The organism is Dyella sp., from assembly GCF_036746095.1.
GTDB lineage: Bacteria > Pseudomonadota > Gammaproteobacteria > Xanthomonadales > Rhodanobacteraceae > Dyella_B.
Genome location: NZ_DAIOEU010000004.1, coordinates 1 through 115,343 on the forward strand (window position 1 = coordinate 1; position 115,343 = coordinate 115,343).

The 115,343-nt window shown below is 61.6% G+C and carries 90 protein-coding genes (1 of these 90 running past the window's edge); 46 read left to right on the forward strand and 44 right to left on the reverse strand.

The window, feature by feature from the left end:
* Nucleotides 1-264 precede the first annotated feature (264 nt).
* The 5 genes from V7M64_RS03200 to hpnI form a co-directional block, all read right to left on the reverse strand.
* Nucleotides 265-1,269: a ferritin-like domain-containing protein gene (locus tag V7M64_RS03200; protein ID WP_333676974.1), complete on the reverse strand. Its 1,005-nt coding sequence runs from the start codon at nt 1,267-1,269 to the stop codon at nt 265-267.
* Nucleotides 1,270-1,272: 3 nt separating this feature from the next.
* On the reverse strand, nt 1,273-2,301 hold the full coding sequence (locus V7M64_RS03205) for a flippase-like domain-containing protein (protein WP_333676975.1): 1,029 nt from the start codon (nt 2,299-2,301) through the stop codon (nt 1,273-1,275).
* Complete coding sequence (gene hpnK / locus V7M64_RS03210; protein ID WP_333676976.1) at nt 2,298-3,203, reverse strand: hopanoid biosynthesis-associated protein HpnK; 906 nt, start codon at nt 3,201-3,203, stop codon at nt 2,298-2,300. The genes V7M64_RS03205 and hpnK overlap by 4 nt, the downstream gene beginning before the upstream one ends.
* 113 nt (nt 3,204-3,316) lie before the next feature.
* Nucleotides 3,317-4,744 (reverse strand): hopanoid biosynthesis associated radical SAM protein HpnJ, encoded by a 1,428-nt coding sequence (gene hpnJ / locus V7M64_RS03215; protein WP_333676978.1) that lies wholly within the window; start codon nt 4,742-4,744, stop codon nt 3,317-3,319.
* A gap of 61 nt (nt 4,745-4,805) precedes the next feature.
* Nucleotides 4,806-5,957: a bacteriohopanetetrol glucosamine biosynthesis glycosyltransferase HpnI gene (gene hpnI, locus V7M64_RS03220; protein ID WP_333676980.1), complete on the reverse strand. Its 1,152-nt coding sequence runs from the start codon at nt 5,955-5,957 to the stop codon at nt 4,806-4,808.
* Nucleotides 5,958-6,039: 82 nt separating this feature from the next.
* On the opposite strand from hpnI, the gene V7M64_RS03225 reads away from it, so the two are divergent.
* The 7 genes from V7M64_RS03225 (at nt 6,040) to V7M64_RS03255 (ending at nt 14,125) form a co-directional block, all read left to right on the forward strand.
* Nucleotides 6,040-6,594 (forward strand): DUF2147 domain-containing protein, encoded by a 555-nt coding sequence (locus tag V7M64_RS03225; protein WP_333676982.1) that lies wholly within the window; start codon nt 6,040-6,042, stop codon nt 6,592-6,594.
* 47 nt (nt 6,595-6,641) lie between these two features.
* Nucleotides 6,642-7,670: a diphosphomevalonate decarboxylase gene (gene mvaD / locus V7M64_RS03230; RefSeq protein ID WP_333676983.1), complete on the forward strand. Its 1,029-nt coding sequence runs from the start codon at nt 6,642-6,644 to the stop codon at nt 7,668-7,670.
* Nucleotides 7,670-8,764, forward strand: a complete 1,095-nt coding sequence (locus tag V7M64_RS03235; RefSeq protein WP_333676984.1) for a hypothetical protein — start codon at nt 7,670-7,672, stop codon at nt 8,762-8,764. The genes mvaD and V7M64_RS03235 overlap by 1 nt, the downstream gene beginning before the upstream one ends.
* Nucleotides 8,765-8,848: 84 nt before the next feature.
* Nucleotides 8,849-11,131 (forward strand): hydroxymethylglutaryl-CoA reductase, degradative, encoded by a 2,283-nt coding sequence (locus V7M64_RS03240; protein WP_333676985.1) that lies wholly within the window; start codon nt 8,849-8,851, stop codon nt 11,129-11,131.
* Nucleotides 11,124-11,738, forward strand: a complete 615-nt coding sequence (idi, locus tag V7M64_RS03245; RefSeq protein WP_333676986.1) for an isopentenyl-diphosphate Delta-isomerase — start codon at nt 11,124-11,126, stop codon at nt 11,736-11,738. The genes V7M64_RS03240 and idi overlap by 8 nt, the downstream gene beginning before the upstream one ends.
* Before the next feature lie 113 nt (nt 11,739-11,851).
* A complete protein-coding gene (gene hpnH / locus V7M64_RS03250; RefSeq protein WP_333676987.1) occupies nt 11,852-12,994 on the forward strand; it encodes an adenosyl-hopene transferase HpnH in 1,143 nt (380 codons plus the stop codon).
* Nucleotides 12,995-13,015: 21 nt separating this feature from the next.
* Nucleotides 13,016-14,125 (forward strand): glycosyltransferase, encoded by a 1,110-nt coding sequence (locus tag V7M64_RS03255; RefSeq protein ID WP_333676988.1) that lies wholly within the window; start codon nt 13,016-13,018, stop codon nt 14,123-14,125.
* Between the two features lie 32 nt (nt 14,126-14,157).
* Here the strand turns inward: V7M64_RS03255 and V7M64_RS03260 are convergent, their stop codons facing one another.
* Together V7M64_RS03260 and V7M64_RS03265 are read right to left on the reverse strand one after the other, a co-directional pair.
* Complete coding sequence (locus V7M64_RS03260) at nt 14,158-15,108, reverse strand: LysR family transcriptional regulator (protein WP_333676989.1); 951 nt, start codon at nt 15,106-15,108, stop codon at nt 14,158-14,160.
* Between the two features lie 215 nt (nt 15,109-15,323).
* Complete coding sequence (locus V7M64_RS03265; RefSeq protein WP_333676990.1) at nt 15,324-16,892, reverse strand: alpha-L-arabinofuranosidase C-terminal domain-containing protein; 1,569 nt, start codon at nt 16,890-16,892, stop codon at nt 15,324-15,326.
* A gap of 259 nt (nt 16,893-17,151) precedes the next feature.
* On the opposite strand from V7M64_RS03265, the gene V7M64_RS03270 reads away from it, so the two are divergent.
* Entirely contained in the window at nt 17,152-18,228 is a 1,077-nt protein-coding gene (locus V7M64_RS03270; protein WP_333676991.1) for an aldose epimerase family protein, read from the forward strand.
* 75 nt (nt 18,229-18,303) lie between these two features.
* Nucleotides 18,304-20,514 carry a peptidyl-dipeptidase Dcp gene (gene dcp / locus V7M64_RS03275; protein ID WP_333676992.1) on the forward strand — a complete coding sequence of 737 codons (2,211 nt, stop codon included), beginning with the start codon at nt 18,304-18,306 and terminating at the stop codon, nt 20,512-20,514.
* Nucleotides 20,515-21,024: 510 nt separating this feature from the next.
* Here dcp and yjjJ read toward each other — a convergent pair.
* From yjjJ to V7M64_RS03320, 9 genes are all read right to left on the reverse strand, one after another.
* The gene (yjjJ, locus tag V7M64_RS03280; RefSeq protein ID WP_333676993.1) at nt 21,025-22,392 is read right to left on the reverse strand and encodes a type II toxin-antitoxin system HipA family toxin YjjJ; all 1,368 of its coding nucleotides are present in this window, start codon (nt 22,390-22,392) and stop codon (nt 21,025-21,027) included.
* A gap of 196 nt (nt 22,393-22,588) precedes the next feature.
* Nucleotides 22,589-24,148, reverse strand: a complete 1,560-nt coding sequence (locus V7M64_RS03285; RefSeq protein ID WP_333676994.1) for an RICIN domain-containing protein — start codon at nt 24,146-24,148, stop codon at nt 22,589-22,591.
* Between the two features lie 409 nt (nt 24,149-24,557).
* Entirely contained in the window at nt 24,558-25,964 is a 1,407-nt protein-coding gene (locus V7M64_RS03290; protein WP_333676995.1) for a sugar porter family MFS transporter, read from the reverse strand.
* A 225-nt stretch (nt 25,965-26,189) separates the two neighbouring features.
* A complete protein-coding gene (locus V7M64_RS03295; protein WP_333676997.1) occupies nt 26,190-27,080 on the reverse strand; it encodes an SMP-30/gluconolactonase/LRE family protein in 891 nt (296 codons plus the stop codon).
* The gene (locus V7M64_RS03300) at nt 27,077-27,835 is read right to left on the reverse strand and encodes an SDR family oxidoreductase (RefSeq protein ID WP_333676998.1); all 759 of its coding nucleotides are present in this window, start codon (nt 27,833-27,835) and stop codon (nt 27,077-27,079) included. Before V7M64_RS03300 ends, V7M64_RS03295 begins: the two co-directional genes overlap by 4 nt.
* Before the next feature lie 23 nt (nt 27,836-27,858).
* Nucleotides 27,859-29,007 carry a galactonate dehydratase gene (dgoD, locus tag V7M64_RS03305; RefSeq protein ID WP_333677000.1) on the reverse strand — a complete coding sequence of 383 codons (1,149 nt, stop codon included), beginning with the start codon at nt 29,005-29,007 and terminating at the stop codon, nt 27,859-27,861.
* Nucleotides 29,004-29,639: a 2-dehydro-3-deoxy-6-phosphogalactonate aldolase gene (locus tag V7M64_RS03310; protein WP_333677001.1), complete on the reverse strand. Its 636-nt coding sequence runs from the start codon at nt 29,637-29,639 to the stop codon at nt 29,004-29,006. Before V7M64_RS03310 ends, dgoD begins: the two co-directional genes overlap by 4 nt.
* Nucleotides 29,636-30,595, reverse strand: a complete 960-nt coding sequence (locus V7M64_RS03315; RefSeq protein WP_333677002.1) for a 2-dehydro-3-deoxygalactonokinase — start codon at nt 30,593-30,595, stop codon at nt 29,636-29,638. The genes V7M64_RS03310 and V7M64_RS03315 overlap by 4 nt, the downstream gene beginning before the upstream one ends.
* Nucleotides 30,592-31,305 (reverse strand): FadR/GntR family transcriptional regulator, encoded by a 714-nt coding sequence (locus V7M64_RS03320; RefSeq protein WP_333677003.1) that lies wholly within the window; start codon nt 31,303-31,305, stop codon nt 30,592-30,594. The genes V7M64_RS03315 and V7M64_RS03320 overlap by 4 nt, the downstream gene beginning before the upstream one ends.
* 332 nt (nt 31,306-31,637) lie before the next feature.
* Here V7M64_RS03320 and V7M64_RS03325 point away from each other — a divergent pair, with 332 nt between their 5' ends.
* The 4 genes from V7M64_RS03325 (at nt 31,638) to V7M64_RS03340 (ending at nt 38,902) form a co-directional block, all read left to right on the forward strand.
* A complete protein-coding gene (locus V7M64_RS03325; protein WP_333677005.1) occupies nt 31,638-32,789 on the forward strand; it encodes an aldose epimerase family protein in 1,152 nt (383 codons plus the stop codon).
* 116 nt (nt 32,790-32,905) lie between these two features.
* Complete coding sequence (locus V7M64_RS03330; protein ID WP_333677007.1) at nt 32,906-34,105, forward strand: 1,4-beta-xylanase; 1,200 nt, start codon at nt 32,906-32,908, stop codon at nt 34,103-34,105.
* Nucleotides 34,106-34,269: 164 nt separating this feature from the next.
* Entirely contained in the window at nt 34,270-37,068 is a 2,799-nt protein-coding gene (locus V7M64_RS03335) for a TonB-dependent receptor (protein WP_333677009.1), read from the forward strand.
* A gap of 268 nt (nt 37,069-37,336) precedes the next feature.
* On the forward strand, nt 37,337-38,902 hold the full coding sequence (locus tag V7M64_RS03340) for an exo-alpha-sialidase (RefSeq protein ID WP_333677010.1): 1,566 nt from the start codon (nt 37,337-37,339) through the stop codon (nt 38,900-38,902).
* 144 nt (nt 38,903-39,046) lie between these two features.
* On the opposite strand, the gene V7M64_RS03345 is transcribed toward V7M64_RS03340, so the two are convergent.
* The 5 genes from V7M64_RS03345 to V7M64_RS03365 form a co-directional block, all read right to left on the reverse strand.
* Entirely contained in the window at nt 39,047-39,829 is a 783-nt protein-coding gene (locus V7M64_RS03345) for a FadR/GntR family transcriptional regulator (RefSeq protein ID WP_333677012.1), read from the reverse strand.
* 177 nt (nt 39,830-40,006) lie between these two features.
* Nucleotides 40,007-40,954, reverse strand: a complete 948-nt coding sequence (locus V7M64_RS03350) for an AraC family transcriptional regulator (RefSeq protein ID WP_333677014.1) — start codon at nt 40,952-40,954, stop codon at nt 40,007-40,009.
* A gap of 76 nt (nt 40,955-41,030) precedes the next feature.
* Nucleotides 41,031-41,819, reverse strand: a complete 789-nt coding sequence (locus V7M64_RS03355; protein ID WP_333677015.1) for a putative DNA-binding domain-containing protein — start codon at nt 41,817-41,819, stop codon at nt 41,031-41,033.
* On the reverse strand, nt 41,816-42,673 hold the full coding sequence (locus tag V7M64_RS03360; protein ID WP_333677016.1) for a DUF692 domain-containing protein: 858 nt from the start codon (nt 42,671-42,673) through the stop codon (nt 41,816-41,818). Before V7M64_RS03360 ends, V7M64_RS03355 begins: the two co-directional genes overlap by 4 nt.
* A gap of 59 nt (nt 42,674-42,732) precedes the next feature.
* On the reverse strand, nt 42,733-43,002 hold the full coding sequence (locus V7M64_RS03365) for a hypothetical protein (RefSeq protein WP_333677017.1): 270 nt from the start codon (nt 43,000-43,002) through the stop codon (nt 42,733-42,735).
* A 243-nt stretch (nt 43,003-43,245) separates the two neighbouring features.
* Between V7M64_RS03365 and V7M64_RS03370 the strand changes: the two genes are divergently transcribed.
* On the forward strand, nt 43,246-43,707 hold the full coding sequence (locus tag V7M64_RS03370) for a DoxX family protein (protein ID WP_324147688.1): 462 nt from the start codon (nt 43,246-43,248) through the stop codon (nt 43,705-43,707).
* Between the two features lie 83 nt (nt 43,708-43,790).
* On the opposite strand, the gene V7M64_RS03375 is transcribed toward V7M64_RS03370, so the two are convergent.
* The 4 genes from V7M64_RS03375 to V7M64_RS03390 all read right to left on the reverse strand — a co-directional run bounded on the left by V7M64_RS03375 (nt 43,791) and on the right by V7M64_RS03390 (nt 48,139).
* Nucleotides 43,791-44,429 (reverse strand): LysE/ArgO family amino acid transporter, encoded by a 639-nt coding sequence (locus V7M64_RS03375; protein WP_333677018.1) that lies wholly within the window; start codon nt 44,427-44,429, stop codon nt 43,791-43,793.
* Nucleotides 44,426-45,793 carry a glutamate--cysteine ligase gene (locus V7M64_RS03380; RefSeq protein WP_333677020.1) on the reverse strand — a complete coding sequence of 456 codons (1,368 nt, stop codon included), beginning with the start codon at nt 45,791-45,793 and terminating at the stop codon, nt 44,426-44,428. Before V7M64_RS03380 ends, V7M64_RS03375 begins: the two co-directional genes overlap by 4 nt.
* 160 nt (nt 45,794-45,953) lie before the next feature.
* Nucleotides 45,954-47,456 carry an ATP-binding protein gene (locus tag V7M64_RS03385; RefSeq protein ID WP_333677021.1) on the reverse strand — a complete coding sequence of 501 codons (1,503 nt, stop codon included), beginning with the start codon at nt 47,454-47,456 and terminating at the stop codon, nt 45,954-45,956.
* 17 nt (nt 47,457-47,473) lie between these two features.
* Nucleotides 47,474-48,139 (reverse strand): response regulator, encoded by a 666-nt coding sequence (locus tag V7M64_RS03390; RefSeq protein ID WP_333677022.1) that lies wholly within the window; start codon nt 48,137-48,139, stop codon nt 47,474-47,476.
* A gap of 133 nt (nt 48,140-48,272) precedes the next feature.
* Between V7M64_RS03390 and V7M64_RS03395 the strand changes: the two genes are divergently transcribed.
* Entirely contained in the window at nt 48,273-48,614 is a 342-nt protein-coding gene (locus V7M64_RS03395; protein ID WP_333677023.1) for a zinc ribbon domain-containing protein YjdM, read from the forward strand.
* Nucleotides 48,615-48,732: 118 nt separating this feature from the next.
* Here V7M64_RS03395 and rho read toward each other — a convergent pair whose 3' ends face one another.
* Nucleotides 48,733-50,487 carry a transcription termination factor Rho gene (rho, locus tag V7M64_RS03400; protein WP_333677025.1) on the reverse strand — a complete coding sequence of 585 codons (1,755 nt, stop codon included), beginning with the start codon at nt 50,485-50,487 and terminating at the stop codon, nt 48,733-48,735.
* Nucleotides 50,488-50,641: 154 nt separating this feature from the next.
* Nucleotides 50,642-50,968 carry a thioredoxin TrxA gene (gene trxA, locus V7M64_RS03405; RefSeq protein WP_333677027.1) on the reverse strand — a complete coding sequence of 109 codons (327 nt, stop codon included), beginning with the start codon at nt 50,966-50,968 and terminating at the stop codon, nt 50,642-50,644.
* Nucleotides 50,969-51,329: 361 nt separating this feature from the next.
* On the opposite strand from trxA, the gene V7M64_RS03410 reads away from it, so the two are divergent.
* The 11 genes from V7M64_RS03410 to V7M64_RS03460 all read left to right on the forward strand — a co-directional run bounded on the left by V7M64_RS03410 (nt 51,330) and on the right by V7M64_RS03460 (nt 66,080).
* Nucleotides 51,330-52,979 (forward strand): DEAD/DEAH box helicase, encoded by a 1,650-nt coding sequence (locus V7M64_RS03410; RefSeq protein ID WP_333677028.1) that lies wholly within the window; start codon nt 51,330-51,332, stop codon nt 52,977-52,979.
* Between the two features lie 162 nt (nt 52,980-53,141).
* Nucleotides 53,142-53,819, forward strand: a complete 678-nt coding sequence (gene ftsE / locus V7M64_RS03415) for a cell division ATP-binding protein FtsE (RefSeq protein WP_324150563.1) — start codon at nt 53,142-53,144, stop codon at nt 53,817-53,819.
* A complete protein-coding gene (gene ftsX / locus V7M64_RS03420; protein WP_333677031.1) occupies nt 53,816-54,781 on the forward strand; it encodes a permease-like cell division protein FtsX in 966 nt (321 codons plus the stop codon). Before ftsE ends, ftsX begins: the two co-directional genes overlap by 4 nt.
* Nucleotides 54,782-54,971: 190 nt before the next feature.
* Complete coding sequence (locus V7M64_RS03425; RefSeq protein ID WP_333677033.1) at nt 54,972-55,811, forward strand: response regulator; 840 nt, start codon at nt 54,972-54,974, stop codon at nt 55,809-55,811.
* A gap of 44 nt (nt 55,812-55,855) precedes the next feature.
* Nucleotides 55,856-56,560, forward strand: coding sequence for a uracil-DNA glycosylase (ung, locus tag V7M64_RS03430; RefSeq protein ID WP_333677035.1), 705 nt, complete (start codon nt 55,856-55,858; stop codon nt 56,558-56,560).
* Between the two features lie 224 nt (nt 56,561-56,784).
* Nucleotides 56,785-57,642 carry an RNA polymerase sigma factor RpoH gene (gene rpoH, locus V7M64_RS03435; RefSeq protein ID WP_333677036.1) on the forward strand — a complete coding sequence of 286 codons (858 nt, stop codon included), beginning with the start codon at nt 56,785-56,787 and terminating at the stop codon, nt 57,640-57,642.
* A gap of 105 nt (nt 57,643-57,747) precedes the next feature.
* Nucleotides 57,748-58,422 carry a response regulator transcription factor gene (locus V7M64_RS03440; protein WP_333677037.1) on the forward strand — a complete coding sequence of 225 codons (675 nt, stop codon included), beginning with the start codon at nt 57,748-57,750 and terminating at the stop codon, nt 58,420-58,422.
* Nucleotides 58,423-58,590: 168 nt separating this feature from the next.
* On the forward strand, nt 58,591-59,979 hold the full coding sequence (locus V7M64_RS03445; RefSeq protein ID WP_333677038.1) for a HAMP domain-containing sensor histidine kinase: 1,389 nt from the start codon (nt 58,591-58,593) through the stop codon (nt 59,977-59,979).
* Nucleotides 59,980-60,201: 222 nt separating this feature from the next.
* Nucleotides 60,202-63,438 (forward strand): efflux RND transporter permease subunit, encoded by a 3,237-nt coding sequence (locus V7M64_RS03450; protein ID WP_333677039.1) that lies wholly within the window; start codon nt 60,202-60,204, stop codon nt 63,436-63,438.
* Nucleotides 63,428-64,639 (forward strand): efflux RND transporter periplasmic adaptor subunit, encoded by a 1,212-nt coding sequence (locus tag V7M64_RS03455; protein ID WP_333677041.1) that lies wholly within the window; start codon nt 63,428-63,430, stop codon nt 64,637-64,639. The genes V7M64_RS03450 and V7M64_RS03455 overlap by 11 nt, the downstream gene beginning before the upstream one ends.
* A 10-nt stretch (nt 64,640-64,649) precedes the next feature.
* A complete protein-coding gene (locus tag V7M64_RS03460; protein WP_333677043.1) occupies nt 64,650-66,080 on the forward strand; it encodes an efflux transporter outer membrane subunit in 1,431 nt (476 codons plus the stop codon).
* A gap of 74 nt (nt 66,081-66,154) precedes the next feature.
* Here V7M64_RS03460 and V7M64_RS03465 read toward each other — a convergent pair whose 3' ends face one another.
* Nucleotides 66,155-68,329: a primosomal protein N' gene (locus tag V7M64_RS03465; RefSeq protein WP_333677044.1), complete on the reverse strand. Its 2,175-nt coding sequence runs from the start codon at nt 68,327-68,329 to the stop codon at nt 66,155-66,157.
* Between the two features lie 378 nt (nt 68,330-68,707).
* Nucleotides 68,708-69,865, reverse strand: coding sequence for a DUF3667 domain-containing protein (locus V7M64_RS03470; protein WP_333677046.1), 1,158 nt, complete (start codon nt 69,863-69,865; stop codon nt 68,708-68,710).
* 278 nt (nt 69,866-70,143) lie between these two features.
* Between V7M64_RS03470 and V7M64_RS03475 the strand changes: the two genes are divergently transcribed.
* Together V7M64_RS03475 and sppA are read left to right on the forward strand one after the other, a co-directional pair.
* Complete coding sequence (locus V7M64_RS03475) at nt 70,144-71,550, forward strand: MATE family efflux transporter (protein WP_333677048.1); 1,407 nt, start codon at nt 70,144-70,146, stop codon at nt 71,548-71,550.
* Between the two features lie 136 nt (nt 71,551-71,686).
* Entirely contained in the window at nt 71,687-73,570 is a 1,884-nt protein-coding gene (gene sppA / locus V7M64_RS03480; protein ID WP_333677049.1) for a signal peptide peptidase SppA, read from the forward strand.
* A 78-nt stretch (nt 73,571-73,648) separates the two neighbouring features.
* Here the strand turns inward: sppA and V7M64_RS03485 are convergent, their stop codons facing one another.
* The 3 genes from V7M64_RS03485 to ahpC form a co-directional block, all read right to left on the reverse strand.
* Nucleotides 73,649-74,152, reverse strand: a complete 504-nt coding sequence (locus V7M64_RS03485; RefSeq protein ID WP_333677051.1) for a gluconokinase — start codon at nt 74,150-74,152, stop codon at nt 73,649-73,651.
* Nucleotides 74,153-74,307: 155 nt separating this feature from the next.
* Nucleotides 74,308-75,897, reverse strand: a complete 1,590-nt coding sequence (ahpF, locus tag V7M64_RS03490) for an alkyl hydroperoxide reductase subunit F (RefSeq protein ID WP_333677053.1) — start codon at nt 75,895-75,897, stop codon at nt 74,308-74,310.
* Nucleotides 75,898-76,062: 165 nt separating this feature from the next.
* The gene (gene ahpC / locus V7M64_RS03495) at nt 76,063-76,626 is read right to left on the reverse strand and encodes an alkyl hydroperoxide reductase subunit C (protein ID WP_333677055.1); all 564 of its coding nucleotides are present in this window, start codon (nt 76,624-76,626) and stop codon (nt 76,063-76,065) included.
* 554 nt (nt 76,627-77,180) lie between these two features.
* Here ahpC and V7M64_RS03500 point away from each other — a divergent pair.
* Nucleotides 77,181-77,765 carry a DUF4396 domain-containing protein gene (locus V7M64_RS03500; RefSeq protein ID WP_333677056.1) on the forward strand — a complete coding sequence of 195 codons (585 nt, stop codon included), beginning with the start codon at nt 77,181-77,183 and terminating at the stop codon, nt 77,763-77,765.
* A 1-nt stretch (nt 77,766) separates the two neighbouring features.
* On the forward strand, nt 77,767-79,710 hold the full coding sequence (locus V7M64_RS03505) for a glycoside hydrolase family 15 protein (RefSeq protein WP_333677058.1): 1,944 nt from the start codon (nt 77,767-77,769) through the stop codon (nt 79,708-79,710).
* Between the two features lie 81 nt (nt 79,711-79,791).
* Here the strand turns inward: V7M64_RS03505 and V7M64_RS03510 are convergent, their stop codons facing one another.
* The 5 genes from V7M64_RS03510 to V7M64_RS03530 all read right to left on the reverse strand — a co-directional run bounded on the left by V7M64_RS03510 (nt 79,792) and on the right by V7M64_RS03530 (nt 84,356).
* Nucleotides 79,792-80,802, reverse strand: coding sequence for an SDR family oxidoreductase (locus tag V7M64_RS03510; RefSeq protein WP_333677060.1), 1,011 nt, complete (start codon nt 80,800-80,802; stop codon nt 79,792-79,794).
* Between the two features lie 2 nt (nt 80,803-80,804).
* On the reverse strand, nt 80,805-81,188 hold the full coding sequence (locus V7M64_RS03515) for a sensory rhodopsin transducer (protein WP_333677061.1): 384 nt from the start codon (nt 81,186-81,188) through the stop codon (nt 80,805-80,807).
* A complete protein-coding gene (locus V7M64_RS03520) occupies nt 81,188-81,640 on the reverse strand; it encodes a DUF296 domain-containing protein (RefSeq protein WP_333677062.1) in 453 nt (150 codons plus the stop codon). The genes V7M64_RS03515 and V7M64_RS03520 overlap by 1 nt, the downstream gene beginning before the upstream one ends.
* A gap of 10 nt (nt 81,641-81,650) precedes the next feature.
* Nucleotides 81,651-82,754, reverse strand: coding sequence for an enolase C-terminal domain-like protein (locus tag V7M64_RS03525; protein ID WP_333677063.1), 1,104 nt, complete (start codon nt 82,752-82,754; stop codon nt 81,651-81,653).
* Between the two features lie 273 nt (nt 82,755-83,027).
* Entirely contained in the window at nt 83,028-84,356 is a 1,329-nt protein-coding gene (locus tag V7M64_RS03530; RefSeq protein ID WP_333677064.1) for an MFS transporter, read from the reverse strand.
* Between the two features lie 485 nt (nt 84,357-84,841).
* Between V7M64_RS03530 and cyoA the strand changes: the two genes are divergently transcribed.
* The 5 genes from cyoA to V7M64_RS03555 all read left to right on the forward strand — a co-directional run bounded on the left by cyoA (nt 84,842) and on the right by V7M64_RS03555 (nt 89,813).
* A complete protein-coding gene (gene cyoA, locus V7M64_RS03535) occupies nt 84,842-85,807 on the forward strand; it encodes a ubiquinol oxidase subunit II (protein WP_333677066.1) in 966 nt (321 codons plus the stop codon).
* 52 nt (nt 85,808-85,859) lie between these two features.
* Nucleotides 85,860-87,818 (forward strand): cytochrome o ubiquinol oxidase subunit I, encoded by a 1,959-nt coding sequence (gene cyoB / locus V7M64_RS03540; RefSeq protein WP_333677115.1) that lies wholly within the window; start codon nt 85,860-85,862, stop codon nt 87,816-87,818.
* 2 nt (nt 87,819-87,820) lie between these two features.
* On the forward strand, nt 87,821-88,459 hold the full coding sequence (gene cyoC, locus V7M64_RS03545; RefSeq protein ID WP_333677067.1) for a cytochrome o ubiquinol oxidase subunit III: 639 nt from the start codon (nt 87,821-87,823) through the stop codon (nt 88,457-88,459).
* A complete protein-coding gene (cyoD, locus tag V7M64_RS03550; protein WP_333677068.1) occupies nt 88,456-88,854 on the forward strand; it encodes a cytochrome o ubiquinol oxidase subunit IV in 399 nt (132 codons plus the stop codon). Before cyoC ends, cyoD begins: the two co-directional genes overlap by 4 nt.
* Before the next feature lie 155 nt (nt 88,855-89,009).
* A complete protein-coding gene (locus tag V7M64_RS03555) occupies nt 89,010-89,813 on the forward strand; it encodes an SURF1 family protein (protein WP_333677069.1) in 804 nt (267 codons plus the stop codon).
* Between the two features lie 159 nt (nt 89,814-89,972).
* Here the strand turns inward: V7M64_RS03555 and V7M64_RS03560 are convergent, their stop codons facing one another.
* Nucleotides 89,973-90,599: a TetR/AcrR family transcriptional regulator gene (locus V7M64_RS03560; RefSeq protein WP_333677070.1), complete on the reverse strand. Its 627-nt coding sequence runs from the start codon at nt 90,597-90,599 to the stop codon at nt 89,973-89,975.
* A 117-nt stretch (nt 90,600-90,716) separates the two neighbouring features.
* Here V7M64_RS03560 and V7M64_RS03565 point away from each other — a divergent pair, with 117 nt between their 5' ends.
* The 7 genes from V7M64_RS03565 (at nt 90,717) to V7M64_RS03595 (ending at nt 102,466) form a co-directional block, all read left to right on the forward strand.
* Entirely contained in the window at nt 90,717-91,853 is a 1,137-nt protein-coding gene (locus V7M64_RS03565; protein ID WP_333677072.1) for an efflux RND transporter periplasmic adaptor subunit, read from the forward strand.
* On the forward strand, nt 91,850-95,026 hold the full coding sequence (locus V7M64_RS03570; RefSeq protein ID WP_333677074.1) for an efflux RND transporter permease subunit: 3,177 nt from the start codon (nt 91,850-91,852) through the stop codon (nt 95,024-95,026). The genes V7M64_RS03565 and V7M64_RS03570 overlap by 4 nt, the downstream gene beginning before the upstream one ends.
* Nucleotides 95,023-96,495, forward strand: coding sequence for an efflux transporter outer membrane subunit (locus tag V7M64_RS03575; protein ID WP_333677076.1), 1,473 nt, complete (start codon nt 95,023-95,025; stop codon nt 96,493-96,495). The genes V7M64_RS03570 and V7M64_RS03575 overlap by 4 nt, the downstream gene beginning before the upstream one ends.
* A 690-nt stretch (nt 96,496-97,185) precedes the next feature.
* Nucleotides 97,186-98,304, forward strand: a complete 1,119-nt coding sequence (locus tag V7M64_RS03580; protein WP_333677077.1) for a DUF535 family protein — start codon at nt 97,186-97,188, stop codon at nt 98,302-98,304.
* A gap of 3 nt (nt 98,305-98,307) precedes the next feature.
* Complete coding sequence (locus V7M64_RS03585; protein ID WP_333677078.1) at nt 98,308-98,832, forward strand: RNA polymerase sigma factor; 525 nt, start codon at nt 98,308-98,310, stop codon at nt 98,830-98,832.
* The gene (locus tag V7M64_RS03590; protein WP_333677079.1) at nt 98,832-99,827 is read left to right on the forward strand and encodes a FecR domain-containing protein; all 996 of its coding nucleotides are present in this window, start codon (nt 98,832-98,834) and stop codon (nt 99,825-99,827) included. Before V7M64_RS03585 ends, V7M64_RS03590 begins: the two co-directional genes overlap by 1 nt.
* A 233-nt stretch (nt 99,828-100,060) precedes the next feature.
* The gene (locus V7M64_RS03595) at nt 100,061-102,466 is read left to right on the forward strand and encodes a TonB-dependent siderophore receptor (RefSeq protein ID WP_333677080.1); all 2,406 of its coding nucleotides are present in this window, start codon (nt 100,061-100,063) and stop codon (nt 102,464-102,466) included.
* 39 nt (nt 102,467-102,505) lie between these two features.
* Here V7M64_RS03595 and V7M64_RS03600 read toward each other — a convergent pair whose 3' ends face one another.
* The 6 genes from V7M64_RS03600 to rfbB form a co-directional block, all read right to left on the reverse strand.
* Nucleotides 102,506-103,663, reverse strand: coding sequence for an alkaline phosphatase family protein (locus V7M64_RS03600; protein WP_333677081.1), 1,158 nt, complete (start codon nt 103,661-103,663; stop codon nt 102,506-102,508).
* A 322-nt stretch (nt 103,664-103,985) separates the two neighbouring features.
* Nucleotides 103,986-105,398, reverse strand: coding sequence for a mannose-1-phosphate guanylyltransferase/mannose-6-phosphate isomerase (locus tag V7M64_RS03605; RefSeq protein ID WP_333677082.1), 1,413 nt, complete (start codon nt 105,396-105,398; stop codon nt 103,986-103,988).
* Between the two features lie 3 nt (nt 105,399-105,401).
* Nucleotides 105,402-106,340, reverse strand: a complete 939-nt coding sequence (gene rfbD, locus V7M64_RS03610; protein WP_333677083.1) for a dTDP-4-dehydrorhamnose reductase — start codon at nt 106,338-106,340, stop codon at nt 105,402-105,404.
* Entirely contained in the window at nt 106,337-106,894 is a 558-nt protein-coding gene (gene rfbC, locus V7M64_RS03615; RefSeq protein ID WP_333677084.1) for a dTDP-4-dehydrorhamnose 3,5-epimerase, read from the reverse strand. Before rfbC ends, rfbD begins: the two co-directional genes overlap by 4 nt.
* The gene (gene rfbA, locus V7M64_RS03620; protein ID WP_333677085.1) at nt 106,891-107,778 is read right to left on the reverse strand and encodes a glucose-1-phosphate thymidylyltransferase RfbA; all 888 of its coding nucleotides are present in this window, start codon (nt 107,776-107,778) and stop codon (nt 106,891-106,893) included. Before rfbA ends, rfbC begins: the two co-directional genes overlap by 4 nt.
* Complete coding sequence (rfbB, locus tag V7M64_RS03625; RefSeq protein ID WP_333677086.1) at nt 107,775-108,824, reverse strand: dTDP-glucose 4,6-dehydratase; 1,050 nt, start codon at nt 108,822-108,824, stop codon at nt 107,775-107,777. Before rfbB ends, rfbA begins: the two co-directional genes overlap by 4 nt.
* Before the next feature lie 192 nt (nt 108,825-109,016).
* Here rfbB and V7M64_RS03630 point away from each other — a divergent pair, with 192 nt between their 5' ends.
* The 4 genes from V7M64_RS03630 to V7M64_RS03645 all read left to right on the forward strand — a co-directional run.
* The gene (locus V7M64_RS03630; protein ID WP_333677116.1) at nt 109,017-110,183 is read left to right on the forward strand and encodes a PLP-dependent aspartate aminotransferase family protein; all 1,167 of its coding nucleotides are present in this window, start codon (nt 109,017-109,019) and stop codon (nt 110,181-110,183) included.
* A gap of 69 nt (nt 110,184-110,252) precedes the next feature.
* A complete protein-coding gene (locus V7M64_RS03635) occupies nt 110,253-111,083 on the forward strand; it encodes an ABC transporter permease (RefSeq protein ID WP_333677087.1) in 831 nt (276 codons plus the stop codon).
* Entirely contained in the window at nt 111,073-112,485 is a 1,413-nt protein-coding gene (locus tag V7M64_RS03640) for an ABC transporter ATP-binding protein (protein WP_333677089.1), read from the forward strand. Before V7M64_RS03635 ends, V7M64_RS03640 begins: the two co-directional genes overlap by 11 nt.
* Nucleotides 112,486-112,522: 37 nt before the next feature.
* A protein-coding gene (locus V7M64_RS03645) for a glycosyltransferase family 4 protein (RefSeq protein ID WP_333677091.1) crosses the window boundary here: on the forward strand, nt 112,523-115,343 show its 5' portion. The gene runs 296 nt beyond the window's last position; 2,821 of the gene's 3,117 nt are visible here — the first part of the coding sequence; it begins with the start codon at nt 112,523-112,525; its stop codon lies off the right edge, out of view.

Consider the following 115,343-nt stretch of genomic DNA (forward strand, 5'->3'; position numbering starts at 1 on the left):
GCGAAAGCGCACCGCTGTCCGGGGAAAATGAAGTTCTTCAGAAATGCGCGGGCATAGCACACGCATCGAAAATTTTCCATGGAAATTCAGTGCCATCGGCTCGTCATTCCAGCGAAAGCTGGAATCCAGTGCCTTTGCAGATTTTCAAGTCGCTGGATTCCAGCTTTCGCTGGAATGACGTCGTTTTAGCTTTCCCGCAAGAACGGCGAAAATTTTCCCGGACAGCAGTGCGCTTTCGCGGGAATGACGGCCATGGGATGGTCTTTACTTACGTTTGCGCCGCTCGAAAAAATTCAACACCGGCAACGCACACTTCACCAGGAAAGGCATCGTCGTCGGTCGCAGCAGGCGCGGGTCATAACCAGCGAAGCGGCGATCGTTTTCGCTGAGGCACGTCGCCATCAGTTTCGCCACGCTCAGATCCTGCTCCGTCACCGATTGCGCACCGGTGACGGTGAAGTTGTTGTCCTGTGCATGCTCGTTGCCGTCGGCATCCAGGCTCTTGGCCAGGTCCATGCGCTCCATGCCGAGGAAGCACCATACGCGGAACACCTTCCATTCGAACGCGATTCGCTGGAACAGATTGAGATTGCGGCGATGCCAGGCCACCCAGTTGGCGAACAGCAGGATGTGCCGGCATTCTTCCTGCATCACCGGCTCAAAGGTGTCGATCAGTTCCGGGGGGAACAGGCCTGAATCGTGTGCGACCTTGAACAGGCCGAAGGCGAAGAAGCTGTCGATGCATTCGCTGTAGCCGGTGACCAAATAGGCCCACTCCGGGTCTTTCGGATATTCATAGGGTGGTTCCGGCACCAGCGGAATGCCGTAGTGCTGCACCATTTTCGATAGCACTTCCTTATGCCGGTTTTCTTCCCATGCGTTCTGCGCGAGCGTGTTGCGCATCTCCTGATCAGTGACGGTGCGCGCATAGGCCGCCATGCGCAGGCGCGCCTTGCCTTCGGTCTGCACCGCGATATCCCAGATCGGCAACGAGGTGATGCGATGCAGGGCGGCATCATCCAGGGCCGGCCATTTCAAAACGGACGGGCGATAGGGATTGAAGGTTTCACCGAACATCCGGCACATCATCTGCTTGTGCTCGTCCGAGCCGTATTTGATGCGCTTGCCTTGCCGGCTGCTCGACCAGTGCCGGGTGCGTGTTTCGGAAGCGGCAATGGTGGCCGCGTCCGGCTCGCCCGTGGGCAGCACCGGTTCGTGGTAGCCCGGCACCAGGGTTTCGGCGTCAAAGGCCTCGCGTTCGAACGTCATGACTCAAAGCTTCTCTTCAAAGGGGCGCTGACCGGCGCGCGCGGAGGAAACGGTATACAGCCGGCGCGCTTCGGCCCATTGCCAGGAAATCAATGCCGGCAGGCCGAACCCGACCTCGCGCATGCGCTTGACCAGGGACAGCGCCACGCTGGCTTCGGGTGGCAGACCGATGATGTTGCCGAACAGCACCAGGCCGCCTTCCTGCACGCCCAGGCCGGCCGGCACGACAAAGATGATATGGCGCAATGCCTGCGTCACCGCTTCGATGGCGATGGCATCCCACACGCTGATCGGAAATCCGAGCAGGTGCAGCGCCAGCCAGGTTTCGAAGCTGCCTACCACGTAGCCCACGAACTGCCAGCCGGTGGCGACCATCAGGCGCACCGGACGCGAATACTGCTCGCGGATTTCCTGGTCGAGGTTGGCGCCGTCGATCAACTCGGTGAGTGTCGAGCGTCCGCCCAGCAATTTCTCGGCGAAGCCTTCCAGGCGCGAGAACACCTTGCCATGGCGCAACAGGATGATCAGGAAGATCGGCAGCGGCACGCTGGCTGCCAGGGCGTAGATCACCGTGCTGAAGGCGCTGATGTCGCTGGTCAGTTCGATCAGCAGGATGATGCCCAGCGCCGTGAACAGATACTGGTTCACCAGCGTAAGCAGCACTTCCATGATCACGCTGGCTGCCACCGCGGCGCCGCTGATGCCGCGCCACTTCACCAGGCGGATACCGATGATCTCGCCGCCGATGTTGGCCACCGGCAGCAGGCGGTTGCTGGCTTCGCGAATCGAAGCGACCCAGAACAGGAAGGGTAGTGTCGCCTGCTTGTGCGGATCGCGTGGCGCGATCAGCACGCGCCAGCCGATCACATCAAACAGCAGCGGCAAGATGTGGAACGGCAACAGCCACAGCAAGGGCCAACCGGCGCGGTCGATCGCCGTCATGATTTCGCCCCAGCCTTGATGCGCGACCAAGGCGATGGCGGCACCCAGCCCAAGCAGGCCCGCGATATAGCTGATCAGCTTCATGCTCATGCCGGGCAGGTTCTGGCAACTGGATCGGAGAAGCCGTCGCACAAGTGGCAGCGTTCGGCGATGGTCTGGCGCACGCGCGGCGACAGCAGCGCGGCAAGTTCGTCGGCATGGCGGTAATCGGCCATGCTCTCGGTGATATGGCCGTGCGAGGCGGGGTGCAGATAGACCTCCGACAAGCCCTTCGGCAACTGCTCAAGTATCTCCAGCATCACCGCTTCATCCATGCCGCCGCTGTGGCGCAGACCGAACACGTGATCGTTATAGGCAACGCCGGCCCGATCAAGACGCCAGCGCATCAATGCCAGCCAAGGCCGTAGCCACGGACCCATGCCCGGCTCCGACGGCAGACGGATGGCGCGCAAGCCAAACTCGCGGCCAATGGTCAACATCAGGGTGAGGATGGTGGGATGCAGATGGAAGTGCTTGTGCGCGTTGACGTGATCGAGTTTCAGGCCGGTGGCCGCAAAAGCCTCGAACTGTGCGTGGATTTCATCGGCTAGCTGGCGGCGCACATGTGGCAGGAAGAAGAAGCGAAAACCGTTGCCCACCATGTCCGAATTGAACATGCCATGCCCATCGACCAGATTGGGAATGCGCGTGGGCGGGAGCATGGCGCGGCCATCCGCCAATACCAGGTGCAGGCCGACCGAGAGCCCCGGATTCTGCTTGGCGCGTGCGACGGCGTCGGCCACAGCCGGTGCGGCGACCATCAGGCTGGCCGCGCGCAGTACACCATCGCGATAGCCGCGTTCGACCGCGTCGTTGACGGCGTCATGCAGGCCGAAATCGTCGGCGGTGACGATCAGGCGCGGGCGGTCGCCTCTGCTCCCTCTCCCCTCTGGGGAGAGGGTTGGGGTGAGGGGCGGTTCTTGCCGAGTTGGGGATGCAGAGCGTGGTTTCATTGGGGTTTCAAGCAAGCCATGGCCCCTCACCTCAATCCTCTCCCCCGTAAACAAATTTGGTAAACGGGGGAGAGGAGGCGAATGCGGTTCGCTACGCTCACGATTTAATTTGATTAAGCCTCGTGCGCGCGCAGGAAACGGAAGAACTCCACGCCTTCGCGCAAACGGCGCTTCATCATGTCCCAGCTCATCAGCATTTCCTTGACGATTTCCCAGATCTTCGACGGGCGGAAATAGAAGGCTCGGTAGAACTTCTCCACGCCGTGGAAAATTTCCTGCTTGGACAGGTGCGGGTACTCGATCAGTGCCAGCTGCACGCCCTTGTCGTTGACGAGGTTGACGGCTTCGTTCTCTTTCAGCCAGCCGTTCTCGACCGCCTGCTTGTACAGCGAGGTGCCCGGATACGGTGCCGCCAGCGACACCTGGATGGTGTGCGGGTTGATTTCCTTGGCGAACTGGATCGTCTTGTCGATCGTTTCCTTCGTCTCGCCCGGCAGGCCGAGGATGAAGGTGCCGTGGATGGTGATGCCAAGCTTGCGGCAGTCTTCGGTGAAGCGGCGCGCGATGTCGGTGCGCAGGCCCTTCTTGATGTTGTGCAGGATCTGGTCGTCACCCGACTCGTAACCGACCAGCAGCAGGCGCAGGCCGTTTTCCTTCATGATCTTCAGCGATTCGTACGGCACGTTGGCCTTGGCGTTGCACGACCAGGTCCAGCCCATCGCGCCCAGGCCGCGCGCGATCTCGTGCACGCGTTCCATGTTGGAGCTGTCGGTGAAGGTGTCGTCGTCGAACATCAGCTCCCTCACTTCGGGCATGTTCTCCTTGATCCACTTCGCCTCGGCCAGCACGTTGGCGGCCGAGCGCGTGCGGTAGCGATGACCGCCGACGGTCTGTGGCCACAGGCAGAACGTGCACTTGGAACGGCAGCCGCGACCCGTGTAGATCGACACATACGGATAGTCGAGATAGCCGATGAAGTAGTTGCTGATCTTCAGGTCGCGCTTGTAGATGGGCGCCACGAACGGCAGGTCGTCCATGTTCTCGATCATCGCGCGCGGCGGATTGTGCTGCACGGTGCCGTCGGCCAGCTTGTAGCTGATGCCAGTGACGCTTTCGAACGGACGGCCTTCGGCGATTTCCTTGCAGGTGTAGTCGAACTCTTCGCGCGCCACGAAATCGATTGCCGGCGATGCGGTGAGCGAACTGGTGGGATCGACCGCCACCTTGGCGCCGACCAGGCCGATCAGCACGTTCGGCTTGCGGGCTTTCAGCAGCTCGGCGAACTTGGCGTCGGTCGGGAATGATGGCGTGCTGGTGTGGATGATCACCAGGTCGTAGCCCTCGGCGATCTTCAAACTGTCTTCCACCGAGATCTCGTCGGCGGGCGCATCGAGTACGCGCGAGTCGGGCACCATCGCGGCCGGCTGTGCCAGCCAGGTGGGATACCAGAAGCTCTTGATTTCGCGTTTGGCCTGGTAGCGCGAACCCGCGCCGCCATCAAAGCCATCGAAGGAAGGAGCTTGCAGAAAAAGCGTTTTCATTACGGATGACTCCTGCGGGGCGGTATTGCCCAGGGACAGCAGATAGTTCAGATATTTTGGTTTACGGCGCTGAACCGTCGCCTCGTGCGTGCAGTACCTGTCCGCGCCATTTTACTTGCCAACCGGCCAGGGCGGCTGCCCACTCCATCAGCAATAAGGCGTCGCGGAGGGGAATCAACAGGACCTCATGCCAGGCGAAGGCTTGATGGCTGATGCGCCGCTGCAAAAAGTGTAGCAAAACCCGCGCGGCGCCACCGAGCAGGCCGAAGGTCACGCTGACCGGTCCGGGTGCCAGCAGCAGACCCAGCAGCAGCAAAGGCGAGGTAAAACACACGAACGTCATGCCAAAACCGGCCGGCGCGATCGAGCGTATGGTGCGCAGCCAGCGCTGTTCATGCGACCACAAATCTTTCAGGTTGCTTTCGTTGACGTCGGTGCCGACCACCACGTCCGACAACACGGTGCGCAATCCGGCGCGGCGGGTCAGCTCGCCGAGCCAGAAGTCATCCGCCAGGGTGTCGCGCAAGGCTTCAAAGCCGCCGATGGCTTCGAGCGCATCGCGACGCAAGGCGATGGTGGACCCAAAGGCGAAGCGCGTGGAGCCGAAGGCGTTCGACAGCCTCACGGAGGGCGCGAACCAGTCGTCGATGAATAGACGGCCAAGGCGCGACCACAGCGAAGGCCCAGGGATGCCGTAATACAGGCAGGTGACGATGCCCGTGCCGGCATCGGCCAATGGCGCGGTGACGCGGGTGAGGTAATCGGGCTCCACGTAAATGTCGGCGTCCGCCAGCACCAGCAGGTCGTGCTGCGCATGCGGCACCATGTTCATCAGGTTGCTGACTTTGAAATTCGCGCCATGCACGCGCGGGTCGACAGCCAATGCAATGGAATGCTGCGGGAACTCCCTGCGCAGGCGTTCGACCACGGCGATAGCGGGATCGTCCGGATCGCGCACGCCGAACACCAGCTGGTAGCCGGGATGCGCCTGCAGGCAGAAGCTGCGCAGGTTCTCATACAGCCTTGGCTCGGCACCGTGCAGCGGCTTGAGTACACTCGCCGGCTGCGGAGGGCTGGCAGGAGGCGGAACTTGGCGCGCCTTTCGCAATCCTTTCATCACGGCCCATAGCGCGACGCAGGCATAACCTGTCGCGGCAAATGCGAGCGCGGTGCCTAGCGCATGCAGGGTGTCGACCAACCAGTTCGAGGACATAGATGTTGATGCTACCGGCAATAGGTCGACACGAAACGCGCACTTATGGGGGCAGCTCTTCCCTCGCGCAAGAGGCCGCGCGATGAAGCTCCGCTGCCGCGCAGGGCTGGGTGTGCTGGCTTGCTTATTACTGTGGGGACTTACCAGCGCTGTCGTGGCGGATGGCACGGCCACCTATGCACCCACCTCCTCCGACATCGTCGGCGACTGGCTGGTGGAGAGCCGCGACGCGGTCATCCATATCGAGCAGGTCGGCGACGAATACCAGGGCTACATCCTTTGGCAGCTGCACGAGACTTACGGCCCGGAAGATGGGCCGGCGCTCAACGGCAGGATCGTGACCGATATCCATAACCCCGATCCGGCCCTGCGTTCCCGGCCGCTGACAGGGCTCCGCTTGCTGACCGGCCTTAAGTTCAATCCCGATCATGAAAAGTGGGAACACGGCCGTGTCTATAACTCGGACGACGGCCGCACTTATAATTGCTGGGTTCGGCTGCGCAGCCTGAACCGGTTGCAGCTGCATGGCTACATCGGCATCAGCCTGTTCGGCGGCAGCACCGTGTGGAGCCGGGTCACCATGAGAAAGCCCGCTCCAGGCGAATTGCCCTTCGTGCTGGATGCACCGGCCAACTGATGCCGGTGCCCGCGCGATAGCTTAAGTCCCCTTTCCAGCGAGACGTCATGACCCGCGAACCACGCACCGATGCATCCGGTGAACTGCGTGCTGTTTCCCAGGCGCAACCCAACATCGCCCTGATCAAATACTGGGGCAAGCGCGATGTCGCCTTGAACCTGCCGGTGGTCGGCTCGATCTCGATCACGTTGGAAAGCCTGTGGACGCGCACGGACGTCCGTTTCGTGCCGGGGCAAAAAGGCGATCGCGTCAGCCTTAATGGCCGCAGCGACGAGGCCGAAACCAAGCGCATCAGCAAGTGCCTCGATCTGCTGCGTGCACGCGCGGGTGTCGACTACGGCGCGGACGTGGCAAGCCGCAACAATTTTCCCACCGCCGCAGGGCTGGCTTCTTCCGCGTCCGGTTTTGCCGCCCTGGTGCATGCCGGCGCGCGCGCACTGAACCTGGACCTGAACCTGCAAGAGCAATCGGTGCTGGCGCGCCGCTGCTCAGGCTCGGCGGCACGCTCGATCTTCGGTGGGTATGTGGAATGGGCACACGGCCAATTGGCCGATGGCACCGATTCGGTTGCACGCCCGTTGCTCAACGCAGATGCATGGCCCTTGCGCGTAGCGGTGGCGATTACCTCGACGGCAGCCAAGCAGGTGGGCTCCACCGAGGGCATGCGCCGCACGGCGGATACGTCGCCCTATCAATCGGCCTGGATCGATACCCAGGAAGCTGATTTGAGCGTGGCACGCGACGCCATTCGCGCGCGCGATTTCGATGCGCTTGCCCGCATTTCCGAATACAGCTGCCTGAAGATGCATGCGCTTGCCTTGGCTGCGCAGCCGGGCTTGCTGTATTGGAATGGCGCCACCGTTGAATGCATGCATCGCGTGCGTGCCCTGCGTCAGCAAGGCGTGCCGGTGTTCTTTACCGTCGATGCCGGTCCGCAGCTCAAGGCTGTGTGTGCACCTTCCGCGATCGAGCAAGTGAAAGCGGCTTTGCGCGATGTGCCGGGTGTGCTTGAAGTGCTCGACACCGGCCTGGGCGAAGGCGCACGCGCCATCGCCATGGATCTCGTGGAGGCGTGATGGAAGTCACCGCGGGGGCGCCCGCCAAGCTGGTGCTGCTTGGCGATTACGCCGTATTGGAAGGTGCGCGCGCGCTGGTACTGGCGGTGGATCGTCGCGCCAACGTGCGCATGGCTTCGCGTGCCGATCGGATCTGCAGCATCAGTGCGCCGGACATGGGTGTTCGCGAAGCGCGTGCCGCCATCGGCGCTGACGGAGCGCTGCAATGGCAGTGCGATGAAGCGACCAAGGCCAAGCTCACCTTGGTCGACCACGTGTGGCACGGCATGCTGCGCGAAGGGCTTGTCGCTACCGGCACAGGTTTCGACCTGGCATTGGATACGTCCGGCTTCTTCAAGCTCGAAGGTGGCGTGCGTTCCAAGCTTGGACTTGGCTCCAGTGCTGCGCTGACCGTGGCGCTGGCTTCCGCGTTGGCGACGTATGCGGGCCATGGCGATGCCATCGCCGACCGCATGCAATGGATGCGCCGTCTGCTGCATATGCATGGCGATTGGCAAGGCGGCCGTGGCAGTGGCGTGGACGTGGCCGCCAGCGTGGCGGGAGGCCTGATCAGCTATCAACTGGCTGGCCCTGCGCGCGAACCTACCTACGAAGCGATCTCCGCCGAAGACTTGCACTGCCTGTTCGTATGGTCGGGGCAGTCGGTTTCCACCAGCGATTCGCTGCAGCGCCTGGCGGTATGGCGCCAGGCCCATGCGAGCGACTACAGCGCGCACATGAATGAGCTGGGCACCATTTCCGCTGCGGCGATCGACGCATTGCAGCGGCGGAATATGTCGTCTTTCATTGGCCTTACAAATGATTATAGCCTGGGTTTGCAGCGTTTCAGCGCTGCATGCGGGCTGGAAATCTATTCGCCCGCACAAAAACAGCTGGCCGATATGGCATCCGGCACCGATGTCAGTTATAAGCCTTGCGGCGCCGGCGGCGACTTCGGCGTGGTGTTTGCCGAAGATCCGGAAAGGTTGGCGACATTTGAACGCGCCATTGTGTCCGCCGGTATGCACGTCGTCCCCCTGGGGCTTGATTCCCAAGGAGTGAGTTGCCATATGCGCTCGGATGCGACTTCTCCCGCAGCAAGGATTTTGACGTGATCACTGCTCTTGCCTCACACGCCGCATGCAACGCCGCGACTAAAGAGCACGTGACTTTCGACCTACCACGGAGTGCTTAAGGCTATGAGCGCCGAATCTTCGAGTGCTGAGCGGTCTCGATTTCCCGCTTTCTACAAACTCTCGGTATCCGACCGTGTACGCATCATCCATGAGCGCGGCTGGTTATCGGCCGAGGACTATCAAGCGCTAGTGTCCGGCGAGCACACGCTGAAGATCCACAAAGCCGACAAGATGATCGAGAACGTCGTCGGCGTGATGGGTCTGCCGGTAGGCCTGGGCCTCAACTTCCTGGTCAATGGCCGCGACTACATCGTGCCGCTGGTGGTGGAAGAACCCTCGATCGTGGCCGCGCTTTCGTCGGCGGCCAAGCTGGTGCGCGGCACCGGCGGCTTCACCGTCGAGAGCACCGAGCCGGTATTGATCGGCCAGGTGCAGGTGGTGGACGTGCCGCATCTGGCGCACGCCAAGGCCACGCTGTTGCAACGTAAAGACGAACTGCTCAATCTCGCCAACAGCCTGCATCCGCAGATGGTGGCGCGTGGCGGCGGCGCGCAGGATCTGGAAGTGCACGTGCATCCGCGCCCCGAAGGCGGCGACATGCTGGTGGTGCACTTGCTGGTCGACACGCGCGACGCGATGGGCGCCAACCTCGTCAACACCATGTGCGAAGGCATCGCCTCGCTGGTGGAAACGATGACCGGCGGCCGCGTATTCCTGCGCATTCTTTCCAACCTCACCGACCGGTCGATGGTGCGTGCGCGCTGCGTGATTCCTGCCGACCAACTCACCGGCAAGGGTTTCGAAGGCGAGGAAGTGCGTGACGGCATCGTGCTCGCGAACGAATTCGCCAGCATCGATCCGTACCGTGCAGCCACGCACAACAAGGGCATCATGAATGGCGTCGACGCCGTCGCGCTTGCCACCGGCAACGATTGGCGAGCGATCGAATCGGCCGCGCATGCGTATGCCGCACGCGGTGGCCGCTATACCTCGCTCACGCGCTGGTACAAGGGCGAGAACGGCGAGCTGATCGGCGAGCTGGATATTCCGATGAAGGTCGGCACCGTCGGCGGCCCGCTGCAATCGAACGCCACCGTCGCGTTGAATCTGCGCCTGCTCGGCGTCAAGACGGCGCGCGAACTTGCCGAAATCATGGGCGCGGTCGGCCTTGCGCAGAACTTCTCCGCGTTGCGCGCGCTGGTCACCGAAGGTATCCAGCAAGGCCACATGACCTTGCATGCACGCAGCGTAGCCGTGGCGGCGGGCGCCACGGCAGAAATCTTCGACACGGTCGTGGAGCGCCTGGTGGAAACGGGCGAGATCAAGATCTGGAAGGCGCAGGAAATCGTCGAGCAGGTCCGCAAGGAGTCGCGTGGCGTAGCGGTGACTACCAGCGAGCAGCCGACGGTTGACCATCGCGCTTGCGGCCACGGCAAGATCATCCTCCTCGGCGAGCACGCCGTGGTCTACGGCAGCCATGCCGTTGCCGCGCCGGTGCCGTTGGCCGTGCGCGCGGTAGCACAGGACACCAAGTCCGGCGGCGTCGACATGTTCATCCCGCGCTGGGGCGTGGAATATCGCCTGCATCGTGATCCGGCGCATCGCGATTCGTTCCAGCGCTCGCTCGGCATCATCTTCGACGAGCTGCAGCTGACCGATCGCTCGATGCGCATCGAGGTATTCCCCAACGTGCCGCGCGCGATGGGCCTGGGTGGTTCGGCGGCGATGGCCGTCGCCGTGATCCGCGCGCTCGACCAGCACTACAAGCTGGGTTTGAGCGATGAAGAGATCAATGCGCTGGCGTTCCGTTGCGAAGAAGTGGCGCATGGCTCGGCGTCGGGTATCGACAACACGGTGGCCACCTACGGCAAGCCGCTGCTCTACAAGCGTGCCAACAAGAAGGGCGAGGCACCGATGGTGCGCGAGCTGCATCTGCCCAAGCGCATTCCGCTGGTAATCGGCATCAGCGGCAAGGAAAGCCTCACCGCGGTGACGGTCGGCAAGGTGCGCACGGCATGGCAGCGCAATCCAGCGCTGTATGACGGCATATTCCAGCAGATCGACTCGCTCACGCTGCAAGGCGTGGAAGCGATGCAGCAGTACGATCTGGAACGCCTGGGCGATCTGATGAATATCTGCCACGGCCTGCTCAACGCGCTGCGCGTGTCGAGTTGGGAAGTGGAAGAACTGGTGCAGATCGCACGCGAACACGGCGCGATCGGCGCCAAGCTCACGGGTGGTGGCGGCGGCGGCTCGATCGTCGCGTTGTGCCCGCAGAACCGCGACAAGGTAGCGGCGTCGATTCGCGATGCCGGCTATCAAGCGATGGAGGTCGACATTGGATAATTCAGAACTTGAGCGCCAGAACATCCCTTCGGATAGATGGCGCGATTCGAACGAGGTGGTGTCGTTCGACGACGAACCGTTGATCCTGGTCGATCACGACGATCGCGACGTCGGCTTTCTCGACAAGGCTGCCGCGCACGTCGGCCAGGGCACCCTGCATCGCGCGTTCTCGTTGTTCGTGTTCAATGCCAAGGGCGAGCTGCTGTTGCAGCAGCGCGCGCCGGGCAAGCGTCTGTGGCCGGGCTTCTGGTCGAACACCTGCTGCAGCCATCCGCGTCGCGGGGAAACGGTCGATACCGCGATTCACCGCCGCCTGAAGGAAGAGCTGGGGCTGGCGTGCGAACTGAAGTACCTGTTCAAGTTCGAGTACCAGGCGCAGTTCGATGCGGACGGCGCCGAGCACGAGTTGTGCTGGGTGTATGCGGGCCGCAGTGACGATGCTCCCACGGTGAACGTGAACGAGATTTCCGGCTTGCGCTATATCGCTCCCGACGCGCTCGATGCGGAGATGGCGGCCAGGCCCGAGGCCTTCACGCCCTGGTTCAAGATCGAGTGGGAACGGATTCGCCGCGAGCACCCGGACGTGTTTGCGCCGCTCAAAGGTTAACGGCCAGGCGGGGCCGCAAGCATGGCTTCCGTCCTGGTGATTTATACTGTACTGAACAGGTAAGCTTTTGAACGCCGCCGTTGCGTGGGCGTCTTACATTCCGGAGACATCCCTTGGGTATCCCTCTTATTCAGCAAACCACCATCGCTCAATACATCATCAAGAAGAAGGTGAGTGGTCAGAAGCGCTACCCGCTGGCGATGATGTTGGAGCCGCTGTTCCAGTGCAATCTCGCTTGCGCCGGCTGCGGCAAGATCGATCAACCGAAGGAAATCCTGCAAAAGCGCATGAGCGTCGAGCAGGCATTGGCGGCGGTGGACGAGTGCGATGCACCGGTGGTGTCCATCCCTGGTGGCGAGCCGCTGATCCACAAGGATCTGCCGAAGATCGTCGAAGGCATCGTGGCGCGCAAGAAGTTCGTGTACCTGTGCACCAACGCGATCCTGCTGCCCAAGCACATCGACGAATACAAGCCGTCGCCGTACTTCACCTGGTCCGTGCATCTGGATGGCCTGGAGAAGCAGCACGACAAGTCCGTGTGCATGGATGGCGTGTTCGAGAAGGCTGTGACGGCGATCAAGCTCGCGCTGTCGAAGGGCTTCCGCGTCACCGTGAACTGCACGCTGTTCAATAACGAGGCGCCGGAAGAAGTCGCCGACTTCTTCGACTACGCCATGGAGCTGGGCGTGGAAGGCATTACGGTGTCGCCGGGCTACAGTTACCAGCACGCGCCGAGCCAGGACGTGTTCCTTGGTCGCTCCGAGAGCAAGCAGCTGTTCCGCGACATCTTCAAGATCGGCAAGGAGCGCAAGCGCAAGTGGGCGTTCAACCAGTCGGCGATGTTCATGGACTTCATCGCGGGCAACCAGGCCTACCAGTGCACGCCGTGGTCCAACCCCACGTACAACATCTTCGGCTGGCAGAAGCCGTGCTATCTGCTGGTGGATGAAGGCTATGCCAAGACCTACAAGGAGTTGATGGAAGAGACCGAGTGGGAAAAATATGGCGTGGGCATCAATCCGAAGTGCGACAACTGCATGGCGCATTGCGGCTTCGAAGGCACGGCGGTGGATGACATGTTCGCCCATCCGCTGAAGGCGCTGAAGGTGTCGATGTTCGGCCCGCGCACCGATGGCCCGATGGCGCCGGATCTGCCGGTGAAGTACGGCAATCGCGCCGATGCCACCGCGATCCATATCCCGATCAGCTCGATCCAGCGTCGTAGCGCCGAGACGGGTACCGAAGCGAACCACTAATACATCAAAGCGTCGACAACGATGGGCATAGTGGGATGGATTGCCGCGTCGCTGCCGGCACTGATGTGGGTAGGCCTGCTGCTGACACCGTGGCGCGCCTGGAGTACCCGTGAACATATCGAAGCCGACCCGCATGCCGGGCCGGCTGATCTTTCGCAGGCCACGGTATTGATTCCCGCCCGCAACGAGGCCGACGTCATCGGCCTCACGTTGTCGGGCTTGCAGATGCAAGGCGCAGGTTTGCAGGTGATCGTCGTCGACGATCAATCCACCGACGACACGGCGAAGATCGCTGCCTCCTTTCCAAACGTACGCGTGGTCAGCGGCCAGCCACTGCCGCAAGGCTGGGCCGGCAAGCTGTGGGCGCTGGAGCAGGGCAGGGCACACGTGCATACGCCGATGACACTGCTGCTGGATGCGGATATCCAGCTCCAGCCTGGCATCCTGCCGGCGCTGCTGGCGCACAAGCAGCGCGATGACCGCCAGTTCGTCTCGCTGATGGCCGACCTGCGCCGTACCAGCTTCTGGGATCGCCTGCTGCTGCCGGCGTTCGTGTACTACTTCAAGCTGATTTATCCGTTCGCCATTTCCAACTCGTCGTCGCGCCTGGTCGCGGCGGCGGCGGGTGGCTGCATCCTGGTCGATACGCAAGCGTTGGAGCGGGCTGGCGCCTTCGCCAGCTTGCGCAACGCGCTGATCGATGATTGCACGCTTGCACGGCAAGTAAAGAACGCCGGCTGCCGCATCTGGCTGGGTCTCAGCCGCAGCGTGGTAAGTCTGCGCCCTTATGGCAGCCTGGCTTCCATTCACGACATGGTTGCCCGCTCGGCTTTTACGCAGCTTGGTTATTCCACCTTGCTGCTGCTGGTCGTGACGGTGTTGTTTGCGATCGCTTACGGCTTGCCGTTCGCATTACTCGCGTCGCCCGCAACCTGGCGATTGGGCCTGATCGCGTTGGTAGCGATGATGCTCAGCTACCTGCCCATGCTGCGTTACTACCGTATGCGCCTGGCCTGGGCGTTGTTGCTGCCGATCACTGCCGCGCTCTATCTGGGCATGACCTGGAGCTCGGCGATCCGCTACTGGCGCGGTGTGCGTTCACGCTGGAAAGATCGTACCTACAGCACCTGAGCCATGCAGGTGGGGTGCGGCATATCCTGCGTTCAATCGAACGTCGCGCCATAAATCAGCGTCGCTGACGCTTTCACCGCTTCCAGGACGGTGTGGGCGGCAGGGGAAAGCAGCCAGTCGCGGCGAGTGATGATGCCAAACGAATCCATGCGGCACGACAACGCATACGGCACCACTGCCACCATGCCGAACTGCGCGTAGTGGCGGGCCACATCGGTGGGCACCACGGCCATGTAGTCGGTTTCCAGCAGGATCTTGGCGAGGAACATCAGCGCCGCGGTGCCGATCACCTGGCGCGGCGGCTCCAGGCCGGCGCTCTGGAACATCAGTTCGAAGCGATGACGCAACACGCTGCCGACCGGCGGTACGATCCAGTCCGCCTGTGCGAGGTGACGCAGTTCCACCTTGGGCAGTGCCAGCACGGGATGTTGCGGGCGCACGATCGCGCACACCTCTTCTTCCGCCAGCGCCTGGTAATGCAGCTGGCTCTTGTCGTGCTGGGGAAACAGGCGCGCCACCAGAAAATCGACGCGGTTCTGCGCCAGCCGTTCCAGCAGCACGTCGCTGCTTTCCACCAGTAGCGATACATGCAGGTCCGGACGCTCGCGGGTGATCCATGCGAGTGCCTTGGGCAGCAGCGTCATGGAAGGACCGGCGATGGCCCCGACGGCGACACTGCCCGCGCGACCGGTCTTCAAGGCTTCGATCTCCATCCCGGCCTCATGCAGGCTGGAAAGGGAAATACGCGCGTGGCGGATCAGGCTCTCGCCGTACCAGGTTGGGCGCATGCCGCGCGGCAGGCGTTCGAACAGCGACACGCCCAGCATGTCTTCCAGGTCCTTGAGCAATTTCGAGGCCGCCGGCTGCGACATGTTCAGTACTTCGGCAGCGCGATGGATGTTGCCTTCCTCATCGATCGCGATCAGCAGCGTCAGCTGGCGGGTTTTCAGCCGTGCGCGGACGAACCAGGGAGCTGGAGCCATGTGCTGTATATGCGCTTTGATATCGTTGTTCGCCAAATCTATAGTTGTTGTATATCCATTGCAATCGCCGGCTCGACGTTGGGCGCTTGCTGTACGTCCAGATTTTTATAGCCGACCGTCGCCGGAGCAGGTGCCGCACGGCACCCTGGGCTGTGATGGCCATCCGGCACTCGCGAATCAGGGAGAACGCCGGGATGGCCATCCCGGCCTGGGCATCATTGCAGCTTCAACATCACGATCGCCTTGGCCGGCAAGGTCACTTGCAGCTTGCCGCCATTGATATGCGCGCCGCTGAAGGGCTCGGGCTTGACCGCATCGGGATGGTCGAAGGTATTGAGCGAAGTGATGGCAGGCGCCGTCAATATCTGTCCGCTCACCTGTTTGCTGATGCTGCCTGTGACCTGCACGCTTACATCCGCTGCTTGATTGGGATCGAGATTGGTCAGCGCGACATACACATGGCCATCTTTGGCCTTTACTGCCGAACCATGTACGGCGGGTACCGCGAACTTGCCATGGCGATAGACCGGCGTGGTGATCGCAAGCGGCAGGTGCGTTGCATCCTGGTACGGCTTGTACATCGCGAATACGTGGTACGTCGGGGTCAATAGCATCTTGTTGCCATCGGTCAGGATCATCGACTGCAGCACATTGACCATCTGCGCGATATTGGCCATGCGCACGCGATCGGCGTGATCGCTGAAGATATCCAGCGTCAGTGAAGCCACCAGGGCGTCGCGCAACGTGTTCTGCTGATGCAGGAAGCCTGGATTGCTACCGGGCAGGCCCGCGTACCAGGTACCCCATTCGTCCACTACCAGGGCCACCTTTTTCTGCGGATCGTATTTATCCATGATCGCGCTGTGCTTGGTGATCAGCTCATCCATGTGCAGCGCGCCCTGCAAGGTTGCGATCCAGCCGTTTTCGTCGAAATCGGTGGAAGAAGCCTTGGGCGGCCAGCCGCCGGGCACGGTGTAGTAATGCAAGCTCAAGCCGTTCATGAACTTGGCATCCTGGCGCATCATCACCTCGGTCCAGTGATAGTCATCGTCGCTGGGGCCGGAGGCGATCTTCAGGATGTTTTGGTCGGCGGGCGCCTTGACGAAGGTCTGGTAGCGCCGATACACATCGGCCGCATATTCGGCGCGCATGTTGCCGCCACAGCCCCATAGCTCATTGCCAACACCGACGAAGGCGACCTTCCACGGTTTGTCGCGGCCATTGGCACGGCGCTGCATGGCCAAGGTCGAGTGCGTAGGGGCGGTCATGTATTCCACCCACTGCGCCAGTTCGTCGGGCGACGCATCACCTACGTTGCCGGCGATATAAGCGTCCGCGCCGAGCAGCCCGGTGAAATTCATGAACTCATGCGTGCCGAAGCTGTTGGGTTCTTCCACGCCACCCCAATGCGTGTTGACGCTGGTCGGGCGCTTGTCGCGCGGGCCGATGCCATCGCGCCAATGATATTCATCGGCGAAGCAGCCACCCGGCCACCGTATATCGGGCACCGCTATCGCCTTCAGCGCAGCCAGTACGTCGTTGCGGTAGCCATGCGTATTGGGAATGCTCGAATCCGGGCCGACCCAGACGCCGCCATAGATGCCGGTGCCCAGGTGCTCGGCGAATTGGCCAAAGATGTAGCGCGACACCTGTGGGCCGGGCCGGTCGACCTGCAAGCTGCCGTGCACGTCGATATCGGCCGCTTGCAGCCAGCCGCTGGCAAAGAACAAGGCCGAACAGAGCAGGGACAGACGCAAGCGTTTTTTCGCAAGGGAAGCAGGCATGGCGGGTTTTCTCAGCTGAAGGCACGCCGCCATCAGGAAGATGACGAGGTTACCGGGGTGGTCGGAGTATCGGATGGGGTGTCGATAAGAGACCAATGATTTAAATCGGCTTATCGATATGCACATTGCAATGATGCATTGCACTATCCCCGGCCGTGGATGCGATCCCAAATAGCCATGGCGGCATAGCCGTCTTGCCATGGTTTCGTGGGGGCGCCACTGGCTATGCTGTGGGCTTTGGTCGCAAGACGGATCACTGATGCAACGTGAATTTGGACGAATCGGCGAGTGCGCGGTCCATGCCATGACGTTGGCTGGCGAAGGGTTGAAGGCCGAAGTGCTCACCTACGGCGGCACCCTGCGCACGTTGGAAATCGAAACCGTCCAGGGCCCGATCGGCGTGGTGCTGGGCCTGCCGGATCTGGATGCCTATCGCCGCGATAACGATTACCTCGGCGTGCTTGTCGGCCGCTTCGCCAACCGCATCGGCGGTGCGGGTTTCGAACTGGATGGCCGGCGCTATGCCTTGAGCGCAAACGAAGGCCGCAATCATCTGCACGGTGGCCAGCTGGGTTTCAATCGGCGCATCTGGAGCGTCGCTGCATGCGAGCCGCAGCGTTTGTTGCTCCACTATGTGTCGCCGGATGGCGAGGAAGGTTACCCGGGACAAGTCAACGTGGAGGCCGATTTCCTGCTCGGGCCGCAACGGCTGCAACTGGTCTTGCGCGCGCGCACCGATGCGCCCACGCCACTGAACCTGACGCATCACCCGTACTTCAACCTGGCCGGCGATCCATCTGTCCCTGCCGCGGCGCAGGTGCTGCATGTCCCTGCCGACCGCTACCTGCCAATTGATGACCAGCTGATTCCCGTGGGCGAGATCGCCACGGTGGCTGGCACGCCTTTCGACTTCCGCCTGCCCGCCACGCTGGACCGGCGGCGTGTGGCCGATCATCCCCAGCTGCGCATCGGCGGCGGGTTCGATCATTGCCTGGTGCTGGCCGATGATCGCCGCTGCAGCGCCGAGCTGTATTCGCCGCACAGCGGCGTGGCCATGCGCATGAGCAGCTCGGCACCTGGCGTGCAGTTGTACGAAGGATATGGCCTGGATCGGAGTCATCCGGAGCTGGGACGTGGTGTCTGCCTGGAGCCGCAAGGCTTTCCGGATGCGCCGAACCGGCCCCACTTTCCGTCGACCATCCTGCGTCCCGGCGAGGTGTACGAGCAACGCATCGTGTATCAATTCGCGCTGCCCGGCCCAGGCGCCGACTGGCCCGCCGTACAGGCGGCGCTGAATGCGGCGGAAAGCAAAACATTCGTTATGTCGCCTGGCTGACCTTCAGCACGCTTGGAGGGCGGGGCGCCTGGGATTAGAGTCGTGAGTTTGACTGCCACATCCTGGGAAATCTTCATGCCTCGTCTCCGCCTTCTTGCGGTCGCCATGACCGTTGCGCTCGCCGCCTGTTCGCAGTCCCACAACGAGGCCGGGAATACGCCGGCTGCTTCCAGCAGCGCGCCCGCCAAGGCCGCCACTACCGCGGCCGCCGAGGCGCCGGCCAGCAATCCGTTCTTCACCGCCAGCACGCTGCCCTACCAGGCGCCGCCGTTCGACAAGATCAAGGACAGCGACTACCAGCCGGCGATCGAAGAAGGCATGCGCCAGCAATTGGACGAAGTCGAGAAGATCGCCAACAACCCCGAGCCGCCGACGTTTGAAAATACCTACGTCGCGCTGGAAAAAACCGGCGTGCTGTTGCATCGCGTGCTGGCCGTGTTCAATGCCATCACCGGAGCCAACACCGACGATGCCTTGCAGAAGGTGCAGGAAGAAGAAGCTCCCAAGCTTGCGGCGCATGCCGATGCGATTCACCTCAACAGCAAATTGTTCCAGCGCGTTCAAGCGGTGTACGACCAGCGCGATTCACTCAAGCTCGATCCGGAATCGCAGCGCCTGATCGACGTGGTCTACCGTCAATTTGTAATGGCTGGTGCCAAGCTTTCCGATGCCGATAAAGCCAAGCTCAAGGATTACAACAAGGAAGAAGCCGGGCTGGAAGCGCAGTTCAACAACAAGCTGCTGGCTGCCGCGAAGGATGGCGCGCTGGTCGTCGACGACAAGAGCAAGCTCGCCGGGCTTTCCGACGAAGACATCGCCGCGGCGGCGCAGGCTGCGAAAGACCGCCACCTGGATGGCAAGTGGGTACTGACACTGCAGAACACCACGCAACAACCCATGTTGCAGGACCTGACCGATCGCGATACCCGCAAGGCATTGTTCGAGGCGTCATGGACGCGGGCGGAGAAGGGCGACGCCAATGACACGCGCGACGTCATTGAGCGCATTGCGCTGTTGCGCGCGCAGGAAGCCAAGCTGCTCGGCTTCCCCAACTACGCCGCGTGGACCTTGCAGGACCAGATGGCCAAGACGCCGGAAACGGTGATGAGCTTCATGGAGAAACTTGCGCCGGCCGCCGTCGCGCGTGCCAAGACGGAAGCGGCCGATATCCAGAAGCAGATCGACAAGGATCAGGCTGCGCTCAAGCAACCCAGCTTCAAGCTTGAACCGTGGGATTGGGAGCATTACGCCGAGGAAGTGCGCAAGGCCAAGTACGACTTGGACGAATCGCAGATCAAGCCGTACTTCGAACTCGACAACGTGCTGCAGAACGGCGTGTTCTACGCCGCCAACCAGCTCTATGGCCTTACCTTCAAGGAACGCAAGGACATTCCCGTCTACAACCCGGATGTGCGCGTGTTCGAAGTGTTCGACAAGGATGGCAAGTCGATCGCGCTGTTCTACTGCGACTACTTCAAGCGCGACAACAAGAACGGTGGCGCGTGGATGGATAACTTCGTGCAGCAGTCCAAGCTGCTCGGCACCAAGCCGGTAATCTACAACGTCGCCAACTTCACCAAGCCCGCAGCCGGCCAGCCGGCGCTGCTGTCGACGGATGACGTGGTCACCATGTTCCACGAGTTCGGCCACGGCTTGCACGGCATCTTCGCCGACCAGCAATACCCGACCTTGTCCGGCACGCAGACCGCGCGCGACTTCGTCGAATTCCCTTCGCAATTCAATGAGCATTGGGCGTTCGACCCGAAGGTGTTCGCCAACTACGCCAAGAACTACAAGACCGGCGAGCCGATGCCCCAAGCGCTGGTCGACAAGATCAAGAAAGCGCAATTGTTCAACAAGGGCTACGACATGACCGAGCTGGTCTCCGCAGCCATGCTCGACATGAACTGGCACATGCTCACCGCCGACCAGCCGAAGCAGGACGTGGATGCATTCGAAGCCGCCGCGCTGAAGAAGGACGGTACCGATCTCTCCTATGTTCCGCCACGCTATCGCTCCAGCTACTTCCTGCATATCTGGAGCAATGGTTACTCGGCCGGCTACTACGCCTACCTGTGGACGCAGATGCTCGCCGACGATGCCTTCGAGGGCTTCAAGGAGCACGGCGGTCTGACGCGCGAAAACGGCGATCGCTTCCGGGCGATGATTCTTTCGCGCGGCAATACCGAGGAACTTGCCAAGCTGTACAAGGATTGGCGTGGTAGTGATCCGAGCATCGAGCCGATGCTGGTGCATCGGGGGTTGAAGCAGGGAACTGCGAAGTAAGTAAAAAAGGGCCGGCATCTAGCCGGCCTTTTTGTAGGTGGGTTAGCGCCAAGCCATTAATTTAGGCCACATTTCGATGCATGCCGCGTTGTACTCCCTCCCCTGCTTGCAAGGGGAACGAGGCTTGCGTCCGGCTGCGCCGGGCTGATGTTTTGCGCATGATCAAACGTCACCGCAAGATTTACTACGGTGGGGCCGGTTTGGTCATGTCGATAGAGTCATAGGCGTCGGGTCGCGTGGATAGGAATGCACGGTACCTTTGACGATGTGGATGTCATGCAACTGCTCTGGTTGTGAATCGGGCGTCCTCGATGCCTCTTGCAGGTCGCTATGCGGTTTCGATGAAAGCTCGCGTACTCGTGTTGTACTCCCCTGAGGTCACCTTTCTGCTGCATGCGGCGCCCACCTTGGAGATTCGTCGATTGAATGCCAGGCTTGCCCTGGCGTCGAAGCTGGCTCGCAAATTGAGCTGGTGCAATATGCGCATCGCGCTTAGTGGAAGCGACGCAATTATCCGAATCGCTCTCGCGATTGAATCAACTTGGCCTGGTTGGCGCTGGCGATCTGGCGAAAATCATCACTGATGTCGGAGTGATCGGCGACGCGTTCCCAGTACGTCGTTGCCCACATTGCTGCTGTCTGCCACGTATGCAATACATCCGGTCGCGGCGGAGGTGGCCGGTATTCGCGCACCGGCAAGCCGCCGCTGCTATCGGGTCGATAGAGCATGGGCAGCATGTCGTGGCTGGGGCAGGGCGTCAGCGGTAGCGCATCATCGAGAAAGAATGACAGGTTGCCGAAGTGCATGTCGGTGTTGGCTATGATCTGCCCGAACCACCATAGCTGCAGCACATGCGCCACCGCTTCGTCGCTCAACCAGCCTTGGCGTTGCATGCGTTCTGCAGCAGCAGCCCAATTGTCGCGGATGCCGTCGTGCGCATCGCTCCACGCGGCGAGCGAAACTACACCGCGTCTTCCGTAGGCACCGTGGCGGTCGAAACGGGCGGACTCCAGGCAGAGCCGGCCATCTGACCAGATCAAAGTGGTACGGGCTGCGGCGAGCCCTTGTTCGCCAAGCAATTCACCGGCGAGATGCTCGCTGATCAACAGATCGGCCCAGCGCCGCGCGACGGGGTTGGTGTCCACCCGTTCGGAGAATTTCACGATGACATGCTTTAGCTCGCCTTCGATCGTTTCGATGCAGGCCGTGAACTTCGGCTGCTCGCCGGCGGCGGAAGAGCCGACCTGTTCGCCGGCCAGGATGGCGTCGGCGAGCGCGGCGTAGCGCCGAGCGCGCAAAGCCGAGGGTATGGGCGTAGCAGCGCCACCCAGCGCGTGGCTTAACGCCGAGTCGCCCAGCACGAAGTTGCCTGGGGCATCTTCGCCACGCAACAACAAGGCCATGAGCACGTCGTCGCCATTCCAGCGCAGGATGTCGTCGCCGAGTCCGAGGTCCCGCGCATAGCGGCGGGCAAACATGCGGCCGAGAAAACCTTGCGGGCGCAGGTCATCCAGAAACCATGGCAGGCCGGGAAACAGGCCGTCGCTGAATTCACCGCGTAGCCAGTCCGGCGATTGATCGATGTCCAGCCAGCATGCCTCGCCGTGCAGCGCCACCAGTTCGCCCAAATCCCGTGGCCGCCCTCGGCTGTCGATGCGGTACAGCGGCCAACGGTGGCCGAGGCTGCGCACCTCGCGGACAGCCGCGTAGCGAGTGCTGCGGGCGGCGCCAATCTTGACGATCTGGTCCCTGGCTGCCGTGAGCAGCCTCGATACCGTGGGCTGGCTGACGCCCAGCGCCGTCCCTAGCTCACGCGCGGCCGCAACCCGGCGCAAGCGCAGGGCGGCGAGCAAGCGATCGGTATCTTGGGTGGGCATGTTTGAATAGATACATGAATAGATAATCTAAATCAAGTTAGTTTATATACAATAAGTTAGTGATATATGAGCCATATACGTGAATAGATACTTGAAATTGAAGAGCCTGCGGAGGGCGAAGCTGGGTTCGAGCCAAGCGGCTATACCCGCAGGTCCGGCACGGTGCCGGACCTGCAGGGTGTATGGGAGCGCCAGCTCAATCGAGCAACCACTGCTGCGGCGGCAGGCCGTTATCGGTCCAGATCTGCAATTGCGTGCCGTGCGTGGTGGAGCCGCCAGTGTCGTCCAGCATCAGCGAGCCGGATGCCTGGTTCATCAGCTTGTAGGTGCCGTTACCCAGGTCCATGAACAGCCACGCCTGGTTGGCGTTGCCCACGCAGCCCCATAGGGTGACTTTGTTACCCGGTGCGGTATTGCCGCCGGTGTTGTCGACGCACAAGCCGGAGTACTGGTTCTGGATGCTGTACCAGCCGCCACCTTCGGCATGCACGGTCCAGTTTTGGACGGCCAAACCGTTGCAGTCCCACAATTCTGCGCTGGTGTCGTTGGTGGTGCCCCAGCCGCTGTCATCCAGGCATAGCGCGGTATCTTGCAGGTTGTGGAACGCATGCGTCGAACCATCGGCAGGCAGGTTGTTCCAGGATTCGCTGCCGTAGTACGTGATGCAGCCGCCGTTGTTGTAATCGGAGGCCAGTTCCAGAATGTTCGAGCCGTCCGTCGCGGGCAGCAAGGCGGAGGAATAGTTCGGGCAATAGTTGTCGTACGCGGTGGGAACCTGCACCGGTGCATTGATCGTGTACCAGTCGCCTGCGCCATCGACGTTGGTGTTAACGAACAATACCTTGCCGTTGTAGCTCGACACGCTGCCGTTGGATTCGTACATCACCTGGCCGACCAGCACGATCGCGCCATTGCTGGAAATCACCGACGGACTCCACACGTTTACTGGCGCGTGTTCCAGGTATTGGCCACTGGCGGTGGCGACCTTGGTGCCGATATGGGTGGGGTCGCCAAAATTCCAGCCATCGGTTGAGGTGCGATAGAACACCGTGCAGGAAGCAGGGCCGCATAGCTCATAGCTCATGAAGAAATGGCCATCCGGCAATCTGTTGACCGTGGCCATGCCGGGTCGATCGGCTTGGACGGTACTGGCCACCGTGTTCGTCTGGTCCTGCCAATGCTGCCCATCGTAGGTGCGGATCTGCGCGAGCTTCTGGCTGCAACACGGATCGGTTTCATCCGACCAGAACATCACCAGCGCGCCATCGTTGGCGACTTCGAACTCCGGTTCCCATAGGCCATGCGAGCTGTCGCCGCGCTGTACCGGTGTGCTGTGATAGGTCCAGGAAAGGCCTTGATTGGTGCTGGTGTACACCTCGATCGCCGGGGTGCCGTTCACGGTATACGTGGCGGCAAACATCAGCGTGCCGGCGGCGAGTGCGCCGACTTGTTGCGGAAGTTCATACAACGTTGCGCAGCAGTATTCGGCGCTGCCGCTGATCGTGGACACCGGACCGATCAGGTTCCAGCTTGCGCCATTGTTGGTACTTTGAAAGATGATGCCGTTGGTGCTTGCCACCAGCATGCCGTTGAAGCCTGCATTGTGTTGCAGGCGAACGACGCGGGGATAAAGCGTGCTACCGGTCAATAGGGTGCCTGTGGCGGCGTGTGCGGGCCGTGCGCTCGTGAGGAGCAACACGACCAGCATCAGCAGGCACAAGGAACTCCAAGCCGACCAAAGCTTCGGATGTTTCATAAACCATCTCCTGTGTCGCGTCAGCGACAACGGTTGATTGATGACAAAGCCGAATAGTCGTTCTTGTTGTGTTGTAACCGGCCGGCATATGCGCCGGCCGGGAGTTCCCCTCTACGAAACTTGTAGAGCTATTGCTAAATCCAGTGGCACCAACTTAGAGAAGCTTGATACTTGACGCGATCTGCTCCCCTGCGGCAGTAGGTGGGGTTGCTAGGGCTTTAGCGTGTTGTTGAGCATTCGCAGACGCCGCCGGTTAACGCAGCATGCCAGAGCTATGTGTCGTGGCGGCGTATAGCTCCCGTCGCTCGCAGCGCTCGCACCCCACCCTAGCCCTCCCCTGCAAGCAGGGGAGGGAACGCATCCTTGCGAGCATGGAGATGAAGGCTAAAGTACCTGCCGCCACTGCAAATCAACGGCCGATATCGCGCAGCCGCTTGCCATGCATCAAGTTGCGTTCGATCTGCTCCAGCGTAACGCCCTTGGTCTCCGGCACCAGCCAGAAGGTCAGCACGATAAATACAGCGTTGAAGCCGGCATACAACCAGAACGTGTTGGTATGGCCGAAGCTGTTGAGCAAAGTGAGAAAGGTGAAGCCGACGACCAGGTTGGCGATCCAGTTGGTCATGGTGGAACAGCCGATGCCGAAGTCGCGTCCCTTCAGCGGCTGCACTTCCGAGCACAGCGTCCAGATCAGCGGGCCGGCGGACATCGCGAAGCCGACGATGAAGACCAGCAGCATGATCACCGCGAACATCTGCATGCCATGCGAACCCGCGCCCATCAGGCTGCCGACGACGCCCAGGCCCACGGCCATCACGGCGAAACCGGTGTACAGGATCGGCTTGCGGCCCCAGCGATCGATCAGGGCGATGGCGATGAAGGTGGCCAGCACGTTGGTCAGGCCGACGATGGCGGTAAACCACATCTGCGCAGCCGTGTCGTAGCCCATGTCCTGGAAGATGCGCGGCGCGTAGTACATCACCACGTTCATGCCGGTGAACTGCTGCATCAGCTGCAACAGAATCCCCAGGCCGACCGAACGGCGGAAGTTGCTGTTTTCCAGGAACAGATGCCAGCCGCGCTGCGGTGTCTTGAGCTGCTCGCGAATGTCGTTCGCTTCGCGCTCGACGATTTCCGGATTGCCACGCAGGCGTTGCAGCACGTCCAGCGCTTCGGCATCGCGCTGCTTCATCAGCAGCCAGCGCGGGCTGTCCGGCAGGAACAGTACGCCGATCAGGAACAACGCACCGGGGATCGCGATGATGCCGAGCATCCAGCGCCAGTTGCCGGAGTAGCTGAAGGCGGTATCGGAGAGAAACGCCACCAGGATGCCGATGGTGATCATCAGCTGATATACCGAGATCATCGCGCCGCGGATGTATTCCGGCGCCACCTCGGCCAGATACAGCGGAGCGGTGAACGATGCGATGCCGATCGCCAGGCCAAGGATGACGCGTGCCGCAATCAGCATGTCGGGCGACTGCGCGAAAGCGCAGAGGATCGAGCCGATCACGAACAGCACTGCGCCAAGAATCAGCGAGCGCTTGCGTCCCAGCGAGGAAGACAGCCAGCCGGCCCCAAGTGCGCCGACCGCCGCGCCGAACATCATCGCGCTGACGATCCATTCGAGCGCGTGGTCGGAGACGCCGAATTCCTTCTGGATGAACTGCTGGGCGCCGGAAATCACGCCGATATCCAGGCCGAACATCAAGCCTGCGAGCGCAGCGAGCACGCAGGTGAAGATGGCCGTGGCTTTGGCGTGTGGCTTGGCATCGGAATGTGTTGTCGCAGGTGTTGGAATGGTACTGGCACTCATGAATGACCCCGTCATGGTTGTGAGTTGAGAAAGTGCCTTCCCCACACTTGCTCAACACGCCAAGTTCGGCTCCGGGCCGTACTCGACTACGCTTAAACCAAGCACCCAGGTGCGTGGTTCGCGACAGGCCTTCCTTGACCTGCATGACCAGCCTGCTTTCAGCAGCCTGATCGAATGCGCCGCGCGAGTGTTCTCACTTTCTTCGCGACGCATAAAAAAACCGGCTCATGCGGGCCGGCCGGTGAAACGCGGTTCGGGCATGCCGGCGAAGGGCACCTCGATGGCGAACAGGCCACCGGCATGCGGTTCTCTCGCCAGCACCTCGGCGGAAAGTCCGTCGCGGGCACTGGTGATGTATAGCATGTTCAACCGTTCCCCGCCGAAAGCGACGCGGGTGGGCTGGGAGGCCGGCACGCGGATGATCAGGTCCTGTTTGCCGTCGGGGGTGTAGCGCACCACCCGGCCGGAACCCCATTCCGCGTTCCACAGGCCGCCTTCGCTGTCCACGGCCGAACCGTCCGGCTCGCCTTGTTGCTGCGTCAGGTCGATGTGCATGCACGCAGCGGCCACGCTGTCGCCGTAACGGCAGCGATGCACGGTGCGCTGCCACGAGTCGCAGTAATACATGGTGGCGCCGTCGGGGCTGAAGGCGATGCTGTTGCTGATCGCGACCGGTCCCAGCGGCAGTTGCTCCAGCGTCAGGTCCTGGTGCAGCCGATAGAAGGCACCGGCCGCACGCCGCGCCTCGCCGTCCACCGGTTCATGCAGCGTGCCGAAGACGAAGCGTCCCTGGCGGTCGCAGGCGCCGTCGTTGAGGCGCGTCGGCAAGCCGGCTTCGACGTCGGCGATGCGGATCAACCGATCGCTTTCCCGGTGAAAGAACGCCAGCCCGCTTTCCAGTCCCAGCAACAGCCAGCCATCGTCTTCGCACAAGGCGAACGAGGCCAGTCGCTCCGGCATCGGCCAGCGGCGCGTGCTGCCGTCGGCAGGGCGATAGCACCACAGCACGGAGGCGTGGATATCCGTCCAGTACAGCGACTGGCTGCGCGTGCACCAGGTGACGCCTTCGCCCAGCGTGTTTTTTGCGTCCAGCACCAATGAGGCTTGCGAGCTCATGCCCATCCACCGTCGACAAAGAAGTCGTGACCCGTGCACATGCGGCTGTCGTCAGCGGCCAGAAACAAGGCTGCGCGCGCGAGATCGTCCGCGCCGAGATACCCGGGCATGCACTGCTTGCGTTCAAGCTCCGCCTTGCCGGCGTCATCCAGCCACAGCTCGCGCTGCTTGTCGGTGATCACCCAGCCAGGAACCAGGGCGTTGATGCGGATCTGGTCCTTGCCCAGTTCGCGCGCCAGGCCATTGATCAGGCCGCGCACGGCGGACTTGGCCATCGCGTACATGGGATAGCCGGCGTTCTTGATCATCCAGCCGGTAGAGCCCAGGCAAATGACCGAGCCGCCGCCCAGTTCGCGCATGCCCGGCGCTACCGCCTGCGTCGCGAAATACTGGTGGCGCAGATTGACGGCGATGCTTTGCTCGAACTCTTCCGGCGTGGTGTCCTGCAGCCGATGACGGCGGTCATTGGCAGCGTTGTTGATCAACACGCTGAAGGTGCCGGCGTTCTGGCTTGCGGCGGCAATCGCCTGGCGCAGCGCCGCGATGCTGGTCACATCGCAGCGCGTGAACTGGGGTGCATGGCGTACATCGGGAAGCGAGGCGATCAACGCAGCGGCGCTGCTTTCGTCGATATCGAAGAACGCAACGCGCGCGCCCTGTTGCGCGAAGTGCGCCACGAACGCGGCGCCGATGCCCGTGGCGCCGCCGGTAATCAATACCGAGCGGTCGACCAGGCTGGGGTAGGTGGCAAACATGGGCATCATGAATCGTTACGACCTTACCATTCGGCCACGCTGCCGTCGCTGTGACGCCAGATCGGGTTGCGCCAGCGATGCCCCACGGTGGCGCGCTCGGCGACGTATGCCTCGTTCACTTGCACGCCCAGGCCGGGGCCGGTCGGCATGGTGACAAAGCCGTTTTCATACGCGAATACGCTGCGGTCGGTGATGTAATCGAGCAGGTCGTTGGTGGCGTTGTAGTGGATGCCCAGGCTTTGTTCCTGGATGAAGGCGTTATGGCACATCGCGTCCAATTGCAGGTTGGCCGCCAATGCGATCGGCCCCAGCGGGCAGTGCAGCGCCAGCGCCACGTCGTGGGCTTCGGCCATCATCGCAATCTTGCGCGTTTCCGTGATGCCGCCCGAATGCGACGGATCGGGCTGGATGATGTCCACGCCGCCGGTGGCGAATACGCGCTTGAAGTCGTAGCGCGAATACATGCGCTCGCCCAGGGCGATCGGCGCGGGCGAAATGCTGGCCAGTTCGGGAATGCATTCCAGGTGATCGGAAAGCACCGGCTCCTCGATGAACATCAACTTGAACGGCACCAGTTCGCGCATCAGCACCTTGGCCATCGGCTTGTGCACGCGGCCATGGAAATCCAGGCCAAGGCCGATATCGGGGCCTACCGCGTCGCGCACGGCCTGCACGTTTTCCAGTACGCGCTGCACTTTTTCATGCGTGTCGACGAAGTGCATTTCCTCGGTCGCGTTCATCTTCACCGCGGTGAATCCGCGCGCTACCGCTTCCTTCGCCGCCCTGGCGGTATCCGACGGGCGATCGCCGCCGATCCACGAATACACGCGGATGCGATCGCGCACCGGGCCGCCGAACAAGGCATGCACGGGGACGCCCAGATGCTTGCCCTTGATATCCCACAGCGCCTGATCGATGCCGGCGATGGCGCTCATCAGGATCGGGCCGCCGCGATAGAAGCCGCCGCGATACATCACGTTCCAATGATCTTCGATATGGCGCGGGTCTTTGCCAACGAGGTAGTCGGAAAGTTCCTCGACCGCCGCCGCAACCGTGTGCGCGCGGCCTTCCACGACCGGTTCGCCCCAGCCGCTGATGCCTTCATCCGTATCGATGCGTACGAACAGCCAACGCGGTGGAACGAGGAAGGTGGTGAGACGGGTGATCTTCATGCGCGGGTTCCTTGAGAACTTGTTATCCAGGCTTGAGCGAAGGCGTGGGCGCGACGACCGACGTCGTTCGCATCGCGGCCGGGTGCGTAGAGCGCGGAGCCGAGGCCGAAGCCGTTGGCGCCTGCGGCGATATAAGGAGCCATGTTTTCCGGCGTGATGCCGCCAACCGGCAGCATCGGCAGATCGCGCGGCATCACTGCGCGCCATGCCTTGAGCACCGGTGGCGTGAGCAGCTCGGCGGGAAACAGCTTGATCGCGTCGGCACCGGCCTGGATGGCGCCAAAGGCTTCGGTCGGCGTGGCGACGCCGGGCACGCAATACAGGCCGGCGCGCTTGGCTGCGCTGATCACGCGCGTATCGGCGTGCGGCATCACGATCAGCTTGCCTCCTGCTGCCGCGACTTCCGTGACCTGTTCGGGTTGCAGCACGGTGCCGGCACCGATCAGGCAACGCTGGCCGAGTGCTTCGGACATCAGGCGAATGCTCTCCAGCGGCTGCGGCGAATTCATCGGCACCTCGATCACGCGAAAGCCAGCGTCGACGAGTGCGTTGCCAACGGCGAGCGCTTCGTCAGGCCGAATGCCGCGAAGAATCGCCACCAGGGGAAGAGAATCGAGCCACGCGCGAATCATGGTGTTGTTGCTCCGGAAAAAGAATGAAGCCTGGCTTTGGCCAGCAAGCCGGCAGCAGATGCCAGCTGCCACAGCCCTTGAACGGCTGCGTCATCGATGACGGTCGGTGCGGCATAGCCGAATGACCGCGCCGCCAAGGTATAGCGCTGGCATAACGACGCTTCGCCGATCAGGCACAGGGGGGAGATGCCGTCGTCGTCACGCGAACGTGCGATGCGGAATTCCTCGCCGATCAGCAGGCCGGACAGGAAATCGGGCACGTGCGCCGCCGCCAGCTCGCCGGCGAGCATCAGGGCGCGCGTCGAGAAGAGACGGCTGAAAACACCTTCGGCGCCGCTCTCCTTGGCGGTAAGCACGCCGCGACTGAACGCATCGTGGGCAAACGGCTGCGCTGGCTCGCCAGGAAGGCCGGCGCCAAGGATGGAGTGCTTGATCAGCAATGCATACATCTCGCCGGTCATCACCGTGTCGAATGCCACGATGCGTCCATCGACCACGCTTGCCCATTTACTATGCGTGCCAGGCAGCACGAAGCGGGAGTTCGCCTGATAGAGCGGCTGCTGCGCCAGCGCACCGATGATCTGCGTTTCCTCGCCACGCATCACGTCGGCAGGCTGATGCCGCTGCAAGCCCGGCGCAATCCACAGTGCATGACTGCTGCAATCGTCCACGCGCAGCATGCCGTGCGCGATGCTCGCTGCATCGGCGGGCAATGCGACGTAGGGCACCTCACGCCAGCCCTGGCGGCTGCCGACCATGCCGGCGGCGACCGCCACGCAAGCCGGCCAATCGGCGGTGATGGCACGCAAGGCGCCAGCGAATCCGCCCTCTGGCAGGTTGCGGATGCCCCATGGCTGGTGGCGTGTCGCCACGACCTTGCCGTCGGCATCATAAAGATAGGCACGCATGCTGCTGGTGCCCCAATCCAGCCCGATCAATCGCGCGGCAGTGCTCATGCGGATTTCCTCGTGCGGCGCTTGCCGGTCATGTTGGCGCGTGCATCCACGATCATCTGCTGCATGGCGCGGCGCGCCACCTCGGGCTGCTTTCGACGGATGGCGTCGAACACCTGGCGGTGATAGGGCAGGGAGTATTTGAAATTGCCGCTCTTGCGCGCGGACTGTACGAAGAAGGAACCCAAGGCGGTTTCCACGACGGAGAACAGGGAGCTCATCAATTCGTTGCTGGTGGCGATCAGGACCGCCTCATGGAATTGCAGATCCGCCACGGCCCACTCATCACTATTGCGCGACGCTTCCATGGCCAGATAGGCCAGCTCGATCTGCTTCAGCTGTGCGGCATCGCACCGGCGTGCGGCCAGGGCAGCTGCAGCGGGTTCGAAGATTTCGCGCATCTGCACCAGCTTCTCCACGAAGTCAGCCGGCGGCATCGACGCGCAACGCCAGGCCAGCACGTCGGCATCCAGTTGCTGCCAGTAACGTTCGTCGCGCACGCGCGTGCCGACTTTCGGCCGCGCCTCGACCAGGCCCTTGGCGGACAGCACGCGCATGGCCTCGCGCAACGCCGTGCGGCTCACCATCATCTGTTCGGCCAGGGTTTCTTCGCGCGGCAGTATCTCGCCCGGCCGAAGCTGACCGCTGACGATCCGCACCCCCAGTTCGTGGATGACATGACCATGCAGATTGCGGGCGTGGGTGACTCTCATCGTTGCTCGGTTACGGTGATGGAAAAGGCCTGATCGTGTTGCATTGCGAAAGAGCTCGCGTTTGGCGTTGATGGTGGACGGGCATTGGCGCAACGTGCAAGGAAAGCGTTGCTTGTCACGTCATTGGCGTATAACACCCATCTTTTCAACACCGTCAGCCGCAACCTCCACTTATGCGAACCGCCACGATGATGCCCCAGTTCTGCTTGTTCGATGACCATGCTGCAGCGCGTAAAGCCCACACGGCCATGCGTCTATATAATCATACAATATGCTCAGAAGCGACAGGGCATGTGAGCGCCTGCTTTCATAGATTTCGTAAGGGGATTTGCTTGAAATCTGTAGTACTGCTCGGTTCCATCCTTACGGCAACCCTGTTGCTGCCGCTCCCAGCGACGGCCGGCACGGCCACCCGCGCATCCTTCGGACATACGGCGGATGGGCAGGACGTGGAGATCGTGACGCTTACCAATAGCCATGGCATGCAGGCACGCATCATGAGCTATGGCGCGTCGCTGCAATCGCTACGGGTGCCGGACCGCAACGGCAAGCTTGCCGACGTCGTGCTCGGCTACGACACCCTGCAAGGCTATCTCGACCGACGCCAGTATCTCGGCGCGACTGTCGGTCGCTTTGCCAATCGCATCGCCCACGGCAAATTCACGCTGGATGGCAAGGCGTATAGCCTCACTTTGAATGACGGCGCCAATTCCCTGCACGGCGGCACCAAAGGCTTCGACATGCAGGTGTGGAAAGTGCTCGACGTAAAGTCGGGCTCCACGCCCAGTGTGACGATGGAATACGTCAGCCCCGATGGTGACCAGGGTTATCCGGGCACGCTGACGGTGAAGGCGACCTACGCCTTGAGCGATGAAAACCAGCTCAAGATCGCCTACGCCGCCACCACGGACAAGCCGACTATCGTCAATCTTTCCAATCACACGTATTGGAATCTCGGTGGTGAAGGTTCTGGTTCGGTAATGGATCAGACCCTGATGATTCCCGGCAACGACATCACACCGGTGAGCGATGCGGCGTCGATTCCGACCGGGGAGATCGCGCCCGTTGCCGGCACGCCCTACGACTTCCGCGTTGCCAAGCCGATCGGCCGCGACATTCGCGACGGCCGGTCGCAGCAGCTGCTGTTCGGCAAGGGCTATGACATGAACTGGGTGATCAGCCGCAAGGAAACCGAGCCGCGCGTGGTGGCGCGCGTGGAAGACCCGCACTCCGGCCGCGTGATGACGCTGTGGTCGAGCAAGCCGGGCCTGCAGTTCTATTCGGGCAATTTCCTGGATGGCACCACGGTCGGCAAAGACCATCACATTTATCGCCAGGGCGATGCGTTCGTGCTGGAACCGCAGCTGTTTCCGGATACGCCGAATCATCCGGACTTCGGATCGGCCCGGCTGGCGCCGGGTGAAATCTACAGGAACATCATTGTTTACCGTTTCGGCATCGATCAGGCCGCGAAGCAACCCTGACCGGTCCGTCACAAAGGAAGCCATACCGCGCAGGAGCGCCGCACTACCGCAGTACCTATAAACACCCACCCCGTACGCGGGGGAGGGATAAAAAAGATTCAAGGGTGGATGTGACAATGAAGAGCACACGATGGGCAGGGTGCCTCGCTCTGGCGCTGCTGCTTGGTGTTTCCGTGGCGCATGCCGCGGATGCGGAGCGTTGGACGGCTGCGCAGGCCAAGGCCTGGTACGCAAGGCAGCCGTGGCCGGTAGGCAGCAACTACATTCCTTCCAACGCGATCAACGAACTGGAAATGTGGCAGTCCGCCACGTTCGATCCCACGCGCATCGACCAGGAACTTGGCTGGGCGCAAGGCCTGGGCATGAACACGATGCGTGTGTTCCTGCACAACCTCTTGTGGGACCAGGATCGCGAAGGTTTCAAGAAACGCATCGACACTTTCCTAGCAATCGCCGCGAAGCATCACATCAAGCCGATCTTCGTGCTGTTCGATTCGTGCTGGGATCCCGATCCGGTGCTGGGCCCGCAACATCCGCCGATTCCCGGCGTGCACAACTCCGGCTGGGTGCAGGCGCCTGGTACCAAGGTGCTGGACGATCCGTCGCAGTATCCACAGCTCGAAGCCTACGTGAAGGATATTGTCGGCAGTTTTGCCAAGGATGATCGCATCCTGGCCTGGGACGTCTGGAACGAACCGGACAACGACGGCGGCGGCAATTATGCAGCCGAGGAACCCAAGGACAAATTCCAACGCGTGGCCCAACTGCTGCCGCAGGTGTTTGATTGGGCGCGCAGCCAGCATCCACTGCAACCGCTGACCAGCGGCGTGTGGCACGACGACGATTGGTCGAAGCTGCACGCGCTCAATGCGATCGAGCAGACGCAGCTCACCCAGTCGGACATCCTCACGTTTCACAACTATGGCTTTCCGGAAGAGTTCCTGCGCCGCGTGCAGCAGTTGCATGCATATGGACGTCCGATGATCTGCACGGAATACATGGCGCGCAGTGCGGGCTCCACCGTCGACGGGGTGCTGCCGGTAGGCAAGAAGCTTGACGTCGGCATGGTCAACTGGGGCTTCGTCTCCGGCAAAACGCAGACGATTTTTCCGTGGGATTCCTGGCAGAAGCCATACACGCTGCAACCGCCGGTGATCTGGTTCCACGATCTGCTCAATCCGGATGGCACGCCTTATCGCGAGCGTGAAGCAGCAATCTTCCGTGCGCTGAGCGCAACGCCCAAAGGCGTCGTGCCCGCCGACGCGGCGATGCTGCCCGTCACCGCAGACCCGCGTGCCGTGAACGCGGCGCACTGAACTTTTTACTGCGAGGGCCGCCATGGCGGCGGCCTTTTGTGCGGCCTGAACTATCTGACCATATAGTAGTACTAATGGCGAATTTAACTGCTTAAACCAATATTTCGATACCAAGGGAACGCTGCCGTGCAAGGCGGCCACCCAAAGCCGAAAGGGGAAAGACCATGAAGCGGAGTAACACCATCACCTTCACCATGAGCCTGCTGGCGGTCGCGATTGCCTCGTCGCTGGCCACCGCACACGCAGACACCACCACGGCGCAGCCGGCAAGCGGCACCAGCGTTGTGCAGACCGGCGACACCTCCTCGCCGGGCAATGCCAAGAACAGCAAGGACCAGAAGAAAAAAGACCAGAACGTCGCAGCCACGCTTTCCACCGTGGTGGTCACGCCGCTGCGTTCGAGCCTTGGTTCCGCGGCGGAGGTCAAGCAGGATTCGGAGAACATCGTCGACTCGATCGTGTCGGAAGACATCGGCAAGATGCCGGACAACAGCGTGGCCGATGCGCTGCAACGTATCACTGGCGTACAGGTGGCCCAGGGGTTTCAGGGCGAAACCAGTAGCGTGGTGGTGCGTGGCCTGCCCAACGTGGTGACCACCTTGAACGGCCGGGAGATCGTCAGCGGTGTTGGCCGCTCGTACGCTTTCCAGAATCTGCCGGCGACGGCGGTGAAATCGGTGCAGGTATACAAGACCAGCGATGCCAGCCTGCCCGCAGGCGGCATTGCCGGCCTGGTGGACATGCAGCTGTTTCGCCCGTTCGATTTCAAAGGGCTGGAAGTGGCCAGCACAGTGACCGGCATCAACAGCGCCAATGCCGGTCGCACCGATGGCACCGGCAGCTTCCTGGTCAGCGATCGCTGGAAAACGGATGCGGGCGAATTCGGCGCACTCCTCAACGCAAGCATCATCACCCAGCACTATGACTACAAAGCGGTGTGGGGCGATTTTCCGCGCCTGCTGACCGATTCATCCGGCAATGCGCTGCGCAGTCCGTCAGGCACGCTGGTGGAAGTGCCCAACGGTTTCGGTGCCGACTACAACATCGGCTACCGTCGCCGTCCTGAGTTGAACTATGCGGTGCAGTGGGCGCCCAACGATCACACCGAAATCTACGCCGAAGGCCTGTACGACTGGGATCACGACAGCTACAGCCAGCCGTTCTTCTTCACCTTCCCGACCGGTGTGGTGACACCAAGCTCGTACACCGTCGGCAACCATTGCTATCCGGATCAGCTTGCCGGCCAGTACTACGGGCAGACCATCTGCGACGCCACCAGCGCGACCTGGAGCGGCAACAGCTATGCGGCGACCAGCACGCAGGCGCACGCACAGCACGGTCACGACATTCAAAACGCGATCGGTGCCAAATGGCACAACGACGTATTGAGCTTGTCGACCGAATTGTCGTCGACGCTCAGCTCGTTCATGGATAACACCTTTATCGTCGATACGTTCCTGAAGGGGCCGATCACCACGGTATGGAACGGTACTGCAGGCAATCGACAGAACTGGTCGCTGCTGGGCAGTCCGCAAAACGATGCGTCCAATTACTACTTGAATGGCCTGTTCCAGAACTGGTCGGTGCAACGCGGCAAGGAACTCTCCTGGCGCGCCGATGGTGTGTATACCTTCGATTCGGGCTTTTTCCAGAACCTGCAGTTTGGCGTACGCGCCGACGATCACCGCGCGAATTACCAAGGCAGCGTGCAGGTATCGATACCGCCGCCGGGCGGCACCGGTGCGATCGCGCTTGATCCCAATCCGGCCAACCAGGTGCTGGCGCGTTTCCCTGCCAATTACTTCTGCGCCATGCCCAGTTCGTCGGCGCTGCCGGGCGGCTGGCTGAGCGGTTGCTACAACTATCTGAACGGCAATGCGAATGCCATTCGCGCGCTGTACAGCACCAATCAGGGATTGCAGCCGACCGATCCGGGCCGGTTCTACAACATCGACGAGAAGGACTTCGCCGGCTATCTGCAGACAGCCTATGCCACCACCTTGTTCGGCCTGCCGCTGGATGGCCTGCTCGGCGTGCGCATCGAAGACATCAACCGCAATCTCAATGCGTTTTCGTACAACAGCGCGACCAACGTCTACTCGCCGCTGGCCTTGTCGACCAGTGCGCCGGTGTATCTGCCAAACCTGAGCGCCGTGCTGCACATCACGGATGCCTTGCAGGCGCGTTTTGTGGCGGCGAAGACGGTGACTTACCCGAACTTCGGCGATCTCAATCCGTCGATGTCGCTCAATCCCGGCACCATCAACCGCGCCGGCAATGGCAGCAGCGGCAACGCCTATCTCACGCCGATCAAGTCCAACAACTACGACATGTCGCTGGAGTGGTATTTCGCGCCGGGCAGCTATGCCAGTGCGGGTGCGTTCTATCGCTCCATCAAGGGCTACGTGCAGAGCTACGTGACGGACGAGGTGATCGGCGGACAGCCATACCAGATCAGCAGTCCGGAAAGCGCCGGCAATGGTTTCCTGGACGGCGTGGAGTTGGCCTATCAGCAGTTCTTCGATTTCCTGCCGGGCGCATGGAACGGGCTGGGCGTACAGGTCAACTACACCTACATCAACGGATCGACCAAATCACCGCAGTATCTGGGTGGTCCGATGGTTACCACGCCGTTGCAGAACGTGTCCAAGCACAACGGCAACGCCGTGCTGATGTATGAGAAGTACGGCTGGTCGTTCCGTCTTGCCTACAACTATCGCAGCCGCTTCATCGATGGTTTCAATGCCGCCAACGTGGCCAGCGTGAACGATGAAATCGCGCCGGCGAACCAGGTGGATCTGTCCGTCGCCTACAACCTCAACGATCACAGCACGGTGGTGCTGGGCATGACCAATCTGCTGGGTGCGAATCTGCACCAGTACTGGGGCGACGGTACGTCGCGGCCGCGCGATATCCGCTACCAGGATCGCACGTTGAACCTTGGGTTCCGTTTCAAGCTTTAAGGATGAGCTGATTGATTCTGAGTAGCTGGCATGATGTTCAGAAAGCCCGCAGGGTGTGTCGGACGGCGCAGGGCAGACTGGCCGTCTGTTCAAGCCGTATGGCGCAGCCTGCGGGCTTTCTGGACATTACCCGTCGGGCCAGTGACAGCTGCGCAGAATCGATCAGCGCATCCTCCCCTTCCCCCTCGGGAGCATCCTCGTGGTGCTCCTTCTTTTTATTCCTGGCGGTCGCATGCGTGCGGCCGCCGCTTGTCTTCGAGGAGTCGTCATGCATCGAACGACATGTCATCTTGCCGGTGTTCTTTTTGCCGTGGCTGGCATATCAGCCGGGCAGGCGCAGGATCAGGCGCCCGATACCGCAAGCGGTCAATTCCTTGCTGAAGGTACGGGCTATGCATCGGTGGTGCGTTTGTCGCAACCAGGCGATGCGAATGGGCGCCTGCTGCTGGTGTTCGAGCAGAACGGCATGGCCGGTATTCCCCTCTACGTCAGCAACGACAGCGGCAAGACCTGGCATTTCATGCAGAACGTCGTGGACCAGGAGCATGCTGGCAACGCAGCGTGGCAATTGCGCTGGCAACCGAATATTTCGCAAATGCGGCAAGACAGTGGCGATCTGAAACACGGCACCTTGCTGCTGGCCGCCAATGCCACTCGCAATGATGCCAAGGGCCACGTGGTCGAAGAAGATCTGCAGCTCTACACCTCCACCGACCAAGGCAAGACCTGGCACTACCGCAGTTCCATCGTGCGTGGTGGCGGCCATCCGGAGGACAAGGACAACCACGGTGTGTGGGAGCCGAACATCCATATCCTCGACGATGGCCGGATGGTTGCTTACTACTCGAGCGAGCAGCACAAGGGCCAGGGCTTCAACCAGATCCTCGCACACAAGCTCTCCATCGATGGCGGCAAAACGTGGGGCGAGGAGGTAATGGACGTAGGCATGCCAGGCGGCGTGGAACGTCCCGGCATGGCGGTGGTGGCGCGTCTGCCTGATCACCGCTATGTGCTGAACTTCGAAGACATCGACGGTCCCGAGAACGGCAAGGTCCATCTCAAATTCAGCACGGATGGCCTGCATTTTGGCGACCCGGCCGATCGCGGCGCGCCGGTGGAAACCGCAGGCGGCGCATGGCCTGCCGCGTGTCCGGTGGTGAGCTGGTTTCCGGTGGGCGGCGCGCAGGGCGTGATCGTGGTATCGGCGGAACGTGCCGGTGGCAACGGCGATGCAGCAGGGCGCAGCTTCTACTGGAACAACAACGGCGGCAAAGGGCCATGGTGGGAAGTGCCGGCGCCGGTGCAGAAGATCACCGGCAACATCCATGCGGGTTGGACGCAAGTCTTGCTGCTGCAGAAGGATGGCAGCTTCCTGCACATCTCCTCCTCGTCATCGCCCAGGCTGGAGCAGGGCCGGAAGGCGGCCTACAACGTGATGCTGTATGCGGATGCACCGCTCAACTTCAATCGTTATGAAGCGGAAGACGCCGCGCGCACGAGTGCGGTGGTGATCGGCAATCCGCATGCCTCGAATCGGCGAATGGCACGCATTGCTTCAGCGCCTTACGGCAAGCTGCAGTTCGATATCCATCGTGATCGCGGCGGTGCGCACGTATTGCGGTTGCGCTATGAGGACTTGGGTTTTGCGGCTACACCGCGGATCGGCGTCAATGGTATTTCCGTTGCTGTTGGCAGTAGCAAGGCGGACGGTGATAGTGGTTGGACGCTGATGGATGTGCGCGTCAATCTGAAAGATGGGGACAACACCATTGTCGTGAATGGTGCTGAGCATGCTTACGATCTGGACTACATTGAGTTTGATCCGATGCCGTGACAATCCGGCGCTGCCGGACGCGAGCTTCGCTCGCATCACCCGACCCTCCCCTACTATCGCAGGGGATGGAGCAGATCATCGCGAGCGGGTTAGGGGGTGCTTGTGCTTTAGCGTGTTGCCGAATGCCGCGAGTGCGGACGCAATTCAAGCTTTCCGTCGCTTGTTGCTCAGGGTTTCCTTCGTATCCGAAATCACCTTGACCATCGCCTTGTGCGCCGCGTCGGCGTCCTTGTCGCGAATGGCCTGCAGTACCATGCGATGTTGCGGCAGCGAATATTTGAAGTTCACGGCGCTCAGTGCCGACATGGTGAAGTAGCTGCTGAGGGCTGTCTCGATTACCGAAAATAGCGAGACCAGCAACTCGTTGCCGGTCGCGGCGAGAATCGCTTCGTGGAAATCGATATCCGCGGTGGTCCAGGACTCCGGATCGTGCGACGCCTCCATCGCATCGAATGCCTGCTGCATGCGCTTCAATTGCGTCACCGAGCGATGGCGGGCGGCGCTGGCCGCGGCAGCCGGTTCGATGATCTCGCGCATCTCCGATAGCTTCTGCACGAAATCCGAGGTGGGCATGGAGGCGCAGCGCCAGGCCAGTACGTCGGCATCCAGCTGATTCCAGAAGCGCGCATCGCGTACGCGGGTGCCGACCTTGGGGCGTGCTTCGACCAGGCCTTTGGCGGACAGCACCTTCATCGCCTCGCGCAACGAGGTGCGGCTGACGTCCATCTCTTCGGCCATGGTGGCTTCCGGCGGCAGTACCTCGCCTTGCTTGATGGCGCCGCTGACGATGCGCTGCCCCAGCACTTGCACGACGTGCCCATGCAGGTTGCGCGCCGCCATGGGGCCGGCGCCGCTGCGAATGCGCCGCGCCAGCGCGGGAGGGGCGGTTCTGGTCGCGCCATCCCTGCTGCTTCGAAACGATGCCATTCAGCCGATCTCCTTCAGTGCCACGCCATGGAAAGGCCCGCCGATAGACAAACCCGATCGTTCAATAATCGCAGCGGGAAATGCAAACCTAGCGCGCTTCAGCCAGGCGCTTCGGGAAATGATGCCACGTTTCAGGAGGGGGACGAGCAGCGGCGAAGCGAAAGATGCTGCGGCGGTTTACCGGACGCCCTGGCGAGGTTCGTCCGGTTGCCCGCGCAACCCGCGGGCATGACGGCTGCCGGCGCGGATATGGCCTGGGCAGATGCCGCTGACGCGTTTGAAAAGGCGCCGGAATGCCGCCTCGCTGCTGTAGCCCAGGCGCTCGGCAATCGAGGCGACGGACAGGTCCGGATCGTGCAGCAGGCGTTCCGCCACATTGACGCGCCACTGGGTGACGTACTGCATGGGCGGCACGTTCATCAATTGCGCGAAGCGTTCGGCGAAGGCGGAGCGCGACATGCAGGCCAGCGCCGCCATGTTCTGCATGGTCCACGGATGCCCGGGTTCCTCGTGCACGGCCTGCAGCACCTTGCAGATGCGATTGTCGGCCAGGGCGGCGAACAGGCCTTGCTGGTCGGCATGGCGGTGGGCGTAATCGCACACGGCGAGGGTGAACAAGGTGTCGGCGAGTTTGTTCAGCAGCACTTTGCGGCCGGGTACCTCGGTTTTCGCGATCTCGACCATCATGGCCGATAGCTGCCTGAACAGGGTATCGGCTTGTGCGTCGCGTACCACGAAGCAGGCGGGCAAGGCGTGGCTGAGCGGATGCCGGGTGTGGCTGGCATAGCGAAGTTCGCCGCAAATCAGGCTGGTGGTGATGTCGGTGGTGATGTCGCGCGCGCGCAAGCGATGCGGGTCGCCATGCGGAAATACCACCAGGTCCCCGGCTTGCAGGTGCCATGCTTGCTCGAGGGCTTCGCTCTCGATCAGGCATTCGCCGGTATTCACCAGATGGAACAAGCCGTTGCCGTTGCAGGTGGCATCGGCGAACCACGAACCGCAAAACCTGGGTTCGGCCACGATCTCCACGCGCAACATCGACTGGTTGAGCAAGGCTTCCAGGGCCGGTGCGACCGAGGGCGGGCGCGGCGTTCCGATCAGTTCGGCGTAAGCATCGACGTGCATGGACTTCACTTCCCTGACATGGCGCTTTGTCAGGTATTCGCCGGAAGCCCGGGCCGGTTACGTCGGTATCGAAACCTTATGCCGCCGGAGCGAGCGTCCAGCCGCGAATCAGGCCGGCCGCCAGCCAGCCTTGCAGCATGGCCACCATGCGCGGCATGGCGGCGGCTTCGCCGTGGTAGCCGCTCAAGCATGCACAGAGGGCGGTGAAGGTTTCTCCGCGCATGGCCGCGCTCAGCACCTGCCATTCGTCGTCATCCAGGCGGCGATAGTGGACCGTGGTGTCCTTGCGCCACACCAGGATCTGCCGTGCCGGGACGAAGCGGCGCAAGCGGGGGCGTGGTTTGCCATGGTCCGCGGCGCGGCGGAATGCTTCGGCATTGCAGCCGCCGTCCAGTACGTGCAGGTTTTGCAGCAGGGAAAGTCGCAATACCGGCCATGCGTCGACTGGCACGGCCGAAAGATCGGCCATGCTTGCGCTGGTTTCGTTGGCGGCGTCGAAGGCGACGGAAATCGCCCAATCCAGCCGTGCCATGTCCGCCAACTGCGGCTGGTCGCGCCATGGATAGGCGTAATCGAGAAACGCGGCAAGTCCGGCACCGTACCAGCGGATGTTGTAGTGCTCGGAAGGGTGCGCACTGATGTACTTGTCCAGCATGGTGTCGAAGCGCCGGCCGGCCATGCTGCGCAAGCCGGTGAACTCGGCTTGCAGTGCATCGCGCAGGCGCACGCGGTAACCATGCCGGTAAACGTCCAGGCGGCTGCGCGCATCGGCGGCGCCATGGTCGCAAATGATCGACGGTATCTGCGTGTGTTCCGCCAATACGGCCTGCAGCATCTGTTGCTGCATGGCTTGCAGTGAGGTCATGCTGCATCTCGCAGCAATGGCGCGGCCAATACGCGCGCGTGCTCCAGTTCCGCCATCAACTCCGATAGCGGCGGGAAATGATCGTCGCGCTCGATCATCGTCGATACGCGACCGAAGCGGCGTACGGCGTGGGTGTAAAGATCCCACACCGCATTGGAAACCGGCGCGTCGTGCGTGTCGATGATCAACCGTTCGCCTTGTTCGTAACCGGCAAGATGGAACTGCTGCACGCGCGATACGGGAATGCCGCGCAGATAATCCAGCGCGGAGAAACCATGGTTCATCGCGCTGACGTGGACATTGTTGATGTCCAGCAGGATCAGGCAGTCGGCGCGTTCGGCGACTTCGGCCAGAAACTCCCACTCGGTCATTTGCGACGCACCGAAGCTGACATAGCTGGAAACGTTCTCGAGCAGAATGCGGCGCTTGAGGCGATCCTGCACCTGTTTGACGCGTGCGACGACATGATCGAGCGCTTCCTCGGTGTATGGCAGCGGCATCAGATCATGCAGGTTTACGCCTTGCACGCCAGTCCAGCACAGGTGATCGGACACCCACGCCGGTTCGATGCGCTCGGCCAATGCAGCCAGCCGCGCCAGGTAATCATCGTCGAGCGGATCGGTGCTGCCGATCGACATCGACACGCCGTGCATCACCAGCGGAAAACGTTCGCGGAAACGTTCCAACCATACCAGCGGCAAGCCGCCGTGCACCATGTAGTTTTCCGAAACGATCTCCAGCCATTCAATGCGGGAAGGCTGTGCTAGCAAGGCTTCGTAATGCTCCACGCGCAAGCCCAGTCCGTATCCCAGGCAGGGCAGGGCACCGGTGCGCTCAATGGCATGCATGACCATGGCGAGGCATTCCCATCAAAGGCGGGATGCACGCGGCAGGGCGTGCATCCCGCAGTGCATTACTTCTTCACGGCGGCCTGTGCGGCGTCGCAATCGGCCTGCGTCTTCTGCATGGTGAAGCCCTGGCCCTTGCAGCTGTTCTGGCCCTTGCAGGAGTTGGTGGCCTGCTTGCAGGCGCCCTGGCCTTTGCAGGAGCTGGAATTGACGCACTTGACCATGGCTTGGTCACCGGCGTGTCCGCCGACGGGGGCAGCGGAAACCGCCGCGGCGGCGAACAGGCCGGCCACCATCACCGCCATGGCGCTGGCATTGACTGTCTTGATGTTCATATCTCTGGCTCCAAGAAGTTGTGGGTCGCCGCAGGGCGGCACAGAAAGCTTGTCCGTGGCATGAGTGCGGATTCGGACAGGAACATTGTGCTGCTCCGGTCCATCGGTTGCTGCGCCCGTGCATCCCGCATTTATGCCCGTTCGTCCGGCGGATGCCAGGCAAGAAAGTCTGGACGTGCGGACATAGTGGGCGTGGGCGAGCCCGCGCATCATGCGCCTACTTCACCGAGGGGAATATAGGTAATGCGTCATCTCGTGGCGACGACCGCTTCGCGTTTACTTGGCATCCTGCATGCAGGGCGCTGGCTGGGGCCGTTGGTGATACGGCTGGTGTTCGGCTACTTCTGGCTGGAGACCGGTATCGGCAAGGTGCAGAACCTGGATGGCTTCACGCAGCGCTTTATCGGCTGGGGCATTCCTCACCCGGCATTCAATGCTGCGTTGTCGGCATGGACGGAATTGCTGGGCGGCCTGCTGCTGATGCTCGGGCTGTTTACGCGCCTGGTCAGCATTCCTATGATCATCAACATGATCGTGGCGCTGGCCCTGGTGGTATCGAGCCGCTTGATGGGCTTGGATGACTATGTCGAAGCCGATGAAGTGCTCTACATCACGATCTTTTTCTGGTTCCTGATTGCCGGGCCGGGGAAGATCAGCCTGGATACGTTGATCGCGCGTTGGTTGCGGATTCGCACGTACGATTGAACGCTCACGCAACTCCGTGGCCGTCATTCCCGCGAAAGCGCCTCCGCTTTCGCGGGAATGACGGCACAGAGGGAGCGTGCGGATCAGTGCGCAAGGAAAGAGAGCAGCAGCTTGCCCGCGATGCCCCACATCACCAAAGCAATCAGCACGTCCAGCACGCGCCACGCCAGCGGCTTGCGGAACAGCGGCTCCAGCAAGCGTGCACCGTAGGCAAGGCCGAAGAACCAGATGAACGATGCCGTTGCGGCCCCTACGCCAAACAACGCACGCGGCCACGTCGCCGGCCACGGCGCGGCCAGGCTGCCGATCAGCAGCACCGTATCGAGATAGACGTGAGGGTTGAGCCAGGTAAAGCCCGCGCAGGTGGCAAGCACCTTCCACACGCTGCCTGCATCATCATGAGTATCGGCGCTCAGCCCTTCCGGATGGAAGGCGCGCCGCATGGCCTCGATGCCATACCACGCCAGCACCAGCGCACCGACGCACGCCACCACCATCAGCACGCGCGGGTGCTGCCCCACGGCCGCGCCCAATCCCCCCACGCCGGCCGCGATCAGCACCGCATCGGAAAGCGCGCAGAACAGCGCTACCGGAAAGCGATGCGATTGCAGCAAGCCCTGGCGCAATACGAAGGCGTTCTGTGCGCCGATGGCGATGATCAACGAAGCGCCGAGCAATAACCCCGCCAGAAAAGATGCATGCCCAACCGGTGCCTGGATCAATATGCGAATTCCCGGAAGACGGGATCGACGCGGCCATGCCATTGGCCGTGGAACAGATCGAGCTTGCGTTCGGCAGGTGTCTGGTCAGCGTCGACGATCTCGATCAGCGGTTCGAGGAAGATGCTTTCGTCGGCGCCGTTGCGATTGAGCCGATTGCGGCGCTTCAAACCGTGTGCGGCAACCTGCAGGGCTTCGCGGGCGAGATCGCGCACGGTGCCGCCGCGGAAGGGCAGCTTGAGCGCATGCTTGGGCACGCCGTCACGCAGTGCGTGGCGCTCTTCGCGCGAGAAGTGCTTGACCAGATCCCATGCCGCATTCAGCGCTTCGTCGTCGTAGAGCAGGCCGACCCAGAAGGCGGGCAGGGCGCACAGGCGATTCCACGGACCGCCATCGGCGCCGCGCATTTCCAGGTATTGCTTCAGACGTACTTCCGGGAAAGCCGTGGTGAGATGATCGCCCCAGTCCTTCATGGTGGCGTGCACGCCGGGCAGATCGTCGAGCGTGCCGGCCATGAAGCGCTTGAAGTCCTTGCCGGCGAGGTCGATGTAACGTCCATCCTGATAGCTGAAATACATCGGCACGCCGAGCATGTAATCGACGTAGCGTTCGTAGCCGAAGCCGTCTTCGAACACAAAGTCGAGCATGCCGGTGCGGTCGCCGTCGGTATCCGTCCACACGTGCGAGCGATAGGAGAGATAGCCGTTCGGCTTGCCGTCGGTGAACGGCGAATCGGCGAACAGCGCGGTGGCAATCGGCTGCAGCGCGAGGCTGGTGCGGAACTTGCGCACCATGTCGCCTTCGTTTCCGAAATCCAGGTTGACCTGCACGGTGCAGGTGCGCGTCATCATGTCCAGGCCGAGCGAGCCGACCTTGGGCATGTATTCGCGCATGATCTTGTAGCGGCCCTTGGGCATCCACGGCATTTCGTCGCGGCGCCACTTGGGCTGAAAGCCCATGCCGAGAAAACCCAGCCCCATGCCGTCGGCCACCGAACGCACTTCCTCCAGGTGGCTGTTCACTTCGCAACAGGTCTGGTGGATGGTTTCCAGCGGTGCGCCGGACAGTTCCAGCTGCCCGGCCGGTTCCAGGGTGATGTTGGCTTTGTCGCGCACGAGCGCTACGGGCGTTTCGCCTTCGCGGATGATGTCCCAGCCATAGCGCGTCGCAATACCTTCCAGCAGGGCGCGGATGCCACGCTCCCCTTCGAACGCAGGTGGCTTGAGGTCATCGGTGCGAAAACCGAACTTTTCGTGTTCGGTACCGATGCGCCAGGCCTCGCGCGGCTTCTCGCCGGCGGCCAGGTAGTCGATCAGTTGCTGGCGGCCGTAGATCGGGGTGCTTTTGACGGCACTGGGTATGGACACGGGGCAAGCCTCACGGGGATAGCCCCCGACTATGGAGGCTTGATGTCGTCGCGAAAAGGGGGTTCGTGAAAAAAATTGTACCTGACAGTACAGCTACAGCCGGCACAGTGAAAACGGAAGCGCGGGCACAGTAAAACCCCGCGTGGCATTGGCTCAATGCCTATTCCTTCGCCATCTCCGGTTGAAACGCCACCCGCATGCGCGCGCCCGTCCCTTCGAGTGCGTCGAGGATCTCGAACCGGGCCCGATGGCCGCGCGCGATCTCTTCGACGATGGCCAGGCCCAGGCCGCTGCTTTGTCCCTCTCTGCCGGCAGTGCTGTAGAAACGCTCGCGCACGCGTTCGCGCTCGGCAGGGGGGATGCCGGGGCCGCTGTCTTCCACTTCCAGATAAGGCGCACGGTCGTGCATGCCGCAACGCAACGTGATGCGGCCACCGTCGGGTGTGTGGCGGATGGCATTGTCGACCAGGTTGATCAGCAGTTCGTGCAGCAGCCAGTGCACGCCGCGCACGTGTGCCGGCACGCACTCGGCGCCCAGGTCGATATCGCGGGCGATGGCGCGATCGAGCATGGCGTCGGCGACGGTGCCGATCAGTGCTTCCAGCTGCACGGTGGTGAAGTCGCCGGGGCTGTGGGTGGAGGGCTCGGCGCGCGCCAGTGCAAGCAGCTGGCTGGCGGTGTGCGCCAGGCGATCCACGCTGCCGTGCAGGCGTGCGATGCGTCCCTGCTGTGCTTCGTCGTGTGTTTCGCTCGCCAGCACTTCCAGTTGCGCTTTCAGGCCGGTGAGCGGCGTACGCAACTGGTGCGCGGCGTTGGTAAGGAAATGCTGCTGCGCCTGCGCAGCGTCGCGCACGGTGACCAGCAGGGTGTTGAGTGACTGCACCAGCGGGCGCACTTCGCTCGGCACGGGTTCCAGCGGCAGGGGTTGCAGCGACTGCGGTTGCCGCTGCGTGATGCGTTCGCGCAGGCGGTTGATCGGACGCAAGGCCACGGTGATGCCGAACAGGCAGAGGCCAAGCACGAGCAGCAACTGGATGCCATCGCTAAGGCCGATCACGGTGTCCAGCCGGCGTACGGCGTGGCTGCGCCGGTTCACGGTTTCGCCCACGCTGACGATCACCGGTTGACCATCCACTTGCGTGCGGTAGCTGGCGATGCGCAAGACCAGCTTCCTGTAGGTGGCGTCGGAGAAGCTGAAATCACCGATGGCGCTGTTGCCTTGGGCAATGGGCAAGCCTTCATCGCCGACCAGGGTGCGGCCGTCGGGCAGGCTCACGCGATAGAGAAAGCTGTCGCGTGCGCCCGGAAACAGCCGGCGCCAGACGGCCGGTCGGTTGCGGGCAACGAAACGTTCCGGCGGTTTGTCACGATCGCCGAGCACATCCGGTGGCGGCGATTCGGCGCCGGGCGAGGGAGGATGTAGCGGACCGAATTCCGGCTTTTCCAGATGAAGCTGACCGTCATCCCCGCGTTCGAGGTGGGCGGCAATCGCCACCGCCGTATGGGAAAGGGCGCGGTCGAAGGCGTCGTACAGCGGCGTTACGAAGGTTTTGTGATCGGTCCAGATGCTGGCTACCAGCAACAAGACGAGGGGCAGCAGCAGGTAGACGACTAATCGTCCGCGAATGCTCGGCGCACGCCGGACTTTTGAATCGGTGGCCATGCGCCGCTCAATCAGGACTACGCGTCGTCGAGGCGGTAGCCGAGGCCGCGAATGCCGCGCACTCTCGCCGATTCGCCGAGTTTTGCGCGCAGACGCGATACGTGCACTTCGATGGCGTTGCCGGAGATTTCCTCATCCCAGCTGACAATGGCCTGGATCAGGCGCTCCTTGCTCACCACGCGGCCGCTATGGTGGGCCAGGCATTCCAGGATCGACCATTCGCGCCGCGTCAGCTCCAGCACGCGGCCGCCGTTGTCCATCGCGCGGCGGCCGGCCAGATCGATACGCAACTGCCCCACCACCATTTCATTGGCGGTGGCGGCGGTGGCACGGCGGATCAACGCACGGCAGCGTGCTGCCAGTTCCGGCAGCGCGAAGGGTTTGACCAGGTAATCGTCGGCGCCCAGGTCCAGCGCGTTGACGCGATCATCCAGACCGTCGCGGGCCGTGACGATCAGCAGCGGCAACGAACTGCCCTCGCGGCGCAGGCGGCGCACCAGGGTGAAACCGTCCTCGCCGGGCAGGCCCAGGTCCACGATGGCGAGGTCGTAATGGGTGGTATCCAGGCGAGACTGGACGGATTCCGCGTCGGTGACCGCGTCCACGACATAACCGGCGGTGGCCAGGCCGCGCACGATGGCGTCGGAAACCAGGGGATCGTCTTCAACGAGCAGTATGCGCATACGACTGAAAGTGTCTGGAGTCGCAAGATCGTATCAGTTAACGCCACCATGATCTGTCATGCAATACGACGGCTGCGGGCCGGCCTTCGCGCCGCGCTACACTGCGCGGCCCTTTGATGGCGATATAACAACCATGTCCGACATTCCCGCTTGCCCCGTCTGCGGCATGGAACACACCTATCCCGACGGCGAGGTTTACATCTGTCCCGACTGCGGGCATGAGTGGCCGCAACACGCCGTTGCCCAGGAAGAGAGCCGGCAAGTGGTGCGCGACGTGCACGGCAACGTGCTGCAGAACGGCGACAGTGTCATCGTGATCAAGGATCTGAAGGTGAAGGGCGCTTCGATCCCGTTGAAGCAAGGCACGGTGATTCGCGGCATCCGCCTTATCGATGGCGATGCGGAGCATATCGAAGGACACTCCGACAAGATCAAGGATCTGGTGCTGAAGGTTTGTTTCTTGAAGAAAGCGTAGGACTGGGTGGCAACCCCGGCTGCCGTTTGCGGCGATGCGGGATCGTCATTCCAGCCTGCGAATAGACCTGGGCTCCGCAAAAAAAACCGCCTTTCGGCGGCTTTTTTTGTGTGACTTCTCAGCGCTTCATCGAATTGAAGAACTCGTCGTTGGACTTGGTGTTCTTCATCTTGTCGAGCATGAATTCCATCGCCGCCAGTTCATCCATGGGATGCAGCAGCTTGCGCAGGATCCAGATCTTGGCGAGCAGGTCCGGTTCGATCAGCAGATCCTCGCGGCGCGTGCCGGAGCGGTTGATGTCGATGGCCGGATACACGCGCTTCTCGGAGATGCGGCGGGACAGGTGCACTTCCATGTTGCCGGTGCCCTTGAACTCTTCGTAGATCACCTCGTCCATCTTGCTGCCGGTGTCGATCAGCGCGGTGGCGATGATGGTGAGCGAGCCGCCTTCTTCCACGTTGCGCGCGGCGCCGAAGAAGCGCTTCGGGCGCTGCAGCGCGTTGGCGTCCACGCCGCCGGTCAGCACCTTGCCCGAGCTGGGTACCACGGTGTTGTAGGCGCGGGCCAGGCGGGTGATGGAGTCGAGCAGGATCACCACGTCCCGCTTGTGCTCGACCAGGCGCTTGGCGCGCTCGATCACCATTTCGGCGACCTGCACGTGGCGCACGGCCGGCTCGTCGAAGGTGGAGCTGATCACTTCGGCGCGTACGGTGCGGGCGATTTCGGTGACTTCTTCCGGACGCTCGTCGACCAAGAGGATGATCAGGTGTACGTCCGGATGGTTGTACTGGATGGCATGCGCGATGTTCTGCAGCATCATCGTCTTGCCGGACTTCGGTTGCGACACGATCAATCCGCGCTGGCCACGGCCGATCGGTGCGACCAGGTCGAGAATGCGCGCGGTGATGTCTTCGGTCGAGCCGTTGCCGCGTTCCAGGTGGAACGCCTTGCGCGGGAACAGCGGCGTGAGGTTCTCGAACAGCAGTTTGTTTTTGGACGCTTCCGGCGGATCGCCGTTGATGTCGTCGACCTTCAGGAGCGCGAAGTAGCGCTCGCCTTCCTTCGGGTGACGGACGCGGCCGGTGATGTAGTCGCCGGTGCGCAGGTTGAAGCGGCGGATTTGCGAAGGCGACACGTAGATGTCGTCGGGACCGGCGAGGTAGGACTCGTCGGCCGAACGCAGGAAGCCGAAGCCGTCCTGCAGGATTTCCAGCACGCCTTCGGCCCAGATGCCGCCGCCGGAGCGGGCGTGGGCCTTCAGGATGTTGAAGATGACGTCCTGGCGGCGCTGGCGGGCGACGCCTTCCTGGATGCCGAGCGATTCGGCGAACTCCAGCAATTGAATCGGGTTCTTGCGCTTCAGTTCGGTGAGATTGATGACGCGGTCGTTGCTGCCGATGTCGGCGTTTTCGTCATCCACCGGCAGGCCGTGCGGATTGCGCGGCGGGCCACCCGGGCCTTGCGGACGCGGGCCGCGCTCGTGACGGCGGCGGCGATTGCGGTCATTGCGGTCGTTTCGATCATTGCGGCGATCAGTGCTGCCGTGCTGCGGGTTCTGCGGCTGGCCGCCGACGTTTCCATTGCCGCCCTGGTTGCTGTCGCGGGCCTCGGTCGCTTCGCCGCTAGGCCCGCCGTAGCGCAGGGCTTCCTGGGTCGGGCCGGGAGCCGGTGCTTCGGAGCGTGTTTCGACGGGAGGCGCCGGGCGCTCGACGAACTCGGTCCGCGCTTCGGCCGGCCGCGGTGCGGGAGGACTGGCCTCGCTGGCAGCCGCGCTGGATCGGCGGGGCGAACGGGTGCGGGTGGGGGTTTCACCCACAGGTTTGGAGTCGGCGCGGATAGCGTCGGAAGAATCTTTGCTTTCGATATCGGACACGGGCAAACCTCACGGGGCGCCGTTGATGACAGGAGGGAGGACGAGCGTTGCGCGGAATGCGCGAGAGGGCAGGACAGCCCCAACTGAAAAGAATCTATCACCCGTCGCGCAGCCCCGTAAAGGGTGGCTGCAGCGACGGATCACACAGCAGCGATCAGATGGCCTTGTCGATCATCTGCTTGAGTTGCCCCTTGCTGACGGCGCCGATCTGGGTGGCTTCCACCTTGCCGTTCTTGAACACCATCAGGGTGGGAATGCCGCGCACGCCGAAGTTGCGGGGGGTCTTCTGGTTGTGGTCGATGTTCAGCTTCACGATGCGCAGCTTGCCCTGGTAGTCCTTGGCCAGCTCATCCAGCGCCGGCGCGATGGCTTTGCAGGGACCGCACCACTCCGCCCAGAAATCGAGCAGGACTGGGGTGTCGGAATTCAGCACTTCGTGGTCGAAGGTGTCGTCGCTGATATGGGTAATCAATTCGCTCACCGGGGGCTCTCCAGGGTCAAGGCGGGGTAAAAGTTAAGACCGCGTGCCGATCATCAGATACACTAATGGAAGTGCCCATGGGGCGCGGGTCGATCCGGAAGGTGGAATGACTGCCGTTGCGGCATGGATTCCATTGCAGCCTAAGTCGGGATGCGATTCAAGCGATTCAAGGGCACCCAGCCATGACCGGCCGGTATAGGCGAGGCCCGCTTGACGAGCCGCTTCCCCTATGCCGGTGGGTATGGCCCACGCTATCGGCGCCTGCTGCGCCGCATCCCTCCACCTGTCCCAAGGTTTGCCAGACCGACTGCGGGACCGGGCCAAGCGCTTGGGCGCCGGCCCGTATCAGATTCCCTCATTCATGTCCCAAACTGTCCTTACCGAAACCTTCTTTACCCAATTCGACTTGCACCCGCTGTTGCAAAAAGGCCTCGACGAGGCCGGCTTTGCACGCTGCACGCCCATCCAGGCGCTGACCCTGCCGACTGCCCTCACCGGCCGCGACGTCGCCGGGCAGGCGCAGACCGGCACCGGCAAGACCTGCGCCTTCCTGGTCGCGCTGATGAATCGATTGCTCACCCAACCGGCCGTGGCCGAGCGCAAGGATTCCGATCCGCGCGCGCTGGTGATTGCCCCGACGCGCGAGCTGGCGATCCAGATCGAGAAAGACGCCAAGAACATCGGCCGCTATACCGGCCTGCGCACCGCGCTGATCTACGGCGGCGTCGATTACGACAAGCAACGCCAGCTGCTGAAAGACGGCTGCGACATCATCATCGCCACGCCGGGCCGTCTGCTCGACTACTACAAGCAGAACGTGTTCGGCTTCAACGGCGTGGAAGTGATGGTGATCGACGAAGCCGATCGCATGTTCGACCTCGGCTTCATCAAGGACGTGCGCTTCATCTTCCGCCGTCTCCCAGCGCGCGAACAGCGCCAGGTGCTGCTGTTCTCCGCCACGCTGTCGCACCGCGTGCTGGAGCTGGCCTACGAGCACATGCACAACGCCGAGAAAATGGTGGTGGAGACCGACAACGTCACCGCCGACCGCGTGCGCCAGCAGGTGTATTTCCCGGCCAAGGAAGAAAAGATGCCGCTGCTGCTCAACCTGCTTGAGCACACGCAGGCCGAGCGCAGCATCATCTTCGTCAACACCAAGGCTGCTGCCGAACGCATCACCGAGCGCGTGAAGCGTCAGGGCTATCGTGTCGGTGCGTTGTCCGGCGACGTGCCGCAGCTCAAGCGCCAGAAGCTGCTGCAGCGTTTCCAGGATGGCCAGCTCGACGTGCTCGTGTGCACCGACGTCGCGGCGCGCGGCCTGCACATTCCGGCCGTGAGCCACGTGTTCAACTACGACTTGCCGCAGGATGCCGAAGACTACGTGCATCGCATCGGCCGTACCGCGCGCCTGGGTGCGGAAGGCGATGCGATCAGCTTCGCCTGCGATCTGTATGCGATGTCGCTGCCGGACATCGAGGAATACATCGGCCAGAAAATCCCGGTCGCCAATCTCGAGCCGGAACTGCTGGTGATGCCGACGCCGAAGCAGATCGATGCGCAATTCGCTGCCGAGACCGCTGCGGACAGTGCGGAGTTCGGCGACAAAGTGGCGCCACGCGAAGGCAGCAAGCCGTCCGGCCCGCGCAGCCGTCGCGATGGTGGACGCGGGGGCGAGCGTTCGTCCGAGCGGCGACGCGAGGATCGTCCGCGCAAGCCACGCGAAGAGCGCGCCGTTCACGCAGAAACCACCAAGCCTGCTGCGCCGTCGGACACGGCGCCGGCGCAAGAAGGCACCAGTGGCGAAGGCAAGCGCCGTCGTCGTCGTGGCGGTCGCGGGCGGCGTCACTCCGGCGCGGCGCCGGTGACGGACGTGGCAGTGAACCAGGCCACTACGTCGGCTGCCAATCGCCCATCGCGGCAGGTAGTGGCTCAGTCGCCTTCCGGCCCGCAGGCGGCGCCACAGAAACCTGGTTTCTTCCGGCGCATCGCGCGTCTGTTTACCGGTCGCTGAGCACGCAGGCTGGGGTGTCCATCCCAGCATCAAGGTTGTCCTGGGCGAAGCTGGGATTGTCATTCCAGCTCAAGTGCCAGCGTATCGCGTGGTTCCCTATTCCCCATTCGCCATTCCCTTTATCCTTTCCCGCCAAGCAACCAGGCCTGGACAGGGAACCGCGTGATCCGCTTCGATCAAGTCAGCAAGCGTTACGAAGGGGGCCACGAAGCCCTTTCACAGCTTACGTTCGAAGTCGCCAAGGGCGAGATGGCTTTCGTCACCGGGCACTCCGGGGCGGGCAAGAGCACCTTGCTCAAGTTGCTGGCGCTGATCGAACGTCCATCGCATGGGCATGTCACGCTCGACGGGCAGAATCTGGCCAAGATCGGCCGCAGCGGCATCCCCAAGCTGCGCCGCAGCCTTGGCATGGTGTTCCAGGATCATCGGCTGCTGATGGATCGCACGGTGTTCGCGAATGTCGAATTGCCGCTGGTGATCGGCGGCATCACGCCGTTGGAACGCGGTCGCCGCGTGCGTGCGGCGCTGGAAAAAGTGGGGCTGCTCGATTACGAGCGGCAGCTGCCGGCGTCGCTGTCGACCGGCGAGCAGCAACGCGTGGGCATTGCGCGCGCGATCGTCGCCAAGCCCAGCGTGCTGATCGCCGACGAACCGACCGGCAATCTCGATCCGCAACTGGCGTTCGAAATCATGAGCTTGTTCGCCGAGTTCCAGCAGGTCGGCACGACCGTGCTGGTGGCCAGTCATGACTTGCCATTGATCAAGCGCGTGAAGAAGCGAGTGGTGGTGCTCGATCATGGCCGGCTTGTGGCCGATGTCGCGGCGGAGGAAGTGCTGTGAGCGCACCGACTGAAACGCAGGCGCCTGCACGCAGCGAGCGCAGCCATCGCCATCCGTTCACGAGCTGGCGGGAACATCACGGCTGGAGCGCGGGCACGAGCCTGCAGCGTCTTGCTTCCAAACCGATCGGCAGTTTGCTCACCGTTGCCGTGATGGGCCTGGCGCTGGCTTTGCCGCTGGCGTTTTATTTGATGCTGTCGAACATGCAATCGCTCGGCAGCGCGCTCGGGCGCAACCAGGTCATCAATGTCTTCCTGAAAACCGATCAGGTGGCGGGCAATGCGCAATTGCTTGCCAAGCAGATCGGCCAACACGATGGCGTGGCGAACGTCAGCGTGAAATCACCGCAAGAAGGCCTGGACGAACTCAGCAAGATGCAGGGCTTCTCCGATGCCTTGCATGCGCTGGACGATAACCCGCTGCCGTTCGTGCTCGAAGTGCAACCGCAAGATGGCATTTCCGCCGATGCGGCCAGCCGGCTGGCGGATGATCTGCGCGGCATGCAAGGCGTGGATATGGTGCAGGACAGTGGCACCTGGCGGCAGCGGCTGGATGCATTGCTGGATGTGGGCAATCGCGTGGTGCTGATCCTGGCGGCTCTGTTTGCGCTGGCGGTGCTGCTGGTGGTCGGCAATACGGTGCGCGTGGACATCACCAGCCGCGCCGAAGAAATCAGTGTGCTCAAGCTCATCGGCGCAAGCCGTGCGTTTGTGCGTCGGCCATATCTGTATGCAGGCATCTGGTATGGCCTGTTCAGCGGCGTGCTGGCGGTGGCGCTGGCGCTGGCGATCGAGTTTGCGCTGGTCGAGCCGGTCGCCAAACTCAGTCAGGTTTACGAAGGAAAGCTGCGCGTAGCCGGATTGCCGCCGTGGTTGCTGGTGGCGGTGCCGGTGGCTGCCGCCTTCCTGGGCTGGCTGGGCGCGCGCCTCGTGAGTGCCTGGCAATTGCGCAAGGCTGCCTGACGTTCTGTGCTCCCGCCGCCGGGGTGTGATCAGCGGGCGGTGAAGCCGTTCGCACCGCCTTTGCACCCTTTTAGGTCACCATGGCGGTCATTTCTTTAGGGCTGGATAGAATAGGCGCTACAGGCGCAGCGGATGCCTGCCGAATCTGCTATGCATGGAAGCCGTGCAAGACCGGGATGTGGGGAATTCGATGAGTGCAAGTATCAGCAGCCGCGATCTCAGTGCGGCACCGCGCGTGCTGGTGGTGGACGGTTCCAAGGTCGTCCGCCAGTTGATCTCGCGCGTGCTGCAGAAAGAGTTGCCGCAGGCGGAAGTGGTGGATTGCGGCACCGGCGCCGACGCGCACAAGCTGCTCGACAGCGGCGTGTTCGACTTCATCACCATCTCCTTGCGCCTGCCCGATATGGACGGGCTGGAACTGGCGCGCTACGTGCGCGAATCCGCACCGCAGATCTACGTGCCGATCGTGGTCGTCTCGGGCGATGTGGACGATCGTCTGCATCGCCGTGCCCTGGGCGAGCACGTCACGGATTACTTCGACAAATCGCTCGGCTTTCAAGCGCTGGCGGAATTCATCCGCGGCTACGTGCGTCCGGAAAGCGCAGCCGACGGCGTAGTGCTGTACGTGGAAGACAGTCGCGTGGTCGCGCTGGCCACGCGCCGCATGCTGGAAAAGATCGGGCTTACCGTGCGCCACGTGGTAAGCGTGGAAGATGCGCTCGCCTTGCTGGAAGCGGAGCGCGCACAAGGCGCCGTCGGCGCGGACGTCGTGCTCACCGACGTGAGCCTCAAGGGCGAATTGACCGGCGGCGATCTGCTGCAGCACATCCGTACCCAATTCGGCTACGGCAAAGGCAAGCTGCCGGTGCTGGTGATGACGGGCGACGAGAATCCCGACAACCAGGCCGCACTGATTCGCGCCGGCGCCAACGATCTGGTGGAAAAACCGGTCGAGGAAAAACTGCTGGTCACCAAGCTGTTGTTCCAGCTACGCGTCGCGCAGCATCTGCGTGCCCGAGAGAGCGTGTGATCTCCTATGATGCGGAGATGGTGACCGAACAAACCGCAGGCCCGATGAGCGACGAAGAACGGATCAAGCTCGAGCCATCCTGGAAAACCCGCATCGGCGATTACCTGCAACGTCCGGACATGCGCGCGCTGTCCGAATTCCTGCGCGCGGAGAAGCGTGCCGGCAAGGTGATCTACCCGCCGGGGCCGGAGATCTTCAACGCCTTCAGCCACACGCCGTTCGAGGCGGTGCGGGTGGTGATCCTGGGGCAAGATCCTTACCACGGTCCCGGCCAGGCGCATGGCCTGTGTTTCTCGGTGCGGCCCGGCGTGCCGGCGCCGCCGTCGCTGATCAACATTTTCAAGGAAATCGAGCGCGATCTCGGCATTCCCTTTCCCGATCATGGCTGCCTGACGCCCTGGGCCGATCGCGGCGTGCTGCTGCTCAATGCGGTGCTGACCGTGGAGCGCGGCCTGGCGGCCTCGCACCAGGGCAAGGGCTGGGAGGGCTTCACCGATGCCGCCATCGATGCCCTCAACCGCGAACGCGAGGGCATCGTCTTCATGCTGTGGGGCTCGTACGCCCAGCGGAAGGGCCAGCTCATCGATACCCGCCGCCATGCGGTGCTGAAATCGGTGCACCCCTCACCGCTGTCCGCGCACCGGGGCTTTATCGGCTGCGGGCATTTCTCGGCTGCCAACCGGTATCTGCAGGCGGCCGGGCAAGCGCCGATCGACTGGTCGCTGCCGCCGCGAGCCCAGCTGGGCTGAGGTCTAGCGTTCCTGGCGCCAACCTGGCGCTGACCCTTTCCAGACCCCCCGTTCACCCGCCACAAGTCATCCTTGAAGTTCGTTTTGCCAGCGCCCACCCACATGGACAAGGCCGGGGTAGTTCGTGTACTATACGGTACACAAAAGGCACCGGAACTCATCGATGCCTTTAGCACTCCAAGTACCCGAGTGCTAAGCTCACCCATCTTTCAGGAGATTCCAACATGTCTCAAGCCTTGGTGACGGCCAATCTGCCGGTTCCCAGCGTCGTTGGCAGCCTGGACGCCTATATCTCTGCCGTGCACCGCATTCCGGTGCTGAGCCAGGAAGAAGAACAGGAGCTTTCGCGCCGGTATCAGCAGGACAGTGACCTCGCCTCCGCCCGCAAGCTGGTGATGTCGCACCTGCGCTTCGTGGTCCACGTGGCGCGCGGCTACAACGGCTATGGCCTGCAGCTGTCCGACCTTATCCAGGAAGGCAACATCGGGCTGATGAAGGCGGTCAAGCGCTTCGATCCGGACCAGGGCGTGCGCCTGGTCAGCTTCGCGGTCCACTGGATCCGCGCCGAAATGCACGAGTTCATCCTGCGCAACTGGCGCATCGTGAAGGTCGCCACCACCAAGGCGCAGCGCAAGTTGTTCTTCAACCTGCGCAAGAGCAAGAAGCGCCTGGGCTGGATGAATGCCGAAGAAGTGCGCCTGGTCGCGAAGGACCTGGGCGTGCCGGAGGCCACCGTGCGCGAGATGGAATCGCGCCTGTCCGGTCGCGACATCGGCTTTGAAGCCCCGGCCGATGCCGAGGACGACGCCAAGCCTGCTCCGGAAGCGTTCCTGATCGACGAAGGCGCCGACCCGTACGACAACGTGGCCGATGCCGACCAGACCGACAACCAGCTCGACACCCTGTCGAGCGCGCTGGAAAAACTGGACGGGCGTTCGCGCGACATCATCCAGCGCCGCTGGCTCAACGAAGACAAGGCCACGCTGCAGGATCTTGCCGATGAGTACGGCGTTTCCGCCGAACGCATCCGCCAGGTCGAAGCCAACGCCATGAAGAAAATGCGCGCACTGTTCGCTGCCTGAAGCGGCACCGGCATGCGGTTACCAAAAAGGCCTCCCTCGCGGAGGCCCTTTTGTGTTTGACGCCGCTGTGTTTAAGTGCCGCGCATCCTTAGCGCACAGCCGGCCATGCCCCATATCCTGGTCATCGAAGACGACGAGATCACCGCCCGCGAAATCGCGCTGGAGCTGGCTGCGCACGGCATCAGCGCCGATCGCGTACACGACGGCGCCCAGGGTTTCCAGCGTGCGCTGGAGCCACGCTACGACGCCATCACGCTGGACCTGATGCTGCCCGGCATGGATGGCCTCACCCTGGTCAAGCAACTGCGCGAGCGCGGGATCACCACGCCGGTATTGATGATCAGTGCGCTCGGTGACGTGGACGAACGCGTGCGCGGCCTGCGCGCCGGGGGCGATGACTACCTCACCAAGCCGTTCGCGCCGGACGAGATGGCTGCCCGCATCGAAGTACTGCTGCGCCGGCACCGCCAGGAACATCCCGCGCAAACCAAGCTGCGCGTGGCCGACCTGGAACTGGACATGATCTCGCGCACCGCCCGCCGCGGTGCACGCGAGCTTACGCTGCTGCCCACCGAATACCGCCTGCTGGAATTCCTGATGCGCTATCCCGGCCAGGTGCTGACGCGCGCGATGATCTTCGAAAGTGTGTGGGGCTTGCGCTTCGATCCGGGCACCAACCTCATCGACGTGCATATCGCGCGCTTGCGCCGCAAGGTCGATGGCGAAGGTGATCCTGTATTGATCCGCACCGTTCGTGGATCGGGATACCGCATTGGCTAGCCGTCATTGCCCGCACATCTCCTGCTGCGGCCGCCGAGCCGCCGGCCTGGGACACGCCACCTCCCCGGTCGAGCTCGACGTACTGCGGAGTACGCCTTCACTCGCCCTCAGTGCGTATCGCGCCTCAGGCCGGCGGCGCGACGCCCTCGATACGGAGACATGCGAGCAATGACGGCTCCTGCAAAAAGCTGGTCCATCCATTGGCGCGCCACCACCTCGCGCCTGCTGCTCGCCTATGGGGTGTTCTTCGTCATCTGGGGCATGGTGCTGCTGGGTTTCATCTATTGGGAAACCCGCCACTACCTGGAAAACCGCACTGACACGCAGCTCCGCCAGCAAGTGGGCTACCTGCGCAACCTCGATGAAGACCACATGCTGGTCGCCTTGAACGACTACGTCGTGCTCGAAGAAACCAACTACAACGCCTGGGGTTTATTCGATGCCCAGGGCAAGTGGCTGTACGGCGACATCCTGCAGATTCCCCCGGGTGTCAAACCCGATGCGGCGACTTTGCGCGTACCGACGGAAGAAGTGGTAAGTGGTCCGTTCGCGCCAAAAACCTCGAAGCTTTCGGTGATTGCGGCACGTCTTGCCAGCGGCCAAATCCTTGTGCTTGCACACACCACGCGCATCGCCGCGCAAGTGGGCAGCATCATCTGGCATGCGCTGTGGTGGGGCCTTTCCTTCACGCTCGTCCCGGGCTTGATCGGTGGGTTGATCCTCAACCGCGCGCCACGTCGCCGCATACGCCAGATCGAATCGGCCACGCGCCTGATCGTGCAGGGCGATCTGCGCCGGCGTCTACCCGTAAGCACTCGCGGCGATGAACTGGATCGCCTTGCCGCCATCGTCAACGACATGCTCGATCAGATCGAACGCCTGATGGGCGAGGTGAAAGGCGTGTGCGACAACATCGCGCACGATCTGCGCACGCCGCTCACGCGCCTGCGTTCCCAGCTGTATCGCGTCGAGCAGCAGATGAAGGAAGACGATCCGCATGCAGGGCTGGTCGAACAATGCGTCAGCGACATCGACGAAGTGCTCGCGCGGTTCCGCGCCTTGCTGCGCATTTCCGAACTGGAGGACCGTCGCCGCCGCGAAGGTTTCGTTGCCGTGGATCTCGGACAAACGTTGCAACACGTGCACGAGCTTTACGCCCCGCTGGCCGAAGACCAGTCCTTGCAGTTCGTATTGGACGCCGAGCCGGACCTGCTTGCGCAAGCCGATCCCGATCTTCTGTTCGAGGCCATCGGCAACCTGGTCAGCAACGCCATCAAGTTCACGCCGCCAGGCGGTCGGGTGGAGCTGAGTGCAAAGCGCGTCGAATCCGGCCTGGCGCATATCGAAGTGGCGGATAGCGGCCCCGGCATTCCCGAAGTGCAGCGTCACGCTGTCTGGCAGCGCTTTTATCGCGGCGAAGGTGGCATCGATACCGCCGCCGGCCATGGCCTGGGCCTGAGCATCGTGGCGGCGATCGCCAAGCTCCACGATTTCGATTTGCACATCGAAGGCGGGCAGGGCGGCACGCACATGGTCATGGCCTGCCGCTTGCTGTAGGCAGCAGGCGATACGCGTTCCCTTGCGGCCGCTAGTCGCGCCGTCGGCGGAATGATGCCTCCTCGATTGCCGGAATGCTCATGTCCATCCCGCATGACGAAGGCATGACAATTTTCATGAAACTTTTTTCATGAATGAAACAATCTTCATTCCCGCGAAAGGTGCTGCGTCGCGGCGATCCCGATAATAGGCGCCATCGTCAAGCACGCTGGAAGCCATTGCATGTTGGGTCTGGTTCGCATCGCACTCGCGCGCCCTTACACCTTCGTCGTCCTCGCGTTGTTCATCCTGATCGTCGGTCCACTGGCGGCGCTGCGTACGCCTACCGACATCTTCCCGAACATCGGCATCCCGGTAATCAGCGTGGTGTGGACGTACAACGGCCTTTCGCCCAGTGCGATGTCCGGTCGCGTGATCTACTACTACGAGCGCTCGCTCACCTCTACCGTCAGCGATATCCAGCACATGGAATCGCAATCGCTGCCCGGCATCGGCGTGGTAAAGATTTTCTTCCAGCCAGGCGTGGATATCCGCACTGCCACCGCGCAGGTCACCTCGATCTCGCAGACCGTGCTCAAGCAGATGCCGCCGGGCATCACGCCCCCCCAGATCATCAACTACAACGCGTCCACCGTGCCGGTGCTGCAGCTAGCGTTGTCCAGTACCAAACTGGGCGAACAGACGATTCGCGACCTGGGTCAGAATTTCCTGCGTCCTACGCTGATTTCCGTAGCGGGCACAGCCATTCCCACACCGTATGGCGGCAAGCAGCGGCAAGTGATGCTTGATCTCGATCCGCAGGCGCTCGCAGCGAAGGGGTTGTCGGCGCAGGACGTCGGTACCGCGCTGGCCGCGCAGAACCAGATCGTGCCGGTCGGTGACATCAAAATCGGCAGCGACCAATACACCGTCGAGCTCAACGACAGCCCGACCGCCATCCAGGAACTCAACAACCTGCCGATCAAGACCGTCGATGGCGCCACCATCACCATCGGCCAGGTGGCACACGTACGCGATGGCTCGCCGCCGCAGAACAACGTGGTGCGCGTCGATGGCCATCGCGCGGTGCTGATGCCGATCCTGAAAGGCGGTAACGTATCGACGCTGGACGTGGTAGCCGGCATCAAGAAGCTGCTGCCGCTCGCCGAGGAAACCTTGCCGCCCTCGCTGAAAGTGAAGCTGCTCGGCGATCAATCGATCTTCGTGCGCAGTGCGATCGCATCGGTGGCACGCGAGGGCATCATCGCGGCACTGCTGACGTCGGTGATGATCCTGATCTTCCTCGGCAGCTGGCGTTCCACCGTGATCATCGCGGTGTCGATCCCGCTGGCCGTGCTGTCGGCCATCGCGCTGCTCGCCGCCTTCGGTCAAACCCTCAACGTGATGACGCTGGGCGGTCTCGCGCTCGCGGTGGGCATCCTGGTGGACGATGCGACGGTCACCATCGAGAACATCAACTGGCACCTGGAGCAAGGCAAGGACGTGCATACGTCGATCATGGACGGCGCCAGGCAGATCGTGACGCCGGCCTTTGTTTCGCTGCTGTGCATCTGCATCGTGTTCGTGCCGATGTTCATGCTCAACGGCATTGCCGGCTTCCTGTTCCGGCCGATGGCGCTGGCGGTGATCTTCGCCATGGCATCGTCGTTCGTACTGTCGCGCACGCTGGTGCCGACCATGGCGATGTATCTGCTGAAACCGCATGTGATGGAACCGCCGCCGGGCGATCATCCGGAAGATGCGTACATCAATCATCACGAAGGCGACCAGCATCCGTCGATGAAACGCGGATGGCTGCGCAGCGCACTGGTGCGCTTCCAGCAGAATTTCGAGCACCGTTTCTCCAGGCTGCGCGATGCTTACTACGGCGCGCTATCGCTGGCGCTGGCGGCACGCCGCCGGTTCGTGGTCGGCTTCCTCGCCGTGGTGCTGGTGTCGTTTGCACTGGTGCCCTTCCTCGGGCGCGATTTCTTTCCGACCACGGACTCCGAGGCGATCGCCATCCACGTGCGTGCACCCGTCGGCACCCGCATCGAGGACAGCGCGGCCGAGTTCGATCATGTCGAAGCGGCCATCCGCCGCGTGATTGCGCCGGATCAGCTCGACAGCATCATCGACAACATAGGCCTGCCGCTCAGCGGTACCAACATGGTCTACAACAACAGCGGGACCATCGGTCCGCAGGACGGCGACATCCAGGTGCTGTTGAAGGAAGGCCATGCACCGAGCGCGCAGTACGTGAAGACCTTGCGTGCGGTGCTGCCGCGCGAATTCCCCGGCACCACGTTCGCGTTCCTGCCGGCCGACATGGTCAGCCAGATCCTCAACTTCGGTGCACCCGCACCGCTGGACGTGAAGATTTCCGGCCGCAACAACGCCGCCAACGAAGCATATGCAATTCAACTGCTGCGCAAGATGCGCGAAATTCCGGGCATCGCCGACGTCCGCTTGCAGCAGTCGACCGGTGCGCCGCAATTGAACGTGGACGTGGACCGCGTGCGCGCCGACGAGTTGGGCATCACCGAGCATGACGTCACCAACAGCATGGTCGCCTCGCTGGCTGGCAGTCTGCAGGTGGCGCCGGTGTTCTGGCTCAATCCCAGAAACGGCGTGTCCTACGCGGTGGTGGCGCAAACGCCGCAATACCGCATCGATTCGCTGGCCCAGCTGCAAAGCCTGCCGGTTACTTCCTCGGCGACCGGCGCGCACCAGATCCTTGGCGCGTTGGCGACGATCAAGCGCACGGCCAGCCCAGCGGTGGTAACCCACTACAACATCGCGCCCTCGTTCGACATCTATGCAGCCGTGCAGGGGCGCGATCTTGGCGCGGTCTCCCGCGCCATCCAGAACGTGCTGAATGCGGAAGCGAAGAACCGGCCCAAAGGTTCCATCGTGCAATTGCTCGGCCAGGTCACCGCCATGAACACGGCGTTCTCCGGCCTGCTGTTCGGCCTGCTCGGCGCGATCGTGCTGATCTACATGTTGATCGTGGTGAACTTCCAATCCTGGCTCGATCCGTTCGTGATCATCACCGCGTTGCCCGCGGCGTTGGCCGGCATCGTGTGGATACTGTTCATCACGCACACCACGCTGTCGGTGCCTGCGCTCACCGGTGCGATCATGTGCATGGGCGTGGCGACGGCCAACTCGATCCTGGTGGTGAGCTTCGCGCGCGAACGCCTGGCCGAACATGGCGATGCGATGAAGGCTGCGCTGGAAGCGGGCTTCACGCGCTTCCGCCCGGTGTGCATGACGGCGCTGGCGATGATCATCGGCATGCTGCCGATGGCGCTCACGCAAGAGCAGAACTCGCCGCTGGGCCGCGCCGTGATCGGCGGCCTGTTGTTTGCTACTTGCGCCACCCTGCTGTTCGTGCCCGTGGTCTTCAGCATGGTGCATGGGCGCGAGCAAGGCGCTACGGATTTGAACTCTGTTCCGGGAATTCCCCATGTCGCATAACCCTGCCTCCGTACAAGTCGCGCAGAAACCTCAGCACCTGAAGGCTATCGGCATCGGTGGCGGTGTGCTCGCGGCGCTGGTGGTCGCACTTGGCCTGGGCATCCGTTTTCATCAGCATCACGAATTGGTGCAGTGGACCGATGCGCAGCTCATCCCCAGTGTTCGCGTCGTGTCCGCGGCCGATCCTGCCAAAAATCACCTCATCACGCTGCCAGGCCATTTGCAGGCCTGGGATAGCGCGCCGATCCATGCGCGCGTCGGCGGCTATCTGAAAGCCTGGTACAAGGACATCGGCGACAAAGTGAAGGCCGGCGACGTGCTTGCCGTGATCGATACGCCGGAACTCGACCAACAGCTTGAACAGGCCAGGGCGGTGCTGACCAAGGCGCAAGCCGATGCCAACCTGGCCAATATCACTTCCAGGCGCTGGCAGCATTTGCTTGGCTCGGATTCGGTCTCCAAGCAGGAGGCGGATGAAAAGGTCGGCGAAGCCGCGGCTGCGCAGGCCACGGTCCTGGCAGCGAAGGCCGACGTGGATCGCCTGCAGGCACTGGAGTCGTTCAAGAAGATCGTGGCGCCGTTCGACGGCGTGGTTACGGCGCGTCGTACGGACGTGGGTGACTTGATCACCGCCAACAACGAAAGCGGCCCCGAACTGTTCAGCGTCGCCGATACCGCCCGCATGCGCTTGTATGTGCCGGTGCCCGAGGTGGACGCCAATGCGATCAAGCCGGGCATGACGGTCACGCTCAGCGTGCCGGAACAGCCGGGGCGCACGTTCAAGGCCACGCTGATCGGCAACTCCCATGCCATCAACCAAAGCTCCGGCAGCCTGCTCGCCCAGTTCGTCGCCGACAACGGCGATGAAGGGCTCAAACCCGGCGACTACGCGGATGTTCAATTGGCCCTGCCGGTCGATCCGCACATCGTGAGCGTGCCGTCCAGCGCGTTGATCTTCCGCGACAAGGGAGCGCAGGTGGCGGTGCTGGGGCCAGACAGCCGCGCGCATCTGCACGACGTGCATATCGCTGTAGACATGGGCACCACGCTGCAGATCGACAAAGGACTGAGCCTGGATGATCGCGTGATCGAGAATCCGCCCGATTCGCTGATGGATGGCGACAAAGTGAGCGTGGACACCGATACCGACCAGCAACTGGCCGCGAACGATACGGGGAAGCACGGTGAATCGGCTCACTAAACGTTCCCTCATGGCGATCATGCTGGCGACGCTTGGCGGTTGCTCGCTGGCGCCGGCGTACCGCACGCCGGCGTTGCCGCCGATGCCGGCAAACTTCAAGGAAGGCGATACCGCCTGGAAAGTGGCGGCTCCCGCGGACGAGGCATCGCATGGCAATTGGTGGGCGGTGTACCGCGATGACACCTTGAGCCGGCTGGAAACCCGGCTCGATGCCGACAACCCCGGGCTGGCCGCCGCCTTGGCCAGGTACGACGCGGCGCGCGCCTTCGAAAGCCAGTTCAGCGCAGGTCTGTTTCCGCACCTGGATGCGGAGGCCAATCCGCTGCGCGCACGCCAGTCGAACAACCGTCCTTTGCGCGGCAGCAACCAGCCTGACGAATACGACAGCGATACGGTCGGTGTCGGCGCCAGCTATGACCTTGATTTGTGGGGACGCATCCGCAACGAAATCGGCGCGGGCCATGCATTGGCGCAGGCGGCACAAGCCGACCTCGCTTCGGCCAAGTTGAGCCTGGAGGCGCAGCTTGCTGGCGACTACGTGCGCCTGCGCGGCTACGACATCCAGGTGCGCATCTTGCAGGATGCGTTGAACGCCTATCAGCATGCACTCGTGCTTACGCAGAATCGCCATAGCGGTGGCGTGGCGTCCGGCCTCGACGTGTCGCGCGCGCAGGCACAGCTTGATGATGCGCAGGCGCAGGTAACCGATGTGCTGGCGCAGCGCGCATTGTCCGAGCATGCCATCGCGGCGCTGGTTGGCGAGCCCGCATCCAGCTTCTCGATCGCACCCGAACAGGACCAGCTCGAGGTCCCGCTGACACCGGTCGGCGTGCCTTCCACGTTATTGGAGCGGCGCCCCGATATCGCCGCAGCCGAGCGGCGCGTGTTTGCCGCCAACGCGGGCATCGGCGTGGCACGCGCGGCGTTCTTTCCGGACATCAGCCTGCAGGGCAGCTACGGTTTTCAGGACACCGGCATGAACAACCTGCTCGCCATCGGCAATCGCTTCTGGGCGTTGGGGCCGCTGGCGACGTTGAACCTGTTCGACGCCGGCCTGCGGCGTGCAGAGCTGCGTGAAGCGCATGCGCGATTTGCGCAAACATCAGCCGATTATCGCCAAACGGTGCTCACCGCTTTCCGCGAAGTGGAAGACGATCTGGCGCTGTTGCAGCAGCTGGGCATGGAAGCCAGGCAGGAAGACCAGGCGTTCGCCGCCGCGCAGCAGACCTTGAACATCGCCACCAACCGTTATCGGGAAGGCATCGTGAATTATCTCGATGTAGTGGTCGCGCAAACGGCCGCCTTGTCGGCGCAACGCAATGCGGAGACGATCCGTACGCGTCGGTTGCAGGCGAGCGTGGATTTGATTCGTGCGATCGGTGGCGGATGGGCGCGTGATACGGCGGGGATGGATGCTCCTGCGACGGCAAAGGCCGAGTAGCCTGCGCGGCAGAATGATGATCGCGAGGGTGCCTTACCCTGAGGGCGCACTTGCCGGCAACCCCTGCCAACCGCTCAATACAAATCAACTGGATCCACATCCAACGACCAGCGCACCTTGCGCGCACCAGGCAACTGCGCCAACTGCGCCGACCACGGCCGCATCGCCGCATGCAAATCGCGCCGGCTGGCCGACTCAATCAGCAATTGCCCGCGCTGACGTCCCGCACGCAATGGCATCGGCGCCGGCATGGGCCCGGCAATCTGCAACGCATCGCTAGCCGGCAACGCGGCGCACGCCTCGGCAAGAAATGCATCTACCGCCGCGCGCTGGTGCGCATCACAACGCAACAGCACTTGGTGGCCGTACGGCGGCAAGCCGGCTTGCTTGCGTTCCGCGAGCAAGGTTTTCGCCGCGGCGGCGTAGCCTTGCGCCAGCAACGTATGCAGCAGCGGATGAGCGGGATGATGCGTCTGCAGCAACACGCGTCCGGGTTTGCGCGCACGTCCCGCGCGGCCGGCCACTTGCACCGTCAGTTGGGCGAGCCGTTCGCCGGCGCGGAAATCGACGCTGAGCAGACCTTCGTCCACGCCGACGATGGCGACCAAGGTGAGGTTCGGCAGATCGTGGCCCTTGGCCAGCATCTGCGTGCCGACCAGGATGGCCGGTGCATCGTCAGTCAGATGGCCCAATAGCTGTTCGAACGCATCGCGCCGGCGCGTGGTTTCGCGATCGATACGCAACACCGGCACTTGCTGGAAATGCGCGGTAAGCGCTTCTTCCAGTCGCTCGGTGCCTTGGCCTTGCGGTTTCAAATCCTGGCCGCCGCACACGGGGCAAGCTGGTGGCACCGGCGCTTGCAGGTCGCAATGATGGCAAACCAGCTTGCGCCAGGCGGCATGCAGGGTCAGTGGGTGCTCGCAGCGCGGACATTCCGCGTGCCAGCCGCAGCTATGGCACAACAGCACCGGCGCATAGCCGCGGCGGTTGCGAAACACCAATGCTTGTTCGCCACGTGCAACGGTTTCGCCAACGGCATGCAGGAGGGCCGGCGACAAGCCGTGTTCCAGCCGCTGCGCGCGCATGTCGATGATCTGCACCTGTGGCGGATGCGTGGCAGCCGGACGCGAACGCAAATGCAGCGCGCGATAGCGCCCGGCCTCGACGTTGGCGAGACTTTCCAGCGACGGCGTGGCGGAGCCGAGCAGCACCGGCACTTGCAAGGCACGCGCACGCACCAGTGCAAGATCGCGCCCGTGATAGCGAAAGCCTTCTTGTTGCTTGTAGGCACCATCGTGTTCTTCGTCGACGATGATCAAACCCGCATGCGGCAGTGGCGTGAATACCGCCGAGCGCGTACCGAGCACCACCTTCGCCTCACCCGCGCGCATGCGCAGCCACGCGCGTGCGCGTTCGCCTTCGGCCAGGTTGGAATGCAGCACTTCCACCGGTACGCCCAGCCGTTCGCGCAGGCGGCGCGCGGTTTGCGGGGCCAGGCCGATCTCCGGCACCAGCAGCAGCGCTTGCTTGCCTTGTGCCAGCGTGCGTTCGATCAGCGAAAGATAGACCTCCGTCTTGCCGCTGCCGGTGATGCCATCGAGCAGGAACGGCTGGAAGCGGCCGAAGGCTTCCGTTACTGCCGCGACCGCCGCTTCTTGTTCGGCGTGCAGCGCAAGCTTGGGTGCTTTGGGAAAGAAACCTGCCGCCGGCGCCGGTTCACCGCGCTCGATCAAGCCAGCGCCGGCCAGACGCCGCGCGGCCGGTCGCCAGTCGGGCACAGACACATCCAGTTCTGCGGCCGACATTGGCCCGGCGAGCAAGGTCTGCAACAACGCACGACTGCCGCCGCGTCGGCTGCCGGCGTCCAGGGCGCTGCGCCCGGCGATGGTCAACTGCCAGATCGGTTCCTGGGTTTCCGGCAACGCTTTGTCTTCGCGCAGCAACAGTGGCAAGGCGTTGGCATAGGCTTCGCCGGGTGCGCCGAGCCAGTAGTCGGCGGCCCAGGCCAGGGTTTGCATCAGTTCGGCATCCAGCAGCGGCGCGTCATCCAGCACGCGCAGTACGCGCTTGAGTTTTGCGCTGCCCACCTGCGCAGGCACATCCGCCTGCACGACGACGCCCACCGACTTGTTGCGGCCAAAGGGCACAAGCACACGGCTGCCGACGGTCGCCGCGCCGTTGGCCGGTGGCAAGTAGTCGAACAAGGTGGGAAGTGGAACCGGCAGGGCAACACGAAGAACGAATGGCATGGCTGAGTGTATCGTGCGCGACCGTCGGAACCGCTGGCATCTGCCTGTAGGCAACATGCAGGGCAAGCTTGCCGGCGATTGCTAGGCTGTCATCTAGGAAAAACGCCTAAGTGACTCATCGGCACATGTTTTTTCGCTTATCCACAAGAGCTGTGGATAAGTCTGTGGATGCGCCGTTGAGAGGAGGCCGTTTCGCGCATCAAACCGGCCCTTGTGACAGGCTGTTCAACTTTTGACCAGCTAAAAATTATCATCTGCATCAATGGGTTGAAAGGCCGGCATGGTTTCGTTCAAGGTGGGCTCACGGGCTTGACACACGAGTATGTCAATACCTTGACGCTGTGCAAAACCGTTGTTCCATGCTTCCTGAAATGCCACTCAGTGAGCCAGGCCAAGGGTCGCCGCGACCGTCAGAACCAGCAGCAGCAGCCAGAAATAGCACCACCCTACGCACCAGTACTTCAGCAGCGTCATCGCCCAGCCCTGGCGGTACACCCGCTTCTGCATGATCAACAGGTAGGCCGGCACCCATAGGATCAAGCCCGCCTGCAGCAGGCCCGCCACGTAACCGGCCCAGGCAGCGACCGGCCGCAGCCAGGTGTTGAGCATTCCGGCGATCACGATCAGCAGCAGGCTTACGAACAGGAATGCATGGCTGTGCAGGGAGACGATCAGGTGCTCCATGTAGAGTCGCCGCTTGAAGATGTAGAACAGCTTCAGCAGCAAGGCGAACACCGGCACGAGCACCAGCATGGTGCCAGGCAGCGCGCCATAGATCCCGGCTTCCAGATGTTCCCAGGCTTCGCGGCGCTCGGCGGTCGTGCCCCGCTTGAGCGTCCGCATGTTCTTCCTGATGTGATCGCCGAATTCGGTCAGGCGCTCATTGGCAAAAGCCGGTAGCCAGCCGATGTGGACCGGCTGCTCCCGGTTGCTGGCGCCTTCGTTTTGTTCATTGGGTGGCTTGCTGGCGGTCGATGCACTGGCTGGCGCACCCAGCTCGGCGAGCCGCGCGGTGGCCTGCTCGTGCAGTTTCTGTTCGGTCTGGTCGATCTGCGCCACGATGGCGGCATTGCCGATGGCACGCGTGGCTTCCAGTGCCTGCAGCTTGGTATCGAGCTGGCGTCGGACCTGCTGTGCGGTTTGCGCTTGCGAGAAATCGGCATCCTGATCGATGACGACGGCGCTGCGCTGATGGCGGTGCTCGATGCGTTGCGCAATCACGTCGGTGGCCAGGTGCAGCACGAAAAACGACAGCAGGCACAACACGAACATCAGCCGGAACGGCGCGATATAGCGCACCCGCCGTCCGCTGAAATATTCCAGCGTGAGATAGCCGGGTTTCAGGAACAGCGCCGGCAACGTGTGCAGGATGCGCCCGTCGATATGTAGGAAGGTTTCGAAGAATTCCTCGAACAAGCCATGCACCGGCCGCAGCACGCTATGCACGGATTGGCCGCAGTGATGGCAGAACTCGCCCTGCAACGGCGCCTGGCAGTTGGCGCAGAGCGCGCCTTCGTAGGAGATCAAGTCCTTCATGCGAGCGTTCCCCTGGTGCAGCGTTGAATCTTGGCGGCTGGGCAGCAAATTGGGAATAGGGCGCTTGTAGGCCTGCCTCAAAGCCATTTCAGAGCGAGTCGTCATTCCGGCGCAGGCCGGAATCCAGTAAAAAAAATGATGTGCGAAGCACACGACATAAAGATTTTGAGTGCTTCGCACAGCGTATTTGATCTGGATTCCGGCCTGCGCCGGAATGACCAACATCCCGATAGCCGCGGCCCCCACAGTACAATGCCCGGCCCGGAGAATTCTCATCCATGAAGCCCATCCATCTCGACCGAGCCCGGGTCTGGCGGGAGATCTGTGCCACGGTGCACCTCGCCCTGCCGCTGATGCTCGCCCAGCTCGCCGCCATCGGCAGCAACGTCATCGACGCGGTGCTCGCCGGTCACGTCGGTGCGCACGTGCTGGGTTCGGTGGCGGTCGGTGCGAGCATCTGGTCGCTGGCGATCGTCAGCGGCATCGGCATGATGATGGCGGTGCCGCCGTCGGTCTCGCAGCTCGATGGTGCTGGCCGCCGCCACGAAGCGGGCCAGGTCTTTCATCAGGCGCTGTGGTTGGCGCTGGCGATGGGTGTGCTGCTGTGGTTTCTGGTGCGGCACGCCGAACCGCTGATCAAGCTGATCGGCGTGTCGCCCAGCTTGTATACCGATGTTGGCGAATTCCTGCGTGCGATCAGTTGGGGCGCGCCCGCGCTCACCTGTTACTTCGCGTTGCGCGGCTTGTCCGAAGGTTTGTCGCTGACGCGGCCTTCGATGTATTTCAGCTTCGGTGGTCTGGTGCTGCTGGTGCCGCTCGGCTACATCTTCATGTTCGGCAAGCTGGGTTTGCCGCCGCAGGGTGCGCGCGGCTGCGGCATCGCCACGGCGACGGTGCTATGGATCGAGATGCTTTCGTTCGGCACTTACATTGCCGTGCATCGCAACTACCAGGGGCTTGGCGTGTTCACGCATTTCGAATGGCCGGACTTCAAGCGCATCGGCCAGCTGGTGCACATCGGCCTGCCGATGGCGATCACCTTGCTGGCCGAAGGCGGCTTGTTCGTCGCCGCGGCGTTGCTGATAGGCACCATGGGCGAAGACATGGTGGCCAGCCACCAGGTGGCGTTGAACGTGGCGGCGCTGTTCTTCATGGTGCCGCTCGGCCTGGCGATGGCGATCACCGTGCGCGTGGGCAATGCGGTCGGGCGCGGCGACCCCGCCGGCATTCGCTATGCCGGTTTCTGCGGAATCGGGCTTACGCTGGTGACGCAGGCTGTTTCGGCGGGCCTGATGCTGGGTTTCCCGCAGCTGATCGCTTCGCTCTATACCCATGACAAGACGGTGATCGCCCTGGCCGCCCAATTGCTGGTGCTGGCCGGGCTGTTCCAGTTTTCCGACGGCATCCAGGTGGCCTCCAACGGCGCCTTGCGTGGGCTCAAAGACACACGCGTGCCGATGGCGATCACGCTGTTCGCTTACTGGGGCGTGGGCATGCCGGTGGGATGGTGGCTGGCCTTCCACCACGGCCTGGGTGCGCGGGGTATCTGGATGGGCCTGATCGCCGGATTGAGCATGGCGGCCTTGTTGCTGTTCGTGCGCTTCTGGCGCAGTTCCTACCGGCATCAACCCGGGACGTTTGGCCCTGTTGCATCGGCGGCGGCTGATGCCACGATCCCCTCATGACTCATGTACCCTCAAGGCCGTCATTCTCGCGCAAGCGGGAATCCATGTTGCTCTGACGCACCCATAAAAATGGATTCCCGCTTGCGCGGGAATGACGCCATGGGGATAGCCACCACCTAAGGACCTCAAAGCGTTTATGAGTACACCACCGCCCCTGGGCCGCTCACGGCAACCGAACGGATTCCTCGCCTTCCTGCGCGTACTCGGGCGCGGCCTCAATCTCGTGCGGTTGATCATTCTCAACGTGGTGTTCTTTGCATTCCTCGGCTTGTTCGCGCTGGTGCTGGTGGCGATCGGCGCCGCCAAGCACATCAACGACATCCAGGACAGCAGCGTATTGGTGCTGCGGCCGGAAGGTCGGCTGGTGGAGCAGTACAGCGTCAGCCCGCTGCAACGCGCGGCATCCAAGCTGTCCGGCGACGAAGCAAAGGAAGTGCAAGTACGCGACCTGGTCAATGCCATCGACGCGGCGGCCAAGGATTCGCGCATCACGCGCATCCTGCTCGATCCGAGCCATCTGCAAAGCGGTGGTTTTGCCGCCTTGACGGAAGTAGGCGCGGCGCTCGACCGCTTTCGTGCTGCCGGCAAGCCGGTGATTGCCTGGGGGCCGCAGCTCGATCAATACCAATACGTCCTCGCCGCGCATGCCGATCGCGTGCTGCTGGATCCGCAAGGCGGCCTGTTCATCACCGGCCTTTCCAACTACCGCCTGTTCTACAAGGATCTGCTCGACAAGCTGGGCGTGAACGTCTACCTGTTCCGCGTTGGCCAGTTCAAGAGTGCGGCCGAGCCGTTCATCCTCGATCACGCATCGCCCGAAGCCAAGCAAGCCGATAGCTACTGGATGGGCGGACTGTGGGACGAATACGTCAACGATGTCGCCAAGCTGCGCAAGCTCGACCCCGCCACGGTGCGCGCGGACATCAACGACCTGCCTGATCGCCTGGCCACGGCGCAGGGCGACCTCGCCAAGCTGGCGGTGGACGAGCACCTGGTCGATGGTCTGGCCACGCGCGAGGAACTGATCGACATGCTGCGCAAGCAGGGCGTGCCTGCCGGCAAGGATGGCCACGGTATCCGCGGCGTTGCGCTGGACGGTTATGCCGCCGCCATGCCCAGCCGCGACAAGGCGGGGGCGGATGCCGTCACCGTGGTGGTGGCCGAAGGCGACATTACCGGCGGCAAGCAGCAGCCCGGTTCGATCGGCGGCGAATCCACCGCGGCGCTGATTCGCGCCGCACGCGAAAACAAGCGCACCAAAGCCTTGGTGCTGCGCGTGAACTCGCCCGGCGGCGAAGTGTATGCAGCCGAAGAAATCCGCCGCGAAGTGGAACTCACGCGCAAGGCCGGCATCCCCGTCATCGTGTCGATGGGCGACGTCGCGGCCAGCGGCGGTTATTGGATCTCGATGAACGCGAACGAGATCTACGCCGAGCCCAACACCATCACCGGTTCCATCGGCATCTTCGGCATGTTCTTCACCGTGCCCGATGCGCTGAGCAAGCTGGGCATCACCAGCGACGGCGTGGGCACGGCACCATTGGCGGGCGCCTTCAACATCACCCGTCCGCTTGATCCGAAAGTCGGCACGGTGATCCAGTCGATCATCAACAAGGGCTACCGCGATTTCGTCGGCGGGGTGGCGAAGGCACGCGGCAAGGATTACGCCGCGATCGACGCCATTGCACAGGGGCGCGTGTGGACCGGTAGCCAGGCGCAGCAGCGCGGCTTGGTGGATCAGCTTGGCGGGCTCGATGCGGCCATTCAAAAAGCCGCTGACCTGGCGAAGCTCGGCAAGGATTACGCTGTGCGCTATCAGGAACAGCCGATGGGCGCGTTCGAGCGCTTCATGTTGAGCTTCAATCAATCGGCGATGGTGGCCGGCTTGCAGGCTTATGGCGTGCGCTTGCCGAGCTGGGTCGCGCAATTGCCGATGCTGGCGCCGGAACTGCAAATGCTGCGCACGGCGCAAGCGGGACATTTGAACGTCTATTCGTATTGCTTCTGCTCGGCACGCTGAAGCACCTGGGTTGTGGGGTAAGCGGAACGCGAACCCCAACATCCACGAATGCGTGCCATGGTTGGGTTCGGCTGCGGCTCAGCCCAACCTATGCCACCAGCCAACCGCTTCGTCGGCAATGGCATCCACCGCTTCGGTTGCATCCACGGCAAGCACCCACGGCTCGCCGTCCGGCACTTCCAGATCACGAAACTGGCTATCCACCAGCGAAGCCGGCATGAAATGCCCGGCCCGATGCGCCACGCGCGCGCTTGCTTGCGCAGGCGTCAGCGCCAGAAAAACAAAACCAAGTTCGGGCACTGCGGCGCGCAGCGTGTCGCGGTAACGTCGCTTGAGCGCAGAGCAGGTCACCACGACGCGTTCGCATGTGGCAAGCCGATCGACGCTTTCCTGCGCCAGATGTTCCAGCCAGCCTTGCCGATCCTCATCGGTCAACGGAATGCCCGCACTCATCTTGCGGACATTTTCCGGCGGATGAAACGCATCGCCCTCGATGAGGAACGCACCGGTGCGTTCGCAAATGGCCGCGGCAATGGTCGATTTGCCGCAACCGGTCACACCCATGATGACAACGGCACGCATCACGCCCATCTTCCTGTTCGAAAGATGGGCAGGGTAAAGCGATGGCTTATGCAGGGGAAGCTCATAACGCGAGCCGCGTAGGTTGTGCTAGCGATAATGACGTTGACTTGAGCCGTCGTCCCGGCCTTCGCAGGGACGACGGTTCAATGTGTTTTTCAGGCAGCCATTTCTTCTTTTTCGGTGACTACCACCGGCAGGCGAATCAAATAGTCGAACGCACTCAACGATGCCTTCGCGCCGTCGCCCATCGCAATCACGATCTGCTTGAACGGGGTAGTGGTCACGTCGCCTGCCGCAAACACCCCCGGCACCGACGTCCTGCCATGCGCGTCCACCTCGATCTCGCCGCGCGGCGACAGCTTCACCGCACCCTTCAACCATTCCGTATTGGGCAGCAGGCCGATCTGCACGAACACACCTTCCAGTGCCACCTGCTGGCTCTGGCCATTGCTGCGATCGGTGTAGGTCAAGCCGGTGACCTTGTTGCCGTCGCCGGTCACTTGCGTGGTCTGCGCACTCACGATCACTTTCACGTTCGGCAGGCTGCGCAGCTTGCGTTGCAGCACTTCATCCGCACGCAGCTTGCTGTCGAACTCGAACAGCGTGACGTGATCCACGATGCCGGCGAGGTCGATCGCTGCCTCCACGCCGGAATTGCCGCCGCCGATCACCGCCACGCGCTTGCCCTTGAACAACGGGCCATCGCAGTGCGGGCAGTAGGTGACACCCTTGTTGCGGTATTCCTGCTCGCCCGGCACGTTCATGTTGCGCCAGCGCGCGCCGGTCGAAAGAATGACCGTCTTCGCTTTCAGGGCTGCACCGCTGGCCAGCCGCACTTCGATCAGGCCGCCTTCTTCCGATGCCGGGATCAACTGCTCGGCGCGCTGCAGGTTCATCACGTCCACGTCGTATTCGTGCACGTGCTGCTCCAGCGACGCGGCCAGCTTCGGGCCCTCGGTGTAGCTGACGGAGATGAAGTTCTCGATCGCCATCGTATCCAGCACCTGGCCGCCAAAGCGCTCGGCCGCCACGCCAGTGCGAATGCCTTTGCGCGCCGAATAGATCGCCGCCGCGGCACCAGCCGGGCCGCCGCCCACCACCAGCACCTCGAAGGGTGCCTTGGCATTGAGCTTTTCCGCATCGCGCTTGGCGGCGCCGCTATCCAGGCGGCCGACAATCTGCTCGATCGACATGCGTCCCTGGTCGAACGGCTGGCCGTTGAGGAACACGGTCGGCACCGCCATCACCTGGCGCTCGTTCACTTCGTCCTGGAACAGCGAGCCATCGATCGCGACATGCTTGATGTTCGGATTGAGCACGCTCATCAGGTTCAGCGCCTGCACCGTATCCGGGCAGCTGTGGCAGCTGAGCGACATGAAGGTCTCGAACACAAATTCGCCTTCCAGGTTGCGCACCTGTTCGATCAGCTCCGGTTCCACCTTCGGCGGATGGCCACCGACTTGCAGCAGCGCCAGCACCAGCGAGGTGAACTCGTGGCCGAGCGGAATGCCGGCAAAGCGCACGCTGACGTCGGTGCCGCTGCGGGTGATCGCAAAGGAAGGCTTGCGCGCCTCAACGCCATTCGTGCGCAGCGAGACCTTCGGCGACAGCGATTCGATGTCGCGCAGCAACCCCAGCAATTCCTGCGACGGGGCGCTGTCATCGATAGAGGCAACCAGCTCGATCGGATGGGTCACCCTTTCCAGATAAGCCCTGAGTTGTTCTTTCAGATCGTTGTCCAGCATGGCGCTTCTCCATCAATACTTAAGTTTGGAGTAGACGCCGCCGGCACCCGGTAAAACATGGATGGACGACGTCTGCTCGAGGTATAGGGTGCGGGCCCGGTGGGAGGGGAGGGGGTACCGGGCCCGCAGGCGATCACCCGTTGCGGGGATCGCCAAAACTTGCACTTAGATCTTGCCGACCAGGTCCAGCGACGGCTTCAGCGTGGCGGCGCCTTCCTTCCACTTGGCCGGGCACACCTCACCCGGATGGGAAGCGACGTACTGCGCGGCCTTTACCTTGCGCAGCAGCTCGCTGGCGTCGCGGCCGATGCCGTTGTCGTGGATTTCGCATACCTTGATCACGCCTTCCGGATTGATCACGAAGGTGCCGCGCAGCGCCAGGCCTTCCTCTTCGATCATCACGTCGAAGTTGCGGGTCAGCGCACCGGTCGGATCGCCCACCAGCGGGTACTGCACCTTCTTGATCGCGTCGGAGGTGTCGTGCCATGCCTTGTGCGCGAAATGCGTGTCGGTGGAAACACCGTAGACCTCAACGCCCAGCTTCTGGAACTCGGCGTAATGGTCGGCCAGGTCTTCCAGTTCGGTCGGGCACACGAAGGTGAAGTCGGCGGGGTAGAACACCACCACGGACCACTTGCCCTTCAGCGAAGCCTCGGTCACATCGATGAACTTGCCATCCTTGAATGCGGTGGCCTTGAACGGTTTGATTTCGGTGTTGATCAGCGACATCTGCTTTTCTTCCGTTGAGTGGTTGGTAAGGGGGATTGGTTTGCAAGAATAGGGGCGGTCTATCGAAAGGGCCAATTGATTGTTGGGATCAGTATCATTCATGGCGCCTATCGGCGCCTGAGGCCGCCTGTCAATCGTTGCCAAAAGGCTGGCCGTGTCTGCATGCCCGGAAAAACGGCGCTGGTTCCGTCTTTCAAGGGGACATTCCTCAACAAACCGGGGCGACCGCCTTGAAGGAGCGCACCATAACATGGTGCCAATTCAATACCTGTCAAAGGGGTCGCTCGCATCGTGCCCGACTTTGCACGTAGCGAATCCACGCTGTGCTTTCTCTTCGCCGCTCCGGGGCTGTGGCTCCTTTCCCTATGCGCACGGTCGCTCGACCACGTCTTTTGCGACAAGAACGCCACCGCATTGAACGTCGGGATTTTTGATCTTTCCTTCACGAAGTCGACGCAAGTGGCCCAAGCGACATCACATGAGTCCGCCTCCGTGCGGATGTCCACGCGTCCTCCATCAGGCAACGACACCCACTGCACGATTCGGATTGCTTAATGGCGGAAGCTAAGCAACCGTGGACGGGCATGGATCGGATGCACGATGTGGCCCAATGGCTGCACCTTATCGCGCTCGGCACACTGGGCCTGGCTTGGCTTTGGGCCGTCGCGATCTTTGTGCACGTCACCGGTCATCCGCAGCGCATGGGCATCATGGATGGCGCGTGGCAGGTAGCCGCGTTGTTCGCGCACGACGTGGGTGCTGATCCGACATGTATGTTTTGGCGTGCCGGATGTGGGGGATGTGCCCGGCAGGCAGCGCGACCCGGCGCCGTTACCTGTGGCGATGGCGAAAAGCAGCTTGCATTGCGGCAGCGGTTGCACGGTCGGCGGGCCCCGAGCCAGGGCCTTGCCGCTGCCGTTAAAGCAGACAGCCCGTCGCTGGCTGCATGGCAGGTAGGTATGGGCGGCGTGATGGCGTTGATCCAATCCCCGATGTTTGTGCCGGTGTGGGGCGCCCGGATGCCGGCCAGCCAGCCGGGGTCCTGGCTGGCGACGCAATGGGCGATGGTAGGCGGCTTCATCACCAGTTGCCCGGTAAACGGGTGGCCGCTCTGTATTGGCATCAAACACGCGATGTGACATGGAAAACGCTAGCCAAGACAACCTGGGTTGCCCGGATATCAGCGGCTATGCCGCCGTCGGCAATTGCCACGGCGTAGCGCTGGTTACCCACGAAGGGCGTGTGGATTGGTGCGCGCTGCCCGCTTTCGATTCCGACCCACTGTGCTTTCACCTGCTCGACGATCGTGTCGGCGGCTATCTGGATACGCGGCCGATGACACCATTCCAGGCTACGCGCAGCTACGTGCCGCATACCAACGTGCTGGAAATCAGGTTCACCACGCCATCGGGCGTGGCGACGTTGACTGATTTCATGCCGGTCGGGCGGCAACCGGATGCTGCGCAGGACGATTTCATCCGGGTCAATGCCCTGCCGTGGTTGGTGCGCATCATCCGGGTTACCGAAGGCGGTGTGCGTTTGAACCTGGACATGTTGCCGGGCGTGGCATGGGGCAAGCGAAAACCGCATGTGCATCGCATCGAGCAGGGCATGGCATGGGACGACGGTGCATTTTTATGCGACCGGCCGTTCGACGTCGACGAGACACGCGGCAGTGCCGTGATGGAGCTGCGTGAAGGCGAAATAGTGCGGATCGTGCTGATGGCCGGTACATGCGCGGATCCGTCCCATGCACTGTCGCAAGCGGACACTTTGCTGGACATCACCACGGCCTATTGGCAGGCGTGGAGTGGACGCTGCGGCTACAAAGGTCCTTACGCGGATGCGGTCGAACGCAGCGCGCTTGCGCTGAAGCTGCTGACCTACGTTCCCAGCGGCGCCATCGTCGCCGCGGCAACCACGTCTTTGCCGGAGACGCGAGGCGGCCGTCGCAACTGGGATTACCGCCTGAGCTGGGTGCGCGATTCCACGCTGACGCTGTTTGCGCTTTCCGCCCTCGGCTATGAAGAAGAGCCGGAAGAGTTCCGGCAGTTCCTCTTCAGCTGCGGCGCAGGGGACATATTCCCGACGCAAATCGTCTATGGCCTGCGTGGCGAAATGGATCTTCCCGAGCGCGAGCTGTCTTACTTGAGTGGCTATTGCGGTAGCCGTCCGGTGCGTATCGGCAATGCCGCGCATCGTCAGCGCCAGTTCGACGTCTACGGTGACGTGATGGACTGGCTGATGCTGTTTCGCGAGCTGGGCGGCTGCTTGAAGCCAGACGAACTTGCGCTATTGCGTCGCACCGCCGATTACGTCGCCGAACATTGGCGCGAACCCGGGCAAGGCTTCTGGGAAGAGCGCGGTAAACCCGAACACTTCGTCTACGGCAAGATGATGTGCTGGGTGGCGCTGGACCGCGCACAGGTGCTGCTGGATTGCCGCGACTATGAAGACGTGATGCGGGCGATCGTCGAAGACGTGCATCAGCACGCCATTTCACCGCAAGGCTGGCTGCGCAAGTGCTACGACCACGATACGCTCGATGCCGTGGCCCTACGCGCGCCGATCATCGACTTTCCACTTCCCCAAGGTTGCCTGCAAAACACCATAGCCGAAATAAAAACGCAGCTCGCCACACCACGAGGCGTCTATCGCTACCAAGGCGGCGACGGTCTGGATGGCGAGGAGGGCACCTTCGTCGCGTGCGGATTTTGGCTGGTGGATGCGTTGTTGTTTGCCGGCAAGACCGAAGAGGCGACGTCGTGGTTCGAGACCATGCTGCGACTCAGCAATGACGTCGGGCTATATGCGGAGGAGATCGATCCACGCGACGGCGGCTTCCTCGGCAATTTTCCGCAGGCGCTGTCACATCTGGCACTGATTCACGCGGCGGTATTGCTCGATTTCGTCGAACACGGCGGCCCGGAGGCCCTGCAGGGCACCCATGCCGACCGTGTGCAGCACGCAGAGCGAATGATGGTGGAAGCGAGCAAGGCCAAGCAGCGGTCTTGCGCAGGCGTCGAGGCGAAGGATTGGGTACTGGATGTGGCAGCGTTGGGATTGGGAGGAACTACGTCATAGCGGCGTGGGTTGGGGCGCTCGGAACGCGAACCCCAACGGCGCCCCATGTGCACACATGCGGTGTCGGGGTTCGGTGTTGCTTCACTCCAGCCGGCTCCTTCGCGCAAACATCAACGCTGCCAGTGCGCCGGCGCCCAGCAGCAACGCATTGCGATTCGACGTCAACCACCATTGCAAACTGATGGACTTGGCGCGCGCATCGAATCGCCCATGCGTGCCGTAATCCACGGGTGCTGCTTCGAACAGGTTGTCGGGCCGTTCCTCCGGCACGGGTTGTGTGTCCACTTGGCCGGCGTAGCCCTGCTTCGCCAACACGCGATCGACCAGCGAGGGAAACCACTTGTTGGCCACGATCGCCTTGACGGCGGGAAAGCCCACGCACACTTCGCGGCGCCGGTGGTGGGCCGCCCAATACACGCCGCGTGCGGCCAGTTCCGGCTGGAAGATCGGTGGCACCGGTTGCGGACGGCCATCCAGGCGATTGCGTGCCCATTCGAATTGCGGCGTGTTGAACGCCGACAGCTGCACCATCGTGACGTGTATTTTGCTGCGTTCGTGCAGCAGCTCCACGCGCAATGCATCGGTAAAGCCGCGGATGGCGAACTTGCTCGCGCAATAGGGCGCCTGCAGGGGAATGGCGCGATAGGCCAGCGCCGAGCCGACCTGCACGATGGTGCCGCGATTGCGCGGGCGCATGCGCTTGAGCGCGGAAAGCGTGCCATGCACGGCGCCGAGATAGGTGACTTCGGTGGCGCGGCGGAATTCCTCGGCCGTGATCTCGCTGACGGGTGCGAAGACAGTGGTCATGGCGGCATTGATCCAGATATCGATGGCGCCAAGTTCCTGCTCGATGCGTTCGGCGGCTGCCTCGACTTGTTCGGCGTTGGCCACGTCGACCGGTATGGGCAGCGCCATACCGCCCAATTCACGCAGTTCCTTGGCGGCATGCTCAAGCGCTGGGTTGTCGCGTGCGAGCAGGGCAATCCATGCGCCGTCGCGCGCAAAACGGTGGGCGGTGGCGCGGCCGACACCGGCGGAGGCGCCGGTAATCACCACGACTTCAGGTCGTCTCTTGGGAAGAGTGCTCTTCATGGTCATTCACTCGCATAGGCGATGGTGGAAAGGAGCGCGAGTGCCGCCTGGCGCGAATCCAGGCGCGTGTGCTGCACAACGATGGGAACATCCGACTCGATCAGCGTGGCGTAATCGGTATCGCGCGGTACCGGTTCCGGATCGGACAGGTCGTTGAAGCGCAGGTGCATCGTGCGCCGCGCAGGAACGACCACGCGATACGGGCCGGCCGGTTCGCGCTGCTTGAAATAGAGCGTCAAGGTGACCTGCGCATCCTGATCGTTGGTGTTGAGCATGCAGGCCGATTCATGGCTCATCAGGCGCGGATCATCGTTCGGTGCCTTATCCAGCGGGATATAGCCTTCCGCAATCGCCCAGCAGCGGCTGCCGACGGAACGGGGCGTCATCATCCGACCTCCCCTTGATGCTGTTTGAACAAGGCAAGCCCGGCATCCGCGTCATAGCCCTTGTGCAACTGCACCGGGGCTTCGGTCATGATCACTTCCATCTGCTGGCGCACGTGCGCTTCCAGCAGGTGTCCGTCGAAAGTGTTGCCATCGCTGCCGCCGAGTACGGCGCGCATGCGGATGTGCGGCTTGCCGTTGCGCAAGGCGATATCGCCGACCAGCGACAGCACCTGCGTGGGATGAGCCACTTGCCGGGGATGGCAAGCATTTTTTTCCGCATCAAGATAACCCAGCACGGCATCCTGCAAGGTGCCGCTGGCGGTGAAACTGGTGGCGCTCAATATTTCGCGCCGGGCAAAATCCTTCAGGCATGCATTCACTTCCTCGCCGCGGTCGAGCACGATGGACCAGGTGCGGGAGCCCTGGCCATGACGGATGAGCTGCTGCTGCATGGCGACCTCCTCAAGCATTGACGCGATACGCTTCGATATCCTGCTTTTTCAATGTAAGGCCCAATCCCGCACGCGCGATGTCAACGACCAGTTCGCCGCGGCGCAACGTCGGCAAGCCATCGAAGAACATCGATTCGATGCGGACATGATCGTGAAAGTATTCGATGTGCCGCACATCGGGTGCCGCGCAACACACGTGTGCGTGAAGATGCGGCGCGCAGTGCGCGGAAATCGGTATGCCGTAAGCTTGCGCCAACGCGGCGGCCTTCAGAAAGCCGGTGAAACCGCCACAACGCGTGCCGTCGATCTGCAGCACGTCCACCGCGCCGGCATCGAGCATGCGCGCGAAATACCAGTTGCCCCAACCGTATTCGCCGGCAGCGACGTCGACGTTGTGACGCACGCGGTCGCGCACCAGCCGCAAGCCCGCCAGGTCATCCGAAGACACCGGCTCTTCGTACCAGTCGACCTTGCATTCGTCGAACGCGTCCATCAGCGTCAGCGCCTGTTTGCGCCCATAGGCGCCGTTGGCGTCGACCATCAGGCGCGTGTCCTCGCCAATCGCTTCGCGTGCCGCGAACACGCGCTTGGGGTCCTGTTCCGGATGCGAGCCGATTTTCATTTTTACGCGTGGAATGCCGAGCTCCACATAGCCGGCAAGCTGGGTTTGCAGCTGATCCACCGTGTAGGAGGTAAAGCCGCCGCTGCCATAGACGGGCGCGCTCTCGCGTGCGCGGCCCAGCAAGGTGAGCACGGAAACGCCCAGCAGCTTGGCTTTCAGATCCCACAAGGCGTGATCGACGGCCGACAAGGCCATCATGCCGAGGCCGGGTGCACCGATGTTGCGCAGGCTGCGATGCATCTTTTGCCACAGGCCCGGGATATCCATCGGATCGCCATCGAGCAGCACATCGCGCAACGGCTTGGCGATCAGCGCCGCCGCTGCGCTGTGCGTGTAGGTGTAACCCAGGCCCTCGTAGTCGCCGCAACGGATGCTGGCGAGCACGATGGTGGTGGCGTCCCAGCTGGTCGTGCCGTCGGCTTCGGGGGCATCGGTAGGCACCGTATAGGCCGCCGCTTCGACGCGGTCGATCTTGGTGGCGGCAGTGCTCACTGAAGGGGTTCCCCAGCGGCATGGAATGAGGTGTCGTGTACGAGTGACATGACCGCAAAAAGAAAACGCTGATGCGTTTCATCCTGCGCGGAGCGGGGTCATGTACGAGTGAACGATGTGGTGTGGATATGTGGATGCGGCGTCGTATTGGCGTGCTTTAAGAGCGTATTACGTTGGAAACATAGTGTTGGCCGGGACGAATCCCGGCTTCGAAAAAACCAGAGGACTGCCGAGATTCCATCCCGGCCTGCACGAGCCACGTAGGCAGAAATGTCACTCGTTCGCCAGCGCCTTGTTCACCCGTAATGCGATCAACGTGCACGCCACGCCCGAGAGCAGGTACACGCTTACCGCTACCAGCCCGAAGCGGACCGACAGCCCAAGCGCTACCAGTGGCGCAAATGCCGCGCCGATCAGCCACGCGAAATCCGAGGTCAGGGCGGCGCCGGTATAGCGCAGGCGAATCTCGAAATTGGACGTGACGCTGCCGGCCGCTTGCCCGTACGACAGGCCCAGCAGGCCGAAACCGATGATGATGAAGGCATCCTGCGCGATCTGGTTGCCGCCCAGCAACCAGGGAGCGAACAGCGCGAAGATGCCGATGAGCACGGCTGTCGTGCCAAGCGTGCTGCGGCGTCCGATGCGGTCGGCGATGACGCCGGAGGCAATGGTGCCGATGATGCCGACCAATGCGCCGATGATCTGTACGGTAAGCACCGTGCTCACCTCCTGCGTCGTGCCCAGCACGATCCACGACAGCGGGAAGATCGACACCAGATGGAACAACGCATAGCTCGCCAGTGCGGCAAACGCGCCGATGAAAATGTTGTAGCCCTGCCGGTGCAGCATGTCGATGATGCCGATCGGTTCCAGCTCGCGCTCTTCCATGGCAAGCGTGTATTCCTCCGTTACCACCAGGCGCAGGCGTGCGAACAGCGCCACGACGTTGATGGTGAAGGCCACGTAGAAGGGATAGCGCCAACCCCATTCGATGAAGTCGTCGGTAGCCAGTTCCGTGCGCAGGAACAGGAACAGGCCGCTGGCGATCAGGAAGCCGATCGGTGCGCTGAGCTGACCCAGCATGGCGTACCAGCCGCGCTTTTCCGGCGGCGTATTGAGCGCGAGCAGGGAGGGCAGGCCATCCCATGAGCCGCCCTGCGCAACGCCTTGCAGAATGCGGAAGAAAGTCAGCAGGCCGATGGCCCAGCCGCCGATCGTGGTGTAGCTGGGCAGGAACGCCATGCCGGCGGTGGCGCTGCCGAGCAGGAACATGGCGATGGTGAGCTTGGTGCCGCGGCTCCAGCGCCGCTGCGCCGTCATGAACAGCGTGGTGCCGAGCGGGCGGACGATGAAGGCCAGCGACAGGATCGCAAACGAGAGCAGCATGCCGTCCAATCGGCTTTCGAACGGAAAGAACACCGACGGAAACACCAGCACGCAGGCGATGCCGAAGACGAAAAAGTCGAAGTATTCGGCGGTTCGCCCGACGATGACGCCGATGGCGATTTCGCCGGGCGCCAGGCGGGCGTGGGCGTGGATGCGCCCGAGATCTTCCGGAGTCAAGCCGGCGGGTTCACGCTGATCCTCAAACGTACTGGACATCGTCGTTACTCGGATAGGGAGGTGCGGCGGGCACAGCATGGCACCGATGTGGCGCCAAGGCTAGGGTGGGGCAGGTGGATTTTTTGTTTTGCAGTCGCCGGAAAGTCTTTCCTCGCCATTCCAATGAAGGCTGTAATCCAGCGATTTTTGGCGAAAAGGCACTGGATTCCAGCTTTCGCTGGAATGACGAATGAAGGATTTCCAGTAGCCGGTGCATCGCTCAGTGCACGAAGCATTCATGCCCTAACTCGGCATCATTTGCCCATCATGTCGAACGCCGCCGAACCTCTCGATACACTCCTCCAAATGAGGGCCGCTATCTGCTGTGACAGCTTCCGGTTCTGGATGTATCGACGTGACAGTCGCGTGGCAGCCAGGCGAAATGCCGCAGTTCGGCATGGAACCATTTGCGTGAGGCCTATCGATCGGCGTACCTTGTCGACACAGCAGTACCCCCTTCTCATTCGGTTGCGTCGGTCATGTCCATGAAGACTCTCCGCGGACTGCTACTGCTAGCTCTGCTCCTGGCATTGTCGGGCTGCCATACGGTGCTGATGTCGCCGTCCGGTGACGTGGCGCTGCAGCAGCGCAATCTGATCATCACCTCGTTCGTCCTGATGCTGCTGATCGTGGTGCCGGTGATCATCGCTTCGCTGGTGTTCGCCTGGCGCTACCGCGCTTCCAACGAAAAGGCGCACTACGATCCGGAGTGGGATCATTCCACCATCGTGGAGCTGATGATCTGGTCGGCGCCGTTGCTGATCATCATTGCGCTCGGTGCCATCACCTGGGTGAGCACGCACAAGCTCGATCCGTACCGTCCGCTCGACCGCATTGCGTCCGGCAAGGTGGTACCGGCGAACATGAAGCCGCTGGAAGTGGACGTGGTCGCACTCGACTGGAAGTGGCTTTTCATCTACCCCGAGCAAAACATTGCGGTAGTGAACGAGATGGCGGCGCCGGTGGACCGTCCGATTCATTTCAAGCTCACCGCCTCCACGGTGATGAACTCGTTCTTCATTCCCGCGCTGGCTGGCCAGATCTATGCCATGCCGGGCATGCAGACCACGCTGCAGGCGGTGATCAACAAGCCGGGTGACTACTGGGGCATGTCCGCCAACTACAGCGGCGCCGGTTTCTCGTACATGAACTTCACCTTCCACGGCATGAGCCAGGATGCGTTCGACAAATGGGTGGCGCAAGCGAAAAGCCACGGCGATACGCTGGACCACGCCACCTATGTCGCGCTGGAAGCACCCAGCGAAAAGAATCCGGTGCACTACTACGGCAGCGTCACGCCGGGACTTTTCCAAACCATCCTCAATCGCTGCGTTGAGCCGGGGCCTTCCTGCATGAACATGCTTCGCGTGCCCGGGCCTGGCGGGAGTGGGAGTGAAGCGTCCGCTTCGTCCGACAGCCATGCAGCGATGTTGATGGCTCATCCACAGTGAACTGAAGCACGGTGCCGCGATGACTCTTCACTCTCCCGATCTCGGCAAGCTGATTTTTGGGCGGTTGACGCTCCAGGACATCCCCTACCACGAGCCGATCCTGATCTTCACCTTCATCGGCGTGGCGATCGCCGGCATCGCCGTGCTGGGCCTGGTTACCTACTACCGCAAATGGGGTTATCTGTGGAGCGAGTGGTTCACCAGCGTGGACCACAAGAAAATCGGCATCATGTACATCGTGCTGGCGATGGTCATGCTGCTGCGCGGCTTTGCCGATGCACTCATGATGCGTGCGCAGCAGGCGGTTGCCTTCGGCACGCATGAAGGCTATCTGCCCGCCCATCACTACGACCAGATCTTTACCGCGCACGGCACGATCATGATTTTCTTCGTCGCCATGCCGTTCATTACTGGCCTGATCAATTTCGTCATGCCGTTGCAGATCGGTTCGCGCGACGTCGCGTTTCCCTTCCTCAACAATTTCAGTTTCTGGATGACCGTGGCCGGCGCCGTGCTGGTGATGGCTTCATTGTTCATCGGTGTCTTTGCCCGCACTGGCTGGTTGGCATATCCGCCGCTGTCGGAGTTGCCAACCAGTCCGGACAGCGGCGTGGACTATTGGATATGGGGTTTGCAGATAGCCGGCGTCGGCACCACGTTGTCGGGCATCAACATGATCGCCACCGTCGTGAAGATGCGTGCGCCAGGCATGACCATGATGAAGATGCCGATCTTCACCTGGACCGCCTTGCTGGCGAACGTGCTGATCGTGGCAGCGTTCCCGGTGTTGACCGCTACGCTGGCCTTGCTGACGCTGGACCGCTACGCGGGCACGCACTTCTTCACCAATGACCTTGGCGGCAACTACATGATGTACATCAACCTCATTTGGGTGTGGGGTCACCCGGAGGTGTACATCCTGGTGCTGCCGGCGTTCGGCGTGTATTCCGAAGTGACGTCCACGTTTTCGCGCAAGCGCCTGTTCGGGTATACGTCGATGGTGTATGCCACGGTGGTGATCGCGGTACTGTCCTACCTGGTGTGGCTGCATCACTTCTTCACCATGGGTTCGGGTGCCAGCGTCAATTCGTTCTTCGGCATCACCACCATGATCATCTCGATCCCGACGGGAGCGAAGATCTTCAACTGGATGTTCACCATGTACCGCGGCCGCATCGTGTACGACGTGCCGATGCTGTGGGTGGTGGCGTTTATCGTGACCTTCGTGATCGGCGGCATGACCGGCGTGTTGCTGGCCGTGCCGCCGGCGGATTTCGAACTGCACAACAGCCTGTTCCTGATTGCGCACTTCCACAACGTGATCATCGGTGGCGTGCTGTTCGGCATGTTTGCCGGCGTCAACTATTGGTTTCCGAAAGCCTTCGGATTCCGGCTCGATCCGTTCTGGGGCAAGGTCTCGTTCTGGTTCTGGGTGGTGGGCTTCTATTTCGCCTTCATGCCGCTGTATTGGCTGGGTTTGATGGGCGTCACGCGGCGACTGCGCCATTTCGACGATCCCTCGTTGCAGATCTGGTTCGAGATCGCGGCGTTCGGTGCCGTGCTTATCCTGATCGGCATTGTCGCGATGCTCGTGCAGTTCGCGGTGAGCATCATGCGCCGCGAACAGCTGCGCGATACCAGCGGCGATCCGTGGCATGGACGCACGCTGGAATGGTCCACCTCCTCGCCGCCGCCGCCGTACAACTTCGCCTTCACCCCGCAGGTGCATGACATCGACACCTGGTGGCAGATGAAGCAGCACAACTGGCGCCGGCCGGTGCAAGGCTTCCTGCCCATCCATATGCCCAAGAACACCGGCACCGGTGTGTACCTGGCGGTGCTGAGCCTGGTCTTCGGCTTCGCCATGGTCTGGTACATGTGGCTGATCGCGGCGATATCGTTCGTGGCGCTGCTGGCGGTGGGAATCCACCACACTTTCAACTACGACCGCGATTACTACATTCCTGCCGATGAAGTGGGGCGTGTCGAAACTGCCCGCGCTGGAGCCTGAGCATGACCGACATGACCATGACTGTGAGCGGCGGTAGCGGGGCGGAGGAAGCGCTGCGTTTCCATGTTACGGAAGATCACCATCCGGAAAACGCCACGTTGCTGGGCTTCTGGCTGTACCTGATGAGCGATTGCCTGATCTTCGCGTGCCTGTTCGCCACCTACGGCGTGCTGGGCCGCGAATATGCCGGCGGCCCATCGGCGAAAGAGGTATTGGAACTGCCGATCGTGGCGGTGAATACCACCTTGCTGCTGTTCTCCTCGATCACGTACGGCTTTGCGGTGCTGGAAATGCAGCACAACCGCCGCGGACCGATGATGGCGTGGCTGATTGTCACGTGGCTGTTGGGTGCAGGCTTTATCGCGCTGGAATTGACCGAGTTCACGCATCTCGTATCGATCGGCGCGGGGCCGGGGCGCAGCGCTTTTCTCTCCTCATTCTTCACCTTGGTCGGCACGCATGGCTTGCATGTAACGTGTGGCTTGATCTGGATGATCGTGCTGCTGGTGCAGGTCGGCAAAAAGGGCCTGGTTCCCGCCAACAAGCGCCGGCTGATGTGCCTGTCGATGTTCTGGCACTTCCTCGACGTGGTGTGGGTGGGTGTTTTCAGCTTCGTTTATCTGATGGGAGTGCTGTCATGAGCGACCACACCCAGCATGTGCACGACGATGGCCATCACGAACATGCACACGATGGCGTGGAGCAGATCCACGTCACGCTGAAGGGCTACATGACCGGATTCGTGGCGGCGGCCTTTCTCACCATCCTGCCGTTCTGGCTGGTGATGTCCGGTGCGTTCTCCAAGACGGGCCCCGCCGATGCTTTCATCCTGTTGCTGGCCGCGGTGCAGATCGTGGTGCACATGGTTTATTTCCTGCACTTGAATGCGAAATCCGAGGGCGGCTGGAACATGCTGGCCCTGGTGTTCACCGTCGTGCTGGTGGTGATTACGTTGAGCGGATCGATCTGGATCATGTATCACCTCAACCAGAACATGATGCCGTCGATGATGAAGAACGTGCAGAATTTGCCGTGAGTGCTTTTGTTCCTTCTCCGAGTTGCGGTGAGGGGTGGTTTTGCCGCCATGTTTGGTCCGGCCTTCGCCGGAATGACGGGAGGGAACTCATCGGTTGCTGAGGCATTTCGAAGCATTTCGGTTGGGAAAACAGGACTCATGCGATCATTGCCCGCATGGCTCCCGAAGACACTTCCTCCTACGATGTGCCGCGCGCTCCTCACGGTCCCATCGCACTAACCCTGCTCGGCATTTTCGCCGCAGCCCTCTTCATCGGTTTCGTCTCGCTCGGCAACTGGCAAGTCCATCGCCTTGCCTGGAAACGCGCACTGATCACCCGCGTCGATGCCCGCGTGCATGCGCCACCGATCGCGCCGCCCACGCGCGAGCAATGGCCCGCCATCACGGCGGAAAAAGACGAATATCTGCATGTACGCCTCAATGGCGTATTCCTGCATGACCAGCAGACCCTGGTATGGGCCGCCACCGACGAAGGCAGCGGTTATTGGGTGATGACGCCGTTGCGCGAAGTCGATGGTTCCATCGTGCTGATCAACCGCGGTTTCGCGCCGGTGGATTGGTGCGGACGCGATGGCCATTGCGCGCCGGGACCCGGCGGTGAGGTGACGGTGACGGGCTTGCTGCGCATGTCCGAGCCGTCCGGCTTCTTCCGCCACAATGATCCGGTACACAACAACTGGTATACGCGCGACATCCCCGCGATCGCCGCCGCGCGTGGTCTCCACGACGTGGCGCCTTATTTCGTGGATGCGGATGCCACGCAAGCCAGCGGTACCCAATGGCCGGAAGGCGGCAAGACGGTGATCAACTTTCCCAATAATCACCTGAGCTATTTGATTACCTGGTATCTGCTCGCGCTGATGGTGCTGGGGGCGAGTGTTTACGTCGGCTACGACGAATACCGACTTCGCCGCCGAGCTTCGAACTCCCTCCCCCCTCCGGGGAGAGGGTTGGGGTGAGGGGGTGATGTCGCGGGATGGCTGATTCCATGCGGGATTCAAAAAGCAAAACCTGCATGCATCGAGCTGGTTCCCCGCAAGCCCTGCCTCTCACCCTAACCCTCTCCCCGAAGGGGAGAGGGAGCTGGTCTGCGGCGCCATGGAGCTTTACGCCCCAACCTATCTTCGCTCTGCTTGCGTCCCAAAAAACGTCGCCGTAAAAACCGTACTCAATACCGACGCCGTCGACGCATCCGGCATCTCGCCAGGCATGCTCATGTTGAAATAAAGCATTCCGTCGATCAGCGCCATCATCGCAAAGGCCAAGTCATCCGCCGGCGCCGGCAATCGTGTTCCCATGCGCTGGCAGAACTGTGTGATGAAGCTGGCGATCATGTCGCGCTTTTCCAGGCACAGCGTATTCATGCGCTGGCGGAACTTGGCATCGCGCACGGCGTGCAGGCGTGCTTCGGCCCACAAGACATAGCTGCCGTGGTCGCGATAGCACTGGCCGTAGAACTGGGCCAGCTGTTTTTGCAGGTCCTCGTTGGAAAGATCCGCATCCAGCAATTGCTGCAGGTCTTCTTGAACCTGGCCGTGGTCGCGCTTGAGCAGTTCGATGAACAGATCCGTCTTGCTCTTGAAGTTCGAATAAAACGCACCGCGCGTGTAGCCGGCATGCCCGGCGACGTCTTCCACGCTGGCGCCGGCGAATCCCTTTTTGACGATGACTGCCGCGGCCGCTTCCAGCAGGCGCTGGCGGGTCTGTTCGCGGCTTTCTTCCCGGGTAAGGCGTTTGCGTGGCATGGCGCATCCTACCACGACCCATGGCACGTGTATCGAAATACATAGTTGTATTTGAATTCGATAATGGATTAGAGTCCGCAGCTGTATTGCCTGAGCCCCCACCCCCAGGAGCTTCCCGTGAGCCGTTCCCCCTTCCCCCAGCCGCGCGTGCTGCCGCGGCATGCCTGGCTACCGTATGTCGTAGCTATTTCGCTGATTTCACTGGCCGGCTGCGGCCGTAAAGCACCAGAGGCGGAGGCTGCCGTGCCGGTGATCGCCATGCCGGCGCAGGCCGCCGACGGCGCCGTGGCCGGCCGCTTTCCTGGCGATGTCCATGCACGCTACGAGATGCCGTTGTCCTTCCGCGTGGGCGGCCAATTGCTGGAGCGCTACGTGGACCCCGGCCAGCAGGTGAAACAGGGACAGGCGCTGGCCAAGCTCGATCCGGCCGATGCCAACAAGCAGCTGGCCAATGCCAAGGCGGCGCTGGAATCGGCCGAGCATCGGCTGGTGTTCGCCACCCAGCAGCACGATCGCGATGACGCGCAATACAAGCAAAACCTGATCAGCCAGCTGCAATGGCAGCAGACGCAGGACAACTACGCCGCCGCCGTGGCGGGCCGCGACCAGGCCAAGCAGCAATACGAGCTGGCCCAGAACCAGCTGCGCTACACCACCCTGGTGGCCGATCACGACGGGGTGATCACCAGCCGGCAGGCCGATGTCGGCCAGGTACTGGCAGCCGGGCAGCAGGTGTTCGGTTTTGCCTGGGCAGGCGAGCGCGAGGTGTATGTCGACGTGCCGGAAAGCCGCGTCGGCCGCATCACCATCGGGCAAGTTGCCACGGTGAGCTTGCCCGCGCTGCGCGGGCACACGTACACCGCGCGCGTGCGCGAAATCGCCCCGGCGGCCGATGCGCAATCGCACACGTACCTGGTCAAGCTCACGGTCGACCACGCCGACGCCTCGCTGCAGCTCGGCATGACGGCGGATGTGTCGCTGCAAGCCGGCCGCGCCGCCGATGCCGTGGTGAAAATTCCGGTCACGGCCTTGTTCCACCAAGACGAGCATCCCGCCGTATGGGTGGTGGATCCGACGGATTCCAAGCTGGCGCTGCGCCCGGTGACGGTGGCGCGCTACGAGGAACGCGACGTGCTGCTGGCCGGTGGCCTGAAGCCCGGCGAGCGCATCGTGATGCAAGGCGTGCACACCGTTTCCGTCGGCGAAAAAGTCACGCCGATCGCGCCACCGCATGCCGAGGATGCGCCGCAATGAGCCACGAGGAACGCTTCAATCTTTCCGCCTGGACGTTGCGCCATCAGTCGCTGGTGTTTTTCCTGATGGGCCTGATCGCGCTGTTCGGCCTGCTGTCGTACAAGAACCTGTCGCAATCGGAAGATCCGCCGTTCACCTTCAAGGTGATGGTGATCCAGACCTATTGGCCCGGCGCCACCGCCAAGCAAGTGCAGGAAGAAGTCACCGATCGCATCGGGCGCAAGCTGCAGGAGACGCCGAACATCGACTTTCTGCGCAGCTATTCGCGTCCCGGCGAATCGCTGATCTTCTTCAACATCAAGGATTCGGCGCCAGCCGCCGTGGTGCCGGAGACCTGGTATCAGGTGCGCAAGAAAGTCGGCGACATGGCGTCGCAACTGCCGCAAGGCGTGCAAGGGCCGTTCTTCAACGACGAATTCGGCGATGTCTACACCAATATCTACGCGCTGGAAGGCGATGGCTACACGCCGGCACAACTGCACGACTACGCGGATCAGTTGCGCACGGAACTGCTGCGCGTGCCCGGTGTGGGCAAGGTCGATTATTTCGGCGACCAGAACCAGCACATCTACATCGACGTGACGAACGCGACGCTGGCCAAGCTCGGCATCAGCCCGCAGCAGATCGGCCAGGCAATCAACGACCAGAACGCGGTGGCATCCACCGGTGTGCTGACGACCGCCGATGACCGCGTGTTCGTGCGTCCAAGCGGGCAGTTCGACAACATGGATGCGTTGGCGAATACCTTGCTGCACATCAACGGCAAAAGCTTCCGCCTGGGCGATATCGCCACCATCCGGCGCGGCTATGACGATCCGCCCAGCCAGACCATGCGCTTCATGGGGCAGCAGGTATTGGGTATTGGCGTAACCATGCAGCCAGGTGGCGATGTGGTCCATCTCGGCAAGGCGCTGGACGGAAAGGTCGGTGACTTGCAAAAACGCCTGCCTGCAGGTCTGAAACTCTCCGAAGTCACCAGCATGCCGCATGCCGTGTCGCACTCGGTGGACGACTTCCTGGAGTCGGTCGCCGAAGCCGTGGCGATCGTGCTGCTGGTGAGCCTGCTGAGCCTGGGCTTCCGCACCGGCATGGTGGTGGTGATCTCCATTCCGTTCGTGCTGGCGGCGACGGCGCTGTGCATGGACATGTTCGGCATCGGCTTGCACAAGGTGTCGCTGGGTACCTTGGTGCTGGCGCTGGGCCTGTTGGTGGACGACGCGATCATCGCGGTGGAAATGATGTCGGTGAAGCTGGAACAGGGCTGGGGCCGCGTGAAGGCGGCTGCGTTCGCCTATACCAGCACGGCGTTTCCCATGTTGACCGGCACGCTGGTGACGGTGTCGGGCTTTCTGCCGATTGCCTTGGCCAAGTCGAGCACCGGCGAATACACGCGCTCGATTTTCGAAGTCTCGGCCATCGCGTTGCTGGTGTCGTGGCTGGCGGCGGTGATCGTGATTCCGCTGCTGGGTTATCACATGCTGCCGGAACACCACCAGCGCGCCAAACCCGGGCAGGAGTGGTGGGCGCGCTTCCTGCCGCGGCGTTGGAATGATGCGCGCGCAGCGAATGCGGTGCAGCCGGTGCATGACGGCGAAGAGATCGAGATCTACGACACCACGTTCTATCGGCGTTTCCGTGGCTGGCTGGATTTCTGCTTGCGCCAGCGTTGGCTGGTGCTGCTCTCCACGGTGGCGCTGTTCGTGATCGCGCTGGCCGGTTTCGGGTTGGTGCCCAAGCAGTTCTTCCCCAGTTCCGATCGGCCAGAATTGCTGGTGGACCTGCGCCTGTCGGAAGGTGCTTCGTATGCGGCGACATTGCGCGAAACCGAACGTTTCGAAGCGGTGCTGAAGGGACGCAAGGACATTGCCAACTACGTCAGCTTCGTCGGTAGCGGCGCGCCGCGCTTCTATCTGCCGCTGGATCAGCAACTGGCGCAGCCGAACTTCGCGCAGTTCGTGATCACGGCGACGGATGTGAAGAAGCGCGAAGAGCTGGCAAGTTATCTGGACGGCGAGTTGAAGCGCGACTTCAGCGCCGTGCGCACGCGCGTCAGCCGCCTGGAGAACGGACCGCCGGTCGGCTTCCCAGTGCAGTTCCGCGTGGAAGGCGATGACATCGCCACGGTGCGCGGCATCGCCGAGCAAGTAGCTGGCGTGATGCGTGCCAATCCCGACACCACCAACGTGCAGTTCGACTGGGATGAACCGGCCGAGCGTTCGGTGCGCTTCGAGGTGGATCAGTTCAAGGCGCGCCAGCTTGGGCTCACTTCGAAAGACATCGCCGATTTCCTGGCCATGAATCTCTCAGGCACCACGGTGACGCAATTGCGCGAGCGCGACAAGTTGATCTCGGTGGATTTGCGCAGCGAACGCGGTGATCGCATCCATCCCGATCAGATCGAACGCCTGGCGATACCCACGGCAAGCGGCACCGCTATTGCGCTCGCGCAGCTTGGTCATGTGAGTTACGGCTTGGAATACGGTGTGATCTGGGAACGCGATCGCCAACCGAACATCACCGTGCAGTCAGATACGCGCAATGGCGCGCAGGGTCTGGATGTCACCAACGCCGTCGACAAGAAGCTTGCCGATATCCGCGCGCATCTGCCGGTGGGGTACCGCGTCGAAGTCGGCGGTTCGGTCGAACAGAATGGAAAGGCGCAAAATTCGGTCAACGTGCAGATGCCGGTGTTGTTGGTGGCGGTATTGGTGCTGTTGATGATCCAGCTGCAAAGCCTCGGCCGCACCTTCATGGTGGTGCTGACGGCACCGCTGGGATTGATCGGCGTGATCGTGGCCTTGCTGGTTGCGCATCAGCCGTATGGCTTCGTCGCCATGCTGGGCACGATTGCGATGTTCGGCATCATCATGCGCAACTCGGTGATCCTGGTGGACCAGATCGAGCAGGATATCCGCGCCGGTCATCCACGTTGGGAAGCCATTGTCGGGGCGACGGTGCGTCGTTTCCGGCCCATCACGCTCACGGCAGCGGCGGCGGTGCTCGCGCTGATTCCGCTATTGCGCAGCAACTTCTTCGGCCCGATGGCCACCGCGCTGATGGGCGGCATCACCGTTGCCACCGTGCTCACCCTTTTCTATCTGCCTGCGCTGTACGCGACCTGGTTCCGCGTGCGCGCCGATGAACCCGCCAGGGAGCCGGAGGCTGCCACATGAAGCCCGCAAACATGATCCTTGCATTGCGTCTGTCGCCACTTGCCACGGCAGTGGCGCTGGCCGGGTGCGCGTTCGCGCCGCCGGCCAAGCCACCTGCTTCACCCGCTCCGGCGCAGTACACCGCCACGCCACTCCCGTCAGAGACGGCCAAAGTGGATGGCGTAGCGCAACATTACAGCCTGGGCGAACGCGCCGTCCCGCAGTGGTGGCGCGAATACCGCAACGACACGCTCAACGCATGGGTGGAGGAAGGCCTGCGCAACAATCCTTCGCTTGCGGCGACCAGGCACACGCTGGAGGCTGCGCATCAACTGCTGCGCGCGCAGATCGGCGCGAACCTGTTGCCGAAGCTGGATGGCCAGGCGCAAAGCAGCCGGCAGCGTGCGCTGGGTTTTCCGGGATTTGGCCCGCCGACCAATCTGTATGACGTCTACGCCGGGCAGCTTTCGCTCAGCTACAACTTCGACCTGTTCGGCGCCACGCGGCATGGCATCCAGGCAACGGCCGCGCAGGTGGATCAGCAATCCTACGAGTTCGACGCGGCCAAGCGGACGTTGGCGGCCAACATCGTGACGGCAGCGATCAACGCCGCGTCGCTGGACGAACAAGTACAGACCAGCGAGCAGCTATCCAAGCTTGCGCACGATCAAGCCGATCTGACGGAACGCCAGCGTGCGCTCGGCGCGGCATCGCAAGACGATGTGCTAAGCCTGCGCGAGCAAGCCGCGAGCATCGATACCTCGCTGCCGCCCTTGCGCGCGCAAGCCGAAAAAGCGCGTCACGCCCTTGCGGTATTGCTGGGGCGCACGCCTGACCAGGCACCGGCGAATCTCACGCTGTCGGATCTGCATCTGCCGGAAAACGTGCCCGTCAGCGTGCCTTCCGATCTGCTGCGGCAGCGGCCGGACGTGCTGGCCGCGGAAGCGGCGGTGCATGCAGCGTCCGCACAGGTCGGCGTGGCGACGGCGAACCTGTTTCCGCAGATTTCATTGTCGGCAACCTTGGGTACGGAGGGCTTCAAGCCGTCGACGCTGTTCACCAGCGCCGGTTCGGTGTGGAGCGCGGGGCTTTCGTTGACGCAGCCGATCTTTCACGGCGGGGAATTGATCGCCAAGCGCAAGGCCGCGATCGAGGATTACGACGCGGCCATCGCCAACTACCAGCAGACAGTGTTGAACGCGTTCCAGAACGTGGCCGACACACTTACCGCCTTGAATCAGGATGCTGCCACCTTGCAAGCGGCGCAGATCGCTGCAAAGGCGGCGCAGCAGACCTTCGCCAACGCCGATGCGCGCTATCGCCTGGGCGGCACGTCGTATCCGACGATGGTGCAGAGCGAGCAGCATTGGCAGAACGCCAGACTGACGGAGATCCAGGCGCGCGCATCACGGCTGGCGGACACGGCGGCATTGTTCCAGGCGATGGGCACGCCGCAGCCCGAGACGCTGGCGGAAAATACGCGGCATTGATGAGTTGATACCTCCCCTCTCCCACTGGGAGAGGGGCCGGGGGTGAGGGCACAGGCGAAGCGGATAGCAAATGCTGCCGCAGGTTTTTGTGTCCGCTCTGGCCGCACCCTCACCTCAACACCAGCCCCCTTTCCAATGACACCTGATTCGCGTTGTGTCTCAGCAAGGCCGATCGCTCCATGTATATCGTCACCCCGGCGAAAGCCGGGGCCCAGCGACTTTAAGGCAACACTGATTGAGTATCGCCGTCACCAGCCCTGCCTGTTCGCAGGCCACAGGGCCGTCGGCGAAGGCAGACTGGTTGTCTGTCGAGACGGCGGACCTGCGGCATGCGGACAGACAGGGCTGGCCCCAACAGGTTGAATTCAAAGTGATGGGGTGATGTCTGGAAGGCCCGCAGGCTGCGCCGCGCGGCTTGGCAAGACGGCCAGCCTTCCCGGCCACGCGACACACTCTGCGAGCCTTCCAGACATTATGACGACGGCGATACTTAGTCAGTGTTGCCTTAAAGCGAAAGACACTGGGTCCCGGCTTCCGCCGGGATGAAGAGGTCTACAGCAAGATTTTAAAAAAGCTCAGCTGAGACTCAATCAAGCCACTGAGAACGGCTTAAGCCAGGCCATTTCAAATTTGCGCCACCCAAACGTCTATCAGGAAAACCGCACCTGTTTTCCCGATGGAACGCATGCCTTGAACAATCCAAACCGCCCGCCTGCCGGTGTCCTGGGTATGGGGCTCGACGCCTTTCTGCCCGCCCCCTACGCGCCCCCTTCGCGGCCTGCGCGCGCCGGATCGCCGCTCGAAAAAGGCCTTGGCGCAGTCAGCGCTGCTGAATATGCCAGCGCGCTCGCGACCCTGTTCGATTCCATGCGCCACCGACACGACTGGACCGGGCCTTGGTACAAGCGCGGTGTCACCGCATTGAAGTATCTGGCACGCAGCCTGTGCATACTGCCGCGGCATCAGCGTTTCCTGGCCACGATTGCCGACGACCCGGTGATGAGTGCCTACCGCCAGCGCGACCCGCGCCTGCTGGAACGACACATGCACCGCTATATCAACGCGCATTGGCACCGGTGCGACCGGCTGGCCTATCTGCAGCAGCACTACCGCTTTGCCAAAGCACATCTGCCACCCGGTTTGTACGAGCTGGTCTATGCCATGGGCCATGCGAGTTTAGGAAGCCTGACGGCCAAGGATGGCTCCCTGCTCACCCTGTGCCTGCGGCCGCCGATCGACAAAGGCTGCGAAGGCGAGCTGTGCCTGCAGCTGTGCAATGGGAACGAAGATCCGCTGTACAGCATCATCTTCTCGATCGCGGATGAACTGCCGACGGTGATGATCGGCTGCCTGCAGGGGCCGCGCGGCGCCCATGCCAAGGACGTGGTGCGCGAACTCACGCGCCTGCTGCATGGCATGCGGCCCAAGCAATTGATGCTGTCGCTGGTCTACGCCTTTGCCCGCCACTATGGCATCGAGCGGCTGGTGGCGATCAGCAACGATGCGCACCCGCTGCGCCGCAGCGGCCGTCCGTTGTATTCCGACTACGATGCGTTCTGGGAAGAGCAGCACGGCCGGCGCATCGGCGGCGGCTGGTATGCGCTGCCGGCCTCGTTGATGCACAAGTCGGAAGCGGAGGTGTCGAGCAATCATCGCGCTGCGTTCCGCCGCCGCGAAGCCTTGCGACGGGAAGTCGAGCAATTGCTGCTGAACGCGCTGGCGCCGCCTGCGCCTGGGTTTGAGCATGCCGCGAACGACGCGCCGCGCATCCCGGCGCCGGTTGTGGCAGGCTCTGGCAACGGTCCGTAGGGTATGAGCGCCGTGACGCTATCCGTGCATGTCAGCGACGTCGAGAGGCTGTTCCGCGAGCAGAACCGCGCGCTGATCGCCTTTCTGCAATGCCGCCTCAACTCCTTGTCGGATGCGCAGGAAGTCGCGCAGGAAGCGTATTTGCGCATGCTCACCATGGACAACCGCGAGGAAGTCGATTCGCTGCGCGGCTACCTGTTCAAGGTGGCGGGCAATCTCGCCATCGACCGCCTGCGCAAGCGCAAGGTGCGCAGCGAGTTTGCGGTCGTGCAATCGCATGATGAGGCGGTGGACGAACACAGTCCGGCCCATCATGCGGTGGCGGTGGAGCAGGTGGCCGGTGTGCGCCGCGCCTTGAGCGAATTGCCGGCCAAGACCGCGCAAGCCTTTGTGATGCACGTTGTCGAGGGGCGCGATTTCAGCCATGTCGCCCAAACCATGAAACTCAGCGAGCGCATGGTGCGCTACCACGTTGCCAACGCGCTGGCTCATTGCCGTGCGCGTGTCGACCAGACGGAGGTGCCGTGATGGCAAGCAAACAGCAGGATCAAACCATGCAGGTCGCCGCGGAATGGTGGACACGCTTGCGCGAGCCGAACGCGGGCGATGACCTCGTCGAGCAATGGCTGGCGTGGACGAACGAAGACGAGCGTCACCTGCAGGCGTTCGAACAGGTAAGCGCGCTGGCCGAGCAGCTCGGGTCACTGGACCAGGTATTACGTCATCGGCTGGCCGAGGTTTTTGCGCGGCCGGCCCGCCCGCAACGGCGCTGGCTGCCGCTGGCAGCGGCGGCATCCATCGCCGCCGTGATGCTGGGCGCTGCGTGCTACATCGGCTGGACGCAACGGGCGCCGCAGGCAACTGCACAGGTTTACCAAAGCGGCATCGCACAGAACCGCAACTTCAGCTTGCCAGATGGCACCAAGGTGGCGCTGGGTGCGGACTCCACGCTGAGCGTGAAGTACGGCAGCCAGGAACGTGCGATCGAAGTGCGCAGCGGTGAGGCTTATTTCGAGGTGGTACACGACAGCCGTCGGCCTTTCGTGGTGACGGTGGGCAACGTCACGGTGCGCGACATCGGCACCGCCTTTGACGTGCGCCGCACGGGCGATCGGGTGATGGTGGCGGTGACGCAAGGTCGCGTGGCGATTGCCGACCGGCGCGCGAACGCGAGGTCGAGCGATACGCTGGAAGCGCGGGCTGGGCAACGCGTGTCCTACGACCCCAATGCGTTAAGCATGACGGTCGATACCGTTTCGCCAGCGTTGGCCACGGCATGGCGCAGCAACCGCCTTGAATTCATCGACGAACCGCTGGGCGTGGTGATTGCGAATCTCAACCGTTATACCGGCACGCCGCTGCACGTCGCGGATGCGAATCTGAATGGGCTGACTTACACCGGCACCATCCACACCGATGCGATCGACAGCTGGCTGGATGCTTTGCAGGAAGTGTTTCCGTTGCAGGTGAACAAGCAGGCCGGACAGGTGGTGCTTTCCGATGCAAAGCATGCTGCCCGGTAGATATGCCGTAACAGGTAACCCCATGGCCGTCATTCCCGCGAAAGCGGGAATCCATCTTTTGCTTTTGCATCAGAGCAAATGGATTCCCGCTTTCGCGGGAATGATGGCCATATAGCGCTCCTTGCAAGCCTGCCGCAAGCTAGCCAGTTGCGCAGTCTTTTATGACCTGCGGGTGATGCCAACTGACAAGCTGCGTGTCACACTCTTGCTTTAGCGCAGAGTTGACGCATGCCATGAGGCGATTTGCCTGGCTGCCGGCTTTCGGCGGCCTGACAATGGGGATGGTTGTATGGACGGCGGGTGCTTTACCGGTTCATGCAGCGGAGCAATCGGTTGGCGTGCGTTTCGAGATACCGGCGCAATCGCTGGCCACGGCGTTGATCGCCTTCGGCAAGCAGGCCAACGTGCAGGTATTGACCGCCGGCCAGACGGTGGATGCGCTGCGCTCGCACGAAGTGATCGGTACGCTCTCGCCAGAAGCGGCATTGACGCGTCTGCTGGATGGCACGGATAGGTGCTTCACCTTCGTCGATGCGCGTACGGTAGTGGTCAAGCCGCGCGCGACGGTTGCCGTTCAGACGTCCAAACGTCCGTCCGCTGAGGAATCGACCACGATCTTGTTGCCGCCGATCCAGGCGATCGGACTGGTAGGGCGTGACGCGGGCTTCATGGCCGACGTCACCAGCGGTCCCGGGCGCATGCTGGCCGATCCGCTGGATGTGCCCGAATCGGTCAGCGTGGTTACCCAGAGCCTGCTGCAATCGGAGCAAGTGCTGACCATTGCCGATGCCATCCGCAACGTGGCCGGCGCGCAATACGTGGATGGCACCGCCGGATTGCCGGTGTTCGACGTGCGCGGGTTCATCGCCGGCAACGGCATGACCGATGGCATGCCGAACAATGTGCTGGGCATTGGCGACTATCCGCCGATGGTGGCGCTTGAACGCGTCGAAGTGCTGAAAGGGCCGCAGGCCGTGCTCGGCGATACGTCGGCTTACAACAACTTCGGCGGGCTGATCGACGTCATCCTGAAAAAGCCGCAAAGCGAGCCGGTGCGCCAAGCCATGTGGTCGCTCGGAGAGCATGGGGAAAAACAGCTTGGCGTGGACCTGGCTGGCCCATTGAACGACAGCAAATCGTTGACGTACCGGCTGATATTGAATGGCGACATGGCCGACAGCACGCCGCAAGGCATGCGCGGGCAGCGCAATCGCTACGTTGCACCGTCCATCGGCTGGTCAACGCCGAATACGACATTCATCGCCGGCATGTCGTGGATGATGAATCACGTGCCGATCCCCGATCACGTGGTGTTGCTTGGGGATACGGTGGGATCGGCCTCGCCCCCTGGGATCTTGCTGGACAATCCGAACGACCACAGCTCAGTGGAAACGCGGCGGCTGTTCTATCTGCTGGAGCATCGCTTCGACGATACCTGGACGTTACGCAGCCGCGCGCAATACGTGCGCGAGGCGATGGATTTGCAGAACTGGCTGGTGAGCGGCATGGACCTTGGGGGCGATGCGGACGCAGTGGGCCAGCACTACCGTGTCTCCGACGCGTATTACACCTTGCAGAACGACATCGTGGGTGCGTTCGGGCACGGCTGGATGCAGCACACGGTCATGCTGGGCGTTGACTATTCGCGCATCCAGATCGGCGGCGGCATCGATGCTTTCAGCAGTGCCGGCGCCGGCATGAGTTACAACCTTTTCAGCAGCGGGCCGCTGCAGGCGCCGGCTTCCCAGATATCGTCCAGCGACTATCTCAACGCCTATGTGCCAGACACACCGTGGACCACGGAAACCGGTGTGTTCCTGCAGGACCAGATCAATCTCGGCAGCCGCTGGGAAGCATTGCTGGCGGTGCGCCGCACCAGCTATCAGCTGGACACCACGCACGCGGACGGCACGCCCTGGAACCTGCACAAGGTGCATTGGGTGCCCAACTTCGGGCTGGTCTACAAGCTGACGCCCAGCATGTCGCTGTATGCCAATACGTCCAACGGCTTCCAGCCGGATGTGGATCTGGGCAAGAACAACACGCCCTTGCCGCCGTCGCTATCGCGGCAAATTGAAGCCGGCGCAAAGCTCGACCTGTTCCAGCATCGCGCGCGCCTGACGGTGGCTGCCTATCGCATCATGCTTGACCACAGCAACGATCTGGTCTCGCTGCAGCCGCCGTACTACGTCGTCAGCGGACCGGGGCAATCGAACCAGGGTATCGAGATTGAATTCAACGGGCAGCTGGCGCCGGGATTGAATCTCAGCACCGCCTACACGCGCGCCTCGGTGCACAACAACGATGGCAGCGAAGCCACCGGGGAAGCGCAGCAGCGTTTCAACCTGTGGGCGAGCTACGCATTTCAGCGCGGCTGGCTGCGCGGATTCGGCGTGGCGGGCGGCGTGCTGGCACGCAGCCGCAGCGTCGGGCAGATGTCCGACGACAGCGCGTACATCCAGATCCCGGGGCAGGCGAGGGTGGATATGAATGTGTTCTACCGAGCGCCGCATTGGAGCGTGGCGCTCGGCATGCGCAACATCCTTGCGCGGAATCTATACAGCCCGACGTTCAATGAAACGTTTGTGCCGCTGGATGATCATCGGACGGTTATGTTGAGCGGGACCGTGGATTTTTGATCGCACCGACAGCCTGCGGAGCTCGTCTCGGTCTAGCGCTTATTGCTTGTTGCCCGGCTGCGCAGTGAAGACATCGCTGCCGAAGGTATGCAGTCCATTGTCCTGTGCATATCCGAGATGCGAGACGCTGAAGATATCTTCCAGCGTGCGCAGCAGGCTGTAGTGGTTGTATTCCGTCTCGGATCGCGTGCCGGGTGCAATGTAGGGCGAAAGCAAGACGGCGCCGATGCGGCCGCCGCCGGGGCCGATCTTGCCGCCCGGTTGCGGACCGCCGGGCAGCGGCTGTTCGTTGCAGCAGGCGGTGCCATCGTTGCCTTCGTCGAAGGTGATGACCAGCAGGCCATCCTTCTTGAATGCCGGTGAGTTGACGATGCGCGGCACCCAGGTGCGCAGGAACGCATCGGCGGAAATCAGGCCGCCGGGTTCGCCATTCTTGCAAGGCGCATCGTGGCCGTCATGGCAAAGATTCGGCGTGACGTAGACGAAGTTGGGTGTGCTGCCGAGCTTGGCGAGGTCATTGTCGAGGTGATCGAGATTCACCACGCGGGTGTCGCAGTACTTTTTCTTGTCGATGATGGCGTGGAAGTACATGAACGGGTTGTGCCTGGTGGCGTACTGGTCTTGCGCCGTGGCACGCTCGGTGACGTCCGGCGTGCCGATGACCGGATGGCCGCACGTTGCCGATTCGCGCGCGGGATCCTTGCCCATGTCTTCCATGTACGCCTTCCAGCTGAAGCCGGCGTCGGTGAGCTGGTTGGCGAGGGTGCTTACGCCCTTGGGATAGACGCAGCCGGTGCCCGGCCATTGCCCGTTCGCATCCGGCTTTTTCGCGCTGGGCACGAACTCGTTATAGATGCTGCAATCGGCTTGCGTGTCCGGATTGGGCGCCTGGCCACTGATCATCGCGATGTAGTTGTCCAGGCTGTAGTGGCCGACGCCGTAGTAGTTGGGCAACAGCGCGCCTTGCTTGGGCAGCTCGCGGGCAAGATAGGGCGCGATCGACTGCGGGCCGAACGTGACGGGGTAAGACTCATTCTCCAGCATGATGACGAAGACGTGCCGGATCGGGGGCAGGGTGGCTGGGGCTGCGGCAAGGCCGCTTGCCGATACGCACAGCGCAGCGAGCAGGGCGATGAGCGAAAGGTGGATGCGCGTCAGCGGGTGACGCAGGCGGGAAAGGCTTGATAGACGGGACATCCGAAGATCCTTGGGCGATGGCAGTTCGCACGTGCGAGCGCGAGGGCTATTGCAGCCGCCTTGGGCGGCAGGATCAAGTCGTAAGGTCTATGCGCCATCCGGATATGTATGCGCGAATGATTCGTCACCCCGGCGAAAGCCGGGGCCCAGTGGCTTTAACGGGTATCAAAGACGCGGGGTGACTCGCTTCGCTCACACCTTCGGGATCGTCCATTCGGACGTTCTGCGCGCTTCGCGCTACGTCCGGCTTTCGCCGGGACGACGATGAAGCAAGGAGGCATGAATCCCGACCCTACGTCGCGCAAGATGTAAGCAAGGCGAATCAAGCACGGCCGTACACATCATCGAAGCGCACGATATCGTCTTCACCCAGATAGCTGCCGGACTGCACCTCGATCAACTCCAGCGGCACCTTGCCCGGGTTGCGCAGGCGATGCACGCTGCCGAGCGGGATGTAGGTGCTCTGGTTCTCCGCCAGCAGGAACACCTTCTCATCGCAGGTAACTTCAGCTGTGCCGGACACCACGATCCAGTGCTCGGCGCGATGGTGATGCTTCTGCAGGCTCAGGCTCGCGCCCGGCTTCACCACGATGCGCTTCACCTGGAAACGCCCGCCCGCTTCCAGCGAGTCATAGCTGCCCCACGGACGATGCACCACACGGTGGAACGAATGCTCGGTGCGGCCGGAAGCCTTGAGCTGATCGACCACCTTCTTCACGTCCTGCGCGGCATTGCGATGCGCGACGAGCGTGGCATCCGGCGTGCTTACCACGATCAGGTCGTCCACGCCGACAGTGGCGATCATGTGGCGGTCATGCGAGCGCAGCAGCGAGTTGCGCGTGTTGACCGTCAACGTATCGCCTTCGCGCTGATTGCCTTGCTCGTCATGCTGGCCCGACAGCCATAGGGCCGACCACGACCCGATGTCGCTCCATGCGCAGCTCACCGGCACCACCGCAGCGCGCGAGGTTTTTTCCATCACCGCGTAATCGATGGAGTTGTCCGGCACCTTGGCAAAGGCTTCGGCATCCACACGCACGAAATCCAGGTCGCCATGCCCGGTGGCGTAGGCCTTGCGCACCGCCTCCAGCATCTCTGGGGCGTGCTGCCCCAGCTCTTCCAGATAGCGGGCCGCCTTGAACAGGAACATGCCTGAGTTCCAGTCATAGCCGCCGTCCTTCACATAGCCCTCGGCGGTGGCCAGATCCGGCTTCTCCACGAAGCGCTCCACCCGGAATGCCCCGCCGCCGATGGATTCGGCCCGGCGGATATAGCCAAAGCCGGTCTCCGGGCGATCCGGGCGGATGCCGAAGGTGACCAGCCAGCCCTCGCGGGCGGCGGGCAGCGCTTGCTGCACTGCATTGACGAAGCTTTTGGTGTCGCCGATCAGGTGGTCGGCGGGGAGCACCAGCAGGAGGGCCTGCGGATCGCGCTCGACGGCTTTCAAGGCGCCCAGGGCGATGGCGGGGGCGGTGTTGCGGGCGGCGGGTTCCAGCAGGATGGTCGCGTTCTTGATCCCGGCTTCCAACAACTGGTCGGCGGCAAGGAAGCGATGATCTTCGCTGGCGACGATGATGGGCGGGGTGATCTCGGGCAGCTTTCTCGTGCGCGCGACCGTTTGCTGGAACAGGGTGCCGTCGCCACTCAGGGAAAGAAACTGCTTGGGAAGGTTCCGGCGCGAGACGGGCCACAGGCGTGTGCCGCTGCCGCCGCTAAGGATCAAGGGGATCAGCATGATTCAACGAACCTGCTTTGCAAGAGTGTCGATGACATGGTCCAGGCCTTCCTGCCAATCGGCAAGAGCATGACCGAACCATTGCTGAAAACTTCGGTTATCCAGCACGGACCAGGCGGGGCGTTTGGCGGGCGTGGGGTATTCGGCCGTGGTGATCGGCAACACACGCGGGATGCGTGGAAGCAGCCCGCGAGCGTGGGCCTTCTCGAAGATGGCGCTGGCAAAGCCGTGCCAGCTGGTGTGGCCGCTGGCAACGAGGTGGTGGATGCCCTGCATGGCTGCACGCTGCTTGGCATCGGCATCTTGCCAAGCGGTCAGCGCCGCGAGCGTCGCGTTCACGATGGTGTCCGTGCTCGTGGGCGCGCCATATTGATCCGCCACCACGCGAAGCTCCTCGCGGTCGGCGCCCAGTCGCAGCATCGTGCGCAGGAAATTGTGGCCGTGCGGCGCATACACCCAGGCAGTGCGAAAGAGGAGGTATGCGGTGCCGCTGGCTTGCAAGGCCTGCTCGCCGGCCAATTTGCTGCGGCCGTACGCGCCGAGCGGTGCCGTGGCTGCGTGGGCCGGGTAAGGGGCGGTGGCCTGCCCGTCGAAGACATAGTCGGTGGAGTAATGCACGACCAGGGCATGATGGGTCGCAGCCCAGCGCGCCACAACCGCCACGGCCTCGCCATTTACCGTGGTGGCCAGCGATTCTTCCTGCTCGGCGCGGTCGACGGCCGTGTAGGCGGCCGTATTGATGACGATGGTGGGCTGCACTTTCTCCAGCAGCGCCAACAGCGTGGCAGGTGAGGAAAGATCAGCCACTTCGGCTGGGCCGCCATCAAGGCGCGTGCCATCGCGGCTGGCTGCGATGACGTTGCCTAGCTTTGAAAGTTCTGGATGTTCGAGAAAACTGCGACCGAGCTGGCCGTTCGCACCAAGCAGCAGGATGTTGTTCATTCGGCGAATACGGGCAAGCGTTCCGTGGGAATGTCGGCCAGAAAGGGGGCCTTGAGGTCTTTTTCGGAAAGCTGGGGCGCGCTGATGGGCCAATCGATGGCAAGCGCCGCGTCGTCCCAGCGAACGCTGGCATCGGCTTTCGCGTCGTACAGCGCGGTGCACTGATAGCTGAACGTGGCGTGCTCGGACAGCACGCAGAAGCCATGGGCAAAGCCTTCCGGAATCCAGAAGTGCCGATGGTTTTCCGCGCTGAGCATCACCCCAGCCCACTGTCCAAACGTGGGCGAGCCACGGCGGATATCGACCGCCACATCGTAGACCTCGCCCTCCAGCACGCTGACGAGCTTGCCCTGCGGATTCGGCCACTGGTAATGCAAGCCGCGCAGCACGCCGTTTGCCGAGCGCGAAACGTTGCTTTGAATGAAGGTGGAGGTGATGCCGGCAGCGTGATACTTGGCCTGGTTATAGCTTTCGTAGAAGAAGCCGCGCGCATCACCGAACACCTGGGGCTCGATCACGACGGCGCCCGGCAAGGAGGTCTGGATGACCTTCATTTGACGAGACCCTGTTCAACAAGATGCATGAGATATTGGCCGTAGCCGGTTTTGAGCAGCGGCGCGGCGAGGCGCTTGACCTGCTCGGCATCGATCCAGCCGTTGTTGTAGGCCACCTCTTCGGGGCAGCACACCTTCAGGCCCTGGCGGTTTTCGATCGTCTGGATGTAGTTGCCGGCTTCCATCAGCGACTCATGCGTGCCGGTATCCAGCCAGGCATAGCCGCGGCCAAGTTGTTCCAGGTGCAGCGAGTTGTCTTCCAGATAGCGGCGATTGAGATCGGTGATCTCCAGCTCGCCCCGCGGAGACGGCTTCAGCTCGGCGGCGTAATCGCACACGCGTGAGTCATAGAAATACAGGCCGGTCACGGCGTAATGCGACTTGGGCTTGCTGGGCTTTTCTTCCAGCCCGATCACGCGGCCGCTGGCATCGAACTCGGCCACGCCATAGCGCTCCGGATCCCGCACGAAATAACCGAACACCGTCGCGCCTTCCTGGCGTGCGTCAGCGCGCTTCAGGCGTTCCGTCAGGCCTACCCCGTAGAAAATGTTGTCACCCAGGACCAGGCAGCTCGGGGAGTTGCCAATGAAGTCCTTGCCGATGAGGAACGCCTGCGCCAAACCATCCGGCGAAGGCTGCACGGCATAGCGGATGTCGATGCCCCACTGCGAGCCGTCGCCGAGCAAGCGCTGGAACAAGGCCTGCTCATGCGGCGTGTTGATCACCAGCACTTCGCGAATGCCCGCCAGCATCAGGGTGGCTAGCGGATAGAAGATCATTGGCTTGTCGTAGACCGGCAACAGCTGCTTGCTGACGGCCTGGGTAATCGGATAAAGCCGCGTGCCGGAACCGCCGGCCAGGATGATGCCCTTGCGTGCGCTCATACGCCCAGGCGCTCCATGCGGTAGCTGCCGTCGAGTACGCGCTGGACCCACGGACGGTTGGCGAGATACCAGTCGACAGTGGCCTCGATACCGGCTTCGAAGCTATGCGAGGGCTGCCAGCCCAGTTCTCGTTGCAGCTTGCTGGCATCGATTGCATAGCGGCGATCGTGGCCGGGACGATCCTTGACATAAGTAATAAGTGATTCGTGCTTGCGCCCATCGGGCAGCGGCTTCTTGGCATCCAGCAAGGCGCAGATCGTCTTCACCACCGTGATGTTGTTGCGCTCGGCGTTGCCACCCACGTTGTACGTTTCGCCCACCCGGCCACCTTCCAGCACGCGGCGGATGGCGCTGCAATGGTCGCCAACAAACAGCCAGTCGCGGATGTTCAGGCCATCGCCGTAGACCGGCAGCGGTTCGCCGGCCATGGCCTTCTGGATCACCAGTGGAATCAGCTTTTCGGGGAACTGATAAGGCCCATAGTTGTTCGAGCAGTTGGTGGTGAGGGTGGGCAGGCCGTAGGTGTGATGGAAAGCGCGGACCAGGTGATCCGAGGCGGCCTTGGAGGCGGAGTAGGGTGAGTTGGGGGCGTAGGGAGTGGTTTCGGTGAACTTGCCTTCCTCCCCGAGCGAGCCGTATACCTCGTCGGTGGAGACGTGCAGAAAGCGAAAAGCGTCCCCGTCGGAACCGGCCAGGCTGCGCCAGTAATCTCTTGCGGTTTCCAGCAGGCCCAAGGTGCCGACCACGTTGGTCTCGACAAATGCGGCGGGACCGTCAATGGAGCGGTCGACATGTGATTCGGCGGCGAAATTCACGATCGCGGAAGGGCGATATTGCTGCAGCAACGTGCCGACAAGGGCGCGATCACCGATGTCGCCCTGCACGAAGATATGCTTGTCGTTACCATTCAGAGACTCGAGCGTATCGAGGTTGCCGGCGTAGGTGAGCTTGTCCAGATTCACCACGCGCAGGCCATCCGCAACCGCTTGAAGGACGAAATTGGCCCCAATAAAACCGGCTCCGCCGGTGACGAGCAATGTTTTCATGTATGGCTCCAAATGGGTCGATTATTTTGTCATAGAGCCAAGGGCAATGGTCAGCGCGGGCGGGATGGGGTGGGGTGGGGTGGGGTAAGCGACAGGGTTCTCAAAGGATGGGTGCTGCGACTCATGAAGATTCAGAGCCAAATCGGTAACATGTCTGATTTGCCACCCACCTGGATCTGGGGCTTCGACAACATGAAATCAGCCAACAAGCGCCGCTTACGCGGCTTGGGGACGCGAGCCATACACGCCGGCCAAGAGCCTGATCCCAGTACAGGCGCCATCATGACGCCCATTTACGCCACCTCTACCTATGTGCAGCAGAGCCCCGGAAAACATAAGGGTTACGAATATTCGCGCACGCAAAATCCCACGCGCATGGCCTATGAGCGCTGTGTGGCAGATCTGGAGGGCGGCGTAGCCGGGTTTGCTTTTAGCTCGGGCCTGGCCGCCGCGGCCACCGTACTCGATCTGCTCGATTCCGGCAGTCATGTAATCGCGATGGACGACCTCTATGGTGGCAGCTACCGGCTGTTCGAGCGGGTGCGGCGCCGATCTGCCGGGTTGGATTTCAGCTTCATCGATCTCAATGACGGGAATGCCCTGAAAGCTGCGTTGAAACCCAATACGCGCATGATCTGGGCCGAGACTCCTACTAATCCAATGCTGAAGTTGGTGAACCTTGCCAATGTTGCCCGTTTCGCAAAGAAGCATGGGTTGACTTTTGTGGTGGATAACACTTTCTGTTCGCCGATCTTGCAACGTCCGTTGGAGCATGGCGCCGATCTGGTTCTGCATTCAGCAACCAAATACCTCAACGGACATTCAGATATGGTTGGTGGAATCGTTGTTGCAGGCAGCGCAGGGCTTGCAGAGCGGATAGGTTTTCTACAGAACTCTGTCGGGGCAATAGCCGGACCATTTGACGCTTTCTTAGCGATGCGTGGATTGAAGACCCTGCATCTACGCATGAAGGCACATTGCGAACGAGCATTAGAATTGGCGCGCTGGCTTGAGCAACATCCGGCCGTTAAAAGAGTAATTTATCCAGGTCTAAAGAGTCACCCGCAATACCGGTTAGCGATCCGACAAATGAATGGTTTCGGAGGTATAATTTCAATTGAACTCGCTGGCGGCGGAAAGAGTGTGCGTAGAATGCTCGGACGATGCCAACTGTTTGCCTTGGCTGAGTCTTTGGGGGGGGTGGAAAGCTTAATAGAACAACCATCGACTATGACTCATGCGTCCTTACCACGACTCCACCGTCGCAAGCTGGGCATAACTGATGGCTTGGTAAGGCTATCTGTGGGGATCGAAGATATTGGAGATTTAAAAAGCGAGCTTGACCATTCGTTGGGCTAGGGGCTATCACGCTAGCGGATGGCGCGCTTGATAGCGGGACGATCGAAGCCTTAAATTTAGGTAATAATTGTGGAAGTTAAAGTTAAAAGAAGAATAATACAGTGGGGGCTTATAATCTCTGCGCTCACAACTCATATATCTCTCACTAGGGAGCTCTCCAAACGAGATGTACTGGGGCGCTACCGAGGATCTAGTTTTGGCCTGCTTTGGTCTCTGATCAGTCCGTTCCTCACTTTATCGATCTACACGTTTGCATTTGGCAGCATTCTTAAAAGTCGATGGCCTCAAACCTCTAATGGATCAGCAAGCTTCGCAATGATTCTTTTTGTAGGATTGATTGTGCACGGATTCTTTGCGGAATGTTTGAGTCGGTCTGCGACCTTAATCACGGATAACGTGAATTTTGTGAAGCGAGTTATTTTTCCGCTCGAGATATTGCCATGGTCAATGGCAGCGGGTGCGATATTTCACAGTTTAATGAATATGGTGGTGTTCATTGCACTTCACTATTTCCTTGATGGTCACCTATCGTTCTTAGTTTTCCTTTTTCCTGTAGTCATGTTTCCACTAGTACTGTTGGCAATCGGTATCGGCTGGATATTCGCAGCGCTTGGTGTCTACTTTCGGGACATTTCTCAGGTGACTGGGGTGATCTCGACCGCCATGTTTTTCTTGTCCTCTGCAATGGTGCCGATTTCCGCGTTGCCGGCGAATTATCAGCCGTTATTCAAGCTCAACCCAATTACGTTTATTATAGATCAGGCTCGTGAAGTTGCCCTATGGGGGCGTTACCCGGATTGGATCGGACTACTCGAGTATTCCCTTGTGGCAGTTATTGTAATGATCGTCGGTTTCGGAATGTTTCAGGTCGCTCGGAGGGGGTTTGCTGATGTCCTCTAAAAGCGAAGATCTGATCATCTCCTTGAAAGATGTCAGCAAAATGTTTCCTATATATAAAAGTCCTCATCATCGGCTGGTGCAGATGCTTTCTCCGCCAAGAGATAAGGAGCGATGGTACAAGAAATTTTGGGCGCTTCAAAATATTTCGATGGACATTCCAAAAGGTGAAACCATTGGCATTGTCGGGCGAAATGGCTCAGGTAAGTCGACCTTATTGCAGGTAATTTGCGGCATCCTTTCCGCAACTAACGGAGAGGTATTTGTAAAAGGACGCATAGCGGCGCTCCTAGAATTGGGCGCAGGCTTCAATCCTGAGTTTACCGGTCGTGAGAATGTCTTTCTGAACGGAACGGTATTGGGCTTAAGTCGAGAGGAAATTGCAGCGCGATTTGATGAAATTGCAGATTTCGCCGATATTGGCGAGTACATTGACCAGCCGGTGAAAAGCTATTCGAGCGGCATGTATGTGCGTTTAGCTTTCGCGGTGGCTATTCACGTAACTCCGGAAATCCTGATCGTAGACGAGGCCCTATCAGTCGGAGACGAGGCATTCCAGCGCAAGTGTTTTGCTAGAATCAACGCTCTTCGAGACTCAGGAGTTACAGTTCTCTTCGTCTCACATTCTGCCGGTATCGTTACAGAGTTATGCAATCGAGCGATATTGCTTGATCGTGGCGAAATTATTGCCTTGGGCCCCCCGCGAGAAGTTGTTGCAAAATATCACAAGATGCTTTTTGCGCCGCAAGAGAAAGTTGTGGAAATAAGGGCGAGATTGCGTTCGGAAATGCAGGGTAGCAAAGCTCTGGATAGTGATTCCTTGGTGCAGAATCACAACTACACCAGATTTTTGGCGGGTTCGCCAACTGAGCAAGAGGACGAGCAAGCTTACCTGGACGAACACATGCGTCCTGTAAGCACGGTGCACTATGCAAACATGGGGGTGGATATTGTTGATCCTCATATTGAGACATTGTCGGGTCGGCGAGTGAACGTGATCGCCGCGGAGAAGGACTACATCTACACTTACGAAGTGCACTTTTCTCAAAGCGCAGCCGGAGTACGTTTTGGTCTTATGGTCAAGACCGTCACTGGATTTGAGATTGGCGGTGGCGCGAATGCGTTGCAGCAGGACGCGATATCGGTCATAGACAAAGGCAGTCGAATCAAGGTTGGTTTTCGTTTCACCTGTTGTCTCGCAGCGGGCGTGTATTTTGTGAACGCAGGGGTAGTCGGTGTTGTTGGTGAAGAAGAAACGTTTTTGTGCAGGCAAGTCGATGTGACGATGTTTAGGGTTATGCCCGATCCTAACCGGATCGCGACCGGTCTCGTGAATTTAGGTATTGTCCCGGAAGTCAAGTTTCTTACTTTGTGCGGAAACGCGATTGACAACGAAGTCCGGTAAGCAATGAAAATTGTGCTGATTTCAGGATTGCTCAAGCATGAGTAGCAAAAATGTGATTGTGGGATGGACCGGACGTCTTTCCCTCGATAGATTTTGTGAAGTTGCCGGCCTCATGGACGATCGCCCCGAGATCGTCTCCAGAATTCCACTTCAGGGAATGGATGCTAATGTACTTGTTGCGGTCCGCGTACAAGAGGTTGTTGCGTTGTTAGTGAGCCGTTTCGGTCGCTACAAGGTCGCTTATGTGGATTGGACGTCGAATGGCGGACGGTTTAGGAATTTAGTCTGTTTTTTTATTGCATATCTGCTGTCAGCAGGTAGTGTAAAAATTGTAGAGGATGGCAATTTGACTAATACGGGCAATTTTTTTTCGCGCCAAGTCCGTCGTTTATATGATAAGGATATGGCTATATATGTGACTCTTATTTTATGTGCAAATCTCGCTGCTATCGTTGTGAGGGCAAAAAAAATTGTTTGGGGTATTTTTTATCCCTTAATAATGCTTTGTTCAATATCCTTTGGGGAAAGAGCGCATCTTCAAGAAAAAATGGCTGAGCATTCTGCTCGCTATGGACGTATTGATTATTGGTTATCTCAGGCGAACTTTAAGCGAAAGCCGCTTTTGATAGCTATTGCTTACGGCGCGTTGTTTGCAGCATGGACGGTGCCAATGTATGCGATGTTGCTCATACTTAGAGTGTTCCGCGGAATGACGCGTCCCGTCGATCCGCGCACTGCAATTTTGTTCGTTTCGCACGAATGCCGTTTGAACGGCGCCCCGCAAAGCTTGCTGACATTGCTAGCAGGGCTCGATAGAAAGGAATTTAGGCCTCTATTACTGGTGCCGAGCGAGGGGCAGCTTGCCGACGCCGCAAGAGCGATAGGAGTGGATGTCTATATCACACCACTGTCTCAGGTGCTTATGCAGCGTCCAAATCGGTTCGCGCTTTGTCGTCATTTTGTACGCTTGCTCGTTTCCATAGGCGCAATTATGGGCCTAATCGTGCGCGAGCGTGTGTCGCGAGTTCACATCAATGTCGCGGTTACTCCTGATGCGGCTCTGGCTGGAAGGTTGCTGGTTGTCCCTGTAGTTTGGCACTTCAGGGAAACTATTGGGGTAAGTCGCTGGAGTCGATTCCAGATATGGGTGTTAAAACGATTTTCTAGTCTTGTCGTGTGCAACTCGGAATTCACGCGTGCGCGCATAGCGGAACTAGGTTGTCCCTATACTCGTTCAATTACATTACATAACTGTATTGACGATAAATTTGGGGGGTGGCGACATTCGCGCGCCGAAGTGCGTCGTGAATTAAAGATACCTGAGAGCACAGTTTTGGTTGGTTGCGTTGGCCAGATTACGAGTGATAAGGGACAGGACATTTTCGTACGAAGTGCGGGGCTTGTGGCCAAAGACCATCCCGATGTCCGTTTTGTGCTTGTTGGCACTTTGGAGAATGCAGAATATGTTGCTGAACTGCGGCGCATTGCTGCCGAACAGGGTATTGAAGATAGATTGCTATTTTTGGGGTTTCGAACTGACATAGGACGCATAATATCTGCGCTAGATATTCATGTGACTCCATCGCGATGGGATGAACCCTTCGGTCGAGTCGCTCTCGAGTCTATGGCGTTAGGTGCGGTTTCTATTGTTTCTGATCGTGGAGGATTGCCGGAAATCGTGCAGAACGGTGAATCAGGCCTCGTATTTGCCTCTGAGGACGTAGATGGGTTGGCGCGCCTGCTCAATGAGCTAGTAAGCAATCCAGAAGAGCGCCACAATCTTGCATCCAAGGGCCTGGAGCACGCGAGAGCGGAATTTTCGAGCTTAAGGCATGTTGACGATTTTCAACACCTTATTCGTTATCCCTTTCATCCGGAGAGGACGGGGCGATTTAATTCAATGTGGCGTCGATTGGCGCCAGTTCTCCCGCGACGCCTGCGTGCAAATTTGTGGTGCGTACCTGCATATTTGCTGTTGTTAGTCATTGTGCTGATGGTATGGAGTATTTCGATATCTTGTTTTCTCGCCGCACTTCCTTTCGCTCTATTTGCCGGCTGGGCGGCGAGACATCTTCATTGCTCAGGAGATATAGCTGTCCTGGCTTACCAGACCAAGCGAAATGCATCTACTCGCTTCAGAGTGACGCGCTTATTTGATCGCATGCGAGCTTTTGGAGTTAAATCAAAGGTTTTCTACCCTTCTAACGAATGGTTGGGGGATATATTTTATTCTTCATTGTTCTATGGTGAACATCCTTACCTGAAGGATTTTTATTACTATGCGATTATTTTTCCCGTCAGGCTATATGGTATTATCTGTTGCTTATTTTATCGATCGGTTTTGATTCAATATGAGTTATTTTATGAGGGGCCGATGTGGCTTGAGCGTTTGGTTATTCGGTTGCATCCGCGTGTTTATTATGATTATGACGATTCTCTCTTTGCCTTTAGTAGGTATGCTAAGGAGCTTCCGAAGATACTTCCTCGTTTTCACCATATAGTGGTTGGTAACGCATATCTTGCCGACTACACGCAAAAATTTAATAGCAATGTCACGCTAATCCCTACGTGTCCAGACCAGACGAGCGAAAGAATACCCGTTTCGGAAGATAAAAGACTAGTAATTGGTTGGGTGGGCAATCCGGCCAATTTGAGCTATTTGAGAATGCTGAGGAAGCCAATCGAGGAGCTGAGTAAGCGCTATAATATTGAAGTTCTCGTCGTATCCGCAGGCCCATATCAGCTGCAATGGTTCGGCCTGCAGGGGCTGCCTATTCGTCGGCGCCAGTGGGCTCTATATAGAGAACTTAGCGACCTGCAAGACATGGACATTGGGGTAATGCCTGTGGACGAGGACG

What these genes read in the sequence shown, in the direction of transcription:
- V7M64_RS03510 (WP_333677060.1), bottom strand. Translation starts at nt 80,802, where the DNA reads ATGAAGAGCACTCTTCCCAAGAGACGACCTGAAGTCGTGGTGATTACC.
- cyoD (WP_333677068.1), top strand. Translation starts at nt 88,456, where the DNA reads ATGAGCGACCACACCCAGCATGTGCACGACGATGGCCATCACGAACAT.
- V7M64_RS03345 (WP_333677012.1), bottom strand. Translation starts at nt 39,829, where the DNA reads ATGGCATCGTTTCGAAGCAGCAGGGATGGCGCGACCAGAACCGCCCCT.
- V7M64_RS03320 (WP_333677003.1), bottom strand. Translation starts at nt 31,305, where the DNA reads ATGAGAGTCACCCACGCCCGCAATCTGCATGGTCATGTCATCCACGAA.
- V7M64_RS03505 (WP_333677058.1), top strand. Translation starts at nt 77,767, where the DNA reads ATGGAAAACGCTAGCCAAGACAACCTGGGTTGCCCGGATATCAGCGGC.
- V7M64_RS03515 (WP_333677061.1), bottom strand. Translation starts at nt 81,188, where the DNA reads ATGACGCCCCGTTCCGTCGGCAGCCGCTGCTGGGCGATTGCGGAAGGC.
- cyoC (WP_333677067.1), top strand. Translation starts at nt 87,821, where the DNA reads ATGACCGACATGACCATGACTGTGAGCGGCGGTAGCGGGGCGGAGGAA.
- dgoD (WP_333677000.1), bottom strand. Translation starts at nt 29,007, where the DNA reads ATGAAGATCACCCGTCTCACCACCTTCCTCGTTCCACCGCGTTGGCTG.
- V7M64_RS03585 (WP_333677078.1), top strand. Translation starts at nt 98,308, where the DNA reads ATGAGCGCCGTGACGCTATCCGTGCATGTCAGCGACGTCGAGAGGCTG.
- ahpC (WP_333677055.1), bottom strand. Translation starts at nt 76,626, where the DNA reads ATGTCGCTGATCAACACCGAAATCAAACCGTTCAAGGCCACCGCATTC.
- V7M64_RS03290 (WP_333676995.1), bottom strand. Translation starts at nt 25,964, where the DNA reads ATGAGTGCCAGTACCATTCCAACACCTGCGACAACACATTCCGATGCC.
- hpnI (WP_333676980.1), bottom strand. Translation starts at nt 5,957, where the DNA reads ATGTCCTCGAACTGGTTGGTCGACACCCTGCATGCGCTAGGCACCGCG.
- V7M64_RS03235 (WP_333676984.1), top strand. Translation starts at nt 7,670, where the DNA reads ATGGAAGTCACCGCGGGGGCGCCCGCCAAGCTGGTGCTGCTTGGCGAT.
- V7M64_RS03225 (WP_333676982.1), top strand. Translation starts at nt 6,040, where the DNA reads ATGAAGCTCCGCTGCCGCGCAGGGCTGGGTGTGCTGGCTTGCTTATTA.
- V7M64_RS03295 (WP_333676997.1), bottom strand. Translation starts at nt 27,080, where the DNA reads ATGAGCTCGCAAGCCTCATTGGTGCTGGACGCAAAAAACACGCTGGGC.
- V7M64_RS03330 (WP_333677007.1), top strand. Translation starts at nt 32,906, where the DNA reads ATGAAGAGCACACGATGGGCAGGGTGCCTCGCTCTGGCGCTGCTGCTT.
- dcp (WP_333676992.1), top strand. Translation starts at nt 18,304, where the DNA reads ATGCCTCGTCTCCGCCTTCTTGCGGTCGCCATGACCGTTGCGCTCGCC.
- V7M64_RS03450 (WP_333677039.1), top strand. Translation starts at nt 60,202, where the DNA reads ATGTTGGGTCTGGTTCGCATCGCACTCGCGCGCCCTTACACCTTCGTC.
- V7M64_RS03260 (WP_333676989.1), bottom strand. Translation starts at nt 15,108, where the DNA reads ATGGCTCCAGCTCCCTGGTTCGTCCGCGCACGGCTGAAAACCCGCCAG.
- V7M64_RS03310 (WP_333677001.1), bottom strand. Translation starts at nt 29,639, where the DNA reads ATGATTCGCGCGTGGCTCGATTCTCTTCCCCTGGTGGCGATTCTTCGC.
- V7M64_RS03455 (WP_333677041.1), top strand. Translation starts at nt 63,428, where the DNA reads ATGTCGCATAACCCTGCCTCCGTACAAGTCGCGCAGAAACCTCAGCAC.
- rfbD (WP_333677083.1), bottom strand. Translation starts at nt 106,340, where the DNA reads ATGAACAACATCCTGCTGCTTGGTGCGAACGGCCAGCTCGGTCGCAGT.
- V7M64_RS03575 (WP_333677076.1), top strand. Translation starts at nt 95,023, where the DNA reads ATGAAGCCCGCAAACATGATCCTTGCATTGCGTCTGTCGCCACTTGCC.
- V7M64_RS03365 (WP_333677017.1), bottom strand. Translation starts at nt 43,002, where the DNA reads ATGAACATCAAGACAGTCAATGCCAGCGCCATGGCGGTGATGGTGGCC.
- V7M64_RS03595 (WP_333677080.1), top strand. Translation starts at nt 100,061, where the DNA reads ATGAGGCGATTTGCCTGGCTGCCGGCTTTCGGCGGCCTGACAATGGGG.
- V7M64_RS03255 (WP_333676988.1), top strand. Translation starts at nt 13,016, where the DNA reads ATGGGCATAGTGGGATGGATTGCCGCGTCGCTGCCGGCACTGATGTGG.
- V7M64_RS03590 (WP_333677079.1), top strand. Translation starts at nt 98,832, where the DNA reads ATGGCAAGCAAACAGCAGGATCAAACCATGCAGGTCGCCGCGGAATGG.
- rfbA (WP_333677085.1), bottom strand. Translation starts at nt 107,778, where the DNA reads ATGAGCGCACGCAAGGGCATCATCCTGGCCGGCGGTTCCGGCACGCGG.
- V7M64_RS03340 (WP_333677010.1), top strand. Translation starts at nt 37,337, where the DNA reads ATGCATCGAACGACATGTCATCTTGCCGGTGTTCTTTTTGCCGTGGCT.
- V7M64_RS03350 (WP_333677014.1), bottom strand. Translation starts at nt 40,954, where the DNA reads ATGCACGTCGATGCTTACGCCGAACTGATCGGAACGCCGCGCCCGCCC.
- V7M64_RS03425 (WP_333677033.1), top strand. Translation starts at nt 54,972, where the DNA reads ATGAGTGCAAGTATCAGCAGCCGCGATCTCAGTGCGGCACCGCGCGTG.
- V7M64_RS03335 (WP_333677009.1), top strand. Translation starts at nt 34,270, where the DNA reads ATGAAGCGGAGTAACACCATCACCTTCACCATGAGCCTGCTGGCGGTC.
- V7M64_RS03605 (WP_333677082.1), bottom strand. Translation starts at nt 105,398, where the DNA reads ATGCTGATCCCCTTGATCCTTAGCGGCGGCAGCGGCACACGCCTGTGG.
- V7M64_RS03640 (WP_333677089.1), top strand. Translation starts at nt 111,073, where the DNA reads ATGTCCTCTAAAAGCGAAGATCTGATCATCTCCTTGAAAGATGTCAGC.
- V7M64_RS03500 (WP_333677056.1), top strand. Translation starts at nt 77,181, where the DNA reads ATGGCGGAAGCTAAGCAACCGTGGACGGGCATGGATCGGATGCACGAT.
- V7M64_RS03410 (WP_333677028.1), top strand. Translation starts at nt 51,330, where the DNA reads ATGTCCCAAACTGTCCTTACCGAAACCTTCTTTACCCAATTCGACTTG.
- V7M64_RS03465 (WP_333677044.1), bottom strand. Translation starts at nt 68,329, where the DNA reads ATGCCATTCGTTCTTCGTGTTGCCCTGCCGGTTCCACTTCCCACCTTG.
- mvaD (WP_333676983.1), top strand. Translation starts at nt 6,642, where the DNA reads ATGACCCGCGAACCACGCACCGATGCATCCGGTGAACTGCGTGCTGTT.
- sppA (WP_333677049.1), top strand. Translation starts at nt 71,687, where the DNA reads ATGAGTACACCACCGCCCCTGGGCCGCTCACGGCAACCGAACGGATTC.
- V7M64_RS03440 (WP_333677037.1), top strand. Translation starts at nt 57,748, where the DNA reads ATGCCCCATATCCTGGTCATCGAAGACGACGAGATCACCGCCCGCGAA.
- V7M64_RS03570 (WP_333677074.1), top strand. Translation starts at nt 91,850, where the DNA reads ATGAGCCACGAGGAACGCTTCAATCTTTCCGCCTGGACGTTGCGCCAT.
- hpnK (WP_333676976.1), bottom strand. Translation starts at nt 3,203, where the DNA reads ATGAAACCACGCTCTGCATCCCCAACTCGGCAAGAACCGCCCCTCACC.
- V7M64_RS03475 (WP_333677048.1), top strand. Translation starts at nt 70,144, where the DNA reads ATGAAGCCCATCCATCTCGACCGAGCCCGGGTCTGGCGGGAGATCTGT.
- V7M64_RS03485 (WP_333677051.1), bottom strand. Translation starts at nt 74,152, where the DNA reads ATGCGTGCCGTTGTCATCATGGGTGTGACCGGTTGCGGCAAATCGACC.
- rpoH (WP_333677036.1), top strand. Translation starts at nt 56,785, where the DNA reads ATGTCTCAAGCCTTGGTGACGGCCAATCTGCCGGTTCCCAGCGTCGTT.
- rfbC (WP_333677084.1), bottom strand. Translation starts at nt 106,894, where the DNA reads ATGAAGGTCATCCAGACCTCCTTGCCGGGCGCCGTCGTGATCGAGCCC.
- V7M64_RS03285 (WP_333676994.1), bottom strand. Translation starts at nt 24,148, where the DNA reads ATGAAACATCCGAAGCTTTGGTCGGCTTGGAGTTCCTTGTGCCTGCTG.
- V7M64_RS03470 (WP_333677046.1), bottom strand. Translation starts at nt 69,865, where the DNA reads ATGAAGGACTTGATCTCCTACGAAGGCGCGCTCTGCGCCAACTGCCAG.
- V7M64_RS03300 (WP_333676998.1), bottom strand. Translation starts at nt 27,835, where the DNA reads ATGTTTGCCACCTACCCCAGCCTGGTCGACCGCTCGGTATTGATTACC.
- V7M64_RS03240 (WP_333676985.1), top strand. Translation starts at nt 8,849, where the DNA reads ATGAGCGCCGAATCTTCGAGTGCTGAGCGGTCTCGATTTCCCGCTTTC.
- V7M64_RS03395 (WP_333677023.1), top strand. Translation starts at nt 48,273, where the DNA reads ATGTCCGACATTCCCGCTTGCCCCGTCTGCGGCATGGAACACACCTAT.
- hpnJ (WP_333676978.1), bottom strand. Translation starts at nt 4,744, where the DNA reads ATGAAAACGCTTTTTCTGCAAGCTCCTTCCTTCGATGGCTTTGATGGC.
- yjjJ (WP_333676993.1), bottom strand. Translation starts at nt 22,392, where the DNA reads ATGCCCACCCAAGATACCGATCGCTTGCTCGCCGCCCTGCGCTTGCGC.
- V7M64_RS03520 (WP_333677062.1), bottom strand. Translation starts at nt 81,640, where the DNA reads ATGCAGCAGCAGCTCATCCGTCATGGCCAGGGCTCCCGCACCTGGTCC.
- V7M64_RS03270 (WP_333676991.1), top strand. Translation starts at nt 17,152, where the DNA reads ATGCAACGTGAATTTGGACGAATCGGCGAGTGCGCGGTCCATGCCATG.
- V7M64_RS03390 (WP_333677022.1), bottom strand. Translation starts at nt 48,139, where the DNA reads ATGCGCATACTGCTCGTTGAAGACGATCCCCTGGTTTCCGACGCCATC.
- V7M64_RS03205 (WP_333676975.1), bottom strand. Translation starts at nt 2,301, where the DNA reads ATGAGCATGAAGCTGATCAGCTATATCGCGGGCCTGCTTGGGCTGGGT.
- cyoA (WP_333677066.1), top strand. Translation starts at nt 84,842, where the DNA reads ATGAAGACTCTCCGCGGACTGCTACTGCTAGCTCTGCTCCTGGCATTG.
- V7M64_RS03370 (WP_324147688.1), top strand. Translation starts at nt 43,246, where the DNA reads ATGCGTCATCTCGTGGCGACGACCGCTTCGCGTTTACTTGGCATCCTG.
- ung (WP_333677035.1), top strand. Translation starts at nt 55,856, where the DNA reads ATGAGCGACGAAGAACGGATCAAGCTCGAGCCATCCTGGAAAACCCGC.
- ahpF (WP_333677053.1), bottom strand. Translation starts at nt 75,897, where the DNA reads ATGCTGGACAACGATCTGAAAGAACAACTCAGGGCTTATCTGGAAAGG.
- rfbB (WP_333677086.1), bottom strand. Translation starts at nt 108,824, where the DNA reads ATGAAAACATTGCTCGTCACCGGCGGAGCCGGTTTTATTGGGGCCAAT.
- V7M64_RS03315 (WP_333677002.1), bottom strand. Translation starts at nt 30,595, where the DNA reads ATGAGCACTGCCGCGCGATTGATCGGGCTGGATTGGGGCACCAGCAGC.
- V7M64_RS03600 (WP_333677081.1), bottom strand. Translation starts at nt 103,663, where the DNA reads ATGTCCCGTCTATCAAGCCTTTCCCGCCTGCGTCACCCGCTGACGCGC.
- V7M64_RS03355 (WP_333677015.1), bottom strand. Translation starts at nt 41,819, where the DNA reads ATGACCTCACTGCAAGCCATGCAGCAACAGATGCTGCAGGCCGTATTG.
- V7M64_RS03265 (WP_333676990.1), bottom strand. Translation starts at nt 16,892, where the DNA reads ATGCCTGCTTCCCTTGCGAAAAAACGCTTGCGTCTGTCCCTGCTCTGT.
- V7M64_RS03530 (WP_333677064.1), bottom strand. Translation starts at nt 84,356, where the DNA reads ATGTCCAGTACGTTTGAGGATCAGCGTGAACCCGCCGGCTTGACTCCG.
- V7M64_RS03460 (WP_333677043.1), top strand. Translation starts at nt 64,650, where the DNA reads ATGGCGATCATGCTGGCGACGCTTGGCGGTTGCTCGCTGGCGCCGGCG.
- V7M64_RS03630 (WP_333677116.1), top strand. Translation starts at nt 109,017, where the DNA reads ATGAAATCAGCCAACAAGCGCCGCTTACGCGGCTTGGGGACGCGAGCC.
- V7M64_RS03555 (WP_333677069.1), top strand. Translation starts at nt 89,010, where the DNA reads ATGGCTCCCGAAGACACTTCCTCCTACGATGTGCCGCGCGCTCCTCAC.
- V7M64_RS03445 (WP_333677038.1), top strand. Translation starts at nt 58,591, where the DNA reads ATGACGGCTCCTGCAAAAAGCTGGTCCATCCATTGGCGCGCCACCACC.
- V7M64_RS03385 (WP_333677021.1), bottom strand. Translation starts at nt 47,456, where the DNA reads ATGGCCACCGATTCAAAAGTCCGGCGTGCGCCGAGCATTCGCGGACGA.
- V7M64_RS03360 (WP_333677016.1), bottom strand. Translation starts at nt 42,673, where the DNA reads ATGGTCATGCATGCCATTGAGCGCACCGGTGCCCTGCCCTGCCTGGGA.
- V7M64_RS03200 (WP_333676974.1), bottom strand. Translation starts at nt 1,269, where the DNA reads ATGACGTTCGAACGCGAGGCCTTTGACGCCGAAACCCTGGTGCCGGGC.
- V7M64_RS03560 (WP_333677070.1), bottom strand. Translation starts at nt 90,599, where the DNA reads ATGCCACGCAAACGCCTTACCCGGGAAGAAAGCCGCGAACAGACCCGC.